The following is a 114,829-nucleotide window of genomic DNA, read 5'->3' as shown; positions in this document are numbered from 1 at the left end:
AAAAGATACAGGCCGTGCGCGTCAGCGAGCTTATAGGCTTTCTCGCGAGGCTTAGCAGTACGGGCAACAACGTCGGTCAGCGCCATAATTTGGGGGTCAACTCATAATCGAAGTGAATTTACCCTCACCTTGACCCCCAAATCATCTGGATGTCAATGGACGAAGAAAGACCACTGTGGATAAAACAGACAAAATCGCAGAGAGGGAAATTAAATTAAAATCGTTATTTTACAGGTGGATATGGACATTACTGGACGATTTTGGACATAAAAAAAGCCACCCTAAGGTGACTTGATTTTCATACGTTGGTGCGAAGGCCGGACTCATGCATGAAAATAAGATATTGAATATAAAGAATAAAATTACTATATAAATAATTTATGCCCCCTTTTGTGCCCCCATGTGGTTTTTAGCTATATATCAGAGAGATACAGATAAAACTCTATAAATGAGATCTATTATCATCCGCTCGGATTCGATTCCGTGCAACGGATCCTAACCGAACACACTTAATGATAACGACTCAGCCAAAATAAAAAGATTTTGCACAAAACTGTTCACCCTCTTCACCAGAGGTTTTTATTTTTAATAATCAATAGATTAATGGGTGATGAGTTGGTGAACAGGTGACGAGTTACTCATCACCTTGATGGTAGTTATACTGCATAGCAAGGAAGCCGCGAGTTTAAGACATCCGCGTTTATAGTCGGTCTTTCGCTGTTTTATAAACTTCTGAGCGTTCCCGTTTACCCACAGCTAAAACCAGTACCACGATCTCATGCTCGAGCACTTGGTACACTAGCCGATAGCCAGCGGAACGAAGTTTGATTTTGTAGCAGTCGGCCATTCCATGAAGTCGGTTGGCGGGAACGTGGGGATTTTGTAAAACCTCTTTCAGTTTTTTGGTGAACTGCTCCCGCACGGGCGCACCCAGCTTCTTAAATTCTTTCAGCGCGTGCTCTTCAAACTCCAGCTTATAACTCATCCAGATCGACCTTCACACGCTTCCCCTTCATCCGGGAACGGGCGATTTTGGCAAGTTCGATATCTTCCTGATAATCGGCCAGCGCTTCCCATGTTTCCGGGGAGACATAGTAACCAGAGATACGGCCATTGGTGAGCACCGCTACAGGCTCGCCGTTAGCTTCTTTAAGCGCGGCATTGGGGGACTTTTTAAAGTCGCTGATACTTACGGCAGCATTCGCAAGGATAGGTTGTACAGACATAATCAGCCTCTTTTTTAGTATGAAATTTGATACTGAATTTAGCACTTAATCAAAAAAGCAGCAACATCACAGCATAAACGCGACGCCAAATAAAAAGATTTTGTACAAAACTGTTCACCCTCTTCACCACAGCTTTTTATTTTTATTAATCAATAAATTAATGGGTGATGAGTCGGTGAATAGGTGACGAGTCACTCGTCACCTTTGAAGTATCTGGACGTAAAAAAACCGGCCGGAGCCGGTTGCGTCGTTGTTGGCGTCTACCTTGCCGATTCACATTTGGGCAGCCAGTCAGCGTCTGATTCATCTTTCAGCTCAAGGTTAGTCTGTATGCCCTGCTTGGTTCTGCCCTTGAGGTAACTTTGCCCGTATTCCGACATCATATTCGGCAGCACCTTACCAAAGGCCGTCAGGCTGATCGGCTTCTGGTGGCCGTGCGACTCCATAAAGGACAGGTAGGCGTGGTACAGGTATTTACGCGGATTACGCGGTGTGATGTTGGCGTTGCCCATATACAGCCCGGTGGTGTCGCTGTGCGCCAGCAGGTAGCCGCAAAAATCAACCAGCGGGTCAGCCTGCCGCTTGATTTCCAGCGCCTCAGCGGAGTGTTGCTGCGCCTGTAACAGCGTCCGGGCGTCGTTTGGCTCTTCAAAGCGTTTCATCAGGTGACGCACTATCACCGCCAGTTCAGCGCGGATTTTCTCTTTCAGCTTGGGGTCGCGTTCGCTGGCCGGGATGGTTTCACCGAAGTGGATAATCACCCGGCGACGGGATACGCCGCCGCTGCGGTCGCTAAAACGCATCGGCGAGTTATTGACGGCCAGAATCACCGCCGGAATTCGGGTGGAATAGGCGTCACGGTATTTCGGGTCAACCATCACCGCATCGCCGCCGGTAATCGCCTTGATACCGGCACCGTCACCGCTCCATTTCTCTTGGTCAGGCAGTACGATTAACGAGAAGCCGATAATCGACGAGCGTTCACGGGACGATTCAATGGTGTTGATGGTGGCCGCCGTGGCGTTATCGTCCCCGGCCAGCATGATGGCAATTTCCGCCAGAATACTTTTCCCGCTGCCACCGGGGCCGGTGACTTCAAGGAACAGTTGCCAGTCGTAGCAGTTTGCCAGCACCATAAACAGCGCGGCCAGAATGCGCTCTTGTTTATCCGCGTGGTTCCCGGCGGCACGGGTCAGCCAGCGCCAAAAGTGCGGGGCGTTGTCGGCAAGGTTTTCCCCGGCCTTAAACGGGGTGTAATCCACGTCATTCACGGTATGTAACCAGTGCTCCCGGCGATGCGGTTTAAATTCACCGCTGGCGGTATCAAACACGCCGTTACGAAAGCCGATTAACCGGCGCTGGGGTTCAGCCTGCATAGGAACAATCAGTTTCAGCGTATTAATCACACTGTCTATACCGGACGCGGTAAAGGGTGCCTGTATCTTCTGAAACAGTGCGGCGATATCCCGGCTTAACAGACGGTGAGGAAGAACTTTCCACGCGCCGTTCTGATACTGAAAGAACGTTTCCCCGAACGCGTCAATCGCCAGTGTGTCGCGGTAGTGCTCACGTATCTTCTCCGCTTTCTCACTGGCGCTCATGGCCTTGAATTCGGCTTCGCCCAGCGACGCAAACGGGCTGACCTTTTCCGGCTGAGTAAAGGCATTCAGGTGCTGCCGGGTGGCGTCGGCACCCTCAGCACGATACACATCATTCCAGTCACCAAACACCGGCGGCAACGCGACACGGCCATTGACGGCAACGGCGGCCTGTTCGGCTTTGGTCTGGCCGGTGCCGTTCTCGTCCCGGTCAGCGGCTATCAGTAGTGTGACCGCTGGGTAACGGGTTTTCAGCTCACGGGCAAGGGACGGCAGGTTGTTAGCGCTGAGCGCGACATACACCGCATCGCCAGTTAACTGATGCAGTGTTAAGCCGGTAGCGTAGCCCTCGGCCAGCCAGATAACGCTGGCCTGTTTGCCGCTGAAACAGTGAAAGGCACCTTTCACCTGTCCGCCTTTTAACGTGCGTTTGTCGCCCTGTGCGTTGATAAGCTGGAGATTCACCACTTCACCGTCCGGTGTGGTCAGCGGCACCAGTACGTCACCGGGCTGATAGGTGATACCGCCCACGCGCAGCGGCTTACCCTGTAGGGTGGGCACGGTCACGTCTGGCCAACCTTTGGCGCTGAGATATGCGTTGCCGGGTTGTGTCACCGCCTCTTTCAGTTTGGCCTGTGCCTGAACCGCCGCCCGTTGCCGGGCGGCCTCGCTGTCGTCTTCAGGCATTGACGCTGCCGGACTGTCTGGCAGGTCGCCCAGCCACGCGCTCACTTTCACAGCGGCTTCTGTTGGTGTCAGGTTCAGGGCTTTCTCCACCAGATTGAGGCCGTCACCCGCGCCGCACTGGTTACAAATCCATGTGCCACGCCCTTCTTTGTTATCGAAGCGAAAACGGTCTTTGCCCTCGCACATCGGGCAGGCGGTATGTTGCCCGATAGCACCAATACGAATACCCACAGCCGGGAGCAGTTGCGGCCAGTGACCGCTGGCGTGTTTCACAGCCTGTGTCACGATAAGGTGTGCCATGTAGTCGCCCCTTAATGCAGTGTGGTGGTCGGGGTCGCCGCTGTCGCGCACTGGCACAGCTCCCCCATGATGATGTGTCCCAGCACGGTTAGCCGGGGTTTATCGGTCAGTAACGTCGGCTGCACCATATCACCCAGCATGGCACAGGCGATTTCCATCCCAGTGGCGGTGCCGTGCTCACGCACGTGTGCGCCCTCCAGCTCCAGCGCAATGGCGATTTCCAGTTCGCTTAAGTTGCAGTTCAGGGCAATGCCGGTTTCCCGGCAGTTATCCAGATAGGCCTGTGCCACAGCGCGGCGATACACGGCAGTACGCACTTCCAGCGGAATGCAGGACTGATTATTGATGTTCATTGTACTGTCTCCCGTGCGGTGAAAAGGTGGGCTTCACAGTGGGTCATGACGTGGCCTATCTGGTCGGTCAGCAGCGCCACCAGTGCGGCCATATCATCGGCCGGTAAGGTATTAGGTTTGGCGGCAGTCATGCCGCATTGCTGAGCGTCCAGCATATCGAGAAACATCACACCGACGCGGTGCGCATGAGACAGGCGCAGGTAGTCAGCGTGGGGAATGGGATAGGTATCCTGATTATTGAGACGGGCAGCTAAGCTATTCATGCACTCACCCCGCTATCGGTTTCCGGCGCTTCCGGGCTTTGCAGCGTCATGGCCAGCAGCTCCAGCCGTTCAGCCAGTACAAACGTCAGCACCTCTTTTGCCATCGGGTTATCCAGCTCAATCACGGCATGGGTTAAGGCGCGGCACTGGTCGGCGATTTCATCAAGGGTCAGCGGGGTAGAATCAAACATGGCTAACCCCCTGAACAGGCAGACGGCCAGCAAAAGACAGCACATAGTCACGTGCCAGTAAACGGCGGGCGCTGATTTCATCCGGGGCGATAACGGCTTCACGGTGCGGTAAAGCGCGTAATTCGGCGCGGCGCACGGCCAGAAACAGAAAGGTAAATTGCGGGTGTGACGGGGTGAGGGTCGTAGCCATAAGGCATTCTCCATTGAGTAACGGTTATCGCTACCACCGGAGCTGCAAACCTCATTGGTGGTAGCCCAGACAGGGTTTGCAGTACCGGCCTCAATGGATACCGGCCAGCCCGAAGGCTGCCCCGCCTGAGCCACCATTGTTCGAATGCTACAGCGGGCAATAGCTAACCGCTGTACAACGTACTGATGTACTAAGGCTACGACATAAAAAAAGACGCATGGCGCGTCTGGTGTCGCCATTGAGTTGCTCGGGCTGCAAATCCCGGCTACCGATTTTGCGGCAGCGACTAAACTATAACGCCAAAAAGCCCCGGCAGGCAAGCCGGGGAAAGGGATAAATTGCGCAGTCATGAACAGCCTCAGCAGTTGGTCAGCGCATCACCGGCACGGGATGCGCAGTAACGCCGGGGGGAGTCAGAGGCGGCGGGCGTTGGTGCAATGCTCAGCAGCAATGCGCCGAAACGCTGTTCACGGGCGGCAATGGTGGCCGGATTACGAATGGCGGGCAGCAGTTGATCGCACAGGCTGAGGGCTTCCCGTTCATCGAGTGTGACTGACTGTCCGGCGATAGTTAAGGTGATCATGCGTAGTTCTCCTGTTGACGGGCGGCGATACGCTCGGCCACCCAGTGATGAATTTCGGACTCAACCCACGCGACACTTTTCCCACCCAGCGAAACGTTGGCAGGAAAGGCTTTGCGGCTGCTCAGTTCGTACAGCGTCGAGCGGGAAATGCCGGTGACGTGCAACACTTCCGGCAGGCGCATTAAGCGCTCTCTGACCGGATGCGGTGACATCGGGGGCATAGCAGGAATGGGTGTTGGGGGTGTGGCTGACAACATGTGACGCTACCTCGTTCATGTCCGCCCGGCTCTGGCCGGATGGCGCTGGATTTCTCTGGTAGCTCGCTATTATGTGAATATTTTTGGAGGCCGCAACAAGGGGCTGTTGTGCCGTCGGTGATACAAACTGGTTAAAAATTCATCTATTTCCTCGTTTTATTGTAATGTTTAGTAATGCTTTGCAACCTGCACATGAATCAACCCGTTAAAGTGGTTAATTATTAATATTGAAACCTAAAAAAACACTCAAAAAACATGCTCGCCAGAAAAAAGGCTCAAAAAACCGGGTGAACAGTGTGAACACTCGGTGAAGAGTTTTTTATCAACTCTTAACCCCTTTATTTATTGATTTATCTATTCTTTTTTCTCAGGTGAAGAGTGGTGAATAGTTTTATAAAAGAGTTAGCTTTCAATTGGGGAAACGGCCTGCGATAGAGATTGTTTTGTGTGGCCGATGGCAGAACAGGCTCAGATAGCGGGAGTTGTGTGGTGAATTGCACAATAGCCACCAGACACTCACCCCATACAGAGAAATGACCATGAGCCAGAAAATAGAACAAACTGATAAGCCAGCAGTAGTGGATTATGTGAAAAAAACGGCGGATGAATACCAGAAGAGCCGAGCAGAGCACTTTGCCAATGTTAACGGTCTGGATAACATCAACACCGCGATTGAGCGTGCCAAAGAGCAGAAAGCCAATGCAGAAGCGGAAAATCAACTTTCCGATAGCGACTGGCGGGCGCGTTTTCTTGCGGCGCGTGGTGAAATGACAGAAGAGCTAAAAAATCAGCAATTACAGCGTCTGGCACAACGCGAACTGGCTCAGGAGTATGATGGCTTACTGGCGCAGTTAGAAATCGACCAGCTCAAACAGAAAGCAAAATGTCACCATTCAGCAAAAGAATGTTGGCATGATTATAACTCGGCATTATTCCAATACGCAGACCGGGAATTTAAGCAGGCGATGAATAACATTAGCGAGGAGCTAATCAGAGCTATCAAGCTATATCGTCATATGTATGATGTTACTACATCTGAATTTACTGAGGGGCTTGCCTATCAAGATCCTGACAAGAGAGTAATGAATCAGGTGATTGACTATCTGATGGTGAAATCGAATAAGTATCAATTTGATATGGACAATGAGCCGGAATTGTCATCTCTGAGATTGTATCGCCCCGCGTTGCCGCATGCCGATTTTGCGCCGGTATCCAGCCCGGCAAAAAGAATGATATTTTTCCGTGAATTAAAAGAAAAAGAGGAAGCATTAAAAACACGGAGCCAAAAAGCATGATGCACTGCCCGTTCTGCGGCCACGCTGCCCATGCACGCACGAGCCGATCATTATCGGAGAACGTCAAGCAGCGTTATCACCAGTGCCGAAATATTGAATGCTCAGCAACTTTCCGCACACTGGAATCGATAGAGGAAATTATTCAGCCATCGAACCGAAAAGATTTACCGGTGCCGGATATTCCGTTATCACCGGTCATGCAGAAAAAATATAAGCATTACTCGGCCTCAGCCCTGCGGAATTAATTAGCCAGATTATAATTTCATTACCGTGAGCATCAGGAAGTCGCCCGCCATTGCGCGGGCTTTTTTGCGAGCTTTTTTCTCTGGCTAGCGATTTTTTGACCGTGCATGCATACGGTGCATGGAATTGCATGCAATACTTACCCCCGAATCTACCCTACAGCGCCAGTACTGGCGCGGCCTGAGCGCTTCCATACAACTGCATGAAAAGCGCTACATAAAGCGGGCAGGCGTGGCGGGGATAGCATTGCGCGCGGACGCCAAATGTAATGATGTTTACTTTATTGTTGATGTTATTCCATTCATACTTCAAGATGCATGTGCGTTGGCTCACCCGAATGACTTACTTGTGTAATTTCATCAGGGGTTCCTTCACTTGCAACCTTTCTGCGATTCAAATTATTTACGGTATATAATTTAGCTTAGGTGAATAAAAATGATTAGAGGTATCGGCCTTGAAAATTTCAGAAGTTTTGTCAGTAAGACTTTTATTGATCTAAAACCAATAACAGTTTTAGTTGGTAAAAACAGTAATGGAAAGAGCTCACTACTTCGTACATTTCCCTTATTTCGTCAATCAGTTGAAGAAAATACCACTGGCCCTATATTATGGTACGGTAGATATGTAGACTATGGAGATTTTACTGATGTCCTTTCTAAAAACTCAGAGAATAAAGAAATTACTTTTAGCTTTTCACTTTCAGTACCACCAGAAGTAGCACAAAAATACTCTTACTATAGATTTAATGATTTGGCTAAAGAGTATACTAATATCAATACGGAGTTAACAGTTTACTCCAAGGATAAAAAAACAAAAACTAAAAAAATCAAAATAACTCTTAGTGATGCAACCATCACACTTTTTCTTGATGAGAATAATAACGTTAAGTTACAGATAGATTCTGAGGGAAGGGTATTAGAGAAAGATGGGATTATTGCTAAAAATCTTGGTCAATTTATACCAAACATATATTTAAAGGGAAAGGAAGAAACACCTATTACTACCAGTCCTTTTTATTTACGTAACTCTAAATAACTTTGCCAAATAGTAGATCACTTGAAGGGAACTCAGTCCGAGTTATGCGATCTGATCAATCGCCAAATCAAAACAAATCACCAACCGGACTGAGCGATGCCGATCATAGCAGCAATCCCTGATGAAGAACGACGACTAATGCGTAAAGAAGCCCAACAGACACATGATAAAAATTACTCCAGACGACTCATCGCCATACTGATGCTGCATCGGGGAATGACTGTCACCGACGTTGCCAGACTGCTTTGTGCGGCCCGCTCATCGGTTGGAAGATGGATAAATTGGTTTACTTTACATGGTGTTGAAGGTCTAAAGAGCCTCAAAGCCGGACGAGCACCGCGCTGGCCAGTCGCTGATATCCTGCATATGCTACCGCTTCTTATTAAACGCTCTCCTCAGGATTTTGGCTGGCTGCGCTCCCGCTGGAGTACCGAGTTGTTGGCACTTATCATTAACCGGCTTTTTAACGTGACGCTTCATCCTTCCACGTTACATCGCTATCTGAGACGAGCGGGTATTGTCTGGCGCAGAGCCGCGCCAACACTGAAAATCAAAGATCCAGATTATGAGGAAAAACGATTCGTCATCGAACAGGCGGTCTCTCGGAAACAAACGGAGCATCCCGTGTTTTATCAGGATGAAGTAGATATCGACCTGAACCCGAAAATCGGCGCGGACTGGATGCTCAAAGGGCAACAGAAACGTATTACTACGCCGGGACAGAACCAAAAGTATTATCTGGCAGGGGCACTGCATTCGGATACGGGACGAGTCCATTACGTTGGCGGCAGTAAAAAGTGTTCTGATTTATTTATCAAGCTGTTAGAGACATTACGGCGGACATATCGGCGAGCGAAAACCATTACGCTGGTCGTTGATAATTACATCATTCATAAAAGCCACAAGGTGAAAAAGTGGCTGGAAAAAAATACGAAGTTCCGGTTGTTGTTCCTGCCCACGTATTCGCCGTGGCTAAATCCAATCGAGTTGCTGTGGTTGTCGTTACACGAAACGATAACGCGTAACCATCAGTGCCGGTATATGTGGCAGTTACTGGAACAGGTAAAATTATTTATGAATGCCGCTTCACCGTTCCCCGGCAATCAGCATGGTCTGGCTAAAGTGGAGCGGTATTAGGCGAAGTCATTTAGGAATGATCGAGCTTTAGAATCATCTTTCATTGACTTAGCATCTAAATTCATTAAACCATATTTTCATATAAAATCTGACATTAATCAAGTTACTGATGCTTTTAAAAGAATCAGTTTCATTCCTAAAAAATATGCCAGTACATTAGTCAGTTTTATCTTTAGAGAACAAAAAACATTTATTAAAAATTTTGAATCTCACCAAGATGAAGTAATGAATGGCTTATACCAATTTGTAATTGGCTGGAACATTAATAACCTTATAGACATAATAAACATTTCTTTATCCGACTCATTTAGAAATGTCAAATATATCGCACCACTTCGAGCCACATCAGAACGATTTTACCGATTTCAAGATTTACAAGTAAATGAAATAGATCACACTGGCTCTAATTTGGCAATGCTGTTAAATTCATTAAGACCAACTGATAAGGCAAGATTTGAAGAATGGACTAAGTCCAATTTCGACTTTATTATAAAGGTCGAGCAAACTGGAGCTCACTTCGCGATTTTGATAAACACTGGCGAAAATAGTGAAAATTATAATATAAGTGATATGGGATTTGGTTATTCACAGGTATTACCTATAGTTGCAGCTATTTGGCTTGAAACTGAACGCAGAGTAAGCACTCCGAAGAAACCAATTACATTTATTATCGAACAACCTGAATTACACCTTCACCCATCATATCAACACAACTTGGCAAGGATTTTCGCGAAGGTAGTAACTAAAGCTAAAGATAAAAAAATAGATTTGAAAATTATTTTTGAAACACATAGTCAAACAATGATAGAAGCTCTTGGTGAATGCATTGAGGATAATGAAGGGCTTTTAGAAAGTGATGTTTCAATATTAGTTTTTGAGAAAAATGAAAAACAGCAAACGATAGTTAAAAAATCGTATTTTAACGAAGATGGCTTTCTCCAAAACTGGCCTGTTGGTTTTTTTTCGGGTAGATAACTATGCTTATAAACATTGAAAACATCACTCAAGAGAATGTATTAGACAACAAATTCACAATAGCCATTGAGAATATTTTACGTTCATTTTCAGAAAGAAAACATTTATTAATCGCATCTAGAGATTTTTTTAATTTCATTATTAAAGAGCAAAACGGAATTTACAGTATCTCATCAAAAAATTTTGCATCTGAGGCATTATCAGGGTTAAGAGAATATCATGCAATATTAAATCAAGTTTCATTTTACATTTCAGTCGACTTTACAATTCCTGATACATCTTTCAGATGGGTAGAACATGGGGAAAAATACAAGTTTGTATGTGGCCCTTTATATTTTAATGATTCATCACAACTACAGAGAACAAAAATAGTTTGTGAAAACCCATTAGATTCTGATTTTTTCAAAATCATCGCGGCGTTTTATGCCAGAAATGAAAATTTATCACGTTGCTCAATTAATTTTAATGCTCTTAATGGCGGTGGAGGCAGTACTAAAGATATTTTTGAACGCACAATTAAAAATGACGAAATCGCTTTTTGCATTGTAGATAATGATAAAAATCATCCTCGGGCCCCTTATGGAGGTACAAGCGCACACTTTCTTGGTTCAAGGACTAATCGGTCAGGGCTTGTAGAGATTTTAGATGTACATGAAATTGAATCACTATTGCCGTTAGAAACTATTGAAGAAGTATTGAACAATTTAAATTTAATGGAAAAAAAAGAGAAATCCTTAGCCTTTTTAAAAGAAATTTGTTCTATAGATGAATCAGTTAAATTTTACTTTGATCATAAAAAAGGATTCAGTCTTAAAACCGCATTAGAACTTGATAATATTCATGGGGATTTTTGGCATTCAATTCTAAAAAAAATCAACTATAAATATAATTGCGAATGTATTGAGTTAAAAAAATGCGAATGCGAACCTTCATGTCTTAATTATGAAGGTTTTGGTGATAACTTATTAAATAACACCTTACAATATATCAATAAAGGAAGCCTGAGGAAGTACGTCCCTGATTTACCACCAAAGCTTCATCAAAAGTGGTATAAATTAGGGAAAGACTTCTTCAGTTGGAGTTGTGGCCCATATAAAAAATCAAGAGTCAGTTAAATGTGATAACGGGAGGGATGCCTCCCAATCATTTAACTTAGTTAACCACCAAATATGTTTATTAATATACAATTGGATGCATGCGAATAATATTTAAAATTAGCACACGTTCTTAGCAAAATCATACGGTTTAACATACCTCTCACGGTTCGCATCAAGATAATCCGCCCACCATTGCACCATCAACCGGCGTTCGTCCAAATACTCAGAGGTGTGAATGTATGCCGCCCGCACATTATTGCGCTCTGAGTGGCTTAGCTGGCGTTCTATCGCGTCATCACTCCACAAGCCAGACTCACCCAGCGCACCACGTGCCATCGTTCTGAAACCGTGGCCGCACACTTCTGTTTTGGTGTCATAACCCATAGTACGCAACGCGCTATTGACCGTATTTTCGCTCATCACCTTTTCAGGATTGTGATCGCTGGGAAAAAGCCGGGGATTGTCACCGCTCAAAGCATGCAGTTTTTCCAGTACCGCAAGCGCCTGATTGCTCAGCGGCACAACATGCTCTTCTTTCATTTTCATGCCCCGATAGGAATACCTCACACCTTCAATTTCTTCTCGTTGTGCGGGAATACGCCATTCAGCGCTATCAAAATCAAACTCGCGCCACCGAGCGAAACGCAGTTCACTAGAACGGACGAACGTCAACAGCATTAACTCCACCGCACAGCGGGTAAGTAATCGGCCACGGTAGGACGCCAGACGCGAAAGAAATTCAGGGAACCGGACAGAAGGTAAAGCGGGATAGTGACGAGCTTTAGTCGTGGTCAGCGCTCCAGCCATATCACCAGCCGGGTTAGACTCTATATAATCATTCTGGACGGCATAGCGCATAATCGCCGTAATGCGCTGTTGCAGCCGTTGAGCGACGTCATGCTTGCCCGATGCATCCACGGCTTTGATAGGTGTCAGAAGGTGGCTGGTTTTCAGCTTACGGATATCCGATGCGCCGATTTCGGGGAAAATGTACATTTCCAAATACCGGATAACCCGCGATCGATGATAATCCCCCCAGCGTTTGTTACTGGCGTGCCACTGACGGGCGACCGTTTCAAAGGTATATGCCCCCGCTGATTCTGCCTGTACTTCTTTTTGCTCGGCTTTAGGATCAATGCCCTGAACCAGCAACTTTTTGGCTTCATCACGTTTAGCGCGAGCATCAGCAAGGGTAACGGTAGGCCAGACGCCAAAAGCTAACCTATCCTCTTTCTTATCGATTGGGCGGCGGTACTTCATTCGCCAGTATTTAGATCCCCGTGCGGTGATCTCAAGATACAGGCCGCCACCGTCCGCCATCTTATAGGTTTTGTCTTTTGGCTTGGCAGTCTCGACTTGGCGGGCGTTGAGCTTCATTTTGGGGGCACATTTCTAATCGAAGTGGGGATGCCCCCAATTATGCCCCCTGTGGGGTCTGGATTGCAACGGATGTGCTCGGACTCTTGAGGACAAAAAAAAAGCCTTTCGGCTTTCTTTTTAGTAACTTACGGACTGTTACGGACGTTCTCGAACTATTAAATGGTGCCGAAGGCCGGACTCGAACCGGCACACCTTGCGGCGGTTGATTTTGAATCAACTGCGTCTACCGATTTCGCCACTTCGGCACAGAAGTAGTATGCGGAAAACGGGTGCATTATACCGTTTGGCGGCCCATGCGCAACGTTAATCCACTCCGCGTTCGGTTAAGTGCTGAAAAAATCATCTTTAGCAACGTGTTATGACCCTTGCGCCTCGCTAGAGCATGGTGATCAAGGTTACTGTGAACAATGAATATCCACATCCATAGGGCGTTGGTTTCATTCTGACAATAAAAAAGCGCCAAGGGCAATCCGCTCGGCGCTTTTTCTGGTTTAGTTGGTGCTATCGGCGTTTCAGCAGCAACGCCACGCTGATGAACAGAAACACCGAGCTCGGCAAGATAGCGCCTAAAATCGGCGGAATGCCGTAGACCAGGCTGAGCGGGCGGAAAATCTCATTCAACAGGTAGAAGAGGAAGCCAAAACTGATACCAATCACGATACGTGACCCCGCCGACACGCTGCGCAGCGGGCCGAAAATGAAAGAGACCGCCATGAGCATCATCACCGCGACGGAAACCGGTGCAAAGATTTTGCTCCACATGTTGAGTTGGTAGCGGTTAGACTCTTGTCCACTTTGCTTCAGGTACTTGGCGTAATCATGCAGCCCGCGGATCGACAGCGCATCAGGCTCCAGCGCCACCACACCCAGTTTATCGGGCGTCAGATTGGTTTTCCATTCACCGCTAAGCGTCTGGCTCCCACCAATCTGTTTGCCGTCGCTCAAATCAGATTCATCAACCTGCGAGAGCTTCCAGGCATTCCTGTCATCTTCAAACTCGGCGGAGGCCGCATAGCGCACAGATAGCAGTTTGTTCTTATCGTCGAAGTGGTAGATGTTGACGCCAGACAGCTCTTTATCGCCCGTCACTCGTTCGATATAGATAAAGTCATTGCCGTCTTTTGCCCACAGCCCGCCCTGCGTAGAGATCATCGACCCACCAGAGATCATCTGAGAACGGTAGTTACGCGCCATTTGTTCCCCCTGCGGGGAAACCCACTCGCCAATCGCCATCGTCAACAGCACCAGCGGGATCGCGGTTTTCATCACGGCAGTCGCAATTTGCAAGCGGGTAAAGCCGGAAGCCTGCATCACCACCAGTTCACTGCGGGTCGCGAGTTGGCCTAACCCGAGCAATGCGCCGAGCAGCGCCGCCATCGGGAAGAAGATCTCAATATCTTTGGGTACGCTAAGCAACGTGTACAACCCAGCGCCCAGCGCCGAATACTCGCCCTGCCCAACTTTACGCAGTTGGTCGACAAACTTGATGATGCCGGAGAGCGACACCAGCATGAACAGCGTCGTCATGATGGTGGTGAAAATCGTTTTGCCGATATAGCGGTCTAATACACCAAACATCAGGCCGCTCCTTGTGTTCTAAGAGTACGAGGCTTAAAGCGGGCGCGCACTTTGCGCATCGGCACGGTATCCCACAGGTTAAGCATCAGCGCGATGCCGAAGTACATCAGGTTGGTCAGCCAGACCCATATCATCGGATCGATTTTTCCTTTACTGGCGTTAGAACGCAGCGAGCTTTGCAGCAGGAAGAAGATCAGGTACAGCAGCATCGCGGGCAGCATGCTCAGCACACGGCCCTGGCGTGGGTTCACCACGCTTAACGGCACCACCATGAGTGCCATGATTAGCACCGAAAGAATCAACGTCAGCCGCCAATGGAACTCTGCACGTGCATCGTGCGCATCCGAATGCCAGAGCGCTTGCATATCCATTTGCTGCACGTCGCTATTATTCAGCGTCACGGTCTGGTGACCGATCACAGCCTGATAGTTGGTGAAATCGGTGATACGAAAATCACGCAAAAGCGCCGTGCCTTCGTAACGCGAACCGTTATCCAGCGTCACGACCTGCGCACCATCTTCGTTTTGTTTGATATGACCGCGATCGGCAACCACAACAGAAGGCCGCGCGTTACCGCTGGGGCGCAGTTGTGCCAGAAAGACGTGCTGAAACTCCGAACCTTTGACATTACCGACAAACAGCACCGCGTTGCCGCCCTGCGCAGACTGGAACTGCCCTTCGACCAGCGCTGCCATGCCGGGGTTCGCCTTCGCTTCCGCCAGCACTTCTTCCTGATGCCGGGACGACCACGGGCTAAGCCACATGACGTTAATGGTGGCGATGATGGCGGTGAACACCGCCAGAGCCAATGCGGCTTTCAGCAAGACACGTTTACCCAGCCCGCAGGCGTGCATAACGGTGATCTCGCTTTCCGCATAGAGGCGGCCAAACGTCATCAATACACCAAGAAACAGGCTTAATGGCAGGATGAGCTGCACCATTTCTGGCACACCCAATCCCAACAGGGAGATAACCAAATTTGTCGGGATTTCACCATCAACAGCGGCACCTAATATCCGCACTAATTTCTGACAAAAGAAAATCAGTAACAGAATGAAAAGGATGGCCAGTTGGCTCTTAAAGGTTTCCCGTACCAGATATCGAATGATGATCACGCTTAATTACGCCTGTGAAAACTTGTCTTTTTGCAGGAAAATCGATAGTTTCTTCGCTAACGCGCCATTTATACTCATTTTTGGCAGCCCTCTTAGCTAAAACGGTATTACAACACACTGCGTTTGAGCTGTTGTATCAGAACCTGCTTATTAGTCACTAAAACAGGTTCGTTACGTCGTTAAGATTAACACAGGTTATGTTAACGCAACGGCGGGAAAGTATTACGGAGTGTCACATTCTAGCCGTTGCCCCCGCCTTTGTCTTTAAGATTCAGGAGAGTACATGGAGTTCAGCGTAAAAAGCGGTAGCCCGGAAAAACAACGCAGTGCCTGCATTGTCGTCGGCGTGTTTGAACCGCGTCGTCTGTCCCCTATTGCCGAACAACTCGATAAAATCAGCGACGGCTATATCAGCGCGTTGCTTCGCCGTGGTGAATTAGAAGGCAAAGTGGGGCAATCACTGCTCTTGCACCATGTACCTAACATTCTTTCCGAGCGCATCCTGCTGATTGGCTGTGGTAAAGAGCGTGAGCTTGATGAACGCCAGTACAAGCAGGTGATTCAGAAAACGATTAACGCCCTGAACGAAACCGGCTCGATGGAAGCAGTCTGCTTCCTGACCGAACTGCACGTGAAAGGCCGTAACACGTACTGGAAAGTGCGTCAGGCGGTCGAAACTGCCAAAGAGACGCTGTATACCTTCGATCAGCTTAAGAGCAATAAGGTCGAGCTGCGCCGTCCGCTGCGCAAAATGGTGTTCAACGTGCCAACACGCCGTGAACTGACCAGCGGTGAATGTGCGATTCAGCACGGTCTGGCGATTGCTGCGGGCATCAAAGCCGCGAAAGATCTCGGCAACATGCCGCCAAATATCTGTAATGCCGCCTATCTGGCTTCGCAGGCGCGCCAACTGGCTGATACCTACAGCCAGAACATCATCACGCGCGTGATTGGCGAACAGCAGATGAAAGAGCTGGGCATGAATGCCTATCTGGCCGTGGGTCAGGGCTCGCAGAATGAATCGCTGATGTCCGTGATCGAATATAAAGGCGATCCGAACCCGGAAACCCGCCCGATTGTGCTGGTAGGTAAAGGGCTGACGTTCGATTCCGGCGGCATATCCATCAAGCCTGCCGACAGCATGGACGAAATGAAGTACGACATGTGCGGCGCGGCCACGGTCTACGGCGTGATGCGTATGGCGGCCGAACTGGCGTTGCCGTTGAACATCATCGGCGTGCTGGCAGGTTGTGAAAACATGGTCGATGGCCGTGCATACCGTCCGGGCGATGTGCTGACCACGATGTCCGGCCAAACGGTAGAAGTGCTGAACACCGATGCAGAGGGTCGTCTGGTTCTGTGTGATACGCTGACCTACGTTGAGCGCTATGAGCCGGATGTCGTCATTGACGTCGCGACGCTGACTGGCGCGTGCGTGATTGCGCTGGGGCACCACATCACCGGCTTGATGGCGAACCACAATCCGCTGGCGCACGAGCTGTTGAGCGCGTCCGAGCAGTCTGGCGACCGCGCATGGCGTCTGCCACTGACCGACGAATTCCAGGAACAACTGGAGTCCAATTTTGCCGATATGGCGAACATTGGCGGTCGTCCGGGCGGAGCAATTACCGCAGGCTGCTTCCTGTCGCGCTTTACGCGTAAGTACAGTTGGGCGCATCTGGATATCGCGGGCACCGCCTGGCGTTCCGGCAAAGCCAAAGGGGCTACAGGTCGCCCGGTCGCGCTGTTATCACAGTTCCTGCTTAACCGTGCTGGGCAGAACGACGTAGAATAGCGTAGCTAACGCACATGCAACGTGAAGTATGACGAGTATAATCGGGCCGGATATTCCGGCCCTTATCAATACTGTGAACACTAAAAATTCGTGTAAATAATGAAAAACGCAACGTTCTATCTTCTCGAACACGACAGCAAAAGCGGTGAGCTCAGCGCCCATGAGGCGCTGGCCTGCGATCTGGCGGCAGAACGTTGGCGAGCAGGAAAGCGCGTGCTGATTGCCTGTGAAGACGAGCAGCAGGCCATCAGACTGGATGAGGCACTATGGCAACGCGACCCTCATGCGTTCGTGCCGCATAATCTGGCAGGCGAAGGTCCGCGTCACGGGGCACCCGTCGAACTGGCCTGGCCGCAGCGGCGTGGCAACGCGCCACGGGATTTGCTGATTAGCCTATTGCCGCAGTTCGCAGATTTTGCCACCGCTTTCCATGAAGTGATAGACTTTGTCCCTTACGAAGAATCCTTGAAACAGTTGGCGCGCGACCGCTATAAAACCTATCGCAGCGTCGGCTTCCAATTGACCACGGCTACGCCGCCAACTCACTGAATTTTGAGCATAATGGAAACGAAATATAACCCGCAAGATATCGAGCAGCCGCTCTACGAACACTGGGAAAAACAAGGCTACTTCAAGCCGCACGGCGACACGAGTAAAGAAAGCTTCAGCATCATGATCCCGCCGCCCAACGTCACCGGCAGCTTGCATATGGGTCATGCTTTCCAGCAAACCATTATGGATACGCTGATTCGCTATCAGCGTATGCAGGGCAAAAACACTTTGTGGCAGGCGGGTACTGACCACGCCGGTATTGCCACGCAGATGGTCGTTGAGCGCAAGATCGCCGCAGAAGAAGGCAAAACCCGCCACGATTACGGCCGCGAAGCATTCATCGACAAAATCTGGCAGTGGAAAGGCGAATCCGGCGGCAACATTACCCGTCAAATGCGCCGTCTGGGCAACTCCGTTGACTGGGAGCGCGAACGCTTCACTATGGATGAAGGCCTGTCCAACGCGGTGAAAGAAGTGTTCGTCCGCCTGTATAAAGAAGACCTGATTTACCGCGGTAAGCGTCTGGTGAACTGGGATCCAAAACTACGCACTGCGATTTCCGATCTGGAAGTAGAAAACCGCGAAGTGAAAGGGTCGATGTGGCACCTGCGCTATCCGCTGGCCGATGGCGTCAAAACGGCCGAAGGGAAAGACTATCTGGTCGTCGCTACCACCCGTCCGGAAACCATGCTGGGTGATACCGGTATCGCCGTTAACCCGGAAGATCCACGCTATAAAGATCTGATCGGCAAAGAGGTGATCCTGCCGCTGATTGGCCGTCGCATTCCGATCGTTGGCGACGAACATGCCGACATGGAAAAAGGCACGGGTTGCGTGAAGATCACACCAGCACACGACTTCAACGACTACGAAGTCGGTAAACGTCATCAGTTGCCGATGGTCAATATTCTGACGTTCGACGGCGATATCCGTCAGAGCGCCGAAGTGTTTGATACCAATGGCGAAGCCAGCACGGTTTACAGCAGCGACATTCCAGAAGCCTTCCAGGGTCTGGAACGTTTTGCCGCACGTAAAGCACTCGTCGCCGCATTCGATGAACTCGGCCTGCTGGAAGAAATTAAAGCGCACGATCTGACCGTGCCTTACGGCGACCGTGGCGGCGTGGTGATTGAACCGATGTTGACCGACCAATGGTACGTGCGCGCTGCCGTGCTGGCTAAACCAGCGGTAGAAGCGGTGGAAGACGGTCGCATTCAGTTCGTGCCAAAACAGTACGAAAACATGTACTTCAGCTGGATGCGCGACATTCAGGACTGGTGTATCTCCCGTCAGCTGTGGTGGGGTCACCGTATCCCGGCCTGGTACGACGCTAACGGCAATGTTTATGTGGGCCGTACCGAAGCGGAAGTTCGCAGTGAAAACAACCTCGCCGATGATGTCGTTCTGAATCAGGACGAAGACGTACTGGACACCTGGTTCTCATCTGGCCTGTGGACGTTCTCTACGCTGGGCTGGCCGGAGCAAACGCCGGATCTGAAAGCATTCCACCCAAGCAGCGTGATGGTGAGCGGCTTCGACATCATCTTCTTCTGGATTGCCCGCATGATCATGCTGACCATGCATTTCATCAAAGATGAAGACGGCAAACCGCAGGTGCCATTCCACACCGTCTACATGACCGGCCTGATCCGTGATGAGGAAGGCCAGAAGATGTCCAAATCCAAAGGGAACGTTATCGACCCGCTGGATATGGTGGACGGAATTTCACTGGAAGCGCTGCTGGAAAAACGTACCGGCAACATGATGCAGCCTCAGTTGGCGGAAAAAATCCGCAAGCGTACCGAGAAGCAGTTCCCGAACGGCATCGAGCCTCACGGTACAGACGCCCTGCGCTTTACGCTGGCGGCGCTGGCTTCTACTGGCCGCGACATCAACTGGGATATGAAGCGTCTGGAAGGTTACCGCAACTTCTGTAACAAGCTGTGGAACGCCAGCCGTTTTGTGCTGATGAACACAGAAGATCAGGATTGTGGTTTTGGCGCAGGCGAGAAAGTGCTGTCGCTGGCTGATCGCTGGATTCTGGCAGAATTCAACCGTACGGTGAAAGCCTATCGCGAAGCGCTGGACGGCTATCGCTTTGATATTGCGGCCGGTATTCTGTACGAATTCACCTGGAATCAGTTCTGCGACTGGTATCTGGAACTGACGAAGCCAGTGATGAATGGCGGCTCGGAAGCGGAACTGCGCGGTACGCGCCACACGCTGGTTACCGTACTGGAAGCGTTGCTGCGTCTGGCACACCCGATTATTCCATTCATTACCGAAACCATCTGGCTACGCGTTAAAGCACTGAAAGGCATTAGCGCCAACACGATCATGCTGCAACCGTTCCCTGAGTTTGATGCCGCACAGGAAGATACGCTGGCGCTGAACGATCTGGAGTGGATTAAGCAGGCGATTATCGCCGTGCGTAACATCCGTGCGGAAATGAACATCGCGCCGGGTAAACCGCTGGAAGTATTACTGCGTGACGCGACGGCAGAAGCACAGCGTCGCGTGGAAGAGAACCGCAGCTTCATCCAAACGCTGGCGCGTCTGGAAAACATTACGCTGCTGCCTGCGGGCGATAAAGGTCCGGTTTCCGTCACCAAACTCATTGATGGCGCTGAGCTGTTAATCCCGATGGCGGGTCTGATCGACAAAGCGGCAGAGTTGGATCGTCTGGCGAAAGAAGTGGCGAAAATCGAAGCCGAGATTGGCCGCATCGAAAGCAAGCTGTCCAACGAAGGCTTTGTGGCGCGAGCACCGGAAGCGGTCGTTGCCAAAGAACGTGAAAAACTGGACGGCTACGCCGTAGCGAAAGCCAAGCTGCTGGAACAGCACGCAGTCATCGCTGCGCTGTAATCCTTCCCTTCTGGCCCTGACGACCATGTCAGGGCCTTCTTCTTTCTGCAAAATCCGGCGAAAAATCAACACTCCCCATTACGCGCAGTCTTGCTATAGTCAATAGATTGATATCTATCACACTACCTGCGTCATACCCTAATAAGATGAAAACACCGTCAGGACAGTAACGGAGAAGAAAATGGAATATTACGGATACGTGTTATTAAAATTTATTATCGGCTTTACTATTGTTATTACCCATTTAAATTTCTCTGGTAAAACACAGCTATCGCAAATGACTCCTGTGGATTTTATTGGTAACTTTATATTAGGTGGTATTATTGGCGGCGTAATTTATAGTGACAGTATTCCACTCTACCAATATGTTATTGTATTACTCATTGGTGTCAGTCTGATTTCTCTTCTTAACGCTATCAGTAAGAATATTTATTTTTTTCGCTCCGTCAGTATTGGTGACCCAATCCCTATTATCAAGAAAGGGAAATTCCTGATGGAAAACATTCTACAAAAGAAGAATAAAATAGATATTATCAACGTAGCTTCACAGCTGCATGCTCAAGGGATCAACTCTTTCCAAAAGATAAACTATGCTCAAATCGAACCCAACGGACAGCTAAGTGTGATTTGTGAAGGCATGGAGATGCCATCTGTGATCGTGATTAAAGATGGTAAGCCGAGGAAAAACGATTTGTGTGAAATAGAGAAAGATGAAGAGTGGCTCCTTGCCGAAATTACTCGACATGGCATCGAGTTAGATAACATCTATTTGGCTGAATTCTGGAAAGGCAATCTCATGTTCATATTAAATGACGGTACCATCGTCAAATAGCGGCACTTAGTGAGAATCAATGAGACGATCTCTACCGCCGCCATAGACTGCGGTGGAGATCAGTTATTGAAAATGATTATTTCTTTTATCCCTAAGAGCGTTTTCATTATTAACCGACATGCTATGCATAACACGCGGTCATCATTACCCTTCATATCGCAACTAAAGCCTAGAGCTCAGTAGCAGTTCAACTCCAGTATTAAACTGTCATCGTACCGTCATAAGTGATTGAAGGCATGTTGTCGCTCTAAAACTCCCGGCGTTATACCGGGAACGTAGACTGTATTTATTTCTCTTTATTGGCCTTTAGCATCGACATGATCCAGATTCCTATTCCTGTTGTTACGCCAACAACAGTTCCTCTTTTTAGCGAAAAAATTACATCATCCTGCCAACTAATAATTAATACTCCATTTTTTAAATAGGTTAAAAATGCAGCGCACAAGCACGCTGCAAAAACGACCATAATCATAGTAATGGAACAACCTATAAGCAGAATTAATAGTGATTTTAGGGGGCTCATTTAGATTCTCCCGCATTATCAACCTTATCTTGAACTTTACTCCCTGTCACTTCACTCGCTACGGCACCGCCAATAGCACCTGTCATACTGGCTGTTTTATCTGAAACGACAGAGAAATATTTATTCCCGACTTCAATTGCCTTACCACCTCCAGCACCAACCGCCGTACCGACTCCAGCAGCGATAGAAGCATACGTATACTGAGAGATCGTTCCCCACTAACTGGTTACTAATGTTAGCCGTGCCACTCCACGCTGTTAACAAACGCGTACAGGATCCCGTCCTTCCGGCATCGTCCACGTGACTAGCTTATGCATCGCGTATTGCCGTTCTTCTTCCGTTATTGGGTTCAGCACATTGCCATTTTCATCCACCACGTTGGTATTGCTGTAAAATGATGTCATCAATCCCCCTACACCCTGCAATCCCTTCGGTGCAATCGCGCTCAGATTGAAGTTGTTATTCTCCCCCCTTCTTTAGTGCGCCGAAGTACTCAAAAAAGTAAAGTCCAATCCCTAAGACAGCCCCAACTCCCCCACCAACTTTTATACTAAACCTGATACCATCAATGGCTGGTTCTATATTAAAATTAAAACTTCCTATTTTTATGAATGCAGCTATATATCCAACAGGTATACTGAGCATACAGCAGAAAATGATCACTCCCATCGTTCCAAGAACGAAGAAGATGAATCTCTTCAGGCTAAAATATTTTGATTCATTCTTCTGCATTCTCAGCTCCCGTATTCTTAATTACTTTTTCAGTCATATATCCAGAGCCTGTGCTAGTCACTCCACTTGCTACTGAACCGATAACTTCTGAACTCACAGGAGAGTAACCCTTTGAGAGCATCTGCTGGGTAAACTTGCCCCCAACTTTATTACCAATAACAGTACCAATCACATTACCTGCCATAGATGCACTCGGATCTTCACCTTTCGCCTTACTTCCTAAATATGCTCCCCCTGTATTCACAAAGAGGCTAAAAGTCGTTCCCTTACCTTGAGTCAGCGCTCCTGTTCCTACAGCAATCAATGTATCGGTATAGCTGTATGTGTCATTCGGAGACATAGTTAAAAACTGTTTGGTTGCATCTGTAATACCGCCGAGTAAACCGCCGCCAAACACAGCATAAACACCAGCCGCTGGTGCAACGATTGTTCCACCAACCACTGAAGCTCCCGCTCCCCACGCTGTTAACAAGCCACGTACAGGATCCTGTCCTTCCGGCATCGTCCCCGTGACTAGCTTATGCATCGCGTATTGCCGTTGCTCGTCTGTTGTCGGATTAAGCACATTGCCTTTCTCATCCGTCAGATTGGTGTTGGTATACAATGATGTCGCAGACTGACCATAATCGCTCACGCCTTTAGGCACAGAACCGGGGTAGAAGAGATTATTCTCCACCGCATTTCGGCCTGCCTGCGCACCCGCTACCGCGTTGCTCGTCGAGTCGCCTGCCGTGCCCGCTGCCAGACCGCCCGCCAGAAGCGAGAGCGTGGTGACCGTCTGCTTTTCACTTTCCGTCATTTCCGAGATGGCTTTACCCGGATACAGCCTGTCAGCAATCACGCGCGCCGCCAACTCACCTGTCGCGGCACCTGCCGCACCTGCTAGCACACTGTTGCCGCTGGCTTCTGCCACAATACCACCCAGCACCGCGTGCGCTACCGCATTGGCAGCGATATTTACGTTACCTTTTGCGTCCGTCGTGGCTTTCTTGATTTCTGTCGCCAGATACGGTGCCGCCGCTCCCGCTATCGCCTGCGCAACGTTACCACCGGCCAGCCCCTGTACTGCCGCCGAGACCGCCATGATGCCCTGACGAATCGCGCCACCGGTGCCAAATCCGGAACGGTTCAACGCCTGAGTATAGGCGTTGTCATACGACGTCTGATAAACATATTTCTGAATATCTGCCTCTGTCGGCGTCAGATTCGAGTTGTCGCCTGTCGCAAGGGCGTCTCTAGCCGCCAGCCTATCAGCAGCAGAAAGACCTGCCACCTTCGCTTCCGCTTCTGCCTTCGCCGCTTTCGTGGCAATGATTGCCCCGTGCATACCGGCAATGTCGATGACCTGATTGCTGATTTCTGCAACCACCTGCATCTGTTGCAGGCGACACCTGAAGGTCGGCTATGTCAGCCGTCGCCACGCCGGCCGCAATGATATGACGCGCGATTACAGCCGAAGCCCCAGCCTGCACCTTCAGGGCAACTGGCTCGAAGCCGCAGGATTTGGGACAGATACGGCGGTAACAGTGAGTGTTGAGCAGGGTCAGTTGCTGATACGTATTGTGGCTGAATGACAGGCAACAAAAAATCCCGGCCTGTTTAGGGTCCGGGATTTTTTGTTAATTCAGAAGATCCGTTGAGACATTTCCAGTATCAAAGAACTCTTTAAAGATCCTGACGACAAGATCAAAATCCTTTGTAAGCTGGCGTTTAGGCCAGTAATTACCGAGGATGATGATGCTATCTTCTGATGAAGATGTATTATCCCATATGGATCTTACATCACCTCCAGACTCATCATATTCCAGTAAAGTAACCAGATAAAAGCCATTTTCTGCCTCAGCACTGAGTCTTTCTGGTCCGACATCTGGAGCATTAATGATACTGATATTTACGCTACCACGGCTATCCTTCAATACATTTAAAAAATCAAGTACGTCAGACCACAAAGGGGATTCATTTCTGACATATTCTTCACCAGAACATAAACGAGAAAGTTCATATTTTATTATCATTTTGCAGGTCCCTTATTTTCTATTTTTTTCATACCCTGCTGCCAGAATAAAACATTATGTGTTGATTCTTCATAAATTGTCAGTGATTTCAGTCCTGCTTTTTCCGCCATAACTCTTACGTCGGTCAAGCAATAATTGCAGACCTCTTTCCCTGCAACACTCATTGCCATTTCACGTCCTTTGGTCATCCCTTTCTCATATGCCTGTTGGATCACTCCCACTTCTGCATGGGCTGTTCCCATATTTCCATTTGGGTAATTTTTATCAGAGCGCTTGTCTATCTTGGCCTGAACGACATCGTTGATAAGCGTTGGTTTATTAAAATCTGCTAATTGTGAAGGCCTTACCCCTTGATTGGTATCGGAGAATTTAGCTCCATCCACATTACCTTTTGCGACAACTTTCAAGTTTGCGTCAACAATCTTGCTTAATTGTTTTGCTGCTACTTCTCCTAATATCGGTGTTACAGATGCCAGTACGATTTCTGCGCCTTTTTTCAGTTCGACGTAATCTTTTGCTGTCTCATAATCAACCCCTTTATTCACCATAAAATAGTTGATCATCGCATCTGTCACCTGCTGCTGATTCTGAGCATCAACGCTGGTGATATTCAGGAGGTTCACTATCTGGCCGTAGGCATCAGCGTACTGCTGACTGGCTCTGGAGTTATAGTTACCGGTGTTTTCGTACTCGGTTTTGGTCTGATATGCATTCACTCTGGCCGCTGCACAGGCCGCGCTTCCGGCAGCACCATTACCACAGGCCGCAACCACGGCACTGTCCCTTGAGATATCCAGTTCTATCAACCGGACAACATCCTTCTCAGCCTGCTCCCGCTCTGCCGGGTCTTTGCTGTTTCGGAGTTTTTGCTTCGCTATCTCAAGTTCTGATTTCTCCGACACACTCAGGAAGTTATTCTCAACCGCATTTCGGCCTGCCTGCGCACCCGCTACCGCGTTGCTCGTCGAGTCGCCTGCCGTGCCCGCTGCCAGACCGCCCGCCAGCAGCGAGAGCGTGGTGACCGTCTGCTTTTCACTTTCCGTCATTTCCGAGATGGCTTTACCCGGATACAGCCTGTCAGCAATCACGCGCGCCGCCAACTCACCTGTCGCGGCACCTGCCGCACCTGCTAGCACACTGTTGCCGCTGGCTTCTGCCACAATGCCACCCAGCACCGCGTGCGCTACCGCATTGGCAGCGATATTTACGTTACCTTTTGCGTCCGTCGTAGCTTTCTTGATTTCTGTCGCCAGATACGGTGCCGCCGCTCCCGCTATCGCCTGTGCAACATTCCCACCAGCCAGCCCCTGTACTGCCGCCGAGACCGCCATGATGCCCTGACGAATCGCGCCACCGGTGCCAAATCCGGAACTGTTCAACGCCTGAGTATAGGCGTTGTCATACGACGTCTGATAAACATATTTCTGAATATCTGCCTCTGTCGGCGTCCGATTCGAGTTGTCGCCTGTCGCAAGGGCGTCTCTAGCCGCCAGCCTATCAGCAGCAGAAAGACCTGCCACCTTCGCTTCCGCTTCTGCCTTCGCCGCTTTCGTGGCAATAATTGCCCCGTGCATACCGGCAATATCGATGACCTGATTGCTGATTTCTGCAACCCCCCGCATCTGTTGCAGGCGACACCTGAAGGTCGGCTATGTCAGCCGTCGCCACGCCGGCCGCAACGATATGACCCGCGATTACAGCCGAAGCCCCAGCCTGCACCTTCAGGGCAACTGGCTCGAAGCCGCAGGATTTGGGACAGATACGGCGGTAACAGTGAGTGTTGAGCAGGGTCAGTTGCTGATACGTATTGTGGCTGAATGACAGGCAACAAAAAATCCCGGCCTGTTTAGGGTCCGGGATTTTTTGTTAATTCAGAAGATCCGTTGAGACATTTCCAGTATCAAAGAACTCTTTAAAGATCCTGACGACAAGATCAAAATCTTTTGTGATCTGCTTTGCGGACCAATAATCTCCCAAAATTAGTATTTTTTCATCAGGTTTATTTAGATCAGAAAGTGTCATAACCTCATTGTCTTCATTCAAAAAGGTAACCAAATAAAGACCTCTTTCCATTCTTACTTGAATTTCTGAGATTATATAGCCTTCGTTATCTAATTTATCCACTGTAACGCAACCACTAGATACTTGAAGATTATTTAGTAAATCACTGATGTCATCCCAACAATCAGATTTCTTATTACCACCCTTTGGCAAGCAAGACCATGAAAGATGCAACTTACTCATCATTAGCCCCCTTAATACGGAAACCTTTTGTACCAGACTCCCAATATAAAGTTCTGCCTGTACTTTCTTCAAACAACGTTAAAGACTTAAGCCCAGACTTTTCAGCCATGAGTTTTACATCAGTAAGACAGAAAGAACAAACATCTTGTCCGCTCACGGACATAAGCATGTCTTTGCCTTTGGTCATCCCTTTCTCATATGCCTGTTGGATCACTCCCACTTCTGCATGGGCTGTTCCCATATTTCCATTTGGGTAATTTTTATCAGGGCGCTTGTCTATCTTGGCCTGAACGACATCGTTGATAAGCGTTGGTTTATTAAAATCTGCTAATTGTGAAGGCCTTACCCCTTGATTGGTATCGGAGAATTTCACACCATCAACATTACCTTTTGCGACAACTTTCAAGTTTGCGTCAACAATTTTACTCCATTGTTTTGCAGCCGCTTTCCCCAGTACTGGCGCAACAGAAGCAGCAACGATCTTCATCCCATCATAGGTCTCAATGTATGCTTCAGCCGCTGCCTTATCTTTTATACCAAGTTGGACCATGGCATAGTTCACCATCGCATCCTTCACCTGCTGCTGGCTCTGTGCATCAACGCTGGTGATATTCAGCAGGTTTATTATCTGACCGTAAGCATCAGGATACATGTCACTGACTTTATTATTGTACTGGCCAGTTTCGTATTCCCCCTTGGTCGCAATAACGTTCAGTCTTGCACTCGCACAGGCCCCGCTCCCAGCATTGCCATTGCCACACGCATCAATCACTTCCTTGTCGCTGGAGATATCTTTTTCCATCAGTGCGTCGTACTTCTGCTGGGCCTGCTCACGCTCTGCCGGGTCTTTGCTGTTGCGGAGTTTTTGCTTCGCTATCTCAAGTTCTGATTTCTCCGACACACTCAGGAAGTTATTCTCAACCGCATTTCGGCCTGCCTGCGCACCCGCTACCGCGTTGCTCGTCGAGTCGCCTGCCGTGCCCGCTGCCAGACCGCCCGCCAGCAGCGAGAGCGTGGTGACCGTCTGCTTTTCACTTTCCGTCATTTCCGAGATGGCTTTACCCGGATACAGCCTGTCAGCAATCACTCGCGCCGCCAACTCACCCGTCGCGGCACCCGCTGCACCCGCTAGCGCACTGTTGCCGCTGGCTTCTGCCACAATGCCACCCAGCACCGCGTGCGCTACCGCATTGGCAGCGATATTTACGTTACCTTTTGCGTCCGTCGTGGCTTTCTTGATTTCTGTCGCCAGATACGGTGCCGCCGCTCCCGCTATCGCCTGCGCAACGTTACCACCAGCCAGCCCCTGTACTGCCGCCGAAACCGCCATGATGCCCTGACGAATCGCGCCACCGGTGCCAAATCCGGAACGGTTCAACGCCTGAGTATAGGCGTTGTCATACGACGTCTGATAAACATATTTCTGAATATCTGCCTCTGTCGGCGTCAGATTCGAGTTGTCGCCTGTCGCAAGGGCGTCTCTAGCCGCCAGCCTATCAGCAGCAGAAAGACCTGCCACCTTCGCTTCCGCTTCTGCCTTCGCCGCTTTCGTGGCAATGATTGCCCCGTGCATACCGGCAATGTCGATGACCTGATTGCTGATTTCTGCAACCACCTGCATCTGTTTCAGGCGACACCTGAAGGTCGGCTATGTCAGCCGTCGTCACGCCGACCGCAACGATATGACGCGCTATTACAGCCGCAGCCCCAGCCTGCACCTTACCGGCAACTGGCTCGAAGCCGCAGGATTTGAGACGGATACGGCGGTGACAGTTACCGTTGAGCACGGTCAACTGTTGATGCGTATTGTGGCTGAATGACAGATAACAAAAATCCCGGCCTTTTTAGGAGCCGGGATTTTTGTTTTATTAATTTGAGCTTATGGTTCAAAATGCTTTGATTTACGAACTTTATGTTCATCTATTTTTGCAAAGATCCATGAACCCAGCCCCGATGCCACACCAGCGATAATGCTTCCTACACCAACATCAATTATCCATTTAGAAGTAAAACTAAAGCTCCCATCAAAAATAATGTCAATAAAAGCACCAACAGCTAACAAAAAAACGAAAGTACAGACTGTTAAATAAATAACTCCTAGAAATAATTTAGCTAAGGTTATTTTTGGCTGTTTTTCAATTTTCGCCATTATTTTATTTCCTTTCATTCACTTTATCTTTGAGTTTGTTACCGATAATTTCTCCACTAACTGAACCAGTAGTATCCCCAATGAAACCCGCAGAAGGACCAAGGACAGGTCTAAGTAAACCAGGCGCATATTTACCCACTAAGCCCCCACCCCATGCTCCTACGCCTGCGCCAATAACTGCACCTTTATCCGGTCCATCCGTAAATACCGCGCTTCCCATTGCTATACCGACGTTCGGTAAAATATCACGCCCCGGAGCCAGTCCACCAGTAACTAACGCAGCAGTGGTACTCCAATAATCATAAGTCTTATTTATATTTTTCGGCTGGCTCAGGTCATACCATTGATAGGCAGCATTCGCACCGCCGCTCAGAGCAGAACCGACCACCACTTTTCCTAACGCAGCCGCTGGCCCCAGATACCACGCACCTGCAATCAACACACCATTCGTATATCCATTCACGATGGCTTTCGAGATATCCTGCCCTTCCGGCATGACACCCGTCACTAACCTGTGCATCGCATACTGCCGTTCTTCTTCTGTTATCGGATTAAGAACATTACCGTTTTCATCCGTCAGGTTGGTATTGGTGTACAACGACGTTGCCGACTGCCCAAAATCTCTTAGCCCCTGTGGCGTGCTCTTTGAGTCAAAACCAAAAAGATTATTCTCCACCGCATTTCGGCCTGCCTGCGCACCCGCTACCGCGTTGCTCGTCGAGTCGCCCGCTGTGCCGGCCGCCAGACCGCCCGCCAGAAGCGAGAGCGTGGTGACCGTCTGCTTTTCACTTTCCGTCATTTCCGAGATGGCTTTACCCGGATACAGCCTGTCAGCAATCACTCGCGCCGCCAACTCACCTGTCGCGGCACCTGCCGCACCTGCTAGCACACTGTTGCCGCTGGCTTCTGCCACAATACCACCCAGCACCGCGTGCGCTACCGCATTGGCAGCGATATTTACGTTACCTTTTGCGTCCGTCGTGGCTTTCTTGATTTCTGTCGCCAGATACGGTGCCGCCGCTCCCGCTATCGCCTGCGCAACGTTACCACCGGCCAGCCCCTGTACTGCCGCCGAAACCGCCATGATGCCCTGACGAATCGCGCCACCGGTGCCAAATCCGGAACGGTTCAACGCCTGAGTATAGGCGTTGTCATACGACGTCTGATAAACATATTTCTGAATATCTGCCTCTGTCGGCGTCAGATTCGAGTTGTCGCCTGTCGCAAGGGCGTCTCTAGCCGCCAGCCTATCAGCAGCAGAAAGACCTGCCACCTTCGCTTCCGCTTCTGCCTTCGCCGCTTTCGTGGCAATGATTGCCCCGTGCATACCGGCAATGTCGATGACCTGATTGCTGATTTCTGCAACCACCTGCATCTGTTGCAAACGCTTCTGTTCTTTCTCTTTGTCAAAGATCGGACTCAGCGTCTGGTTCGCGTGTTCAACATCACGGCTCAACTGTGCGACATCCTGACGCTGGTTGGCCTCATCGCGGATGACCAACTGCCCCTCGCTGATCGCCGCGCGCGTTGTGCTCGCGGCATTGCCATCATTATTGCCGCTGATCAGGGAGTTGGATGCCAGATTGCTGAGCATCTGCATACCCACCGGCCCGCCAGTACTGATACCGACGCCGCTGTGCGAGACATCAAATTCGGCTTTATTCTCAATATCGCTAAAGCCCAGCGTCCCGGTTTCCAGTCGGTTTTTCGCTGCCTCTGCCGTAGAACCTATCACTGCGCCGTCAAGCTGTGTATGGTTGCCCACCTGCACATCGTAGCCCCCCTGTCCGGCAAACAGTCCCGTCTGCTCCTGCACACTGCGGTAGTCGCTGTGCATTTTGTCCTTGCTCATACTGAAGCTGGCTGAAGCGGTTCCCGCCCCATAAATCGGGATGCTGACGCCCGCACTCATGCTCTGCTGTTTGCTGTCGTAAACATCGCTGTCCTGCTCGCTGCGTAACAGCAAGTCGCGTCCCACTCGTGCCGTAATCTGCTGCCCGCTGACCTGTGCACCCTGCAACGTGGTATCCCGGCCGCTGTTTGTACGTACCTGACGCCCGGCATCCAGCAGTGTTTCAGTGTGGCTCAGTCCTTCGCCCAGCTCACTCCCTTTCGCTTTATTCATACTGGCATTCACGCTCAGGCTAAAACCGCCGCTGCCCGCGCCAAGACTCAGGCCAATGCTGCCCCCTTTGCTCTTGTTGCTCCCTTCCGTGTGCTGGCTGTTCTGGGCGGACAGCAGGTGAATATCGCGTGCGGCATCCAGCGTCACGTCTTGGCCCGCGCGCAACTCACCTCCCTGAACCCGAATATCGTCACCGGTTGCTCTCAAAGACAAATTCCTTCCGGCATTCAGGCTGCTACCTTGTGCGGTACGTTGTTCGACCGTCTGTTCAGATTTCGAGGACTGGCTTCCCAGCGAGACACTGACGCCCACCACATTATTATTATTGGGGTCGTCTTTACCCTGCAACGCCGCCAGATAGGCTGCCTGCCCTGCCTGTACACCGCTCAGCGTCGCTTTCACACCCTGTAAAGCCTGAAGACGCTCGTCTTCCGTCGCTTTGGCCGTCTGCGCCGTTTGTACGGCCGAATTCACCATACCGCCTACCGTGCCGCTGAGCGCCAGCGTCAGCCCACTCTGTTTCTGCTCATAGGTCTGGCGCTGAGTCTGGCTGTTCTCCGCCGCCAGCACGTCTACCGTTTTACCTTGCAGCGTTAAATCCTGTCCGGCGACAACGTCACTACCTTTCACGGTCAGCCCATTACCTGCCAGTAGCGTCGTGTTGCCCTTTTCACTGCCAATAATGCTGGATTTTTCACTCATACCATCGGTGTCAGTCGTGCTTTTCTGACTAGCCTGACCAATGGTAAATCCAATGCCACCGCTGCCCATCAGACCGGATTTCTTCTCTTCCTTTAGATGCGTTTCCTGATGATTCTCTTGCGCCGTGGTCACGGTAATATCACGTCCGGCGGTAATACTGACATCCTGCGTCCCCGCCACTGAGCTGCCTGCGATCTGCACGTTGTGACCTGCTGCGATCGCCACCGTCTCGCCGCTGAACGAACTCCCTACCGCCGATTGATGCTGAATGCTGTCATGACGCTCGCTGGACTGGGCGGAGAGCAATCCACGGCTGCTTTGCTTACTGTGCTCCGTCAACGTATAAGATGACTCGCCACTGGTCAGGTTAATGTCGTTCCCCGCCTGAACCTGTAGCCCCTGTTGCGCGGTGACGGATGCCGCCGTCGCATTCAGGTTTTGCCCCGCACGTAATGCTATTTGGCCATTGGCGGCAATCTCGCTACCGATGTCTTCACGCGCCTGATAATGGCGATAATTATTGCTATCCCAGTCGCTGTTCAACGTTTCTGTGGTCGTCAGCGTCGCCAGATTCAGATTGTTACCCGCGCTGATCAGCGTGGCGCTGTCCGCTCCCGAGTTAATCACCTGACTGCCGGTCAGGTTGATGTCTTTACCCGCCGCCAGCGTCAGTTTGCCCTTATCATTCTGGACGTACATGCCCGCGACGCGATCCAGAATGCGGTTATCTTCCCCGCCGCTCAACGTGCTGGTGCTGTTGATATTACCGCCCGCCAGTGCGGTCAGTTTGTCTTCGGCCTGAATGACACCACCGACGTTATTCAGATCGTTGCGAACCTGTAGCTGTACCTGTTTACCCAGTAGCGAACCACCCTGATTGTCCAACGCATCCGAAGAGATAAACAGGGTATCCCGCGCGGCAATCCTCCCGCTGTTCAGCATGCCACCCGCCAACCCAACAGAGATCGTATTCCCCGCCAGAAGGCTACCCGCGCCGATTTGCTCGTTTGAACGAACTTTGGTGTAAACCTGTGGGACGAACACTGTTTGTGAAGAGCCGTCTGGTAGGGTCACCGATTTGTTCACCATCCAGACCATGTCGGTGGTGAGTAGCGCCATCTGTTCCTGCGTCAGAGCGATACCTGGCGTCAGTGAGAATTGCTGTCCGAATGCGATACCTGCATCCATCAAGGCCTTGTACTGCACCTCATCACTGTTATAACCCGCCAGATAGCGTTGTCCGGTTAATTGCGCAATTTGCTCACTGACTTCCCGCTGTTCATAAAAGCCATCGCCCAGCCGTTTATTCTGGCCTTCGGCACTGAAGGCTTGCAGCATGTAATCAGAGCTAAGCCACTGTTTCTGATTAGTAAAACGCGCATCCGTTTCCACCAGATAACGGCTCTCTGCGGCAGGTTGTAGGGTAAACAAGCTACTGGACGGAAGCGTTGCCGTCGGCGTACCGACATGCCGGCCGATGTCACCTGCACGCAGCGCCGTCACCGCATAGCCCGCCCCGTTGAACGAAGCCTGCTCACGCCAGGCATGCACGTTCAAGTCGATTTTTTCGACGTTAGCAGCGGGTGCATAGCTATTACCGTCAATGCCCTGAGACGTTCGCGTAACGCCGCGCCAGTTCTTTTTCTTCTTGGCATACCAACGTTCCTGACGCCCAAGGTCAGTTGTCGTACGTTCGCCCGGTGTCGCCAGATTGCTCAGTTCTTTCACACCGTCAATCAACAGGCCTGCCGCAATCACCCGGCTATCGCTGTTGGTCATCCGCGCCGCAGTAATATACAAATTGCTACCGGATAGAATCTGCCCCGGATCGCTCTCTTTCACTCGTGTTTCATTGACAGTACGGGTGTAGGTGTAGCGATAGAAATTATCGTCAGCGTATCCATCCGGCATATGCGCGGTGTTCACGCCGTACTTATTACGTGTCCGGCGGATGTCATTCCAGTTGTAGCGCGTGGTATGTCCACGCAGCACGGCTTCATCGATTTGGGTCGCGCTGGTAACGATTTCCGTCACCAGATTATCGTTAATGTTATTAATCTGGCTGGCGGATAACGCCATATCACCGATGGACTCAATGGTAGCGCTGTGGTTATTGATCGCCTCAGCCTGACCTATTGCCATGCCTTCTGCATCAAGATTACGCCCCAATGCCATAACACCGTCACTGTAAATCAGGCCGTGCTGGCGATTATTGAGCGTACCGACACCCAGATCCAAACGTTGGCGGGCGGCGATCGTTGCCCCAGAGCCCGCTTCATTGAGGTTGTTCAGCGTCTGTGCTTGCAGGCTAATCCAGTCGCCATAGACGCGACCACTGCCAATATTGTTCAACGTGCCCGCATCAATACGGGTTCGACTCGCATCGATCAGGCCACGGTTGGTCACTGAATCCGAGAGCGCCAACAGGGTCTTCTGACTGCTAATTTCACCGCTGGCCTGATTATCGAGGCGCGCCGCCGTCAGCGTCAGCTCGCTGCCAGATTGGATTTTTTGGCGATTGATAACGTCGCCCACGACCGTAAGGTCGAGTTTGCCGTTCGCGATCACATCACTCTGGTTGTCGAATGGCTGCGTGGCAGTCAATGACATATCGCCCAGCGACAACAATTGTCCATCACCGCTCAGGCTCTCAGCCTGCACATCCAGCTTTTTCCCTGCAATCAGCGTGCCGTCGGTATTGTTGACGGCTTTCGTCGCCGTCACCTTGAGAGTGTTATCCGCACTGATTTTCGCCTTACGGCTGGAAACCGAACCGTTGGTGGCGTTGAGCGTAACATCCGTTGCCTGCGTCTGGCTGCCGTCTGTGTTCACCTCGGTTGCTGCAATCGTCAATGAGCCGCCTGCCAGTTGCTGACCATTGGCATCCGTCCGCTGGCTCGCGTTTAACGACAGATTGCCGTTTTGTGCCACCGAGCCATCGCTGTTGATTCCCGCCCCTAGCACTGCGCCTTTCTGGTTGCTAATGTTTGCCGCTTGCACGGTCGCATTGCGTTGCGCAGCCAGCACGCCACGGTTAGCCGTTTGCTGTTGTGTGCTGACCGCAACATCCCGCTGGGCATAAACTTTGCCGCTATTCTCCAGTTCGCGTCCCGCCAGTCGTACATCCTGTGTGGCATTAATGCTACCGCTGTTCTCAATACGGCCGTCAGCAGAGAGCGTCACACTGCCCGCCTGTGCGCCAATCGTACCGGCGTTGCGCACCCCAACGCCCTGCTCGGTACCAATAAGCTGAATTTTGCCCGCGTACATGCCGCCAAGCTGTGCCACATCGACCGCCAGCGTCGGCTGGGTTCGTTCCGTTGACCCGGAGCTCGTCGATGCTTTTTCGATTTTCTGCTGTTCAGCGTCGACCGTGTTTCGTCCTGCCGTCACTTTCAAATCGTTCGCCCATAGTCCGGCGTTGATTTCCACACTCTGCGCGATCAGGTCGGTGTAGTCCTGACGGCTTGAATCCATCCCCGAGCCTTGTACACGAATGTGGCCTTTTTCAACCTGATAGCCTTTCAGTTGGCCATTTTCCATCATCGCCTGACCGGTCGTCAGCGTCGCGCGATTAGCATTGATAAAGCCACAGCCATCACAAGTGATGCCCGACGGGTTCGCAATCACCACCTGTGCTTTCTTCCCGGCAACTTCGATATAACCGTTCAATTTACTGGGATCGCGCGAATTAACTTCGTTCAGAATGACCTTCGCTTCACCTTTAGCCAGCCACGGGTTGCCAGCCACCCAGCCTCCTTGCTGTGTCTGCACCTGATTACGCGAATTATTGAGAATGGCCCCCTTCTGATTCACATCGAATTGGCTGTAAACATTACGGGATACACCACCTGCACTTGGCGTTTGAATATTAACCTGCGGTGTCCCGTTTGCCGTTTGTAATATCGTGGGCTTCTGGTTACCAGGTGCGTTGCCATCCGCCACAATGTTCGCCTGTACCGCAGGCACAAGCGTGACAAACCCCATCACACCCAGCAATAGGAATGTCAGTGGGGAAAGTCGCCCTGTTATCTGGCTCAACGTTGGCCCAAGGCCAGACGAGGCGGAATCTTTGACGCAGCCGCGGCACAATTCAGAAACCACCATCAAAACGCCGCGAGCGCGGTTAAAAACGATGCGATACAGGTGCTTATTCATTCTCGTTATCCATTCAAAGAAAGAAGTTTTTCAACAAACAGGGGTGACGATCAGGGCATCCAACGGACACGTCAGTACTGCCAATTCAGGCTAAAGCCGAATACTGCCGGGCTGGTTTCAAAGCCATCAGGCTTGGAAAGCGGAATGCCAGCAAACAAGTCATAGCCCGTATTCAGTACGTTGCCACGTACTCCAATTACGCCACCTGCCAGATGGTTACCAATTAGCGTGTCTTTACTGTTGTTACTGATCTCACCGTAATCTACGCCCAGATACAGTTCCTGATTCTGGAGCGGCGTGCGCCAGGCCAGCTCATTGCGCACCAGCCAGCCATCATCGGCGCTGAGCGTGAGCTCACCGTCAAAGCCGCGTACCGTCCAGCGGTTACCGATGGAGAACTGATCCTGTGCTGTCAGACGAGTGTTAGCGAGCTGGCGGCGGTATTGCACGTTGTAGCGGAACGCTTCATCAAACACCGCAAATGGCACATCCAGCTCGGAGGAAAACTGAATGATTTTTGACAGCCCGGTTCCTTCATCATTAGCTTCTTCAGGAATGGGCTGCGCACCGAACCAGCGGGTGCCACGCTGATAGCTGACGGCGGCATCCAACGTGGCCTGAGAAATATAGTGACGGTGCTGTAAGCCCAGACGCCATCCCGCCGTTTGCCGACGTTGCACCTCAATTTCAGTATCATTAATGAAGTTACGTGATTCGCGCGTCATGACTTCATAGCTGACCGACGTTTTCTGACTGCCGCTGCGGTGCAATACCCGGCTAAGCTGAAAGTTGAGGCTCTCGCTTTCACCACTGTAGGTATAGTTTTCGTTTAATCCCGCAATCGTCTGGTGATAGTCGTAACCGCTGGCGGTCATGCCAGCCTGCCAGTAACCAAATGGCACAGAATAATGTGCGACGTAGCTCTTGCTGCCTTTGCTACCAAGCCCTTGTAGATCGTGTCCGCCGTAGAGATAAAGTGTGTCACTCAGTGAGAATGGGTTATCGAGGAAAAGCGTCAGGCCCCCTTGATAGCGCCCTGTGCTTTTGGTGCCGGAATCATCCACTGATGCTCCGAGACGCCAGTGCTTCGCTTGTTTATAACTCACGACGATGTCGCTTTCTCCTGGCTTCTCTCCCGGTACCAGTTGCATATCAGCCTGTGCTGTCGGCACGCGCTGCAAATTCTCCAGCCCCTGCTCAATATCACGTAAATCGAGCAGTTTGCCCTCACGTACAGGTAATGCGCTATAAAGTTGAATATAGCGATCGCTGTCTGGCGACAGCGTAATGTTGCCGACTTTGCCCGCCATCACCACCAGCTTCAGCGTACCGCTTTTCAGATCTTGTGAGGGTGCTAATACACGGGCAGTCACATAACCGTGGTTAACCAGACGATTTTGCAACGCACTCATCAACAGATTAATGCCTTTCCCACCCACACACTGGTTTACCGCCTGATCGGCCAGACGCTGCAACGGTAGCCAACTGGGGAAATCTTCTGTCCCCTGTAACTCAACCTTTTTAATAGGGAAACAGGGCGTCATTTCCACGGGAAAATGTAACTTTGTCAGGAACGCGCCAGGTTCTTGCAGACGCACATCTGGCACCTGAGGCGCTAACTGTCGTTCTTGCGCCCGCTGCCGTTCCTGCTGGTTAATTTGTTGCTGATTGATTTGCCGCTGTTCCAGTTGTTGAAGCTCGGCTGGCGTCGCGGCATTCGCCATGACTGCAAAGAAAGGTAAAGGCAACGTGAAGAGTAGAGCACGAAATAATGCCGTATCTTTTAATGAGTGTTTTTTTATTTCATTGATTTTAAATGATAAAAAAACAGAACAAACATTCCTTGTCATGATGGACAAACCTGAATATGCAAATAATTAGTTACATTTTCATATCAGATAAAAAGATTAGGAATGGGAACAGTCTTATTCGACCTTAGCGCAAATTCGCAGAGAAGCATGAAAATTAACGGATGAGTGAAGCGTGCGAATGGGCTTCAGCAGCAGGCTGTAAATCGTGTTGGTGTGCGGTTTTTATGGATTTACCGTCTGTTTTCACTCCCGAAATAGGGTAGTGAAAACAGACTCTTATATCAGTTAGCGATTAGCGGGCATCTGCCAATGCAATGTTCTGACGCAAGGCGGGCAGAACGTTATCCATCTCCATGTTTTCTCTTGCGATCTGGAAACGGGAAACGGACTGTTGCAGATTAACCACTTGTTCCTGAAGCGCATTCGCCGAGGTTGCCACTTCTGATACCAATGATGCGTTCTGCTGCGTCACCCCATCCATCTGATTGATGGCGATATTGATCTGCGAAATGCCGCGGCTCTGCTCGCTGGAGGCCAACGTGATCTCATCCATAATATCGACCACTTTTTTCACATCCATCAGCACTTCGTCCATGGTGTTGCCGGCCACTTCAACCAGACCCGCCCCCTTTTCAATACGGCTGAGAGAATCATCAATCATGGTGCCGATCTCTTTCGCTGCCGTCGCGCTGCGTGCCGCCAGCATCCGTACCTCAGATGCTACCACCGCAAAGCCTTTACCGTATTGACCCGCACGCGCCGATTCCACCGCGGCATTCAGCGCCAGCAGGTTAGTCTGGAAGGCGATACCATCAATCACGCCAACAATATCGGAGATCTTGGCAGAGCTCTGCTTGATGGAACGCATGGTATCCACCACTTCAGAGACGACATTCCCGCCGCGAGACGCAGAATTAGAGGCTTTCAGCGCCAGATCGTTGGCTTTACGCGTGTTGTCTTCATTGTTTTTCACCGTTGACATGATCTGCTCCATACTTGAAGCCGTTTCATCCAGTGAGGCCGCCTGTTGCTCGGTACGGCTGGAGAGATCGATGTTGCCGGAGGCGATTTCCTCAACCCCGACACTGATCGCATCGGTACCGTTACGCACCACACGTACCATGTTTTCCAGCCCATCACGCATACGTTGAACCGCGGCAAACAGATGTGCGATCTCATTTTTTCCGCTGCTATCAATCTGCGCACGCAGGTCGCCTTCAGCAATGCGATCAAAGACGGAAATAGCCTGATTCAGCGGTTTCACGATCATATTGGTCATGACAGACCAGGCCAGTACCGCCAGCAGCAATGCACACGCGATCGCCGCATACAGGATGCCTTCCATCAGATTCACACGCCCATTTGAATCCGCATAGGCTTCATCAATACTCTTTAGCTTAAAGGCCACCAGCGCTTTAGAAGATTTATCAAACGCGGCATACAGCACCGTTGATTTCCCGGCACGCTGGCGATATTCATCCAGATTTCCCGCGTTAAGCGCCGCAAATGCCGGATCGATAAAGTCCTGCATCAGCGTATTGCGTTTCTCAGCCATATCCGCAGAAATCACTTTCTCTTCTTCGGACTGCGGATATTTCAGGTATTCCTGCCATTTTTCGCTAGCGCCATCGACTTTGGTTCTGGCACGTCCCAGCGCTACTTTAGCCGCCTCAACATCCCCTTTCCCCATTAATGATTCGTACAGACGCAAATCCAATCGGCCACGCAACAGCAGTTCAGAGCTGTCATTCAGCGCGACCAGCCCTGGTAGCACTTCCATATCGACACGAGCAAATGATTTGTTTCCTGACTGAACGGCAACCAGCCCCAGAACGCCGACAAAAAGCAGTAACGCCGCTAACGAAAACACCATCATGCTGAGTGCAGTACGGATCTTTATCTTACGAAACATAAATTGTCCCTGTGGTCTGAAATAAGAGAGGGTGAGCGCCAGCTCTACAGCGGAGCCGTTCAGTTATTTACGTAATGGTCGTTATATTTCCAGACGTGTTAAATCCACGAGCTGAAATAAATACGTTATAAAACCGTAATAAAGAAACGTATAAAGAAGACGATGACCGACAGAAGTAAATTTTCTGTCGGTCATTAAGATTTATTTTTTATTATTTTTTTGAGACGGATTCTTTTCTAAGAAACGTTGCAATTCATCTTTATAAAACTTCGCTGACATCATTGTGCCATGCCCACTGGTATCTTTACTGGCGGGAATAAGGAACAATGTCGCCTGCTTAATTTTCTTCAGCTCATTATCCAGGATGCCTGTTTCAACAGGATTACGCTCGTCATCCGCAGAGTTAATCACCAAAACAGGCGCCTTAATTTTATTTAGTTCCGGTGCCGCATTATAATTTGCAGACGAACCCCAGATATAAATAAAGTCATTCGCATCGCTATTCGAAGGGGCAGCAAGGCGATCTTCAACCAGTTTATCCGCCTGTGCACGCGTTGGTGCCTTGCTCTGGTATGCCAGCGTGCCGCCGGTGGTGGCGATACTAAACATAATGCTGGCCGTTTTCAGCGTTGGCGGCTGTTGTGTGTAATCACCATTATTCCAGGTCGGATCGTTCTTGATGGATTCAATCAGAATGCGACGCATCATCCAGTTACGACCAGACAGTTCATTTGGCAGCGACGCCATTGGCACCAGCGCATCCATCATGTCCGGGTATTTTTCACCCCAGAGCCAGGTTTGCATGCCCCCCATGGAATATCCCATCACCAGCCGTAGGTGGTTAATACCTAAGCCTTCTTTGACCAAGCGATACTGTGCCTGCACCATGTCGTTATAGTCGTACTGCGGGAATTTCATCCGCAGACCATCTGACGGTTTGGACGACTTTCCAGAACCAATGCTCTCCGGCATGATAATAAAATATTTGCTGCTATCCAGCGCCTGACCCGGCCCGAACAGCTCTCCGCCAAAGCCATTGGCGAGCAGCGCTTTAATCGGTTGGTTCGTTCCATGTAGCAATAAGACAGCGGGCTTGGTTTTATCACCGATCGTGTAATAGTGAATACGCAGATCTTTTAATTTTTCGCCACTGTTGAAGGTAAATTCCGGCGCAATCCAGTCGCCTTCTTTGGGCTCTGGGAAATTGGCCTGTGCATGCGTTAATGGTGACAGCATTAACAGAAATGCGCCCACCACCCCTGATAGTATTCGATTAATCATAAATAACTCTTCGGTAATCATGAAGTCGCGAAGCAGCGATTCTAATGTCTATTAGGAAAAATCCCAATAAACATAAGCGGACTAATAATAAAAAGAGATTATTCTCTGAATTTTTTATTTATTACGAAAGATTCTACATGAAGTTTTTAATAGGATGATATTTAACGCATTCCTGCCTAAGCGTTTTACCATGCTTTCAGACTGAAACAGATGCGCATAAAAACAGGGCATCGCGTATTGCTTGCTCGGATTGATCACAAGGAAAGGATCGTGCACGGTGGCACCGCACACGATTGACATAAGGCTGGAGTCCGTTCAGGGTTGAGAGTCGAAAACGGCGACTTAGTGCTTATTCATCTCTCTTTCAATCGTTTTCAGCCGCTCATCCATATCAGGATGCGTGCTTAACCAGTCAGGCAAATCCAGCGATTCCACTTCATCATGACTGCGATCGTTAGCGACCAGAGCCTGATACATCGCCTGCATCGACTGTAGCGAACGCCCTTGCTGCTGCATTTCTGCGATTGCCCACGCATCGGCTTCCCGTTCCATATCACGGGAGAATTGCATCTCGTTGATGAAAGCGGCCGACTGCAACAAGGTATCCCCCACACCACTGACATCTCCCGTCATCCACATGAACGTCAGCGATACCAACGATGACCGCACGACCATACGCATTGGGTGGCGGTAGGCGTGATGCCCCATCTCATGCAACATCACCGCGGCCAGCTCGTTGTCATTTTTTGCCAGCCTCACCAGATCGTCACTGAGAATCAGTGTGCCATCCGCCAGCATAAAGGCATTCGGCCCGATCGGCGCAGACATGATCTCCAGATGCAGCGGCGTTTTATCTTCCCGCATATCAGGCGGCATAACCTGCTGAAACAGCATTTGCATAGCTTGCTGGCACTCAATAGGCAGCTTGGAAGGCGCAAAATCACTGTGCCGTAACAGTTTCAGCGTGTTTTGTCCCAACTGCTGTTCGATAGCAGTTGGAATGCGTAGCGCCAGCGCGGCGCTCGCCCACGGCAACACCACGTAAACATAGTTTATCACCATCAATATCGAGGCGAATAACGTGAGAATGACGCCACGTTTATGGCGTTCCAGTCGGTGAACCAACCCTGGGCGACGGCGCGCGGAATACCATGCGCGAAATGCAGGATCGTCGGCAGGCACAAAGCGGCCGCCGTCAGGAAACGTGAGTGTCAGAGGGATGGAGCCCAGCGCATCGGAAACCGTGACCTGTTCCAGCGCAAATGTCGTGCTCGATGATCCGGTGTTCAACACCATCATCGAACCGTTGTCCATTAAATGAAGAGAAGCGGCCACGCGGGCCGCCAATCCGGGGTATTGATAATGCCCCTCAATATTCATATTCCTGCCTTATAACTTACAGGCCAACACCCAAATCAAGCGCTTGCACGGCTTCTTCAGCCAGTGCGCTGTTTGCTGTGTCCTGATGTGCCTGAACGTGCAGCAATTCGAGATCGCCTTCCACCGCCGTCGCATTGGCGATATAGCGTGCATGACGAATCTCTGCCACCGGTGCTGCCCAGCCCAAAGAGAAAATAGTGATCAGGCTATTTGTTATCAGCAGACCCATGTAAGACAGCGTTTGCATGGAAGAGTGCAGTTTCACACCGCCATTCAGCGACGTCTGGCTAAACAGATAATTACGCTGTGCGACCACCAGATAGCTGCTAGAAACCAGCACGCCCAGCAGCGCCACGACGAACATCATGACCATATTGAAGACGTTGCTCAGCAGCATCATCAATACGAGATCTTCATTTCCGCCGCCCATCATAATCGTTTGGAACAGCGTGAAAAAGAAGGAGCTCATGAATGACAGCGATGCGATCAGGAAAGGAACAAAAATCAGCAGGCTAATCAGGGCGAATTTAATAAACGCCGCTTTCGTCAACTCCGCTTTAAACGCGGTTTTGCCGAAGAACAGGTTATTAACATAGAAATCAAGCTGCATCATTTTCATGATGCCATTCACCGCAGCAAACCCCGGAATAGCCACTGCCAGCACAATGAATCCAATCAGAATCGGGCTATCGCTCTGCGAGCCAATCAGCAGTGCTACAGCCAACACGGCATAAAAAGCCAGCAGCAGCAGAATCGGACAAAGCAGCAACACCCAATACGCGCGGCCAGTCTGGCAGTGATAGTTAAAACGGATACCGCGGTAGCTGGACATAATGGCGTCATAACGCCAATTGCGAATCACAATAACTGGAATCAGTGCCGCAAATGCCAGCGCGATAATAGTACCCAGCGCGGGTGACATCATCATCACAATATAAAACAGAATAATACCGGCGATAACCAGCAAACGTCCTTTGAGAATCTGAATGGGTTGCGCGTGGTAATCAAAACGGTCACCGTTAATTTCCGTGTTACCGTAAAAATAACGACGGCGGCGTACGGTAGCCCAGGCAGAATAAATACCCAGAGTGATGGCCGTTAATAACGCATTCACCAACCAAATTGCAAAATATTCCCCAGCCTTACCATGAAATTTCACGCGATGCTGCGTGTTATTTTCTGAAGTATTGATAGTCATAGACCTTTCATCCTAAAAGAAATAAGCCTAATAAAGCGCTTAAAAGCGTTACTGGCATACAAAAAAGCGGCTTATTTAAGCACGTCTTGTTAACGACAACAATAAAAGTTAACAGTAATTAAACAACCGAATAGTCTTATAAAACCTAAGGAAATAGTGCGGCTAAATATTTATATCCTGAGATATTGCAGGAAATTTTACTTATATCTTAGATAATTCGAGTTCTCGGATGTCATGGTATGGCTTTAACAGTAGAAAATACTGGTATGTTAGTATGGATAGGGTATCAACATCGCCATAGATACCACTCGAAGAACAGCAGGAAGAACGGGTATAGACGTTGCATCAATGTGGCCTGAAATGGTATTACAATCGATCAGGAACATTCCCCTCGTAAACCGTAAGAGCAAGAGTACGTATTATGACAACCGCGACCTCCGCCAATCTTCAGGTACGCCCCATCACCGCGCGAGACGATGCCGCTATCGCTCAGGTCATTCGTCAGGTTTCCGCCGAATTTGGTTTGACGGCCGATAAAGGCTACACCGTTTCCGATCCTAATCTGGACGCGTTGTTTGCCTTATATAGTCAGCCGCAAAGTGCCTACTGGGTGATTGAATACGAAGGCAGCGTGGTTGGCGGCGGCGGCATTGCGCCATTGGTCGCGGGTGAAGACGATGTGTGTGAATTGCAGAAAATGTATTTCCTGCCCGTCGCGCGCGGCAAAGGATTGGCGCGTCAGTTAGCGATACAGGCGCTTGATTTTGCACGTCAGCACGGCTTTCGCCGCTGCTATCTGGAAACAACCGGCCACCTAACCAGCGCGATCCGGCTGTATGAATCGCTGGGTTTCGAGTCGATTCCACATGCAATGGGCAACACGGGCCACACCGATTGTGAAGTGACGATGCTGAAGGTGCTGTAAAAAGCTGAAAGTACGGTAATACGGCGCTGTGATGCCGAATAAAAAACGCCGCAGGGTGTTCCTGCGGCATTCAGTGAGGCCTGTTCTTCGAGATTAATGACTTAATAATTAATGACGTTTGCCGTCATCGTCTTCGTCATAAAAATCTTCATCATCCCCGTCTTCTTCGCCTTCACCATCGGGATCTTCGAAGTAGGTGCCCCAACCGTCGTAATTTACGCCGTGGCGTTCCGCCAGTGCCAGCAGTTGTTCTACCTGTGCGTCGATCAGTTCCGCATTTAGCGCAACTTCGCTGATGGCATCACAGCACATCAGCAACACACCATCTTCAACTTCCAACTCTTCCGCATCCGTCACTTCGTAGCCCAGTTTGAAGGCTTCTACAGCGACTTTTTCCAACACTTCAAACTTCTCAGCAGAGAAATGGTGTTCAATGGTATAGAGCGCGTCAGGATCGCTGCCGTCATCCAGCAGTTCTTCGATGATCAGGCGTGTCTCTTCCCGTTGCTCTTCCAGTAATTCGCGGTTTGCCATGCCTCAGTCCTCATTAATCGACGTAATAGTGCTTATTGTCCCACAGCCCTGCGGCTTGCTCCACCACAAAGTTTGATATCACCACTTGAATTTGAATAATTACACATATAAAGTGAATTTTAATTCAACCAATGGTGTTGAGCCACATGGAGATGTACATCATGCAACCGTTCTATAAGCGTCATTTTTTAAGGTTAATGGATTTTACACCCGCAGAGATTGCCAATCTTTTAGCCCTGTCAACGAAACTGAAAGCCGATAAAAAAAACGGGACAGAAGTCCGCCGCCTGCAAGGTAAAAACATCGCACTCATCTTCGAAAAAGATTCGACTCGTACTCGCTGCTCTTTCGAAGTTGCTGCATACGATCAGGGCGCGCAAGTGACCTATCTCGGCCCAAGCGGCAGCCAAATCGGCCATAAAGAATCCATCAAGGATACGGCTCGCGTACTGGGAAGAATGTACGACGGCATTCAATATCGCGGCTACGGTCAACAGATTGTCGAAACGCTGGCGCAATACGCTGGCGTGCCAGTCTGGAACGGGCTGACGAACGAATTCCACCCTACGCAGCTACTGGCGGATCTGCTGACGATGCAGGAGCATTTGCCGGGTAAACCGCTGTCGGAGATGACGCTCGTTTACGTGGGCGATGCGCGCAACAATATGGGCAACACCATGCTGGAAGCGGCGGCACTGACGGGGCTGGATTTACGCCTTGTCGCGCCAAAAGCCTGCTGGCCGGATGCCGGCCTGGTAGCGGAGTGTCAGGCTGCGGCAGAACAAACCGGCGGCAGCATCACGCTGACGGAAGATATCGCCGCTGGCGTCGCGGGCGCAGATTTCATTTATACCGATGTCTGGGTGTCCATGGGGGAACCGAAAGAAACCTGGCAGGAGCGTATCGCACTGCTGAAACCCTATCAGGTAAACATGGCGATGATCGCCGCGACGGGTAATCCGCAGGTGAAGTTCCTGCACTGCCTGCCCGCTTTCCACGACGATCAGACGACGATGGGCCAACAAATGGCGGAACAGTATGGTCTGCACGGTGGAATGGAAGTCACGGATGAGGTCTTTGAATCCGCGCACAGCATCGTGTTCGATCAGGCGGAAAACCGCATGCACACCATCAAAGCGGTGATGGTCGCCACGCTGGTGCAGGATTAACGCACACGGCCAATCCTTCGTGCCTTTACTCCACTCCTCGGAGCCTGTCCGGGGAGTGCTTTTCCTTTCCCTGACGTTAATCGCTCTTAGTATGCTCATCCCCGGTGGGTAGCGTGCTGTTCATTCGGTCTCTAAACGCTTTTCGCCAGCGCGTCGGCGTCGTGTTAAGCCGTTGTCGAAAATGATGTCGCAGCGTTTCGGGCGAGCCGAAACCCGCTTGTTCTGCCACACGATCGATGCTCAGCCTGTCGTTTTCCAACAGCGCACAGGCCTTCTCCAATCGCACACTCAGCATCCATTCGCCCGGCGTTGTGCCCGTAGCATCGTGGAAACGGCGCAAGAACGTGCGGCGACTCATACCGACCTGCGCAGCGAGTTTCTCAATCACCAATGGCATTTTCAGATGACTGCGCAAATCGTCGAGCAGCGGCGCGAGCGTTTTCGCCCGACGTAACGGGACAGGCTGTTGGAGAAGCTGCGCCTGATTGCCTTCACGCAGTGGCGGTGTGACCATACGGCGTGCAGTACGATTGGCGACATCGATTCCGTAATCACGTCGGATCAGATGCAGACACAAATCAACACCCGCAGCGCCCCCCGCAGAGGTAATCACGCTACCTTCATCGACGTAAATCATGCAGTGCTCGACCTGCACGTTAGGAAACCTTTGCGCCAGAATATCCGTGCTGTTCCAATGCGCGGTAGCACGTTTACCATCCAATAAACCCGCAGCACCGAGCACAAAGCTCCCTGCGCAAATTGACACAATACGCGAACCGTTGCGATGCGCCTTTTGCAGCGCCGCAATGAGCCGTTCTGATGCCGTATCGTGAACGCTACGCCAGCCAGGAATGACGATAGTCCCCGCGCCTTCGAGCAATTCCAGCCCGCCATCAACCACGATCCGCACACCGCCTTGCGCACCAAAAGGGCCGTCTTCCACTGAAGCAACAGACAGGTCATACAGCGGTTCACCCAATACCTCATCGGTGCGTCCGAATGCTTCGACCGCAATTCCAAATTCAAATGTACACAGACATTCATACGCCAACAGCACCAGTCGCCGGTTTATCGGAGCAGGAGGACGGTCAGGAGGCAAACATTGGGGGGTTATGTTCATAACAGAATTACCGCTGATTTTGGCACGATCTTGACGATACATGGCATCAGCGTGGATTTCCACCACGACCTCAATCTTCCATGCTAGCTACCTCTTAACGTTTTGCAGGAATTGAGTATGAAGAATATGTTGGCACTGATGGCGGTCTGTCTGGCTGCACTCATGTCAGGGCTGGAGATTTCCAGCGTGCCGGTCATTTTACCCGTGCTGGAAAAAGAGATGCAGGCCAGTTTCAGGGAATTGCAGTGGATTATGAATGCCTATACGTTGGCCTGCACGACGGTACTGATGGCGACCGGCACGCTGGCGGATCGCTACGGTCGTAAACGTGTCTTTATCATCAGCATCATCGCGTTCGGGCTAACCTCGGTCATGTGTGGGCTAGCGGAAAGCCCGCAGTGGCTGATCGTCGGGCGCTCTCTTCAGGGATTGAGCGGTGGGGCAATGCTGACCTGCCTGATTGCCATTCTCTCGTTCCAGTTTCCACAAGGGGCACCACGCAGTCGTGCTTTTGCGGCCTGGGGGATTACGTTTGGATTTGGGCTGGGGTTCGGGCCGATGATCGGCGGTGTATTGGTTGCCTGGCTAAGCTGGCAGTGGGTGTTTCTGGTTCACGGTTTTATCGCCTTACTGACGCTGATTCTGACGTTGAAAAATGTGGTGGAATCTCGTGACAACGCGGTTAAAAAACTCGACCTCAGTGGCATTGTTACGCTGTCGAGCATGGTCATGGGCGCAACCTACCTCATTACACAGGGTAGCAGTTTGGGGTGGGACAGCCTTGCCGCACGTATTATCCTGCGGTTTACGGTACTGAGCGCGGGGCTATTTATCTGGGTGGAGAAACGCCATCCGTATCCCATGTTTGATTTTTCTGTATTCCGCATTCGCCCCTTTTCCGGTGCGCTCATGGGCTCGATGGGGATGAATTTCAGCTTCTGGCCGCTGATGATTTACCTCCCCGTCTATTATCAGAGCGGGCTGGGATACAGCAGCCTCGCGACCGGGCTCGCGTTGCTGGCTTATACCTTACCGACCCTGATAATGCCGCCTCTCGGCGAAAAACTGGTGGTGCGCTTTGGTGCTGCGCGCGTCATTCCGATAGGGCTATTCACCATTGGTACCGGTTTTATGCTGATGACATTCGCCGCCGCACATCATCTGAGCCTACTTCCGGGCGCGCTGCTGGCGGGAGCAGCCCTCGGTCTAATCAATACGCCGGTGACCAACACGACGACGGGTTCCGTCTCGGGCGATCGGGCAGGAATGGCTTCTGGCATTGATATCAGCGCACGGTTGATTACGCTTTCGATAAACATCGCATTGATGGGAAATTTACTGGTTGCGGGAGTAGCCGAGGGCTTGAAGGGGGTCGTGTCAGAGGATATTGATGCACTCGCAGAACGCATTGCCGGAGGTGGGGAAGTCATGACGCTCACCACAGAGGTGGCATCGAGAGCGTTGGCAGAAGGATTCGGCTGTATTCTGTTATACGGTGCGGGAGGCGTTTGGGTGCTGGCGCTCCTGAGCCACTTATTGTTCAATTTCAAATTCGCCGTCAGGGTTAAGCGCGAAGAATAATGTGGCAACGTTAGCCACCGCTACATCCCGCCTTGCACAATAACGAATTGTAAATAAACAATAAAAACTGCGCCCTGATGACTCAAAAGGCGCAGTTTTTAGAGGGACATGCCACAACGATAAACCCTTCGTTGCCATGCATTCAGATCGGTTCAGCCTTGCAGACCCAATCGTCTTCCCGGCGCTTTTACCTCACCAGCGATGCGTCGATTTTCACCACGGCTTTGCGCACGTGCGCGGGTTCACCAACGGCACACAGCGGTTTGTGCACTTCCCCTGGGAAGAAGACGACAAAATCCCCTTCCTGCATCACAAACTGTTTTTCCTGCTCGCCCGCTGGCAGGAAGGCAATGTCTTTATCCGCCAGCCAATCGGTATCCGGCTTGCCCGCAGGCAGATTACTGAACGTCATTCCTTCCACACCGGACAGCACAATCTGAATGTCCAGATATTTGGCATGATACTCAGCGCGGCGTTTTTCCAGCAGATCGGTGCTGTCGTTGGAGATCAGCACAAACACGCTGTTGCCCTCAATATCATGCTTGCCCAGCGGCGTATCTGCCGTAATATTTTGCTTCACGTATTCAATCGCTTCACGCAGTTTGGCAGGCAGATAAGGAACCAGTTCAAGGTGGTGGACATTGCCAGTAATCATAAAAACCTCGTTAATAGAAAAAATGAAACTCTGTTTTATAATCCTTATACTCTCCAAATGTGACGCCCGCCAGCGCGTTAATACGAAAAAGTGAACTGCCCATCACTCTTCCCCATCGACCGTCTTCCACCTGCAAGCGTTATGCATACCACACCCTATCCGCAACCGATTGCGATGCGTAAAAAACCACGTTTTCTGCTTGAAATAGCCTAGTCGGCGCGTATAATTCCCGACAGTTTGCCGGGAGGGGTCATGTACTGTTACACCAAAAAATCCGCTGCTTATGTTGGTTCTCAACCACAACTGCCATCCGGCAGCCAGCCAGCGTTTTCCTTTCCGTTGCTCAATCATTCCATTAAGAAAGCCCCTCAATGAGGGGCTTTTTTTTGTGCCCTATCGTCCACGACGGCGCCCTTTCAGGGCATCGTTTTGTGGCATCAAAACGCGTTCAGGCATTTTTTTGCCGACAGCTCGGGCAGCCAGATACGATATTTCCTGTTTACTCGTGAGGAGAAAGACACCATGGTCAATCCGCTCTATCAAAAACATATTATTTCGATTAACGACCTCAGTCGGGAAGATTTGGAACTGACGCTGCGTGTCGCCGCCAGCCTGAAAGCCAAGCCTCAGCCTGAGCTGTTAAAGCATAAAGTGATTGCCAGCTGTTTCTTCGAGGCCTCCACCCGGACGCGTTTGTCTTTTGAAACCGCGATGCATCGCCTCGGCGCCTCCGTCGTCGGCTTCGCCGACAGCAACAACACGTCGCTGGGGAAAAAGGGCGAAACGCTGGCCGATACTATTTCCGTGATCGGCCAATATGTGGATGCCATCGTGATGCGTCACCCGCAGGAAGGCGCTTCCCGCCTTGCGACCGAGTTCTCCAACGGTATTCCGGTACTGAACGCTGGCGACGGCGCGAACCAGCACCCCACGCAGACGCTGCTCGATTTGTTCACCATTCAGGAAACGCAGGGGCGGCTGAACAACATCAATATCGCGATGGTCGGTGATTTGAAATACGGCCGCACCGTGCATTCACTCACGCAGGCGCTGGCGAAGTTTGAAGGCAACCGCTTCTACTTCATCGCCCCGGACGCACTGGCGATGCCAGACTACATTCTGAGTATGCTGAAAGAGAAAAATATTGCTTACAGCCTGCACAACAGCATCGACGAAGTCGTCGGCGAGCTGGATATCCTGTACATGACACGCGTGCAGAAAGAGCGTCTGGATCCGTCCGAGTACATCAACATCAAATCCCAGTTTGTCCTGCGCGCAGCCGACCTGCACAGCGCTCGCTCGAATTTGAAAGTGCTGCACCCGCTGCCGCGCGTCGATGAGATCACCATTGATGTAGATGCCACGCCCTACGCCTATTATTTCCAGCAGGCAGGCAACGGTATTTACGCCCGTCAGGCGCTGCTGGCGCTGGTCCTGAATCGCGAACTGGTTCTGTAAGAGGAAGAAACCATCATGACACACGATAATAAATTACAGGTTGAAGCGATCAAACGTGGCACGGTGATCGACCACATTCCCGCGCAGGTGGGTTTTAAACTGCTAACGCTGTTTAAACTCACCGCGACAGACCAGCGCATCACCATCGGCCTGAACTTGCCGTCCAACCACCTTGGGCGCAAAGATTTGATCAAGATCGAAAACGTCTTCCTGACCGAACAACAGGCGAATCAGCTGGCGATCTACGCACCACAGGCGACCGTCAATCAGATTGATGACTATGACGTCGTGCGCAAGCTGGTGCCGACGCTGCCAGAGCATATTACTGGCGTGCTCACCTGCCCGAACAGCAACTGCATCAGCCGCAGCGAACCGGTCTCCTCGTCGTTCAGCGTTAAACAGCGCGACGGCGACGTTCATCTGAAGTGTAAGTACTGCGAAAAAGAGTTTGAGCGTCAGGCCGTGCTGCAAGATCGTTAGTTTTCTGCTTTGCCCCGCGATGAACATTGCCTGCGGCGGGGCTTTTTTGAATAATGGCTGCGTCCGCGTAATGCCGATCATTTAAGGATCGAGATACTGGGGCGACCACGGCGTGAGGCATCCCTACGGGAACCTCATCACCGTGTTTCCCCTAAATCCATGCTTGAGTGGCTGGCATTCTACGTCCGCGTTCCTTTTACGCCCCCATCAAGGAGATACCATGTCACGCATTATCAGCACTGAGCACGCCCCTGCCGCCATCGGCCCCTATGTTCAGGGCGTTGACCTCGGCAGCATGATCATCACGTCCGGCCAGATTCCGGTGAACCCGAAAAGCGGTCTGGTAGCAGATAACATCACCGCTCAGACGCGCCAGTCACTGGAAAACGTACAGGCGATTGTGGAAGCCGCTGGCCTGAAAGTTTCCGATATCGTGAAAACCACGGTATTCGTGAAAGACCTGCACGACTTCACTCTGGTGAATACCGCCTATGAAGCCTTCTTCAACGAGCACGATGCCCCGTTCCCAGCTCGCTCTTGCGTTGAAGTTGCACGCCTGCCAAAAGACGTGAAGATCGAAATCGAAGCGATCGCCGTTCGTCGCTAAGCACCATCATTGATCGTTCTCTTCTCAAGACGCACCATTATGGCTGCGTCTTGCTGATTTTTAGCGTCTTTATTCTCCCTCCTCAGTGCAGACTTTCCTTGCTACGCACCAATTAGAGGAAAAAATCGTCTTCCCCTCTGACTACATCACGCTTTTCTCAAAATGGCGCATTTTATGCATTGTCCTATTATCGCTATTAAGCGTGCTGCCTGGGGATGACAATGATAAAAATGCAACTTCCATCTGCGCCTTATTATGACGAGATGCTTTCGTCGCAAGGCCAACAACGTCAACATTACAATTCCTATTGGCAATGGCTTCAGCAAACTGACCAACAGGCCATTAAACAGAAGAAAGAGCAGGCGGAACTGCTGTTTCACCGCGTCGGTATTACCTTTAACGTTTATGGCGAAGAAGGCGGCACCGAGCGCCTCATTCCGTTCGATAGCGTACCACGCATTATTCCCGCTCATGAATGGCAGTTACTCGATCGCGGTATTCGTCAACGAGTACAGGCGCTTAACGCGTTTCTCTACGACATTTATCATCAACAGCACATTCTCAACGCGGGCATTATTCCCCGTGAACAGGTGCTGGCCAACGAGCAATATCAGCCCTGTATGCAGGGAGTAAACCTGCACAACAACATTTATGCCCATATCACCGGGATTGATATGGTGCGCAACAGCGACGGGAATTATTACGTGCTGGAAGACAATTTGCGTACCCCATCCGGCGTCTCTTATATGCTGGAAAATCGCAAAATGATGATGCGCCTCTACCCGGATTTGTTTGCCAGCCAGCACATCGCCCCCGTCGAACGCTACCCTAGCTACCTGCTGCAAACGCTGCGTGAAAGTACGCAGGTCGACGATCCCACCGTGGTCGTGCTGACGCCGGGCCGTTTCAACAGCGCCTACTTTGAACACAGCTTTCTGGCACAGCAAATGGGCGTCGAACTGGTAGAAAGTGCGGATTTGTTCGTCAAAGCGGGTGCCGTCTATATGCGCACCACAGAAGGGCCTTGTCAGGTGGATGTGATTTATCGCCGTGTCGATGATGCCTTCCTTGACCCGTTAGCCTTTCGCGCTGATTCGATGCTCGGTGTACCCGGTCTCTTATCCGTTTATCGTGCGGGGGGCGTCGTGTTAGCGAACGCCGTCGGTACTGGCGTTGCCGACGATAAATCCATTTATCCCTATGTGCCGGAGATGATCCGCTTCTATCTTTCTGAAGAACCAATCCTCAGCAACATTCCTACCTGGCAGTGCCGCGATCCGAAAGATCTCCGCTATGTGCTCGATCATCTGGACAGCATGGTAGTGAAGGAAGTCCACGGTGCAGGCGGCTACGGCATGTTGGTCGGCCCACGCGCGACACGTCAGGAAATCGAGACGTTCCGTCAGCGTTTACTGGCGCACCCGCACAACTATATCGGTCAGGAAACACTGGCGCTCTCTACGTGTCCGACGTTTATCGATGATGGCTTAGCACCTCGTCATATCGATCTTCGCCCTTTTGCCCTCTCCGGCGAGGAAATCCGTCTGATCCCCGGCGGCCTGACACGCGTTGCCCTTACCGAAGGCTCTCTGGTCGTCAACTCCTCACAAGGCGGTGGCACCAAGGACACCTGGGTCATGGAAGGAGACGAATCATGCTAAGCCGCACCGCAAGTGAACTGTATTGGATGGCTCGCTATCTGGAACGAGCGGAAAGCCTCGCCCGCGTGCTGGATGTAACCTACAAACTCTCGATGATGCCGAGCCACAGTCAACAGCAACACGATCTGGCGTTGCCGCTGAATCTGACGATGACGCATGACTTATTCCAGCAGCGTTACGCCCATTTTTCGATGAATAACCTGCTGAATTTCTTCGCGCTGGACAACCAGAACCCGAGCAGTATCTACAACTGTATCGAGATGGCGTGGAACAACGCACACGCGGTGCGTGGCAGCCTCTCTTCCGAGGTGTGGGAGTGCATCAACACCACCCGCATCGACATTCGCAATCTGCGCCATCAGGGCGTGGATACCATCGGGATTGATGCGTTTTTTGACTGGGTAAAAGAGCGCTCCCATCTGTTTCGTGGCGCGATGTTCGGCACCTTGTTACGTAACGATGCGCAGTGCTTTATTCGGATTGGTACGCTGATTGAACGCGCCTATGCAACCGCACAACTGCTGAATGTCAAACAGCAGCAGCTTCATAACGACCCCGACCCGGTACGCGAGTATTACCGTCTGGATACCCTGCTGCGAGCGGTGAGCGCACGCGAAGCCTATCACAGCCTCTATCGCCAGCCGATCAACCCGGAAACCGTGACCGAACTGCTCGTCTTGCGTGAGGACATACCACGCTCTCTGCACGCCTGCATCAGCGATCTGGTTCTGCAACTCGAAGCCATCGGCAGCCAGCGCGCCAGAGTACCGCAGCGGCTTGCCCATCTGCTGCACGTTGAGCTGCGCTTCAGCACATTGGACGACATTCTGGCGCAGGATCTCCCCACCTATCTCAGCCACTTTATCGGCAAAATTAACGAGTTGGCTGACAGTATCCGCCACACCTATCTGGAGGCGTTATGAAACTAACCATCAATCACCTTACGCACTACCGCTACGATGAAGAAGTGAAATTCAGCACCCAGTATCTACGCCTGACACCGCAAGATTCAGCGCACCAGAGAATACGGGAATGGAAACTGACATTACCAGTTCCCGCCGTTCAAACCACCGATGCGTATGGCAATGTGTTGCATGTACTGACGCTCGACCATCCACACCATGACATTACGATTCATGCAGAAGGCATCGTTGATATCATCGACAGCGGCGAAAGCGTAAATCCAAACGAACAGGACACGCTGTCACCGCTGGTTTTTTTACGCATGACGCCGCTCACCGAAGCTGACGACGCTATTCGGGCGTTTGCACAGCGTTATTATCGTCAGGATGCGCCGGAAGAAAGCCTGAATACGCTGATGGCGGAATTACAGTTGAAAATGCCGTATACTCCCGGCGCAACGCAGGTTCAGGATACCGCAGCCGCCGCATTTGCCCTGCAAAAAGGCGTTTGTCAGGATCATACGCATGTTTTTCTGGCCTGCTGCCGCAGCCTGGCTATCCCTGCGCGCTATGTCAGCGGCTACGTATATAGTCAGGACACCCAGCATGTTGCCATGCATGCCTGGGCAGAAGTCTGGCTGAACGGGACGTGGCAGGGGTTCGACATTACTAACAGCACCCGTAAACTCCACCAGCATCTGTGGCTAGCCGTGGGGATGGATTATCTGGATGCTTGCCCGGTACGGGGAACGCGGCTGGGAGGCGGATGCGAAGAGATGTTTTCAGAAGCTGAAGTACGTTTGTTTGCGCGGCAACAGCAGGTACAGCAGCAACAGTAAAATTTTTAACGAAAAGGTACTTTATGACGTACTGCGTCGCCATGTGTCTGTCTGACGGTCTGGTTTTTGCTTCCGACTCCCGCACCAATGCCGGCGTTGATCACATTGCAACTTTCAAAAAGCTGCATGTTTTTCAACACGACGCAGAACGGGTTTTCGTGATCCAATGCGCGGGGAACTTGGCAACGACGCAAAGTATCATCAGCCTGCTCAGTGCCCGAATCAATGCGCAACACACGCCGAACCTGATGCAGATGGGGTCGATGTATGATGCCGCCATGCTGCTTGGGGAAACCGTGCGGGAAGTCATCCACCGTGATAGCAGCGCACAGCAAAATGGCAGCAACACCAACTTCGGCTGTAACCTGCTGCTGGGCGGGCAAATCGGTGGTGACACACATCGGCTATTTCATATTTATCCCGAAGGTAACTTCATTGAGGCGACGCCGGATACCCCCTACTTCCAAATCGGCGAAAGCAAATACGGTAAACCGATTATCGATCGTGTATTAACCATGGATACACCGCTGGAACAGGCCATGTGCTGTGCGCTGATTTCCATCGATTCTACGCTGCGCAGCAACTTGTCGGTCGGCTTGCCGTTGGACGTCATGATGTACCGCACCGATAGCTTTGACAGCAGCGAACAACAACGCATCACTGAAAACAACGCGTATTTTTCCACTATCCGTAAAGCCTGGTCTGAAGGGTTGCTAAACACGTTCCGCCAGCTTCCCCCTTTCCCTGACAGCAAACCGTAATCCGTCCCCCAATTGGCATTCGGGAGTCAGTATCATGATTGACTCCCGATGCCGAAAGACAGCATGAGTATTTCAGATATTTCTGTCTTTTCCCGCTCGCTGACGATAAAAACGCCCCAACCACGCCACCAGACCGCGTCCCACAAGCCTTCATGGATGCCACATCCGATCTGATTAAATTTCGATCAAGCTCGATTTATCTACTAGCTGGGAATTTCTTTGCTCTGCGTCAATTTTGCAGCGATAAAAGCGCAAACACTCCTACGCAATTTCAATATATAGTGCCTATCCTGTAAACATGACCTACATATAGTGTTTATCCACAGTGTCATCCACAGCCCCCTGTAACCCCTGTCGGCTAGGGCTTTCGCCTGTGGATAACCTTTCGAGAGGAAGAAAACGTGAAACCAGTAGTGATTAAACGGGACGGTTGCCAGGTGCCTTTTGATGAAGTGCGTATCAAAGAGGCGGTCGAACGCGCGGCGCATGCAGCCGGTGTCAATGATGCAGACTACTGCGCAACTGTGGCCTGTGCGGTCGCTCAACAAATGCAGGATAAAACGCGCGTAGATATCCGCGATATTCAGAACGCAGTCGAAAACCTGCTGATGTCCGGCAATTACAAGCAACTGGCGCGTACCTACATCGAATACCGCCACGATAGAGACATCGCGCGTGAACGCCACGGCCGGCTGAATCAGGAAATTCGCGGTCTGGTCGAGCAGAGCAACATGGCGCTGCTGAACGAGAACGCCAACAAAGACAGTAAAGTCATTCCCACTCAGCGCGACCTGCTGGCCGGTATTGTCGCCAAGCACTACGCCAAACAGTACATCCTGCCGCGTGATGTGGTATTGGCGCACGAACGTGGCGAGATTCACTATCACGACCTCGACTATTCGCCCTTTTTCCCGATGTTTAACTGCATGCTGATCGACCTGAACGGCATGCTGACCAATGGCTTCAAAATGGGTAATGCGGAGATTGAGCCGCCGAAGTCGATCTCAACCGCTACCGCCGTCACCGCGCAGATTATCGCGCAGGTCGCCAGCCACATTTATGGCGGCACCACGATTAACCGTATTGATGAAATTCTGGCGCCGTTCGTCACTGCCAGCCATGCGAAACATAAAGCGGTGGCAGAAGAGTGGCAGATTCCTGATGCGGAAAATTATGCCTTAACCCGCACGGAAAAAGAGTGCTACGACGCCTTCCAGTCACTGGAATATGAAGTCAACACGCTCCACACCGCTAATGGCCAGACGCCGTTCGTGACCTTTGGCTTTGGGCTCGGCGTCAGTTGGGAGTCACGTCTGATTCAGGAATCGATCCTGCGCAACCGCATTGCCGGACTGGGTAAAAATCACAAAACGGCGGTGTTCCCGAAACTGGTCTTCGCGATTCGCGATGGCCTGAATCACAAGGCTGGCGATCCGAATTACGACATCAAACAGCTCGCGCTGGAGTGCGCCAGCAAGCGCATGTACCCAGATATCCTGAACTACGATCAGGTCGTGAGCGTCACCGGGTCGTTCAAAACGCCAATGGGCTGCCGCAGCTTCCTCGGCGTTTATGAAGAAGACGGCCAGCAGATTCACGATGGTCGTAATAATCTGGGCGTGATTAGCCTTAACCTGCCGCGTATCGCGCTAGAGGCCGAAGGCAATGAAAGCCGTTTCTGGACGCTGCTCGACCAGCGTCTGGCACTGGCGAAGAAAGCGCTGATGACGCGCATTGCGCGGCTGGAAAACGTGAAAGCCCGCGTTGCGCCCATCCTGTATATGGAAGGTGCCTGTGGCGTACGTTTAAAAGCGGACGACAGCATTGCGGATATCTTCAAGAACGGACGCGCCTCCATTTCGCTGGGCTATATCGGCGTGTATGAAACGATTAATGCTCTCTTCGGTAGCCAAACTCACGTGTTTGATGACGAGGCGCTGCGTGCCAAAGCCGTAGCCATCATCGCTCGTCTGAAAGAGGCGACCGAGCAGTGGAAAGAGGAAACGGGTTATGGCTTCAGTCTGTACAGCACGCCGAGTGAAAACCTGTGTGACCGCTTCTGCCGTCTGGATACCGCCGAGTTTGGCGTCGTGCAGGGCGTGACGGACAAAGGGTATTACACCAACAGCTTCCATCTTGATGTGGAGAAGAAGGTGAACCCTTACCAGAAAATCGACTTCGAGTTGCCCTATCCGCCGCTGGCTAACGGGGGGTTCATTTGCTACGGCGAATATCCGAACCTGCAACACAACCTCAAGGCACTGGAAGACGTGTGGGATTACAGCTACAGCCGCGTGCCTTACTACGGCACCAACACGCCGATCGACGAATGCTACGAGTGTGGCTTCACCGGTGAATTCGAGTGCACCAGCAAAGGCTTCACCTGCCCGAAATGCGGCAACCACGATTCGGCACGCGTTTCCGTCACGCGCCGTGTGTGCGGCTACCTCGGCAGCCCGGATGCACGTCCATTCAACGCGGGTAAACAGGAAGAAGTTAAGCGCCGGATTAAACACCTGGGCAACGGTCAACTGGGGTAACCCCTTCCGAGCCGCAGCAATGCGGCCCGTCTTTCGCGGCACCGTCAACACACGCCCGCGTCATAACATGGGCTCTACCGTATGAATTACCACCAGTATTATCCCGTTGATGTTGTCAACGGCCCCGGCACCCGCTGCACGCTGTTTGTCGCTGGCTGCGTACATGAGTGTGCGGGGTGCTACAACAAAAGCACATGGCGACTGAACTCCGGCCAGCCGTTTACGCAGGAACAGGAAGATAGGATCATCGCCGACCTTCGGGATACGGTGATTCCACGGCAGGGTATTTCGCTGTCTGGCGGCGATCCGCTGCACCCACAGAATGTGCCTGACATCCTGCGGCTGGTGGAGCGCATACGCGCAGAATGCCCAGGCAAAGATATCTGGGTCTGGACAGGCTATGTGCTGGCCGAATTGACACCGGATCAACAGCAGGTGGTCGATCTCATCAATGTCTTAGTCGATGGAAAATTTGTGCAAGATCTGAAAGATCCCGCACTGATTTGGCGCGGCAGCAGCAATCAGGTTGTCCACCGCCTGCGGTGATCGATAGGCGGCTACTGAAGCGGTGGCTGCTTGCCCAATGACCGTAATTGATCGGATTCCAGCACGGTAACCCGCGCTTTGGGTTCCGGCGAGAACGCCTGATTCAGCAATGCCTGCGCGACCGTTTTTCCTTCAATGGCTCGCCACTTTGCCGGGAACAGGCGGAACAGCGGAGCGGCCAGGCTTTCTAACGGGCGGCTGTCTTCCCTTTCCCCTAGCAGCATCGACGGCTGTGCCAGGGTCAGATGTTGCCAGCCTTGCTGCCGCAGCGATCTTTCCGCTTCTCCCTTCACCCGCGAGTAGAAGAAAGGCGATGTCGCATTGGCGCTCAACGCACTAACCACCAACAGGTGCGTCGCGCCCAGCGCCAGCGCCACTTTTGATCCTTCCACCACCAGCGTGTAATCCACATAGCGGAATGCCTGTTTACTGCCTGCCGTCTTGAGCGTCGATCCCAGGCAGCAAAATGCGATGTCGACAGGGTCAGTCAATTGCCCTAGCGCGGTAGACAGATCGGAATCGTGCGGATTAACCACTTTCTCCGAAGGCGCCAGCGGCTTACGGGTCGGCGCATAGATCGTCTCGACCCGATTATTGGCTTTCAACAGCTGTAACAACTCGTGACCTACTAACCCCGTTGCACCTAATAACAATACCCGGCTCATCGGTTTTCCCCCTTACTCTGCGTCTTTCACGTTCCCATCTTTTGACGTTGCTGTTGTTATTTGTGTTCATTCCGCTGCCAGTGGCGTTTCTTACCAAAGCCCAACGTATTGTCCGTCATCTTGATTTCTGTCAGATCGAGTCGCCAGATCGGCGCTTGCGATGCCCGGGCAATAGGGAAACGCGTGTTATAGCGCGCTCTGGCATGCTGCGCCTCATCGCCCTCCAACTGCACCGCCAATCCGCGAAACTGCACACCCTTAATCAGCATCACACTCTTCGGCTGGCCGCTAACCGTACCCGCCACCTGCGGTAGCCTCGCCATTATTTCACCGTGGCGCGTCTGCAACTCCGTCATCAGATAGAAGGCTATCTGTTGATCGTCATAAGTATAGAAGCAACTCGCACACCATAATTCCGAATTTTCACCCACGCATAACGTCAGTACGTGCAGCTTTTTCAGGTAGCGGGAGATAGCGTCAAGATCGCCGCCCGTTCCTCTCGATGCTGTCTGCATTACGACACCTCACCCCACTTTCTGAACGAATGTATCCTGCCCAACCATTCGCTGGCCTTCCGCAGAATGCGGCAGCATGGCTTGCAGAGGCTGGCCGGTGTGTTTATCCAATAGCAGGGAGTGAGATTCCCCCTCAGCAAACAGTTGCTGCTTTCCCCACTGGCGTAACGCCACAACGAGCGGAAATAGCTGTTCGCCTTTTGGCGTCAGAACATATTCCTGATAGGCCGAACTGTCGGAAACGGGCTGAACGGACAAAATACCTTCGTCAACCAACGTGCGCAGACGGTCGGTAAGAATATTTTTCGCGACGCCCAAACTGCGCTGAAAATCGCTGAAACGGCGGCGATTATCGAAAGCATCGCGGATAACCAGCAGCGCCCAGCGATCGCCAATCACACCCAGCGCACGGGCGACAGGGCACGCATCCTCTTTCAGACTTTTGCGCTTCACCATGACGATTTCCTCCCCTTTTTCCTGTTCATCCTGCCTTACCCACAAACTAAAAAAATGACCGTACGTTTTTTGGTTGCAGAATAAAATCAGGGTATTTATGCTTCAAGTGGTTTTATTTTGAAACCAAAAATAGGCAATGAAAGCGAATATTATGAAAATAAGCCCTATTCATACCACGTCATCCGTCACTGAATGCGATCTTTACACCACTACGCCGCAGTTGACGGCCTGATAACGGCACAACGATTCTTGATAAGGAAACAGTATGAGCGAACTGACGTTACTGGCTGATGCCGATGAGCGCGGCCGACGTTATCTGGCTGCGAATGCACAGCGGCGGGTTTTCCCCGATGCAGACGCCCTCGCGGCACTGACACGTTTTGATGAAACGCTGCCGCAACAGGGTTTCTCACCCGAAAGCACGCTGGCGCTGTTGGATGAGGTCGGCTCCCCGGCGACCACCGCGTCCAATGGCCCAAACTATTTCGGCTTTGTTATCGGTGCCTCATTGCCGGTTGCCGCGGCGTCCGAACGATTGATGATTGCCTGGGATCAGTGCGCGTCCACCTTTGATAATTCGCCGGTCTCCGCCACGCTGGAACGCCTCGCCAGCCGCTGGGTGCTCGATGCCCTGAGCTTACCCAAAGACAGCGCCGTCGGTTTCGGCACCAGCGCCACCGCCTGCACGCTTTCCTGTCTGGCCGCCGCGCGTCGTGCCTTATTGGCAAAACAGGGCTGGGATTTTGACAACGATGGTCTGATCGGCGTTCCTGAAATCAAGGTCGTGATTTCGGAACTGACGCACATCACCGTGAAGAAAGCGCTGCGCGTACTCGGCTTTGGGCTACGCCATTTACGCATCGCGCCCGTTAATGCGTGTGGGCAGATTGATGCTGCGCAGCTTCCTCCGTTGGACGATAGCACGATTCTTTGTTTGCAGGCGGGTGAGGTCAATACGGGCGAGTTTGATGACTTTGCACAGATCATTCCCGTCGCGAAAGCAGCGGGAGCTTGGGTTCACGTTGATGGTGCTTTCGGACTCTGGGCCAGAGCCTCGTCCCACGCGGCGCTCACTGAGGGCATCGAGCTGGCCGACAGTTGGACAACGGACGCACACAAATGGCTGAACACCCCCTACGACTGTGCGATGGCGATTTGCCGCGATGCGGACGCGCTGGCCGAAGCGATGAACGCAGATGCGGTTTACTCCAGTGCGGCGCGAGATGCACAGAAGAATCTGACGCTCGAATTCTCCCGTCGTCCGCGCGGTATTCCCGTGTGGGCGGCACTGCGTACGCTAGGGCGTGACGGCGTGGCGGAGATGGTCGAACGACACTGCCGACAGGCAACATTCATCGCCGACGGCCTGCGCCATGCGGGATTTGAGGTACTAAATCGGGTTGTGCTTAATCAAGTTCTGCTGCGGGGAGAAACCGACAGCCAAACCACGGCGATACGGGAAGCGTTACAGGCCTCGGGTAAAGCATGGTTTGGCGGCACCGTCTGGCAGGGGCGTCCGGCCTTGCGCATCAGCGTGTCATCCTGGCGCACGCAGGACGATAACGTAAAGGCGCTCATCGCGCTGCTGACGGAAATCAAAGCGCAGACCCCACGCTGAACGAGGCGCAAAGGATAAAACGACGCTCCCCGCAAATGCGGGGAGAGAGAGACATCACCGGACTGCGGCGCACCGACATGCGCTAGACGTAAACGCTGATGCTGGAAACCTGTCCCTGAAAGCGGTTCAACGCCTCGGCCGCACGTTGCAGGCTTTCGGTATTTTGCACTTCGCTGCGGGATGATGCCCCCGCGACACCTTGCTGAATGGTATCGAAAACATTAATCGGCTGGAACACATTGGAAGGCGGCACGCTACCGACATTCTCTCGTGGCGACGAAATAAGCCCCAGCAGCGCGGAGCCTTCTTCACGTCCCAACCGCCCACTGCTGACAAGGCCTTCTACCGTTTCATACAGATCGGCTGGGCTAATGCGGGTGAAATCATATCGCGTCGTCTCACCGGCAGGAACGGCACCGCTTCCCGCCTGATAAGACTGAAGCTGTTCGGACAACGCCGCTTTCTCTGCATGTTCTGTAGAACGCTTCGCCATCACCTGCTGGCTGGCAAAAACGGACGACTCTGCGGCTTCAACTTTCATATCACCTCCTTACGGTAACGTATGGAAGACAAAAATCATTGGCATAGCACCTCACCGTTACGGTAGATGCAAAACTGGCGTGTTTTAATACTGACACGCAATCCCCCATCACGCCAGCCAGAAGCGAGGTTTATCCCCGCTCGCGCGGGGAACACATGCGGCCATCTTTCTGCTGGAAGCGGATTTTCGGTTTATCCCCGCTGGCGCGGGGAACACTTGCGTATATCCAGCGTACCTTTGCGGTAGTTCGGTTTATCCCCGCTGGCGCGGGGAACACTTCCATTTGGCCCTGCTCGTTGACCGTACAACCGGTTTATCCCCGCTGGCGCGGGGAACACAACTCAATGGTGCCGGGAAAGGGGATGATACACGGTTTATCCCCGCTGGCGCGGGGAACACGGTAAAGCAGGCGTTACGGCGAATGCGTATGCCGGTTTATCCCCGCTGGCGCGGGGAACACTTTCGCTACAACAGATGAGCAGATTTTTAACCCGGTTTATCCCCGCTGGCGCGGGGAACACTACGACCATTATCATTGATGTTAATGGAGAGACGGTTTATCCCCGCTGGCGCGGGGAACACATCTAAATTGACGTCAATACTCAGAGTTTGAGCGGTTTATCCCCGCTGGCGCGGGGAACACTACATACGAGTAAGTTTGTTTTCTATGAAATACGGTTTATCCCCGCTGGCGCGGGGAACACAGTTTGTGTGCAGCAAACGCAAACATGCCGCGCGGTTTATCCCCGCTGGCGCGGGGAACACTATTTCAAAAAGCGCTTGACTTCGTTTGAGCGCGGTTTATCCCCGCTGGCGCGGGGAACACATCGGCTGAACAATTGGCATTTAAAGAATATGCGGTTTATCCCCGCTGGCGCGGGGAACACATCTTCATCAAGGAACAATCGACTACGCCAACCGGTTTATCCCCGCTGGCGCGGGGAACACAAATGCCTAACAACATTATCTCCGAAAATATGCGGTTTATCCCCGCTGGCGCGGGGAACACGGCTGCAATCTGCCAGCCACCAGGTCATCAATCGGTTTATCCCCGCTGGCGCGGGGAACACGCGCAAATAATGCGGGTTCCTGGGCGAGCTTTCGGTTTATCCCGCGTGGGGTGACTGACACGCTATCGGTTTATCCCCGCTGGCGCGGGGAACACCGTGTATGCAAAGCTAACATAGAAACGAATAGCGGTTTATCCCCGCTGGCGCGGGGAACACGTGGGCCATATGCGAGTGAGCTACGTCCTGTGCGGTTTATCCCCGCTGGCGCGGGGAACACACGAACGTTAATACGATCAAAAGGACTAGGAACGGTTTATCCCCGCTGGCGCGGGGAACACACCTTTGTTTGACAGTACCACATGAACACGGCCGGTTTATCCCCGCTGGCGCGGGGAACACTAAAAACTGGAAATCGCAAAATGCCAGATGTTCGGTTTATCCCCGCTGGCGCGGGGAACACCTCAGATTATGGAAGGTGAGAAGGTCATGATCCGGTTTATCCCCGCTGGCGCGGGGAACACATGGGGAAACTCAGTTTAAATTAATTCCTAGCCGGTTTATCCCCGCTGGCGCGGGGAACACCAAAAAACGAAAGCCCCGACGTGTTGTTGGGGCGGTTTATCCCCGCTGGCGCGGGGAACACGAGAAGAATGAAGCCGATAATCATGATGAAGCCGGTTTATCCCCGCTGGCGCGGGGAACACAGTTTGCCAATCTGGTACGGGAACAGGAACAGCGGTTTATCCCCGCTGGCGCGGGGAACACTGTATAGGCATTTAGTGAAAATGTTTGTAGTTCGGTTTATCCCCGCTGGCGCGGGGAACACCCCTGATTCCCGCTTGAGAAGCTGATAGCAGGCGGTTTATCCCCGCTGGCGCGGGGAACACCAACTTTGTATTAATTTGCTTAAACGGACATGCGGTTTATCCCCGCTGGCGCGGGGAACACGGATGGATATTCAAGCCTGATTTACGCAATGCCGGTTTATCCCCGCTGGCGCGGGGAACACCAATATCAATTTCATACGGAGGTATTAATTTTCGGTTTATCCCCGCTGGCGCGGGGAACACTCTAAAAGTATAGCTTTGTTTTATAACACTTTTTTCGGCATAAAAAAATCTACCGATTTTTCCATGTTGTTAAAGATCGCTAACTTATTGATTTTCAATAGGTGAAAAAGAGACTAACCGCAGGCCATCCAGATCTACCGGCATTCGGCGGTTTTCTCCCCAGGTTTGGAACTCAAAACCGGATTCCGTATTCGTCGACCATGCCATCACCACGTTGCCCTGCTCTGCCAGTTCGATAATCTGTTGCCAGACCATTTCTCTCACCCGCTGTGAGGTATCGCCAACATAGACACCCGCACGGACTTCCAGTAGCCATACCGCTAACCTGCCGCGTAAACGCGGCGGGACATTTTCCGTCACCACCACAAGCATACTCATTTAACCTTGTCCCCGGTGACCGCTGTCACCAAACGGCTTCGGCTCTGGGATGGCCGGCGGCTGCGCATCGTCCGGCGGAAGCGGCGGCGTAATGCCACCCGCAGATAAGACGTCCTCAATGAGAGGAATCAGTTTACTGAGCGTTTTCTGGCTACGGAAAATATCACGGCAGGCAAGCCGCACTTCACGATCAGGCTCGGCAGGGTTGCGAGCTGCAATTTCAAAGGCTTTCGCTACCACACCCTCGAATTTGATGATATCGGCAATGTCATAGACAAAAGAAAGCGGTTTGCCGCTGTGGACAAACCCGATTGCTGGCGCGTAGCCCGCCGCCAGCACGGCCGCTTCCGTAATACCGTACAGGCAGGACGTTGCCGCACTAATGCACTGGTTGACCTTGTCGCCTCGTTCCCAATCTTTCGGATCGTAACGTCGGCCATGCCATTTCACGCCATATTGCTGCGCCAACAGCGTATACGTTTGGCGCACGCGGGCACCTTCAATTCCCCTAAGCTGCTCGACCGAACGGCGGCTCGGCGCCGGTTCACCAAAGCGCAGCTCGAACATTTTGCGCACCACTTTCAGGCGCAATTCCTCGTCTAACGCCAGCTTAGCCTGATAGAGCAATTTGTCCGACCGCGCGCCGCCGGGCTGGCCAGACGCATACAGCCGCACGCCCGCTTCGCCAACCCACACCAGCAGCGTCCCGACCGTTGCCGCCAGTCGCACCGCCGCATGAGAAACCCGCGTGCCCGGTTCCAGCATGATGCAAGCAACCGAGCCGACGGGAATGTGCGTACGGACGCCGGTTTTATCCACCAGCACAAACGCCCCATCAATAACATCAATCTGCCCGTATTGCAGAAAGATGAGTGAAACGCGATCCTTAAGCGGGATCGGGTTGAGCGGAACATACATCGTTGACTCTCCCTGTAACGGGGCAGGCTACGCCCGTTTCAATAGCAGCAGGCCACACCCCAGTGCTTTGCTTTTTCCTAACCCTTGTCGGGCAACCGTCGCAAAGCGTTCAGCATCCGTAATGTGAAGCACCCCGTCATAATCCACGCTGCTGAACATAATCGCTGCCGACTGACCGGGCTTGTTCAGGCGATGGCGTTGATAGCCATCCACCCGACACGACGATACCGCAAAGCCCGCATTTTCCCCCTGTCGCACCAACCATTCCCGCGCACGCTGTTGCTGGTGTTGCCACAACGCCACGCCGGATAGCCCCGCCGCTTTCGCCTGATGACGCGCATCCATCAACACATCGCTACGTTTGCCGTCCCGCGTAACGACTGGATTCGCACGCAGCGAAAAGGCTAACGCCATGCCGTTATGCCACTGTGGTTGATAGGGTTTGGTTTCCACCTGAAACAGATTGTGATCCGCCTGCGGTGCCTGTTCAGAAAGCAGGTAAAACAGGCTTTTGGTTTCATGCGACTCTTCGCGGAACAGGAACGAACGCTGAAGCTGTCCAGGGAAAAGCTGCCAGAGCCATTGGTGGCTGGCATAGCCCCCCGCGTGCAGCCGCTTCTCGGCCATCACACGCGGCAACGCATTGAGTTGCAGTGTTATTCTGGAAAAATACATCATTCCTCTCCCTTATCACTGCCAACATATTGCACACGAGAGGCGAACTGCCAGCGCCGTCGATCGGCGGGCTGATCGTTTCGTGAGACCCGATATTGTGCCGTTAGCCCCGTATCGGCTTCCTGTTCCCAGTAGCACACACCCTCGGCACGAGCGATCATCTCTAACGCGAGATCGTTCAGCGCAGGCGTCCGCCTGGCTAACTGCCACACCTCGGCCAACGTGCCAGCAAACAGGTGCGGCGCCAACGGCAGCGCAGGCGGACAGCTTTTCCGTCCGAAATAGAGCGTAAACACCGGTGATAACAGCGCATCCCGCAGCGCACTTAACGAGTAAGGTGCATCCGGCGTGGCGCTAATGGCGATGTGGTAATAGGCATCACAGCGGTATTCGCGTGAGGTCAGCATGGTTTCGAGCGATTGCCCCGCCTCCGGCCGCAATTCATCACGCCTTGTGTAGCGCGGCACCTTGCGGTTTTCTTTTGGCATCTGCACCGTGTGGTAGTCATTCAGCCAGGTTTCACGATCGGAAAGCGGCCGTACCGCCACATGGTAATGCTGATTAAAAACCGTCAGCGCGGCTCGATCGTCGCGCCGGATCCCCAGCGCCGCTGCCAGCAGCCCCAGCAGCGCCGAACGGCTGGGTACCGTCGAGGTGTGGCGCACCTCACCGACCGCCACTTCCCCCCACGACACCAGCGGGGCATAGATCTGGAAGACCAGATAGTTATCCATAGAGCGCTCCTACTGGCTGATGAAATCCAGTAACCCTTGCAACGAACCGCCCTCGCTGTCGGCTTCCACGTTCAGCTCATAGGAAGGAACGCCGCCCGCAGAGGCGTACACCCGGTCAAATTTGTTTTTTTGCTTACGTAACAGATCGATGGCGTCATTGACCTGATTATCACTACGGATGGGTTTGAAAAACGCGACCGACAGGGTACGCGGCTGATCGGTGCTCTTTTCTGCCAGCGCATAGGTTGCCAGCGCCCGACTGGCAAAGCTGTTCTGCTTGCCGCCGGGCGATACAGTCAGCGCCGTTTCCGTCAGCGCACGCAGGGTTTTCGCCACCAGCGCTTCATCGTTATTCAGGTTTTGCAGCAGCAGATCGCGGTTAATGCAGACATAGTGGTAGAACAGCGCCGAAGCAAAGCCCTGCTCGCCCATATGTGCCGATCCGTTATCCGCTGCCTTATTCAGATCATCTACCGCCGTAAAGAAGTCATCTTCGATGGTAACAGCACTCACACCCAGCGCGTGCGCGACCTGACACGCCGCTTCGATATCGAATTCCGGGCTGGAGGCCAACATCCGACCAAATAGCGCGATATCGACACTGGTGGCATCCTTACGCAAGAGTTTTAGCTCTTCGCTATTCGGCTTACGGGATTCCGCGACCAGACGCGCAACCAGTTGATCGATCAACGCCCTTTCCTGCACGCTGAAGTGAGCAAGCTGTTCGATATCGTATTTTTCCAGTGGCTCTTTACTGCCTTTTTCTTCTTTTTTCAGTTTACCGAACTGCTCAGCCATGTTTTTCGCCGCCTCATCGGCCAGCTTTTCACTCATTCCGCCAGCAATCAGCGCATTGTAGATATCACGCCCAATGCGGCGACTGCGGGTGCCAATATGGCCGCTCATCGCAGACTTAAAAACCTCAGAAGTGCGCCATGCGCGTTTCAGGCTTTGTGAGGACACGCGCAAACGTTCAACGCCACCCACGATGGCGGTTTTCGGACGCCCCGCGTCATCACGGTTCAGGTTAGAAGATGGATAAGCGGTTAAAAAATGAAGCTGGATAAATGTGGTCATCAGTTATTCCTTGTCTGAAGCTGTCGTTGTCGTTGTCGTTGTCGTTGTCGTTGCTGTCGTGTCTGGCTCATCGGCGGTGAGGTTTTGTGACGCCTGCGCATACTCGCACGCCCAGCGCACAGCGTTGCGTCGCAAAGGGTGAAGCGTTGGCGCACGGTTTTCCTGCCGCGCCTGCCATTCGTCCGCCCACAGGAAAATGCTGTCCGCCAATGAAGGGAGGTTTACACCGGCCTCTCCGCGTATTTGTACTGCACGAAAAAGCTGGCGATACAGCTCTTCCGGCGTTTGCGCCCGTTGTAGCCGTTCAAAACGCAGGGGGGAAAGGAAAGGACGATCGCCGCCCTGCTTTTCACCTAACTGCGCTGCAAAGCTGGTTTTCAGCATGTTTTTCTCTGCATGTGCCGCAACGGAAACAAAAATCGCCAGTGCCATGATGCGGCTTTCTTTTTCCAACTGCGCTGCCAGCTTCCCCGCCAGATCGTGATACCCCGGACAAGTCAACACGCCAAAAGGCGGCGCAGCGCGGCGCAACTCTGCCCGACGCGCTCGGCCATTACCCGCAACACTGTGGCGATTTTGTAGCGCCTCGAACCAGTCACTAATCTTTTTCGCGTCATCCTTGTCGATGACCCTAAAATCAGCCGTGTTTGCCATCCACTGCCTCCTGCATTTGTTTAATGGATTCTGCCGCTTTCTGCTTATGGAAAAACGCACTCAGCTTTTTCCGCGTTCCCGCCGCCTTAGCCAGATCGCGATGTTCGTCGGGGTTGCTAAACACGCGGGCATCGTAGGTACCCAACAGATAACGATAGAGTGCCTTTTGCCACGTTTTCAGCGCCGTAGCGGGGGCTTCATCCTGAGCTAACGACTGATACAGCCGTATAAAATCAGGCTGTGTTTCCTGCCAGAACGCGACATCAATAGCGCTGAAATCCCCTTTTGCGTCTTTCGGACGTGAGAACCAGGCTTCTTTAATCATCTGCCGCAGCAGCGTAGCGCTATCTCGCGCCAGCTCAACGGCCAGTTGCAAATAGTCTTTATATTCAATCAACGTCAGAGGATCATCACGAAAACGGGCAGACGCGAACAACAGCGGGACATGGTGTTCATACCAACAACGCGCCTTCATGTTGTCCATATCGTAGCCAAAACACCACAGCCCAGAGTGCCTGCGCAATTCATCCCGCCGGGCATTGTGCTGCACAACGGTGGCGGGAAAGGTGTGGTTAAGCTTATCTTCCCCCTGAACCAGCAGCCCCAGCCAGTCACGGTAAGCCAGCCCGCCCGGCTGCCCTTTCACCGACAGAAGCGGGGCATCATCGCCCTTCAATGCCCGACGATAAGGGGTGAGCGGATGCTGCCAACTGTCGTACTGAATGCCGTAGTTTTTGGTGCGATACTGCGTGAACAACGTGGTCGATTCCCTGCCACACAGATCGCATTCCCCCGCCTCTAGCGAGGTGAAATCCAGCTCGATGCGGCGCGGCATGCCCCAATAGGCTTGCAGCCGATGCGCATTTTCCGGCGTCACGGGTGGGTGAGCGCCCTCGCTGGTCGGTGTGGCCGCTAACCACGGGAACACCGTGGCATCAGGTTTACCCTTTAGCATCACTTCCTGTGTCACCACGTTCATCCAGAGTTTTTTCCACAGCGGCAGCCCAGTATCTTCCGGCATAAGCAGCGTCGTGATCGGCCCACCGCCGCGCATCCCGGTGCGGTGCCCCTGCCCGCCGGATGGCGCATTGGTTTGCAACGTGAACAACGCCATTGCCGCACAGTGTGGACATACCGCGTTGACCGTACCACGCTTGATAAAGTGATCTTTATTCAGCTTGAGCGTATTGCCGCCGGGGGCATCGATCAGCAGGCCGGAAATCGGCGTCGGGTCGCTGTCGAGCGTGGCAAAATCCTGCATAAACGCGGGCTTCTGTGCGCCAAACTGCATCGCCGGCGCCAGCGTGGCTAACGCCTGCGGGAAATCGTCACCCAGCCCTTCCTCCCAAATTTCACTCCAGTCATCGTCATCAGCGGGCGCATAGGCGGTTTGCAGCAGGCCGATAAGGAGCTGATAGCCCGCGCCCTGCAAATCGGCACGCGGCCAGGCGAGATCGATAATCGTGTCGTCGGGGAGTTGCTGCGGGGAAATGTTACCCATCCGACCATCCGAAAAAACGGCGGGTAACCAGGGTTCTTCAATCAATGAAAACATCGTACCTCCTGTGTGCGCCGCATCCCTGCGGCAAGCCAGATTATGGCGAGTATTACAACTAATGCCGGTCGTCTAAGGATCGAGATACCGAGGGCTACCACGGTGCGAGGTCTCCTTGCGGGAACCTCATCACCGTGTTTCCCTCTACATTCGGCCTTAAGCGAATAGCATTAAGTATTACGGCTTCTTTTTTAGCACATCCAACCCGCGACACCAGAGTGGTGGCTCACGTTTGTGGCTGAGGGTAGGAACAATACGGGTCGGATGCGGTGGCGGAGCCCCACTCACACCATCCCCCTACCAAACACACCTTCTGTTTAATTGACAGTCAACTACAAAGTGCTACCCTGTTCCATAAAGTAGCACTGAAAAGAGGGGAATGTTATGCAAACAGTAAAAATTCGCCAGCAAGGTGGGGCATTAATTGTCACCATCCCGCGTGATTACGGCAAGGAACTGGGGTGGGACATAGGGACAGAAATCGCCATAGAACGCAGTGGGGAAGGCATAAGTTTACAGCCCACCAAAAGAAAGCCACGAGGTAAATTCAGCGTGGAAGAACTACTCGCCCAAATTGATAGCGAAGAGATTGCTGCGCTTAATGAAGATGTGAAAACCTTTACCGAGACAACACCGACCGGTAAGGAATACTGGTAATGGCAGAAAAACGTATTCCGCAAAAAGGGGATATTTGGCATTTTAATCCTGATCCCGTGTTTGGTCGCGAATTAAAAGGCGACCACTATTGTATCGTAGTCACAGACGGTGCGTTGAATGCCGCATTAGGCGTCGCCATTTGTTGTCCTATCTCAACCAAAGCAGAAACAGCACGTTCTGCGGGCGTCACTGTCGCAGTCACCCCAGTAGATACAGAACGCGGGGATTTACGCGGTGTGGTACTCTGCCACCAAGCGCAGGCTGTGGATCTCCTCGCACGCGGTGCGACGTTTGAAACGGTAGCAGAGGATGTGCTCATACAAGACGTGATTATTAAGTTAATCAACCTTATTGACCCGCAATGAACCTCAATCAATATAGCTTAATTATTTGAATCAATTACGAATCCAACAACATCAACCCCACCTGCTCGCTATAAAACGCATGCGTTTCACCCCGATTCAGCAGCAGAACCTCGGCCTGTGGGCGGTGTAATTGCTGTCGAAACCGCTCCAGCGCGTCATCTCCTAATATCGGTAATCCGGTTTTACGCTTCTGCCACCAGCTTAACCGCACCTGCACGCGGCTTTGCTCCCAGGCGAAAGTTTCCGATGCGGCGTAAGGCTGCGGAAGTTCACCATCATTTTCCGGTTTCCACGCCAAATACAGATCCAGCGTGTCCTCTCCCAGACGGGTGGAAATATCCACCGCATCGCTCCAGCCAGACTCGCTGGATTGAGCACAGTAACCGTGTACCAACGCCAGCGATGACTGACCGGCAACGGAGCGCTGGCCGTATCGTTCACCCAGTACCTTGTTGGCTATAGCCTCCAGTTCAAGGGGCACCGCGATCTGTTCTTCATACACGCTGTTGATCAGCAGCCGCGCCGCTTCCGGCATTTTTATTGCACCGCATTCACGCAAGATAGCCTGCGTGCGCCACAGCGCGGCATGATCGGGATAAACGTAGCCGCTGTTGCGCAGTTCATCACCCAGCCAGTTAGCCTCCGCTTCCGGTTGCCAAACCGGAGCCATGATGTGCAGCACAGCCGCCGGGCGCTCATCCGTTAGCGGTGCCGTATCCAACTCTGTTTTACGACGCCCGTCGAGAAACCGGATATGCCGCTGTAATCGCCCTGCACGCTGAATCAGCAAGTCGATGGGTGCAAGGTCGCTAATCATGTTATCGACATCAATATCCAGCGATTGCTCAACCACCTGCGTGGCAATCAGCACTTTGCCAGCACGTTTATCCGGCGTGCTGTCTTTGCCAAACCACGTCAGCGCCTGTTCCTCAATCGCCATACGATCGCAAAAGGCGAAACGGCTGTGGAACAGCAGCATATCTTTCTCTGCCATACCCTCCTCAATGAGCTGACGATAAACGGCAATGGCGTCATCCACCGTATTCCTGATCCAACAGATCGATTGCCCTGCCGCTACGCTAGCCTTCACGGATTCGATGCCCTCCAACCGTTCAGTCAACCAGCTAATCTTGACCTCGCGCTTTACTTCCGACCGCGTTTCCAGCGCCGTTTCACGCAGCCCTTCACGCGTTAACTGCGTCAACCACGGATAGGCCGCGTTGGGGTCAGGCTGGGCAGACTCACAGGCTATCCCCAACGAAAACGCCCACGTCAGTTTTTCCCGCAGGGTAAGTGGCAACGTCGCGGTGAGGATAATCACGCTGCCGCCCTGCAGCGCATGAAAGCCAATCAACAGCTCAATCAGCTTGCTCATGTAGGCGTCATACGCGTGCACTTCATCCAGAATCAGCAGCTTGTTTTGTAGCCCCAGCACCCGTAGCGACTGGTGGCGAAATGGCATCACTGCCATCAGCGCCTGATCGAGCGTGCCTACGCCGATATCCGCCAGCAGCGCTTTCTTACGCGAGTCCGCAAACCAGATGTTACAGTCCTTGCTGGCAGCGTTTTCTTTCTTGTCGTACTGCGCCTGCCCCTGACTGTCACCTTCCCACAGCGATTGCACAAAGGCTGATGACATATGCCGCGCCCCATGCGCCAGCATCAGCGAAGGGTTATGCTCTGGTGAATATAATGCGCGGTAGGCTTCGGCAAGCCGCAGGTACATAGCATTCGCCGTCGCCATCGTCGGCAGGCCGATATAAATACCGCACGCTTTCTGCTGCGCCATCAGACGATGTGCCAATATCATCGCGGCTTCTGTTTTCCCCGCGCCAGTCACGTCTTCCAGAATGAAAAGCTGCGGCCCGTCAGCGGAAATATCCGCTTCCTGTGCCTGCTGTTGCAGCGGCGTTGGGCGTTGGATAAACGGAAAGAGCTGTTGGATAGAATGGAAAGGGGCAGTAGACGGGGTTCGTGGCAAACGCGCGACGACCTTTTCTGCCGTCGGCAGAGCGTGTTCACGCCAGTAGGTTTCAAGCGGCATCGGCGTGCTGCAATAGCGGAAATCCTGCTGGCGCGAGCCCAGCCAATCTGCCAGCACGGTCAAGCCAGCCAGCGCCCAACTTTGCTGCTTCAGCCGGTTTCGCCAGCCTTTATCTGCAAAACAGACTGGGAACGTAGAGGCGTCGGGAAAACACGTTTCCAGATCATGCAGGTAATGTCCTACCGCCAAATAATCATCACGATGAAAGGCCAGACTACCTTTGCATTCCGCCGCGGGTTTACCGTGATGCCCGGTGACGATATTCAGCCAAATCTCCAGCGTACTTTTCACCACCGACGTGAGCTTCTTCGTCCCTAAAGGAAATAAGCTGGTAATATCATCACGCATTGTCCATAGCCAGAAGCCCAGATCGTCATGCCTTTCCCCCCCAGATTGTCCCGAATGCTGGACTAACGGGGAGTCAGGGTTGACATATTTCCCCTGAAAACCACGGGCAAATTTCCCGATATCGTGCCAGGCTAGAAAATACGCAAACCATGCGGTGACATCCGCCTCGGACGCCAACTCACGCAGCACATGGTTAGCCTGAAAATAGTTTCTCTTTAACAAGAAATAACCACAGGCTGCCACATCCAAACCGTGATAAGGCAGCAGGTGATAATCATCTCCCTCCTGCACATCCGCCGATCTTTTGGCTTTTCCCCAATACCGGAAATAGCTCCTGTCGATGATGTCTTCCTTATCCATAGTCTTTATCTGTCAGAATAACCTTTCACGACGACCTCACGCCGTTGGCACATTGCTCGCTAGCGCGACGACATTCTCTTGCTCTGTGGGGGTTTTACCGGTTTTCTCTTTTTTCTTTTCCACGTAGCTCAGTTTTTCCTGATGCTGCGCTGGCGGAGTCAGCGGGTGGGACTGGCCGGTGAAGATGCCGCCTTTTTCAATGGAGAGTTCGTCGGTGAAAATATCGCCAAATACTTTCCCCTGCGCCAGAATGGCTACGACGCTGGCGACGATACGTCCTTCAACACGACCGTTGATGACAATCTGCTGCGATTTCATTTCGCCGTTTACCTGACCGGTGTGTTCTACTTTAATCGTGTTATCGCACTGCACGTCACCTTCTACCCGGCCTTCCACGGTGATATTGCCATCCACAGCCAGAGAGCCCGTCATCCGTGCGCCCTGAGAAATAAAGGTGTCTTTTTTCACGCGCACAGGGTTCACTGAATTAATCAACTCGTTCGATGGGCTGATAGCGGGAGAGCTGTTTATTTCACTGCGCTCTTGCGGTTCTTTTGCATCTTTTTTGTTTTTATCAAATGAAAACATCGTGTTATTCCTTTTAACAGTATAGAAAAATGCGATCGCGGCACTCGCGACGAGCACAGCAGCCACTCCCTGACCGTAATAGCGAAGGGGGAATTCGCTATAAATATCAATAAGCCAGGCGACGACCAGCAAAGCCCATAGCGCCCATATTCCCCAAAGCAGGTTGTAATTACGCACCGGGGTAACCCCGGAAAGAGGTAGGGTGATACATATCCTTCTCCATTCGTCCTTTTTTGCGGCTTGATTCCCGGATTCATTGAGCCACGCCTCATAACTATCGGATGACAGGCTCGTTTATTTAGTCCGATAACCGTAGCAACGTGATGACTATCGCATAAATTTTCACCAATGCGATGTGGAAAAGTGCGTTTTATTGATGTGGATGCGTCTCTGCAATGAAGGGTATTGCTTAGCTAAACCGATTCTTCTATTTTAGCAAACAGTCTGATTCTCGTTGATAAGAGTAACATTATGGCAAACAGAATTTGGGTCATGGGCGACGCGGTTGTCGATCTCATCCCGGAAGATACGGAACGCTATCTGAAATGTCCCGGCGGCGCACCGGCCAATGTCGCAGTCGGCATTGCCAGACTGGGGGGAAACAGCGCCTTTATCGGGCGCGTCGGTGACGATGTTTTTGGCCATTTTCTAAAAACAGTGCTGGAACAGGAGAACGTCGATACGCATCACATGGCGCACGACACACTCCACCGCACCTCAACCGTGGTCGTTAGCCTCGATGAAGCAGGGGAACGTGCCTTCACGTTTATGGTACGCCCAAGCGCAGACCTGTTTTTACAGCCGAAAGACCTGCCGATATTCAACCAGAGAGAATGGCTGCACCTCTGCTCCATCGCACTCTCACAGGAACCTTCGCGTAGTACCGCCTTTGAAGCGATGCGGCAGGTGAAAGCCGCGCGAGGCTGGGTCAGCTTCGACCCGAATATCCGTGACGATCTCTGGCAAAGCGAGCAGGAACTGCGCGACTGCCTGACACAGGCACTGATGCTGGCCGACGTAGTGAAACTGTCGCGTGAGGAACTCGCCTTTCTGTGTTCAACACCGGACGTTGAAGCAGGGATTCAGCAGTTCATGCAGCGCTACCCCACCCGGCTCTTGCTGGTGACACTGGGCAGCGAAGGCGTCTGGCTGCACGATCGCCACCAGCTACAGCACTTTGCCGCGCCGTCGGTAACCCCCGTCGATACGACAGGTGCGGGGGATGCCTTCGTCGCTGGTTTACTGCATGGCCTGGCGCAATATAACGAGCTGTCACAGCCGCTTAGCTGGGAGCCGATTATCGCGCAGGCACAGCAGTGCGGCGCACTTGCCACCACGGCAAAAGGTGCAATGACCGCACTCCCCTACGCTCAGCAATTGCACGCACTCCCTTAGCTAAGCCCTAATCCCCTCGTTTTAATACGGTTACCGTCCGGTTTTGTAGTCAGGATCACAGTTACAGAATCGGGCGAGTGAAATTTCTTGCTAACCCTTCTGCTGGCTTTTATTTTCCTCATGAAAAACCGGTTTAGCAATTTAGCTAAACATGAGAAATCCAAAAACAATAAATCTCCTTCACGACGAGAACGAAAAAATGAAACCAAGCCACCTTGCTGTGACGATAGGATTATTACTCTCCTCCCCGCTTTATGTTTCTGCCGCCAACACCGATAGTATTGAAGCCCGCCTGAACGCCATGGAGCAGCGTTTGCAACAGGCTGAAGCCCGTGCCCAGGCCGCCGAGGCCAGAGCCGACGCCGCTGAAAAGCAAACCCAACAGCTCGCCACCCGCACCACACAAACCGAACAGAAAACCCAGCAGGTGGAACAGCGCACGACGGCGCTGGCTAAGCAAAAATCCTTTGCGGATGGATTTGAATTCCACGGCTACGCGCGTTCCGGCCTGTCGATCAATGACTCCGCCACCAGTTCCAAGACCGATAAAAGCAAACACCGGTACAAGCCGTGATAACACCGTCGTCACCAACACCAATGCAGGCGATAAAGGCTACCACGCGATGGTGGCTTACCACGGCGACAGCTTCTACGGCTTGCGTGACGGGACATCGAAAACCGCGATCCTCTACGGTCACGGGCTGGGCGGCGAAGTGAAAAACATCGGTGCCGACGGCAACCTGACCAACGATGCCAACACCTGGCGCTTTGCGACCTACGGAACAACCGCGCTGAACAAGACCTGGAGCTTCGCCCCGTCCATCCTGGCGCAAACCAGCAAAGATCGTTACGTCAACGGCGATAGCTACGAATGGGTGACATTTAATGCGCGCCTGATTCAGGAAATCACCGAAAACTTTGCACTGGCTTATGAAGGCAGCTATCAATACATGGACCTCGATCCGCGCGGTTATCGCAGCCTGAATCAGGTTAGCGGCGGTTTCTACAAGCTGACATTCGCACCGACATTCAAGGTCGGTGATATCGGCAACTTCTTTAGCCGTCCTGAACTGCGCGTGTTTGCCAGCTACATGGACTGGGATAAGCGACTGGATAACTACTCCAGTGAAGATACGTTTGGCTCCACCGGCTTTAAAGCAGGCGGCGAATGGAACTTTGGTATCCAGATGGAAACCTGGTTCTAACCCTTGTCCGGCTTTGGCGTCGATTACGCACTAATCGACGTCAAAGTGACGACATATAAAGAGGAATAACATGGATATCAACAAAACTGCCGCCGCGCTCATCCCCCTTCTCGGCGGGAAAGAGAATATCGCCAGTGCTGCCCACTGCGCGACTCGCCTGCGTCTGGTACTGAATGACGACAATCTGGCTGATAAAAAAGCCATCGAGAACGTTGACGGCGTTAAAGGCTGTTTCCAGAACGCGGGACAAATGCAGATCATTTTCGGCACAGGTCTGGTCAACAAGGTGTATGCCGAGTTCATCAAAGCAGCTGGCATCAGTGAATCGAGCAAATCCGAAGCGGCCTCCATCGCAGCGAAGAAGCTAAACCCGCTGCAACGTCTGGCACGTCTGCTATCGAACATCTTCGTCCCTATCATGCCGGCAATTATCGCTTCCGGTCTGTTGATGGGGCTGCTTGGTATGATCAAGACCTATGGCTGGGTCGATGCCAGCAGCGCGATCTTCGTGATGCTGGATATGTTCAGCTCCGCTGCCTTTATTATTCTGCCTATCCTGATCGGTTTTACTGCCGCGCGCGAGTTCGGTGGAAACCCCTATCTCGGCGCGACGCTGGGCGGCATTCTGACCCACCCGGCGCTGACCAACGCCTGGGGCGTCGCGGGGGGCTTCCAGACCATGCATTTCTTCGGCATGGACATCGCCATGATTGGCTATCAGGGCACCGTGTTTCCGGTACTGCTGGCCGTCTGGTTCATGAGCATCGTAGAAAAGCGCCTGCGTAAAATCGTACCTGACGCGCTGGATATCATCGTCACGCCGTTCCTCACCGTCATCATTTCCGGCTTCGTTGCTATGCTGCTCATCGGGCCGGCGGGGCGTGCGCTGGGCGACGGTATTTCTTTCTTACTCAGCACGTTGATTGCTCACGCTGGCTGGTTAGCCGGTTTACTGTTCGGCGGCCTCTACTCCGTTATCGTGATCACTGGCGTTCATCACAGCTTCCATGCCATTGAAGCCGGACTGCTTGGTAACCCGAATATCGGCGTCAACTTCCTGCTGCCGATTTGGGCGATGGCGAACGTGGCGCAGGGTGGCGCATGTCTGGCGGTATACTTCAAAACGCGTGATGCGAAAACCCGAGCGATTGCCGTTCCCGCAGGACTGTCTTGTCTGCTGGGTATCACAGAAGCCGCGATATTTGGTATCAACCTGCGCTTTATTAAGCCGTTCCTGGCCGCACTGGCAGGCGGTGCCCTTGGTGGCGCGTGGGTTGTCTTCAATCACGTCAATATGACGGCAGTCGGGCTGACCGGTTTTCCGGGGCTGGCCATTGTGCAAAGCGGGTCGATGCTTAACTACCTGATTGGGATGTTGATTGCGTTCGGCGCGGCCTTTGTCATTTCCTTACTGCTGAAATATAAAACGGATAGCGAATAATGAAGGAAGTCCACTTACTAAAGCGCATGGCGCACGCCCTGATGTCAGGCCACTCACGGAAACAGGAAGACCCGTATCGCCCGGAATGGCATCTGTCCCCGTGCGTGGGTCTGCTCAACGATCCGAACGGATTTATTCATCACAACGGGCGTTACCATCTGTTTTATCAGTGGAATCCTTTATCCTGTGCCCACGGAGCAAAATTCTGGGGGCACTGGAGCTCCGCCGATCTGGTGAACTGGACGCATGAACCCGTCGCACTGGTGCCCAGTGAAAGCTATGAAAGCCACGGCTGCTATTCTGGCTCTGCCGTGGTCGATCAGGACGCGATCATGCTGATGTATACGGGTAACGTGAAATACGACGATGGCTCACGTACCGCGTTCCAATGCCTTGCCCGCGAAAATCCTAACGGTGAATATGACAAACTGGGCGCGGTTCTGACGCTCCCTGACGGCTACACCGGGCACGTTCGCGATCCGAAAGTGTGGCGTCATGATGACCGCTGGTACATGGTGCTCGGCGCACAAGATCTCGACCTGCAAGGGAAAGTGCTGCTCTACCGTTCTGACGATCTGCTGGCGTGGGAAAAGATCGGTGAGATCGCCGGTTCTCGTTTGGGCGGGGTCGGGGATTTTGGCTACATGTGGGAGTGCCCGGATCTGTTCCCACTGGATGGAAAGGACGTGCTGATCTGCTGCCCACAGGGGGTTCCCGCCGAAGAAGAGCGCTACCTGAATACCTTCCAGGCGGGCTATTTCATCGGCTCGCTTAACTACGACAACGGTGCTTATCCCCATCAGGGTTTCCATGAACTGGATCTTGGCTTCGAGTTTTACGCCCCGCAAACCACGCTGAGCGAAGACGGGCGACGCCTGCTGTTCGGCTGGATGTCGATTCCCGACGATAATGAATTCTTTGAGCCGACGATCGAGTACGGCTGGATCCACACCATGACCTGCCCGCGCGAACTCACACTGCGTGGCGATCGCGTTTATCAACACCCTGCACGTGAACTGCAACAGCTGCGCAGGCAGCATTACTCCTGGCATGGTGCCGCAGACTACGCGTCTCCGCTGCATGTCAGCAGCGCGGAAATTCTCATCACCGTTCAGGGCGAATTCCAGCTCAGCCTCGCCTCACAACTGGTTCTCTGTTGGGATGGAGAACGCGTCACGCTGAGCCGACACAACCGCCGCACTGGCGAACCCGAACATCGCTACTGGCGCGGTGAGCTGAGCCAATTGCAGATACTGTGCGATCGCTCCAGCGTTGAAATTTTCATCAACGACGGTGAGGCCGTGATGTCTGCACGCTATTTCCCGGAAAGTGACGCGACCATGACGTTCAGCGGCTCTGGTCGATTAACGCTACAACACTGGCTGTTAGCGCCATGCGTGATAGAATAACTTTCCTTTTTTCTGATAGCAGACCTCGCGGTGAAACCGACTAAACGCATAACAATCAGTGACATCGCCGCGCTGGCCGGTGTATCAAAATCCACCGCCAGTCTGGTACTTAACGGACGCAGCAAAGAGTTTCGCGTTTCTGATGAAACCCGCGATCGTATCTTAGCCGTCGCGCATGAGCAGCGTTATCAACCCAGCATTCACGCCCGTTCGCTGCGTTCCTCACGCAGCAACACGCTGGGGCTGGTGGTACCGGAAATGACCAACTACGGCTTTGCCGTCATTTCCCGCGAGCTGGAAATGCTGTGCCGTGAAGCAGGGTTACAGTTGCTGATTGCCTGCACCGACGAAAACGCCAGTCAGGAGATGATGGCGGTCAACAGTCTGGTGCAGCGTCAGATCGATGGTCTGATTGTCGCCTCCAGCCTGTTGAGCGATACCGAGTATCAAAAAATTAATCAGCAGTTGCCCGTTATACAATTTGACCGGGTGATTGGTGATTCCACGCTGCCGATGGTGATCTCCGAAGCGGTAGAATCCACGGCGGAAATGGTCGAACGCATCGCCCGCCAGCATCATGATGAGTTCTATTTCCTTGGCGGCCAGCCGCGAATTTCCCCGACTCGCCACCGTCTGGAAGGCTTTCAACTTGGACTAACGCGTGCAGGTATCGACTGCAAGCCGGGGTGGATTATTCACGGCAGCTATCACCCCAGCGCGGGTTATGAAATGTTTGCCCAGCTGTGTGCCACGCTGGGTCGTCCGCCAAAAGCGCTGTTTGTTGCCGCCTGTGGCCTGATGGAAGGCGTACTGCGTTATATGAACCAGCATAACCTGATGGAAAGCGGCATCCGGCTGTGCTGCTTTGACGATCACTATCTGTTTGATTGTTTACCGCTGAAGATCGATACCGTGGCGCAGGATTGTGAAAATCTGGCGCGCAGCAGCTTTGAGATGGTAACCAGCCTGATTGCACAACAGCCGCTTGAAGAAGATCGGCGCTATATCCCGACGCGGATTCACTGGCGTCATCCCGACTCGCGGGCGTAGATCTGCACCAACGTTTCCTGTCAGACGATACACAGCGAGCGATACACACAAAAGACAAGCATAAAAAAAGGAACGCGGTTTGAACATTCACGCCGCATTCCTTCTTAAAACACCCTCAGCCGCTATTTAGCCGCGGTTTCCGCACCGACCAGCCCAACTTTGAGGTAGCCCGCTTTACGCAGTGAATCCATCACGCTCATGATGGTTTCATAATCGACGCTTTTATCTGCCTGAAAGAAGATGGTCGTTTCTTTGTTAGCGCTGGTTTTCGCGTCCAGAACCTGAGCCAGAGATTGCTCACTAACCACCTCTTCCCCCAGGAACATTTGCTTATCCGCTTTTACCGTCAGATAAAGCGGTTTCTCCGGGCGCGGTTGCGGTGCTGCCGATGACGCGGGCAGATCGACACGAATATCCACCGTTGCCAACGGTGCCGCTACCATGAAGATAATCAGCAGAACCAGCATGACGTCAATGAACGGCGTGACGTTAATGTCATGCATTTCACCGTCATCACTCACGTCCTCCTTCAAATGCATCGCCATGACTTAACCCACCCGCAGTTTATGCGCAGCTGAAGACGCCCGGTTATCATTGCTGGCAGCCACATCGAGATCGCGACTTTGCAGCAGCAGCACCTGTGCAGCGACATCGCTGACCATCGCTTTGTAGCTGGCAATCGAACGTGCAAAGACGTTATAGATGACAACCGCAGGAATCGCGGCAACCAGACCAATCGCCGTCGCCAGCAGGGCTTCTGCAATCCCCGGAGCCACTACCGCCAGGTTGGTGGTTTGCGTCTGTGCGATACCGATGAAGCTGTTCATGATGCCCCATACCGTACCAAACAGCCCGACAAACGGCGCCACCGCACCGACCGTGGCCAGATAGCCGTTACCACGCCCCATGTGACGCCCGGTAGCCGCCACGCGGCGCTCCAGACGAAACGCGGTGCGCTCTTTAATTCCGTTGTTGTCATCCGAGCGTGCGGAAAGCTCCAGTTCGTTCTGCGCATCCACCAATAGTTGTTGCGCGACGCTGCCAGCTTTGAACGCGTCGGCCGTTTCCAGCGCATCATCCAGCGTTTTTGCCTGCTCCAACGCCAGATATTCACGGCGCAGACGGCGTTTCGCACCAGACATCTCAACGCTTTTACTGAAGAAGATCGCCCAGGTAATCACGGAAGCCAGCAGCAGGCCAATCATCACCGTTTTCACCACGGCATCAGCGTGCTGGTACATGCCCCAAACGGACAAATCGGTTTTCATCAGGTTATTGGTGCCCGGTGCCGCACTCGCTGGCAGCGAGAGGGCTGACGCCGGAGCATCGGTTGTCACAGGGGCTGAAGGAGATGCCGCAGCAGGCTGAGTGGCAGGCGCTGCATTCTCTGTCGATAACGGCGTCGTTGCAGGAGCCGCAAACGCATTTCCACTTAGTCCCGCTGTACACAGCAGGATAACCAGCACGCTACGGGAAAATGCGCTGAACACGCCACGTTTTTTTTGCCAGGTTGATAACACCTGTTGAGTTGTATTACTGACAGCCGTCTTCACGCTGTGCCTCCACCATTCATTCTGTACATCATCTGTTCTGTACAGTCATCTGTTCTGTACAATATCCGCACATACCCGCAGGTATAATGCCGCAATAACGCAGCCTGAAATGATACCAAACCCTGAACGAATTGATAGTCGTTCTCATTATTATTTACACAAGATAATGCACTTTTCTTGCGTTCTAACAGGGTTTTTGGGGGTATTGCCGGCATATCGGCAGAAAAAGCATAAAAACGAGAAAGAAGAGGCGTATTCCGGCATATCTCAGGCAAAACGCCCCTAAACGCGGCGTGATATCCCAGATTTTATAATCGAATTTTTACGATCGGCTTTTTGTGATCGACATTAAGTTATCACACCATTTCATGATGGCTGGCGACAAGTTTCACGAAATAATAGGATACAATTAAGTATAATAAGATAAATAAAAACACAATGTTACGTATAAGTTCGTGAGGTAAATAGGAATAAAATCCATATAAAACAGTATTTCATATTAGCTTTTTCTTTTGTGACACGAGTCATTCTACAAAGTTGTATAATAGGTTAGCTTAAATCACAGAGAATACCGATGCATGCCACAAGAATAACTTAATCCGGCTGCCGTTTTCTCAGCAGTAAACCTACTGTTCATTACACTATTTTTCATAGAGTTATATTTTTAAATCACCATTTGATTATCGATAATGTCACCCCACCTCTGGAGATAATTCAATGAAGCTGTCAAAAACATTGATCGGCGTTTGTCTGGGATCTACCGTACTCCTGATGAGCCAAGCGATTCAGGCACAACAAATTAAAGCCTCTGATGTTCACCCAGAAGGTTACCCTAATGTCGTTGCCGTTCAGAAAATGGGAGAGAAATTAAAATCCGCCACAAATGGCCGACTGGAAATTAAAACCTTTCCCGGTGGCGTCTTAGGTGATGAAAAACAAATGATTGAGCAGGCACAGCTTGGTGCGATTGATATTATTCGTGTATCAATGACGCCCGTTGCCGCTATTTTACCAGAAATAGAAGTCTTCACGCTGCCCTATATCTTCCGTGATGAAGATCATATGCACAAAGTGCTGGATGGAAAAATCGGTCAGGAAATTGGAGACAAAATTACTAACAACAGCAGATCCAAACTGGTTTTTCTGGGCTGGATGGACGCAGGAACGCGTAACTTAATCACCAAACAACCAGTGGTAAAACCAGAAGACCTTAAGGGCATGAAAATTCGCGTCCAGGGTAGCCCGGTCGCGCTGGCAACGCTAAAAGCGATGGGTGCCAACTCAATCGCGATGGGCGTCAGTGAAGTCTTCAGCGGCATGCAAACTGGTGTGATTGACGGCACTGAAAATAACCCGCCGACGTTTGTCGCACATAACTACCTGCCTGTCGTGAAAAACTACACCTGGAGTCGCCACTTCATTATTCCTGAACTGTTTCTGTATTCCAAAACCAAATGGGACAAACTTTCTAAAGAAGATCAGGATCTTATCCTGAAGCTCGCGAAAGAAGCACAGCAAGAACAGCGCGTGCTGTGGAGTGAGTATACTCAGCAATCTCTGGATAAAATGAAAGCGGGTGGCGTTCAATTCCATGACATTGATACCGAGTATTATTTCAAAGCCACTCAGCCCGTACGCGATCAGTTTGGTGCCAAATATCAGGATCTGATTAAAGCCGTCGCCGACGTCCAATAATCAATCTCTCACCTGAGCGGATAAATAGCAGACTCTTGACGAACGGATTAACGCAATGAAAACGGTGATAGTGGATAGATTTCCATTATCACCACACCACGGATTTATCGGCAACGTCATAGATAGCGCTCTATTTATTCGCCCCTGATATCAACAATTCCCCTTCGCTTATTGCTTAGCGAATATAGGTGGCACAATGGCACAGTCTTATCTTTCCAGTATGGATGTACTCTATCGTATTGCCATGTGGGTTTCTGGTCTGGCGTTATTAATTATGACGCTCGTGATTCCAGTCGGAATATTCGCACGCTATGTATTAAATGCCGCATTATCCTGGCCAGAACCCATTTCAATCATTTGTATGGTGACGTTTACTTTTGTCGGTGCCGCCGTCAGTTACCGTTCCAACTCACATATTGCCGTCAGTATGTTGACCGACAGATTGCCAGAATCCGGTAAGAAGATTTGCGTTCATCTGTCGAACCTTCTGATGCTCTTAATTAGTCTGTTTATTCTTTATTACAGCACATTACTTTGCCTGGAATTATGGGAGCAGCCCGTGGCGGAGTTTCCCTTATTAACCGCAGGTGAAAGTTATTTACCGTTGCCTATCGGTTCGTTAATCACCGTGCTGTTCATCATCGAAAAGATGTTTTTCGGCCCGCAGGATAAACGCCCTGTGGTAATGCTTGGCAGTTCTTAATTCGGAGCCAATACCATGGATGCATTTATTCTTGTTGCTACATTGGCCGTGCTGCTGGCGGTCGGTGTTCCCGTTGCCTACGCAGTAGGGTTGAGCGCCATTGTTGGCGCATTCTGGATCGATCTGCCGCTTGAAGCAGTCATGATCCAGATTACCAACGGCGTGAACAAATTTTCGCTGCTGGCGATTCCTTTCTTTATTCTGGCCGGGGCAATCATGGCCGAAGGCGGCATCGCCCGTCGGCTGGTCAGCTTCGCTTACATCTTTGTCGGCTTTATTCGCGGCGGCTTGTCGCTGGTTAACATCGTCGCTTCAACGTTCTTCGGCGCAATATCTGGTTCTTCTGTCGCAGATACGGCTTCAATCGGTTCGGTGATGATCCCAGAAATGGAGAAAAAGGGTTACCCGCGCGACTTCTCCGCCGCCGTCACCGCCAGCGGATCCGTGCAGGCGATTTTGACACCGCCGAGCCACAACTCCGTGATCTATTCGCTGGCTACCGGCGGTACGGTTTCTATTGCTTCGCTGTTTATCGCAGGGATCCTGCCCGGCCTGTTGCTCAGTCTGACCATGATGGTGATGTGCGTCGGTTTTGCCCATCGACGCGGTTATCCAAAAGGTGAACGTGTACCGTTCCGTCAGGCGCTGAAAATCTTTGTCGATACCTTATGGGGATTGATGACGGTCGTCATCATCATGGGCGGGATTCTGTCCGGTATTTTTACCGCGACCGAGTCTGCGGCTATTGCCTGTCTGTGGTCCTTCTTCGTGACCATGTTTATCTATAAAGATTACAAGTGGTCGGAACTGCCCAAGCTGATGTACCGCACGGTCAAAACCGTGACGATCGTGATGATCCTGATCGGCTTCGCCGCCGCATTCGGCGCCATCATGACCTACATGCAGCTGCCTGCCCGCATTACCGAGTTTTTCACCTCCATTTCGGATAACAAGTACGTCATCCTGATGTGGATTAACATCATGCTGCTGCTGATCGGCACGCTGATGGACATGGCACCGCTGATCCTGATCCTGACGCCCGTCCTGCTGCCCGTCGCCCTCTCGCTCGGTATCGATCCGGTGCATTTCGGCATGATCATGCTGGTGAACCTCGGGATCGGCCTGATCACGCCGCCGGTGGGGTCCGTGCTTTTCGTCGCCAGTGCGGTGAGTAAGCAGAAGATAGAACAGGTCGTTAAAGCGATGCTGCCCTTCTACTGCGGGCTGTTCTTTGTGCTGATGCTGGTCACCTATATTCCGGAGATCTCACTCTGGCTGCCCAAATTCTTCGGCGTGCATACGGGTTAGCACATTACATTGCGCCATGTTGATGAACAGCAATACAGAAGACATGGCGCTTTCCTTACCTTTCATTTCCCTATTTGATCATTTCCCTACCTGAAATATTTTCACCTACCTCTAATCTTATCTTACTCAAGCCCACACGCCGCCCCAGCCGTGATAACGTAGGGCTAATACATCGAATAACGCCTCCTTGTTTCCTCACACTTTCGCTATCAGGAATATCTGGCGTATTGGGTCATCCGGCAGGATTGAATAGAAAAGGTAATAGTGATTATGACAAGCAAAAAAACGGCAACAGCGTTAGTCGCCGCAGGACGCAGCAAGAAATTCACCCACGGTTCCGTAAACCCCGTTATTCAGCGCGCTTCCTCGCTGGTATTCGATACCGTGCAGGATAAGAAACACGCCACCATTAACCGTGCCAAGGGTGCGCTATTCTACGGTCGCCGTGGCACACTGACCCACTTTTCGCTTCAGGAAGCGATGGTGGAACTGGAAGGCGGTGCAGGCTGTGTGTTGTATCCATGCGGTGCAGCGGCTATCTCTAACGCGATTATCTCTTTCGTCGCGGCAGGCGATCATATTCTGGTGACGGAGTCGGCCTACGAACCCACACAGGATTTTTGCACCAAAGTGCTCAAAAAAATGAACGTCAGCACCACCTATTTCGATCCACTCATCGGTGCTGGCATTGCCGAACTGATCCAGCCCAATACCAAAGTCGTCTTTCTCGAATCACCGGGTTCCATCACGATGGAAGTCCATGATGTGCCGGCGATCGTACAAGCCGTGCGCCGCATCAATCCCGACATCGTTATCATGATTGATAATACCTGGGCAGCAGGCATTTTATTCAAAGCGCTCGACTTCGATATTGATATTTCTATTCAGGCGGCTACCAAATATATTGTTGGTCACTCCGATGCCATGATTGGCACCGCTGTCGCTAATGAACGCTGCTGGGCGCAGTTGCGCGAACAGTCTTACCTGATGGGCCAAATGGTAGATGCTGATACTGCTTATGTCGCCAGCCGTGGCCTGCGCACGCTGGGCATCAGGCTCAAGCAGCATCAGGAAAGCAGCATCCGCATTGCACAGTGGCTGGCAGAACGGCCAGAAGTCGCCGTCGTTAATCACCCTGCGCTGCCGGGATGTAAAGGGCATGAATTCTACGTACGCGATTTTAACGGCTGCAACGGCTTGTTCTCCTTTGTGCTGAAAGAGAAATTAAGCAAAGAGGCGCTGGCGAACTATCTGGATCATTTTGAGCACTTCAGCATGGCGTATTCCTGGGGGGGCTTTGAGTCTCTGATTCTGGCAAATCAGCCGGAAGAACTTGCGGCTATCCGCCCGGTGAGCGGCGTGGACTTTACCGGCACACTTATTCGGTTACATATTGGACTTGAAGACAGTGACGATCTGATCGACGATCTGGCCGCGGGTTTCAGCAGGCTGAGTGCTTAGTCTGGCAAGGCGTCAGCAGGCTCATCGCTGCCAAACGGCAGGAAACAAAATATCAGCAGACATAAAATATAGAAAATGTGACGGCCATAAAGCCGCCACATCTTGATTTCCCCTGCGGCGCGCTGGGGAATGCGTTATCATAATTATGAGTCAACGCTTACCAAAAACCGCGTTACCTTAACCAAAATTAAGCATTAAGCCCTGTCGTATTCTCACAATGCGGCAAGGCGTTTTGCCCCATCGATTTTAGGGCTTGATAGACAGTAGATTTCAGGTAATTCAGCGTTCCATCGCCGCAGCCTGAGAGATAGTGAATATCGTCACTGGCGGGATGTAATATGAGTGTGGTTCACGACATTATTCAGGCGCTCTGGCAGCAGGATTTTAGTGCACTGGCCGATCCCCACGTCATTTGGGTGGTTTACGGCATTCTGTTCACGACGCTGTTTCTGGAGAACGGCCTGCTACCTGCCTCTTTTCTGCCAGGCGACAGCCTGCTGTTGCTCACGGGTGCCATGATTGCCAAAGGCGTGATGAGCTTTTTCCCTACGATGATTCTGCTCACCATCGCTGCCAGCCTCGGCTGCTGGCTCAGCTACCTCCAGGGGCGCTGGCTGAGCGATACGCGTCTGGTAAAAGGTTGGCTATTGCAGCTTCCTGCGCATTACCACCAGCGTGCCCATCACCTGTTCCACCGCCACGGCCTGATGGCGCTGCTGGTTGGCCGCTTTTTAGCGTTTATCCGCACGCTACTGCCAACAATGGCAGGCATTTCCGGGTTAAATAATACGCGCTTCCAAATTTTCAACTGGCTCAGCGGGCTGCTGTGGGTTGGGGGAATTGTCACGCTCGGCTATGCGCTCAGCCACATTCCACTGGTCAAACGCTATGAAGATCAGGTGATGACCGCGCTGATCCTGCTCCCGATTATTTTGCTGGTTAGCGGCCTGGTTGGCATGGCTGTTGTCGTGTGGCGTAAAAAACGTGCCGTCGCCTAATCGGTAACCGCACGCTTGCTTAACGCCCTCAGCTTTCCTCAACCGCCATATTGCCGGCCTTTAATCTCGCCGCTTCATCGCTCGGCGTCGCGCCGAAATAGCGCTTAAATTCCCGGCTAAACTGCGACACGCTTTCATATCCTACGCGAGCGGCCGCGACGCCCGCTCTCAGCCCTTCGTTGATCATCATCACGCGTGCTTTGTGTAAGCGGTAGGATTTCAGGTACTGCAACGGCGAGGTGTTGGTGACTGCTTTGAAATTATGGTGAAACGCCGAGACGCTCATGTTCACTTCCGCCGCCAGCTGTTCCACATTCAGGCTATCGGCGTAGTGATTTTCGATTCGTCGCAGAGACTTGGCAATCTGGCTGAAGTGCGTGTGCCGATTGACCAGCGCCTGTAATGCCGCACCGCGTTCACCGCAGAGCATATGATAGATAATCTCGCGCACAATCGTCGGGCCCAGCACACGGGCATCACGCGGGTTATCCATCGCATCCAGCAGCCGTTCCACAGCACACAGAATTTCATCGGTCAGCGGCGCGCTGTTCACACCGCATGTGCAGGAACAGGAGCGGATCGCGCTGTCGTCATCACCGATGTCGATCAACAAATCCTGAAGCATCTGGATATCGATACGGATAGCCATCCCCACCAAAGGGTGTTCAACGCTGGCTATCGTTTCACATTCGAACGGCAGCGGCACGGTCATCAACAGGTAATTTTCCGGGTCATACTGGAACGTTTTCCCCCCCAGATAGCCAACCTTCTGTCCCTGAAAAATGATGACAATCGTCGGCTCATACATAACCGGCACACGCGGATGGTGCTGTTCTGTATACAGAATCTTGACCTGTGGCACGAGCGAAGGCGTAGTCCAGCTTTTGGTTGAACAGCGTATTGCCTGCTGCACGATACGTTGCCGCACCGTCTGCTGCTCTGGCTCTTTCTGAGCGAGTCGTGCCTGAACGGATGGTTTTTGAACAAGCTGCTCAGATTGGCTTTCCGTCAACATGCTTTGAGTGTGCGTCACCATGGTGTTATCTCGCTACGGGTTCACTTTTCCTGCCCGAAGCCTCTCTCCTGACAGAAGAAACAAAATGACATACCTGCGAATTATTATCACCCTTTTCTCCTGCATTTTGTAGAAATAGGCAATAAGCAAACAGAAATGTGCATTGAACGTCTTTCGTGGGTTGATGACAATACGAAGCATACATTCGTCCCTCATCTCACGGGAAAAGACATGAATAAAACGATCGAACTGTTCACCTCACACCGCAGTGAACGTAGCTATCTTGATAAAGCGATTCCCGATGACGTGCTGGATGCCATTATTCAGTCCGCCCATCTGGCACCCACGTCCGTAAACTCTCAGCAGGTTTCGCTCATCGTCACTCGCGATCCGGCACGCAGGGCGCGCATCGCCGAATTGGCCGGCGGTCAGCCGTGGATTGCTAAAGCACCCGTTTTCATTACCGTGGTGCTGGATATGCATAAAACACAAGTCGGGATTGCCATGAGCGACAAGCAACAGCACGCGCATGAAAGCATAGAAAGCCTGATCGCCGGCACAACGGATGTTGGTATCGCGCTCGGCACGCTAATGGCCGCCGCACGCTCATTTGGGCTGGGTATCGTCCCGATTGGCGGTATTCGTCGCGACCCGCAGGCGATGATCGATTTTCTGGAACTGCCTGAACTGACGTTCCCCGTCGCCGGCGTCGCTATCGGTTACGTGGACACGCCTGCGCATCAGAAACCGCGCTTGCCGCTGAATTCCTTCCGTCATGATGAAACCTATCATCAGGACGTTCTGCCTGCGGCGATCGAGCAATATAACCACACGCTGGTGACACACTGGCAGCAAACTGGTCGCACAGACGGCGACAACTGGGGTGACAACACCGCCAGCTACTATCAGCACATTTATTTCCCGAAAGTCTTACCCGCGATCCTCCAACAGGGCTTTAAACTGGACAAATAACCTATGCTCAATTTCACACTTCATACCCCTACCAAGATTTTGTTTGGCGAAGGCCAGATTGCTGAATTAGGCAAAGAAATCCCTGCCGATGCCCGTATCCTCATCACCTACGGCGGCGGCAGCGTGAAGCACAATGGCGTGCTGGATCAGGTCTATCGCGCATTAGAAGGCCGTAACGTACGCGAGTTTTCCGGCATTGAACCAAACCCGACTTACGAAACGCTGATGAAAGCCGTCGAGGTCGTTCGTGCAGAGAAGATTGATTTCCTGCTGGCCGTTGGCGGGGGGTCTGTCGTCGATGGTACGAAATTTATCGCTGCTGCCGCAGATTATCAGGCCGCGCAGGACCCGTGGCACATCCTGCAAACCGGCGGTGCAGAAATCGATCGCGGCGTCGCGATGGCAGCCGTGCTCACTCTGCCAGCGACCGGTTCGGAATCCAATAATGGCGCGGTCATCACCCGTAAATCGACCAACGATAAGCTCGCTTTCCGTTCACGCCACACACAGCCGCTTTTCGCCGTGCTCGATCCCGTCGTAACGTATACCCTGCCCGCTCGCCAAATTGCGAACGGCGTGGTTGATGCCTTCGTTCATACAGTCGAGCAGTACCTGACGTATTCCGTCGATGCCAAAGTACAGGATCGTTTTGCGGAAGGCTTGCTGTTGACGCTGGTTGAAGAAGGCCCGCGCGCACTGGCAGAACCGGAAAACTACAAGGTCAGGGCCAATGTGATGTGGAGCGCCACGATGGCGTTGAACGGCCTGATTGGCGCAGGCGTGCCGCAGGATTGGTCAACCCACATGCTGGGGCACGAATTAACGGCGCTGCACGGTCTCGATCATGCCCAAACGCTGGCTATCGTCCTACCTGCCATGCTGGCAGCGAGAAAAGCACAGAAGCGCGACAAACTGCTGCAATACGCCGAGCGCGTCTGGAACCTGCACGACGGTAGCGAAGACCAGCGCATCGACGGCGCGATTGCCGCTACGCGCGACTTCTTCGAGAAAATGGGCGTACCGACCCGCATGTCTGACTACCAGTTGGATGGCAGCTCCATTCCGACACTGGTCGCCAAACTCAACGAGCATGGCCTGACCGCGCTGGGCGAGCACCGCGACATTACGCTGGAAGAAAGCCAGAAGATTTACGAAGCGGCGCGCTAAGCCCCTCCGTTCTTACCCCTTCGAATGATAGGAGAAAACGCGATCATTTAAACAACACGAATACCCTCACCTCAATGCTGTGTCTGTTAAGGGGAGCCAATCGGCTAATACTGGTCACTTAAGCCCGCTATTAGGGGAAACACAGGGGGAGGTTCCCGCAGGGAGGCCTCACCCCTGTGGTCGCCCCGTGTATCTCGATGCTTAAACGATCGGAATGAGCCAATCGGCTCCCTTTATCATCGGACAATCCATAACCGCTGCATTTTTCTACTAGAATGAAATCATATGCCTGTTCCTGCTAGGGATCACGTTGCGCTATTTTCGTGATATGAACAGGTCGCCCATCCAGTTAACTCTATGATATTTTTATAGATTAACGGATATAAAAGGAGAATGAGATGACGCAACCGAAAGTTAAGCTGGCGGACGGCAATATCATGCCCCAGTTGGGCCTTGGTGTCTGGCGAGCAAGCCGTGAAGACACGGTAATCGCCGTGACTGAAGCATTGTCCATCGGTTATCGGGCGATCGATACCGCCGCTATTTATAAGAACGAGGAAGCCGTCGGTCAGGCGCTGAGCTCCGCGAATCTGCCGCGTGAAGAAGTCTTCATCACCACCAAGCTCTGGAATGGCGATCACACCGCCCCCCAGAAGGCGCTGGAAGAAAGCCTGAGAAAACTTCGGTTAGATTATATCGATCTCTACCTTATTCACTGGCCGCTCCCGCAACAGAACACCTTTGTGGATGCCTGGCGCGGACTCATCAAACTCCAGGAACAGGGTCTGGCGAAAAGCATCGGCGTTAGCAATTTCCACATTCACCACTTACAGCGGTTAAAAGAAGAAACGGGCGTATTGCCAGTTATCGATCAGGTCGAGCTACACCCTCTTCTCCAGCAAAGACAGCTCCACGCCTGGAATGCGACGCATCATATCCAAACCGAGTCCTGGAGCCCGCTGGCACAGGGCGGTGAGGGCGTTTTTGACCATCCGGTTATTCGTAAACTGGCGACAAAATACGGGAAAACGCCAGCACAGATTGTGATTCGCTGGCATCTGGACAGCGGGCTGGTGGTGATTCCTAAATCGGTGACGCCTTCCCGCATCAAAGAAAACTTCGAAGTGTTCGATTTCCGTCTGGATAAAGACGAGCTAGGTGAAATTGCCAAGCTGGATAGCGGGAAGCGACTAGGATCGGACCCAGATGAACCGAGAAACGACTAGGAGCTAATCCCATTACGGCTACTGGGATAGTCTCTAAGCCACCTGTAATGCCAGCATTCACCGTGCTGGCATTTTTCTTCTAATCGGAAAACTGAATCTCATACACATCGCTACGGCAATGTGCCTCGCTGTATTCCAACAGTTCACCCCGATCGTTATAAACATGCAGTTGGCAATACAGTATCGGTGCTTCCACCGCGATACCAAGCAGTGTGGCGACCTCTGCCGCACAGGCTATCGCTTTGAAGCGATAGCGCTTTTTGTCCGGCGTGATCCCACCCGTCATCCAATGCTGGTAGAGAGACTGTTCAAGCGCTTCCGGGTCAGGCAGGAATTTTTGCGGAATCCAGGTCGCTTCCAGCGAAACAGGCTCGCCATTGCTCAGCCGCACGCGTCGCAGATAGGTAACGGCCTCGCCTTCCGGCAGCGACATTTTTTCCGCGATAGCAGCAGGTGGAACCTGTATCGTTTTCTCTAACCACAGGCTCCCAGCCACGCCGCCCTGTTTCAGCACCAGCGCGGTGAATCCTTCATCCTCAGCACTCAATGCGTAGTGAAGCCGTTGCGCTACGCGAGTTCCCACCCCTTGCTGGCGAACAATCAACCCTTTATCTTCCAGCAGCGACAGGGAACGAGAGACCGTTACGCGCGATAATCCCAGCTGTTGCGCAATCAATCTTTCCGCAGGTAAGAACTGGCCTGCTAACGCCTTCCGACGGTCGATTTCTGATTCAAGCAACGACGCGAGCTGCATATAGCGAGGCGCCGACGACGCCTCAGCCAGTTGATCCCTGACCCAAAGCAGTAATTCCCGCATAGTGCAGCCTTTTTAGTGACGCAGCATTCTGGCTGCGTGCAGGTTAAAACAGGGAGTGAACCTGATTTCATCGCGAAACGAAACGCTCTGACTCTGAAATTGTTGTAATAAAACGTGTTTTTTAGCACCTATCAGACCCAGAACCGCATGCGATTCAAAACGCGATTCACCCTTAATTCATCACAACATTAATCTATAAGGTATCGTCCACACGTCTTCGCATCTTTAATTTCGGTTTGTCTGAATAGAGGTGGATCACATTAAGAAACAGGTGGATACCAGAAACTCTGCCGTCACACGTGTCACGGCAGAGGAATAAGGCGGATGGCAGGCGGTTTACATCGCCGACTGGACGACGAGCTGTCCCGTTGAACCACGGTCGGCCAATTCCAGCGTTTGGCTGTAATACAGGAAGGGGAATGCCATTGAGGAAGGCTGCATGAAATAAACCAGCAGCTCGACGTCGTTATCCACCCACACCGTATCTTTCCAGCCGCTGTCTTCCACCGCCGGAGGGCCACCATTCGCGCTGCGGACGAGAAATTTCACACCCTGAATATGGAAAGCCTGCGGCGTGTCGGCGTGAATAATCCAGCGCTCACAGCGGCCAAGCTGAGTTTGTACATCGGCACGCGTCATGTCCCACATCGCGCCGTTGATACCAGGCAAACTGTCGCCCAAACGGAATTCACGCGTGCGGCTGATGCTGCCTTCAATGATATTGTCGGCCAGCAGGCGCATCGGCAGGTTATCCGTCACCAATGGCAGCAGACCCGTCGGCTTAAGCGTGAGTATTTGAGTAGAAATCAGGATGCTGGAAGGCTCAAATAAGCCGCGCAGGCGATCCATTATCCCAGCCGATTCCCCTGCCGTTAGCGTGACTTCTTCGCCCTGCGACATATCGATCAGAATCTCGCGCCGTTCGCCGGGTGCAAGAGAAAGCTGGTTCACCGCCATCGGCGCGGGCAACAGCCCTTGATCGCTGGCAATCACATGCATCGCCCGGCCATCGCTCAGCCGCATCACATAACGCCGGGAGTTCGACGCATTCAGCAACCTCAGACGCACCCAGCCACGCGACACTTCAACAAAGGGGTTTTGGATACCGTTAACTAACAGCGAATCCCCCACGAAGCCACCGCTAGAAGGCGGGTTATAAATAGGGACACCAAAGTTATCCAGTCGTTTATCCTGAATAATCAATGGGAAATCATCAACACCGTAGTGATTGGGCAGCGGCAGGGCTTTACTGCCTCGGTCTTCCACTAGCCATAGTCCAGCCAGCCCGTTGTAGATATGAGGTGCCATGCGGTTCGGCGTATTCGCATGATACCAGCAGGTCGCCGACGGCTGACGAATGGGCAACACCGGCGACCAGTCGGTTCCTGGAGAGATGATACGGGCGGCTCCGCCCATTAGCGGCCCCGGCACCTGCAACCCGCCGATCGTCATCGCGACAGGCTCGTTTAACCGGTTACTGTAAATCAGCTTAACGTCATCGCCGTCATACACCCGCACCGTTGGCCCCAAATAGTGGCCGTTGATGCCCCAAATGGCTGTCTTACGATCGCCGGAAAATGCCCAATGGGCACGCTGCATGGTCAGAAAAAGCGGCTGGCCTCGACGCGACTCCAGTAATGGCGGTATCGGCAATGCGGCGGAATTCCCACTGGCTTTAGCCGTCAGTGGCGTCATACCCGCACATAACGCAAGGCCCGATGCCTGAATAAACTGACGTCGGCTGAGTGACATAATGACTCCGTAAATCCATTAACCGTAAGCAAAGTTTAACTTCCGATTCGTTCTTGAATAGACAATCGGAAGAAATAATCGCGTAACCCGATGGGATAAGTTTATTTTTTGTCTGCCGCTTCGCGTGCCGCCACTTCTGCATCCAGCTCGGCAATCTTGGCCGCCATCACATCATGGCTGTGTATCGCCAGCTCACGAACCTGATCTTTGGTATACGCACGGGTATCAATGGGCGGCAACATTTCTACGATAACGAGGCCGTTATTCCAGCGGTTCAATTTCACTTTATTGCTGGTCGTAGACACGCAAATCGGCACAATCGGCACTCCTGCGCTAATCGCGGCATGAAAAGCACCGGTTTTGAATGGCAGCAGACCGCGTCCACGGCTGCGCGTACCTTCGGGGAACATCCAGATAGACGTGTTTCGTTCTTTAATGTGCTTCACCACCTGAGCGATGGTGCCATGCGCTTTCGCGCGGTTTTCGCGATCAATCAGCAAATTACCCGTCAACCAGTAGAGCGGCCCAAAGAACGGGATCCACAGCAGGCTTTTCTTACCCACGGTAACCGTACGAGGCTGGACGGCTTTGGATACCGTGACCATATCGTAATTATTCTGATGATTCGCGATATAGATACAGTTGCCGTAACGCGCGGCTTCTTCCGGTATCCGCATTTCTACTTTCAGGCCAAACACCGTGGACAAACGCCCAAAAAGATGGCCGAAGGTCGCCACATGACGGGGATTTCTAGGGCTGAACAGGCAGTAAAACAAGCCAAAAACACAGACCAAAATCGAAAATATAACGACAATAAAAAAACGCAAAATGGATAACATAGCAACCTCATTAGCCAACAGCCGCCGCTAGTATAGCGATTTCGCGCTAAAACACACGGTGATTCAATTTGCTGCAAGATGGCAACCGGAAACTAAAGAAAGGCGGTATTACGCCGCCTTTCTCAACATGCACAGGACAATACGGAGGGGTTATTCTTCGCTGCTGCCGGTGCTAATCTGCTGCGGTGCATCCACCTCAATCCGGTCGATGCGCTGTAGCCCACGCAGCAACGTGCCTTTCCGTCCGCGCTCACCCTGATATTTCTGAAGTTCGTTCGGACGCAACACCAGCTTACGCTTACCGAAATAGAGCGTGACGGAAGCCTGTGGAGGCAGCAGATACAACCAGGTCAGACGGTCTTTACCTTCAGCAAAATCTGCCGAAGAGATGGACACAATCTTGTTGCCTTTGCCTTTTGACAGCTGTGGCAGATCGGAGACAGGGAACAACAACATTCTGCCAGCGGCGGTGATCGCCATCAGTAGGTTATCGTCACCGTGGATCTCAATCGGAGCTAGCGCTTTCGCATTATCCGGCAGCGTAATAATCGCTTTGCCCGCGCGGTTGCGCGCCACCAGATCGTTGAAGGTACACACGAAGCCGTAGCCTGCATCCGATGCCATCAGCAGCGGCTGATCGTCTGCGGCCATCAGCACCTGCTCAATCGTTGCGCCCGGCGGCGGCGTGAGTTTGCCCGTTAGCGGCTCGCCCTGACCGCGTGCGGAAGGCAGCGTGATAGGGTCCAGCGCGTAGCTGCGGCCGGTGGAGTCAATAAACACCACAGGCTGATTGCTCTTACCTTTCGCGGCGGCGCGGAAGCTATCGCCCGCTTTGTAACTCAGTCCGGCAGGATCGATGTCATGCCCTTTGGCGCTGCGCACCCAGCCCATTTCCGACAGTACGATGGTGACCGGTTCGGACGGCACAAAATCATGCTCGCTCATCGCTTTCGCTTCGCCGCGTTCATGCAGCGGCGAACGACGATCGTCGCCATAGGTTTGCGCATCCGCCTGAATTTCTTTCTTAATCAGATTGCTGAGCTTACGATCTGACGCCAGCAGTTCCTGAAGCCGATCGCGCTCTTTTGCCAGATCGTCCTGCTCACTGCGGATTTTCATCTCTTCCAGCTTGGCCAAATGACGTAATTTCAGCTCCAGGATCGCTTCAGCCTGTGTCTCACTCAGGCTGAACTGGCGCATCAGTACCGGCTTCGGCTCATCTTCCGTGCGGATGATATGGATAACTTCATCAATATTCAGGAACGCAATCAGCAAGCCTTCAAGGATATGCAGGCGCTTGAGCACTTTTTCCAGACGGTAGTTCAGTCGACGGCACACGGTGTCGCGACGGAATACCAGCCATTCGCTCAGGATCTCGACCAGCCCTTTCACGCTAGGACGACCATCCAGACCGATCATGTTCATGTTAACGCGATAGCTCTTTTCCAGATCGGTAGTGGCGAACAGGTGGTTCATCACCTGATCCAGATCGATGCGGTTCGAACGCGGCACCAGCACCAGACGGGTTGGGTTCTCGTGATCGGATTCATCGCGCAGATCGTCGATCATCGGCAGCTTCTTCGCACGCATCTGGCTGGCAATCTGCTCCAACACTTTGGCGCCAGAAACCTGATGCGGCAGCGCGGTAATCACCACTTCGCCGTCTTCTTTTTTCCAGACGGCACGCATACGCACCGAGCCGCGGCCATTCTGGTAGAGTTTGCGCACTTCCTCGCGCGGCGTAATGATTTCAGCTTCCGTAGGGAAATCCGGCCCCTGAACGTGCTGCAATAAGTCGTCCAGCGAGGCGTTCGGTTTTTCCAGCAGCATCACCGCAGCGGCAGCGACTTCACGCACGTTGTGCGGCGGTATGTCCGTGGCCATACCAACGGCGATACCGGTGGTGCCGTTCAGCAGAATATTCGGCAGACGCGCAGGCAGCATTTTCGGCTCCTGCATCGTCCCGTCAAAGTTCGGGATGTAATCAACCGTGCCCTGCCCTAACTCCGACAGTAGGATTTCAGCGTATTTGGACAACCGCGATTCGGTATAACGCATGGCGGCGAAGGATTTCGGATCGTCCGGCGCCCCCCAGTTCCCCTGCCCATCCACCAGCGGATAGCGGTACGAGAACGGCTGCGCCATCAGCACCATCGCTTCATAGCAGGCGCTGTCGCCGTGCGGGTGGTATTTACCCAGCACGTCACCCACGGTACGGGCGGATTTTTTAAATTTGGCGCTGGCATTCAGCCCCAGTTCGGACATCGCATACACAATGCGACGCTGCACAGGCTTCAGGCCATCGCCAATGAACGGCAATGCCCTGTCCATGATGACGTACATGGAATAATTCAGGTATGCATTTTCGGTAAACGTGCGCAGCGCAAGGCTTTCTGCGCCGTCATGAGTCATCTCACTCATTTCTCTCATTTCCCTCACATCGCGGCGCGATGGTTACGCTTTCCGGCACGCCATAGCGGCGGTATGTTTGGCGGGAATAGTACCTTATCTGATGAGGTGATGTCACAGAGAACAATCTCGCAGAGCACCGTGTCGCGGCTTCACGCCGTTCATGACTGATGTGAATCCGGCCGCGGCGAGAAAAGAAGGTTAGCGGTAGCGATAGACGTTCGGATGATCGGCGGTCATCGTCTCGCCATATACGGATATTGATGGCTGATCGGGTCGCAGCATAGGCTTTCCCCTAAGACCAAGTAGAATACCCTCAACGGCAGCACCGAAAGACGCTCCTTCAAACCAGAACGCATCATGTATAAAACTCATTCCGTAACAGGCGCCAGTCATATCCATAAGCAGCGCGCCGTGCGAGTGATGGGTCTCGCCGATCAAAATCAGCGTCGTAGCCAGAATACCTTGCCACTCCAGCAGCGTGTCATCGTCCTGCAAATCTTCATTGTCGCCAAAAATAATGTCGCCACTGGCACACGCTTCCCCTGCGTCGCAATCCCTTCGTCAGCATAAACGCCTGCAACGTCAGCCCATTTCGCTAGCGGTACAACGTGCGTGCCGTCGGGCAAATAGGGTGAGTGAGACCAGCTAAATTCAGCGGATAGCCGATTAAGTTCATCGCGAAACCCCGACAAACCCACTTTCGCAGCCGCAAGAATATGCTCAACGTCAAGTGCGTTACGCCGAGCTTTCGACCTCAGTGCAGTCATCTTCATCGACATGTCCCTTATCAGCCTTCAGAACCGCGCCCGGATAGCGATGCAGCTATGCATCCTTTCCATAAATGCCAATTACGTGACAAGCATTGGCTGGAAGATGAATTGCGACGTAAAGGTTGGGCAGAGGAAACGGCAACGACGCGTGTTCGTTTTTTCTGGCATCCTGATATTCATGGAAAAATGCAGGTCTATGGAGTTCATACGGGGGAGGGAACACCATATGAAAGCGTTCGTGTTGCCAACATGGTGTGGGATGCGAAAATTCAGAGCTATACTTTCACGCCTGCGCCCGGTCTGGATGGCCCGACTATCACATGGGCACCAGAAAAGCCAGAGGGGTCAGAGCCTGTTGCGCATACAGGAAGTCCGGTCAACCCCATCGATCAGCCTACCATCCTGATCTATCCTATCCCTGAAGATGAAACGGAAACTACAACGCCACCGTTTCCTGTGCCAGATGAGCATGATCCTACCCGCCAATAGTGGACACGCGACTAAGTGAGTAAACTCTCTACCAGAGGTAGCTCACATGACAAAAGCCGTATCAACCAGTAAAAAACCACGTAAGCAACATACGCCTGAATTTCGCAACGAAGCCCTGAAGCTTGCAGAACGCATCGGTGTCGCTGCCGCTACCCGTGAACTCAGCCTTTATGAATCACAACTTTATGCATGGCGCAGTAAACAACAGCAGCAAATGACATCTTCAGAACGTGAAAGCGAACTGGCCGCTGAAAATGCCCGCCTCAAGCGCCAACTGGCGGAGCGGGACGAGGAGCTGGCCATTCTCCAAAAGGCCGCGACATACTTTGCAAAGCGCCTGAAATGAAGTATGTCTTTATCGAAAAGCATCGGGCTGAGTTTAGCGTCAAAGCCATGTGTCGGGTGGTCAGAGTCGCGCGCAGCGGTTGGTATGTCTGGCGGTCTCGCCGTCATCAGGTCAACTCGCGTCAGCGGTTCCGACTTGTCTGCGATGCTGCCGTCAGCAAGGCATTCAATCATGCCAGACAGTGGTACGGAGCCCCACGACTGGCTGATGAGCTACCGGACTATAACGTGAAAACCATTGCTGCCAGTCTGCGCCGTCAGGGGCTGCGGGCAAAAGCCGCGCGAAAGTTCAGTCCGGTCAGCTACCAGGAGCACGGCCTGCCCGTGTCTGAAAACCTGCTGAAGCAGGGCTTCATCGCCAGCGGCCCGAACCAGAAGTGGGCAGGCGATATCACGTATCTTCGCACGGACGAGGGTTGGCTGTATCTGGCGGTGGTCATTGACCTGTGGTCACGGGCCATTATTAGCTGGTCGATGTCATCACGAATGACGGCGCAACTGGCCTGCGATGCGTTACAAATGGCACTCTGGCGTCGTAAGCGACCGAAAAACGTTATTGTCCATGCTGACCGTGGCGGCAGTACTGTTTAGCGAGTTACCAGACTCTGCTGAAACGGCATAATCGGCATGGCAGCTTGAGTGCAAAGGGTTGTTGCTAAGATAACGCCAGCATGGAAAGCTTTTTCCACTCGCTGAAAGTGGAATGTCTCCACGGAGAGCGCTTTGCCAGTAGGGAAATAATGCGAACAGCGGTGTTTAATTATATCGAGTGTAATTACAATGGGTGGCGTCGCCACAGTACCTGTGGCGGTCTCAGCCCCGAACAGTTTGAAAACCAGAACCTCGCTTAGGGCTGTGTCCACATTACGTGGGTAGGATCCGTTTTTACCATTTAAGCATTTCATTTTAGGAACCGGGATAAACATAATAAACCGTCCCAAAAGCTCCCCAGCTTAAAAGACGGTTAATGTTTATCTTTTGTTCACGTCATTCATCAAACTCGGCGCTTGTTAGCGTCAGACTTCAATCTCCGCCTTATCGCCTTTCTCTTGCAGCCAGTTGCGGCGATCTTCCGAGCGTTTCTTCGCCAGCAGCATATCCATCATCGCCATCGTCTGATCGATGTCGTCTTCTTTGATCGTCAACTGCACCAGACGGCGCGTATTCGGATCCAGCGTGGTTTCACGTAGCTGTAGCGGGTTCATTTCACCCAACCCTTTAAAACGCTGAACGTTTGGCTTGCCTTTCTTGCGTTTAAGCTGTTCCAGCACGCCCGCTTTTTCCTCTTCGTCCAGCGCGTAGTACACCTCTTTGCCCAGATCGATGCGATACAGCGGCGGCATCGCGACATAAACGTGCCCACCCTGAACCAGCGCCCGGAAATGGCGAACAAACAGCGCGCACAGCAGCGTCGCGATGTGCAGGCCATCGGAATCCGCATCCGCCAGAATACAGATCTTACCGTAACGCAGTTGACTGAGATCGTCGCTGTCAGGATCGATGCCGATCGCCACCGAAATATCGTGCACTTCCTGCGAAGCCAGCACTTCATCGGAGGACACTTCCCAGGTATTCAGGATCTTTCCTTTCAGCGGCATGATCGCCTGGAATTCACGCTCGCGCGCCTGCTTCGCCGAGCCGCCCGCCGAGTCCCCTTCCACCAGAAACAGCTCGGTTCGGCTGAGATCCTGCGAGGTACAATCGGCCAGTTTGCCCGGTAACGCAGGCCCACTGGTCAGCTTTTTACGCACCACTTTCTTGGCGGCGCGCATACGGCGCTGCGCGCTGGAAATCGCCAACTCGGCCAGTTGCTCCGCAGCCTGCACGTTTTGGTTCAACCACAAGCTGAACGCGTCTTTCACCACGCCGGACACAAACGCGGCGCACTGACGAGAAGAAAGGCGTTCTTTGGTCTGCCCGGCAAACTGCGGTTCCTGCATTTTAACCGACAGCACATAAGCACAACGTTCCCAGATATCGTCTGCGCTCAGCTTCACGCCGCGCGGCAGAATATTGCGGAATTCGCAGAATTCACGCATCGCATCCAGTAGCCCCTGACGCAAGCCGTTAACGTGCGTCCCGCCCATTGGCGTCGGAATCAGGTTAACGTAGCTTTCCGTCAGTAGCTCACCGCCTTCCGGCAGCCAGAGCAGCGCCCAGTCGACCGCTTCGGTATCGCCAGTAATCGACCCCAGAAACGGTTTTTCCGGCAGCGTAATCAGGCCGTTCACCGACTCGCACAGGTAGTCATTCAGGCCATCCTGATAGCACCAGCGCTGCTCGGTGTTGTTAACTTTGTCTTTAAAGATGATTTCCACACCGGGGCATAAGACCGCTTTGGCCTTCAGCAGGTGCGTCAAACGGGAGACGGAAAAGCGAGCGCTATCGAAGAATTTCTCGTCCGGCCAAAAGTGCACACGCGTGCCGGTATTACGACGGCCACAGGTGCCAGTTACGGTGAGCTCCTGCACTTTATCGCCGTTTGCAAACGCGATGTCATACACCTGACCGTCGCGCTTCACGGTGACTTCAACCCGGGTAGACAGGGCGTTAACCACAGAAATCCCTACGCCGTGCAAGCCGCCCGAGAACTGGTAGTTTTTACCGGAAAATTTCCCACCTGCGTGCAGACGGCACAAAATCAGCTCAACGGCAGGCACCCCCTCTTCCGGGTGAATATCCACCGGCATCCCACGGCCGTCATCAATCACTTCCAGCGACTGATCGGCGTGCAGAATCACATCAATACGACGCGCATGACCCGCCAGCGCCTCATCAACGCTGTTATCTATGACCTCTTGCCCCAGATGGTTAGGACGCGTGGTATCGGTGTACATTCCCGGACGACGGCGCACCGGTTCCAGTCCGCTGAGTACTTCAATCGCATCAGCGTTATAACTTGATTGAGCCATAGTTTGCGTTAATTCTTTGAGTTCAGTAAATGGGGTTTAACGAGCCGCGCCTTCGCGAGTCGTTTTTCAATCCATAATGCATAGGTGGCGATTCAGTCTGTCGTGAGCCCTAAGAAATTCACAATCGGCGTGAAAAAGTGCTCAAATCCGACAAAGGCATGATTGCCCCCTGACTCCACAGTTTGACGGCAGGCCGTGTAATACGCGACTGCCTGACGATAATCCAGAACCTCATCCCCCGTCTGCAACAGCAGCCAGAGCAAATCCGGCGATTCCAGTCGGTCAACCTGCATGACCTTCAGATCGTAAACGTGCCGAGACTCTAGCACATATTGTTCACCGGTGTAGGGGTTCTGGTATTCGCCCAGATGGTCCAGCAATAACTCAAACGGCCTCACCGCAGGATTCACCACCACGGCAGGCAGCATAAAACACTGGGATAACCAGGTGGCATAATAACCACCGAGGGAAGAACCAACAATGCCCACCGGACGACCCGCACGCGCCATAATCAACGATTCCATCATCTCGGCGGCCTCCGCCGGATAAGGCGGAAGCTGTGGAATCACCATGTCAATTTCAGGGTGCTGCTCCGCCAGCCACGTCTTCAACGCTGTCGCTTTCGCCGACTGCGGCGTACTGTTGAAACCGTGTAGATAAAGAAGCGTTGGCATTAGTAACCGTCCGAATCCATGTCAGGCAGGAATTCGCTACCCGACAGACGATAGACCTCAGTTTCCAGGCGACCATCCGGCAGCAGATCCAGATAGCGCCAACCCGGCGCGACCTCATCAATCGTGAAGTTAGTACAGTGCGGTTTAAACTGCACGCAGGTCGACGGCGTCGCCAGCAAACGGCGGCCATGCCAGTCAAAATCCATCTCTTGATGAATATGCCCACACAACACGGTATTCACCTGAGGATAACGATCCAGCACCGCAGACAGGCTATGTGCATTACGCAAGCTGTGCTGATCGAGCCAGGTACAACCGGAAGGATGCGGGTGATGATGCAGCAGTAGCAGCGTAAAGCGGTCAGGCTGACTTTTCAGGCTACGCTCCAGCCATTCAAGCTGGTATTCGCTCAGTTCGCCATGCGGGACACCGAACACTTGGCTATCCAACAGAATAATCTGCCACTTGTCGCCCAACAGCACATGCTTGGATGGCGCAATGCCAGCCTCCGCCAGCGCATCAACCATCGCCGGCTGGAAATCATGGTTACCCGGAAGCCATACGCAAGGTGCGGGGATCTGCGCAATACCGCGCGAGAAATGATGATAGGCCTCCAGCGTGTGATCCTGCGCCAAATCGCCTGTCGCCACGATTAAATCAAACGCATCCTGCCGAGCCTTGATGGCATTCAGCACTGCGTGATAGCTACGATAGGTGTTGATACCCAGCAAGGTTTCATGCTCGCCCGCAAAAAGGTGGGTATCCGTTATTTGTAAAATCCTGACTCTGGCGCCACTCGCCACAGGCAGTGTCAACAGGCTTTCCAAATGGTGTCCTTGGTTACGTAAATCTGTCTCTACCCGTCATCTCTCAACTTGCAGAATACGCTAGCTTCCCTTGATGGCACGACTGTCGCCGTCCTGCGCCTTGAAATCTATTGGGTATCAAAAACCGGTATCGACATCGAACCATACGCCAAACAATATTTTAGCCAATCAGCAAGAAACTGATTAATTTGATGCTTTTCGTCACGCTGGTGTAACTTCTTATTAGGATAATCATAACGTGCTTTGAAACGAAAGATCTGCTGGCTAGCACACACTTCCGCAACCAACGCATCATGATACAGCCTAACGCTCATCATTGGCAGGCTCCAGTAGCTGACAGTGGGCGCTGTCTGCTTAATTTCGACCAATGAGGTATAGCGGGTAGACTCAAGTATCGTCAGTTGATAGACCGCATTATTGACGTGATAAACCGCGATTTCACCGACTTCATCAATTTTCGGCAGCAAACGCCGTAATTGCATAAAGTTGGTTTCACATAGCCTCATCATGGCGGGGAAATCCGGAGTATAACGTTTCATAAATTCAATCCACCCACGCGCGTTTCAGTTCTTCATGGTGCAACGCCAACCATTGCAGGGCAATGACAGACGCAGCGTTATCAACGATGCCTTCTTCAACCCATTGATAACTTTGTTCACGGCTCACCACATGTACGCGAATATCTTCATTCTCTTCCGTCAGGCCATGAATGCCTTTCGCCGTTCGCGTATCTACTTCGCCTACCATCACCGCCAGACGTTCACTGGTGCCACCGGGGCTGGCAAGATAGTTGATTATCGGTCGACAACGACCAACCCTTAATCCGGCTTCTTCGTGCGCTTCGCGCCGTGCCACCTCTTCGTGGCTTTCTCCTGGTTCAATCATGCCAGCCACCAGCTCAAACAGCCAGGGGGACGCGCTGGTGTCATAGGCGGCAATGCGAATCTGTTCAATTAATACCACTTCATCACGCACCGGATCGTAAGGCAACAGCACGACAGCATGGCCGCGCTCCAGAATCTCACGGCGGACTTCACCGCTCATGCCGCCATTAAACAGGCGATGGCGGAAGCGGTAACACTCCAGCGAAAAAAAACCGTCGTACAGCGTTTCGCGTGCAATAATTTCTACATCATCTTTGGTGAAAGTAACCGGGCCGGATTCGGAAGACGACATGGCTGCACTCCTGTAACAAGTATTAATGGAATCCGGTATTGTATGGCGGAATCCGCTGTCATTATACTCATCATTGTTTTTGACCGTTTATTGAGCGTGACGTCGGCGAAGTGAGGGGAGTACCCGTCCATCGCATCACTTTTCGGTACCTTACTGAACAGTAAAACGTCGCACTGAATCATCCAACGGGTCAATTTACCTGACCATTTGGACATATTCCGCTGAAAGATGGCACATTCAGCTACCTTATCCTATTGGCAGATTCTGATAGAATCGACAATTATTCGTCTACAGACAGCGCTACCATAGCGAGATTGCTGCACAACAAGGAATGCAAATGAAGAAATTGCTCCCTCTTCTGATTGGTCTGAGCCTGGGCGGTTTTAGCGCCATGAGTCAGGCGGAAAACCTGTTACAGGTCTACCAGCAGGCAAAAAGCACCAACCCTGATTTACGCAGCGCTGCGGCAACCCGCGACGCCGCGTTTGAAAAGATTAACGAATCACGTAGCCCGTTACTGCCGCAGTTGGGAATCAACGCCGGTTATACCTATAACAAAGGTTACCGTGACAGCAATGGCGTCAACAGCAACGAAAAAAGCGCAACATTGCAGTTAACCCAGACGCTGTTCGACATGTCCAAGTGGCGTGCGCTAACATTGCAGGAAAAACAAGCGGGTATTGAAGACGTCACCTACCAGACTGCCCAGCAAAACCTGATGCTGAACACGGCGACCGCCTATTTCAACGTCCTGCGAGCAATTGATTCGCTGTCCTACATCAATGCGCAGAAGCAGGCGATTTATCGTCAGTTGGATCAAACGACACAGCGCTTCAACGTCGGCCTGGTCGCGATTACCGACGTCCAGAACGCCCGCGCCCAATACGACAGCGTGTTGGCTAATGAAGTGTTGACGCGTAATACGCTGGATAACGCGTTGGAATCACTGCGCCAGATTACCGGTAATTTCTACCCGCAGTTGGCCGGCCTGAATATCGAGCGTTTCTCTACGCAGAAGCCTGAGGCCGTTAACAACCTGCTGAAAGAAGCGGAAAACCGCAACCTGAACCTGTTGTCCGCGCGTTTGAGCCAGGATTTGGCGCGTGAGCAGATTCGCTCCGCCGAAACTGGCTATATGCCAACGCTGGATCTCACCGCGTCTACAGGTGTGAGTGATACTCGCTATTCCGGTTCCCGCACAAATAGCAGCAGCTTCAACGACACCGACGCAGGGCAGCACAGAGTCGGTATTAACTTCACTCTACCACTTTATAGCGGCGGCGCGACCAACTCTCAGGTGAAACAGGCGCAGCACAGCTACGTCAGCGCCAGCGAACTGCTGGAAAGCGCCCACCGTTCTGTTATCCAAACCGTGCGTTCATCGTTTAACAACATTTCTGCGTCCATCAGCAGCATCAACGCTTACAAACAGGCTGAAGTGTCTGCACAAAGCTCTCTGGATGCGATGGAAGCCGGTTATCAGGTTGGCACACGTACTATTGTTGACGTACTGGATGCCACCACCACGCTGTATAACGCCAAACAACAGCTCTCCAGCGCACGTTATGATTATCTGATCAATCAGTTAAACATTAAATCCGCGCAGGGTTCGTTGAATGAAAATGATCTACAGACGCTGAATGCCTCACTGGGTCAGCCGGTTTCTACCACGCCGACCGTAACGGACAACACTGCCCCGCAGGCAACCACCGCCTCGGCACAGCATTAATCAGCTAGCCGCGTTTACACGCATCAAATACAGGGGAACCACGGTTCCCCTTTTTTATGTCGATGTTTTTTGCAGAACCACGCAACGTCATCACATTGCAAGAGACTTGTTCACTTTGTATTAAGCGAAACGTTGCACAACATAATGTATAGCAACGTAAAGACCCCTTCTGTTACGCCTATTGCCGCTTTAAATTCAGGCAGCCTTCCCCTATTCTTAGGCACACTTATTGGTTATTGGCCGTGATGCTTTGCTCTGGGATAAACACGATGAAACGTACAAAAAATATTAATCAGGAAATGTTCCGCAAGGAATGGCGAACGCACCGTTTGGCACCTGTCGCGTTGGCCGTCAGTGCCGTATTTTTCCTCGCGGGCTGTGAACAAACCGATGAAACCGTCTCTCTCTATCAGAATGCAGATGACTGTTCGTCAGCTAACCCGTCAATGGCTGCCCAGTGCACCACCGCGTACAATAATGCGTTAAAAGAAGCGGAAAAAACGGCACCAAAATACGCAACGAAAGAAGATTGCGTAGCAGAATTCGGCGAAGCACAGTGTACCCAAACGCCTGCGCCAGCACAGGCCGGTATGGCAGCAGAATCTCAGCAGGGCGGCGGGATGTCCTGGATGCCATTGATGGCTGGCTACATGATGGGTCGCATGATGGGTGGCGGTGCCGGTTTCGCGCAACAGCCGCTGTTCAGTCCAAAAACACCGGCCAGCCCGGCCAATGGTCAGTTCGTTGATGCTGCAGGTAAAAATTACGGCAACGCAACGACAGGTCGCACGATGACTGTGCCTAAAACCGCACTGGCACCAAAACCTGCAACGACCTCAACCATCACGCGTGGTGGTTTTGGTGAAACCGTCGCGAAGCAAAACAGCATGCAGCGCAGCAGCGCCAGCTCAAGTTCCAGCGCTTCCCGCAGTATGGGCGGCTGAGGCGTATTGAATGAAGCGGATAGATATTACAGCGCGTCCTGACTGGCAGGAAAAAGCGACCGAGTTTGGTTTTCGTTTCCACACCATGTACGGCGAGCCCTACTGGAGCGAAGAGGCTTACTACCAGTTCACCCTTGCTCAGATCGAAGAACTGGAAGAAACCACGGCGGAGCTGCACCAGATGTGCCTGCAGGTGGTGGAGAAAGTCATCAATAGCGACGCGCTGCTCGCTAAATTCCGTATTCCCAAGCACACCTGGGAATTCGTGAGACACTCATGGCGTACCAATCAACCCTCGCTGTATTCACGCCTCGATTTGGCGTATGACGGCAAATCCCCAGCCAAGCTGCTGGAAAATAATGCGGATACACCAACCTCGCTGTACGAAGCAGCCTTTTTCCAATGGCTCTGGTTGGAAGATCAAATCAACGCCGGGAATCTGCCGCAGAATTCTGACCAGTACAACAGCATTCAGGAAAAGCTGATCGAACGCTTTGAAGAACTGAAACTCAATCACGGCTTCGGCTTACTGCATTTCGCCTGCTGTCAGGATACGGAAGAAGACCGCGGCACAGTGCAATATCTACAAGATTGCGCACTGGAAGCGGGCCTGCCGAGCGAGTTTCTGTACATTGAGGAAATCGGCCTCGGAGAGAAAGGCCAGTTTACCGATCCTGAAAACCAGGTGATTGGTAACCTGTTCAAACTGTATCCGTGGGAGTTTATGCTGCGCGAAATGTTTTCCACCAAGCTGGAAGATGCTGGCGTGCGCTGGCTGGAACCGGCCTGGAAAAGCATCATTTCCAATAAAGCGCTTCTGCCGATGCTGTGGGAAATGTTCCCGAATCATCCCAACCTACTTCCTGCCTATTTCGCAGAAGATGAACATCCCCAGTTGGACAGCTACGTCACCAAGCCGCTGTTTTCGCGCGAGGGGGCAAACATTCAAATTATCGAGAACGGGAAAGAGATTGCCTCAGCCGACGGCCCTTATGGCGAAGAAGGCATGATCGTCCAGCAATATCACCCACTGCCGAAATTTGGCGATAGCTACACGCTGATTGGGAGCTGGCTGGTGAACGATCAGCCTTGTGGTATAGGCGTACGCGAAGATCGCGCCCTGATCACTCAGGATCTCTCGCGTTTCTATCCACATACCATTCTGGATTAAGCCGCAACATTGAAACTAATAAGGCACGGTTTTCACCGTGCCTTATTTATTACTGAAGCAAAAAGCGGATTACCCCACCTGCACCGACAGCATACTCAACGACCCCATTTCGAGCCCATCAACAGGAATACTCACTGGCTCTTTACCGTCCCAGCTTCCCAGCACATAGAGCAGCGGGAAATAGTGATCGGGCGTCGGGTTAGATAATGCGGCACCTTCATGCTGCATGAAATTAACCAGCGGATGGTTGTCGCCCTGATAAGTCAGGTTGTCACGCACAAATTGATTGAATGAAATGGCCCACGGATACGGATCCGCGTCACCATCCCGTTGCACCATCCGCAGGTTATGCACAACGTTGCCACTGGCTACGATCATGAACCCTTCATCACGCAGTGCCGACAGCTTGCGCCCTAATTCGTAGTGATACGCGGCGGGCTGCGTGCCATCCACGCTCAGTTGCACAACGGGAATATCCGCATCGGGATACATCTTGATCAGTACGCCCCAGGAACCATGATCCAAACCCCATTGGCTTTTATCGGCGGTCACGGGATAGGGCGCCAGCACCTGCTGGATTCTCGCCGCCAATTCAGGCGAACCGGGCGCAGGATACTGGGTATCAAAAAGCGCCTGCGGGAAACCGCCAAAATCATGGATGGTGCGCGGGTTTTCCATCGCTGTTACAGCTGTACCCCGGGTATACCAGTGGGCAGAAACCGCAATAATCGCCTTCGGACGCGGCAGCGTCTCACCCAGCGTTTGCCACGCCTGCGTATACACATTATTTTCCAACACGTTCATCGGGCTACCGTGGCCGAGGAACAGTGCAGGCATCCGGGAAGGGTTGTTCATAATCATATCCTCTGAAAGATGTCAGCGAGCGTGCAGCCGCACGCGATGGCCTTACTTTACGCGCTTTATGACACAGAAAAAGTCAGAGTTATGTGATGAAGAACATCAATTAATTTGAAAGGTATTACACGGCAAGAAAAGCCGCCAACGAGGAATATATCACTCGCAAAAAACCAGATTAAGCAGAGCGACCTTTAGTATCAGAGTAAACCTGACTACCTTCGCGCTTTCCAACTCCCATGACCATCACCGTAATGGTTTCATCCTGGACCAAATACACCAGCCTGTAACCCGCAGACTTCAGTTTAATTTTATACTGATCTTTACGACCATGAAGCTGGGCTGAAGGAACACGAGGATTTTCTAAACGCTCAGCTAGCTTTTTCTTGAATTGTTCCCTGACAGGATGCCCTAATTTTTTCCATTCCTTCATTGCAGAAGGCACAAATTTTAACTTATAGGTCATCGAGCGAAATCTCTTCCGCGTCAGCTAACTCTGACATACGATCATCAACAGTACGCCCCAGTTCTGCATCTTCAGCCAATTCCATTAAATAAGCGAACATGGCAGGAGGCACACAATAAAACGCAGGCTCATTCCGGTTCAGTATAGCGATAGTTTCACCTTCAGCAGACCGCACTGTCCCCATCGGGTCACGTTTCAACTCAGTAATACTGGCGGCTGTGTTAGTTAGGATGTTGAAAGCCATAATTTCGATCACTCAATCAGATTAGTTAAAGACGACTAAACCCTCTAATAATAGCACTTTTAAAAGCGCTATCTGTAGTGTCTTATCGTCATTATTTCCTGCTCGCACGCTTTCCTCCTTCTTCACGTAAAAAACCGAGTTGGGGCGATCGGGTACGCCGAAGCGAGGTTTTATGATGAAGGGCGTTGACCGTTAAGCCGCTTTCTTTCATAAAAAGCGTCGTGGACAGTCATTCACCTTGCCTGCCCCATAAAGCAAAACCCCGCCGAAGCGGGGTTTTATGATGAAGGGAGTTGACCGTTAAGCCGCTTTCTTTCATAAAAAGCGTCGTGGACAGTCATTCATCTCGCCTGCCCCATAAAGCAAAACCCCGCCGAAGCGGGGTTTCATGATGAAGGGAGTTGACCGTTAAGCCGCTTTCTTTCATAAAAAGCGTCGTGGACAGTCATTCATCTCGCCTGCCCCATAAAGCAAAACCCCGCCGAAGCGGGGTTTCATGATGAAGGGAGTTGACCGTTAAGCCGGGTTCTGTCGTGGACAGTCATTCATCTAGGCCAGCAATCGCTCACTGGCTCAAGCAGCCTACCCGGGTTCAGTACGGGCCGTACCATGTGAACCCCTATTTGGCCTTGCTCCGGGTGGAGTTTACCGTGCCACGAACTGTTGCCAGTCGCGCGGTGCGCTCTTACCGCACCCTTTCACCCTTACCTGATCCCACTTGCGTGGGCCATCGGCGGTTTGCTCTCTGTTGCACTAGTCGTAGGCTTGCGCCTCCCAGGCGTTACCTGGCACCCTGCCCTATGGAGCCCGGACTTTCCTCCCCTCCACCTGTCTCCCCCGAAAGGGACGGCAGTGAAGCGGCGACTGTCTGGTCAACTCCGGCGCGGATAATAGGGCAAATTGCCCTACTTGTCATCCTCCGATTCACCGCTATCGCCTTCTTGCTCCAGCCCATAGCGATAAAGCGCGTTTTTCTTCACGCCGTGAATTTCAGCCGCCAACGCAGCCGCCTTCTTCAGCGGCAGCTCGGCACGCAATAGCGCCAGCGTGCGCAGCGCTTCTGCCGACAGCGCGCTGTCATCAACCTGATGACCTTCCACAATCAGCACCATTTCCCCTTTGCGCCGATTCTCATCTTCTTTCACCCAGTCCAGCAATTCGCCCACGGGCGCACCGTGAATCGACTCCCAGGTTTTGGTGATTTCACGCGCGAGCACCACATAGCGCTCGGCCCCCAACACTTCGCTGATGTCCTGTAGGCTATCCAAAAGGCGATGAGTGGATTCGTAGAAAATCAGCGTACGAGGTTCTTCCCCCAGATCGCGTAGCGTATCTTTACGCGCCTTGGTCTTGGCAGGCAGAAAACCTTCATAGCAAAAGCGATCGGATGCCAGACCGGAGGCGGAGAGCGCCGTTATCGCCGCGCACGCGCCAGGTAGCGGCACTACGCGAACGCCTGCCTCACGGCAGCGTCGAACCAAATGGTAACCAGGGTCGTTAATCAGCGGCGTACCCGCATCTGAAACCAGCGCGATGCTTTGCCCTGACTGCAATTTAGCCAGTAACACATCCGCTTTTTGTTGTTCATTGTGATCGTGTAATGCGAACAGTCGCGCATTAATCGCAAAATGTTGTAACAGCAGACCGGTATGGCGGGTATCCTCTGCGGCGATCAGATCAACGCTCGCCAATACCGCCAGCGCACGCTGCGTGATGTCGCCCAGATTGCCGATTGGCGTGGGGACAATGTAGAGGGTAGATGCAGAAATGTCTGCTTGTTGGTCTTGATTCATTGTTTCATCCGGGTTGCCGATTTAATATTGAGCATCTTTAAAAAAAATCACTGGATACAGTATGCTTCCCTTTCATTTCGTCCGTACCCAGGCAGGGCGTGTTATCCCTGTTTTGTTAGCGGCACTGTTTCTCGCAGGCTGTCCAAGTCACGCCCCGCAGAGCCCACCACCCGAGGTTCAGGGCAAAGCCGACGCATCATCCGATTATTATCTGCAACAGATGCAGCAAAGTA

The 114,829-nt window shown here is 52.3% G+C and carries 105 protein-coding genes, 1 tRNA gene, 1 other RNA gene, 6 pseudogenes and 1 CRISPR repeat array (2 of these 114 only partly in view); of the genes and pseudogenes, 49 read left to right on the top strand and 64 right to left on the bottom strand.

From position 1 onward, the window contains the following. From LCF41_RS02130 to LCF41_RS02080, 11 genes and pseudogenes are all read right to left on the bottom strand, one after another. Nucleotides 1–86, bottom strand: a pseudogene (locus tag LCF41_RS02130) (tyrosine-type recombinase/integrase) (it extends 863 nt beyond the left edge of the window). Between the two features lie 614 nt (nt 87–700). Continuing rightward, entirely contained in the window at nt 701–985 is a 285-nt protein-coding gene (locus LCF41_RS02125) for a type II toxin-antitoxin system RelE family toxin (RefSeq protein WP_005973612.1), read from the bottom strand. After that, nucleotides 975–1,226, bottom strand: coding sequence for a type II toxin-antitoxin system Phd/YefM family antitoxin (locus tag LCF41_RS02120; protein ID WP_005973616.1), 252 nt, complete (start codon nt 1,224–1,226; stop codon nt 975–977). Before LCF41_RS02120 ends, LCF41_RS02125 begins: the two co-directional genes overlap by 11 nt. Nucleotides 1,227–1,486: 260 nt before the next feature. Continuing rightward, nucleotides 1,487–3,811 carry a phage/plasmid primase, P4 family gene (locus tag LCF41_RS02115; RefSeq protein WP_225086685.1) on the bottom strand — a complete coding sequence of 775 codons (2,325 nt, stop codon included), beginning with the start codon at nt 3,809–3,811 and terminating at the stop codon, nt 1,487–1,489. 11 nt (nt 3,812–3,822) lie between these two features. After that, nucleotides 3,823–4,164 (bottom strand): DUF5375 family protein, encoded by a 342-nt coding sequence (locus tag LCF41_RS02110; RefSeq protein WP_212768710.1) that lies wholly within the window; start codon nt 4,162–4,164, stop codon nt 3,823–3,825. Then, nucleotides 4,161–4,427, bottom strand: coding sequence for a hypothetical protein (locus LCF41_RS02105; protein ID WP_225086684.1), 267 nt, complete (start codon nt 4,425–4,427; stop codon nt 4,161–4,163). Before LCF41_RS02105 ends, LCF41_RS02110 begins: the two co-directional genes overlap by 4 nt. After that, nucleotides 4,424–4,618 (bottom strand): hypothetical protein, encoded by a 195-nt coding sequence (locus LCF41_RS02100; RefSeq protein ID WP_225088080.1) that lies wholly within the window; start codon nt 4,616–4,618, stop codon nt 4,424–4,426. Before LCF41_RS02100 ends, LCF41_RS02105 begins: the two co-directional genes overlap by 4 nt. Beyond that, nucleotides 4,611–4,808, bottom strand: a complete 198-nt coding sequence (locus tag LCF41_RS02095; RefSeq protein ID WP_225088079.1) for a host cell division inhibitor Icd-like protein — start codon at nt 4,806–4,808, stop codon at nt 4,611–4,613. Before LCF41_RS02095 ends, LCF41_RS02100 begins: the two co-directional genes overlap by 8 nt. Before the next feature lie 44 nt (nt 4,809–4,852). Beyond that, a pseudogene (locus LCF41_RS22180) lies at nt 4,853–5,047 on the bottom strand (ash family protein); the annotation flags it as partial. A gap of 119 nt (nt 5,048–5,166) precedes the next feature. Next, nucleotides 5,167–5,391: a hypothetical protein gene (locus tag LCF41_RS02085; protein WP_005973635.1), complete on the bottom strand. Its 225-nt coding sequence runs from the start codon at nt 5,389–5,391 to the stop codon at nt 5,167–5,169. Beyond that, nucleotides 5,388–5,648 (bottom strand): helix-turn-helix transcriptional regulator, encoded by a 261-nt coding sequence (locus LCF41_RS02080; RefSeq protein WP_225086683.1) that lies wholly within the window; start codon nt 5,646–5,648, stop codon nt 5,388–5,390. Before LCF41_RS02080 ends, LCF41_RS02085 begins: the two co-directional genes overlap by 4 nt. Nucleotides 5,649–6,187: 539 nt before the next feature. Here LCF41_RS02080 and LCF41_RS02075 point away from each other — a divergent pair. From LCF41_RS02075 to LCF41_RS02045, 7 genes are all read left to right on the top strand, one after another. Then, nucleotides 6,188–6,943 carry a capsid size determination protein gene (locus LCF41_RS02075; RefSeq protein WP_225086682.1) on the top strand — a complete coding sequence of 252 codons (756 nt, stop codon included), beginning with the start codon at nt 6,188–6,190 and terminating at the stop codon, nt 6,941–6,943. After that, entirely contained in the window at nt 6,940–7,188 is a 249-nt protein-coding gene (locus LCF41_RS02070) for an ogr/Delta-like zinc finger family protein (RefSeq protein ID WP_180829690.1), read from the top strand. Before LCF41_RS02075 ends, LCF41_RS02070 begins: the two co-directional genes overlap by 4 nt. Before the next feature lie 118 nt (nt 7,189–7,306). After that, nucleotides 7,307–7,540, top strand: a complete 234-nt coding sequence (locus tag LCF41_RS02065) for a hypothetical protein (protein ID WP_225088257.1) — start codon at nt 7,307–7,309, stop codon at nt 7,538–7,540. An 81-nt stretch (nt 7,541–7,621) separates the two neighbouring features. Next, nucleotides 7,622–8,221 (top strand): AAA family ATPase, encoded by a 600-nt coding sequence (locus tag LCF41_RS02060; RefSeq protein WP_225086681.1) that lies wholly within the window; start codon nt 7,622–7,624, stop codon nt 8,219–8,221. 96 nt (nt 8,222–8,317) lie between these two features. Next, nucleotides 8,318–9,358, top strand: coding sequence for an IS630 family transposase (locus LCF41_RS02055; RefSeq protein WP_225084894.1), 1,041 nt, complete (start codon nt 8,318–8,320; stop codon nt 9,356–9,358). 42 nt (nt 9,359–9,400) lie between these two features. Continuing rightward, nucleotides 9,401–10,333, top strand: coding sequence for an AAA family ATPase (locus LCF41_RS02050; RefSeq protein WP_347880993.1), 933 nt, complete (start codon nt 9,401–9,403; stop codon nt 10,331–10,333). Nucleotides 10,334–10,335: 2 nt separating this feature from the next. Continuing rightward, nucleotides 10,336–11,448: a hypothetical protein gene (locus tag LCF41_RS02045; RefSeq protein WP_225086680.1), complete on the top strand. Its 1,113-nt coding sequence runs from the start codon at nt 10,336–10,338 to the stop codon at nt 11,446–11,448. 99 nt (nt 11,449–11,547) lie between these two features. On the opposite strand, the gene LCF41_RS02040 is transcribed toward LCF41_RS02045, so the two are convergent. The 4 genes from LCF41_RS02040 to lptF all read right to left on the bottom strand — a co-directional run bounded on the left by LCF41_RS02040 (nt 11,548) and on the right by lptF (nt 15,503). Further along, on the bottom strand, nt 11,548–12,807 hold the full coding sequence (locus LCF41_RS02040) for a tyrosine-type recombinase/integrase (RefSeq protein WP_225086679.1): 1,260 nt from the start codon (nt 12,805–12,807) through the stop codon (nt 11,548–11,550). 163 nt (nt 12,808–12,970) lie between these two features. Continuing rightward, nucleotides 12,971–13,055, bottom strand: a tRNA-Leu gene (locus LCF41_RS02035). Nucleotides 13,056–13,311: 256 nt separating this feature from the next. After that, on the bottom strand, nt 13,312–14,388 hold the full coding sequence (gene lptG / locus LCF41_RS02030) for an LPS export ABC transporter permease LptG (RefSeq protein ID WP_225086678.1): 1,077 nt from the start codon (nt 14,386–14,388) through the stop codon (nt 13,312–13,314). Further along, a complete protein-coding gene (gene lptF, locus LCF41_RS02025; RefSeq protein ID WP_225086677.1) occupies nt 14,388–15,503 on the bottom strand; it encodes an LPS export ABC transporter permease LptF in 1,116 nt (371 codons plus the stop codon). Before lptF ends, lptG begins: the two co-directional genes overlap by 1 nt. 283 nt (nt 15,504–15,786) lie before the next feature. On the opposite strand from lptF, the gene pepA reads away from it, so the two are divergent. The 4 genes from pepA (at nt 15,787) to LCF41_RS02005 (ending at nt 21,547) form a co-directional block, all read left to right on the top strand. Next, entirely contained in the window at nt 15,787–17,298 is a 1,512-nt protein-coding gene (gene pepA / locus LCF41_RS02020; RefSeq protein WP_225086676.1) for a leucyl aminopeptidase, read from the top strand. Nucleotides 17,299–17,397: 99 nt separating this feature from the next. Next, nucleotides 17,398–17,847 carry a DNA polymerase III subunit chi gene (locus LCF41_RS02015; RefSeq protein ID WP_225086675.1) on the top strand — a complete coding sequence of 150 codons (450 nt, stop codon included), beginning with the start codon at nt 17,398–17,400 and terminating at the stop codon, nt 17,845–17,847. A gap of 12 nt (nt 17,848–17,859) precedes the next feature. Next, nucleotides 17,860–20,715, top strand: coding sequence for a valine--tRNA ligase (locus LCF41_RS02010; protein WP_225086674.1), 2,856 nt, complete (start codon nt 17,860–17,862; stop codon nt 20,713–20,715). A gap of 181 nt (nt 20,716–20,896) precedes the next feature. Continuing rightward, nucleotides 20,897–21,547 (top strand): DUF421 domain-containing protein, encoded by a 651-nt coding sequence (locus tag LCF41_RS02005; RefSeq protein ID WP_225086673.1) that lies wholly within the window; start codon nt 20,897–20,899, stop codon nt 21,545–21,547. 286 nt (nt 21,548–21,833) lie between these two features. Here LCF41_RS02005 and LCF41_RS02000 read toward each other — a convergent pair whose 3' ends face one another. The 4 genes from LCF41_RS02000 to LCF41_RS01985 all read right to left on the bottom strand — a co-directional run bounded on the left by LCF41_RS02000 (nt 21,834) and on the right by LCF41_RS01985 (nt 24,177). Next, nucleotides 21,834–22,070, bottom strand: coding sequence for an immunity protein (locus LCF41_RS02000; protein WP_225086672.1), 237 nt, complete (start codon nt 22,068–22,070; stop codon nt 21,834–21,836). 257 nt (nt 22,071–22,327) lie between these two features. Then, entirely contained in the window at nt 22,328–22,474 is a 147-nt protein-coding gene (locus tag LCF41_RS01995) for a hypothetical protein (protein WP_225086671.1), read from the bottom strand. Nucleotides 22,475–22,529: 55 nt separating this feature from the next. Next, nucleotides 22,530–22,802: a hypothetical protein gene (locus LCF41_RS01990; RefSeq protein ID WP_225086670.1), complete on the bottom strand. Its 273-nt coding sequence runs from the start codon at nt 22,800–22,802 to the stop codon at nt 22,530–22,532. Beyond that, the gene (locus LCF41_RS01985; protein ID WP_225086669.1) at nt 22,789–24,177 is read right to left on the bottom strand and encodes a VENN motif pre-toxin domain-containing protein; all 1,389 of its coding nucleotides are present in this window, start codon (nt 24,175–24,177) and stop codon (nt 22,789–22,791) included. Before LCF41_RS01985 ends, LCF41_RS01990 begins: the two co-directional genes overlap by 14 nt. Between LCF41_RS01985 and LCF41_RS01980 the strand changes: the two genes are divergently transcribed. Further along, nucleotides 24,152–24,376, top strand: a complete 225-nt coding sequence (locus LCF41_RS01980; protein WP_225086668.1) for a SymE family type I addiction module toxin — start codon at nt 24,152–24,154, stop codon at nt 24,374–24,376. The two genes, LCF41_RS01985 and LCF41_RS01980, sit on opposite strands and share 26 nt — an antisense overlap. Before the next feature lie 45 nt (nt 24,377–24,421). On the opposite strand, the gene LCF41_RS01975 is transcribed toward LCF41_RS01980, so the two are convergent. Further along, on the bottom strand, nt 24,422–24,817 hold the full coding sequence (locus LCF41_RS01975; protein ID WP_225086667.1) for a DUF6911 family protein: 396 nt from the start codon (nt 24,815–24,817) through the stop codon (nt 24,422–24,424). Next, on the bottom strand, nt 24,814–26,439 hold the full coding sequence (locus LCF41_RS01970) for a VENN motif pre-toxin domain-containing protein (protein ID WP_225086666.1): 1,626 nt from the start codon (nt 26,437–26,439) through the stop codon (nt 24,814–24,816). Before LCF41_RS01970 ends, LCF41_RS01975 begins: the two co-directional genes overlap by 4 nt. Before the next feature lie 61 nt (nt 26,440–26,500). On the opposite strand from LCF41_RS01970, the gene LCF41_RS01965 reads away from it, so the two are divergent. Continuing rightward, nucleotides 26,501–26,638: a SymE family type I addiction module toxin gene (locus LCF41_RS01965; RefSeq protein ID WP_347880952.1), complete on the top strand. Its 138-nt coding sequence runs from the start codon at nt 26,501–26,503 to the stop codon at nt 26,636–26,638. A gap of 45 nt (nt 26,639–26,683) precedes the next feature. Here LCF41_RS01965 and LCF41_RS01960 read toward each other — a convergent pair whose 3' ends face one another. Next, a complete protein-coding gene (locus LCF41_RS01960; protein WP_225086665.1) occupies nt 26,684–27,064 on the bottom strand; it encodes a DUF6911 family protein in 381 nt (126 codons plus the stop codon). Then, nucleotides 27,054–28,676, bottom strand: coding sequence for a VENN motif pre-toxin domain-containing protein (locus LCF41_RS01955; RefSeq protein WP_431191558.1), 1,623 nt, complete (start codon nt 28,674–28,676; stop codon nt 27,054–27,056). Before LCF41_RS01955 ends, LCF41_RS01960 begins: the two co-directional genes overlap by 11 nt. Here LCF41_RS01955 and LCF41_RS01950 point away from each other — a divergent pair. Further along, a complete protein-coding gene (locus LCF41_RS01950; protein ID WP_225086663.1) occupies nt 28,657–28,881 on the top strand; it encodes a SymE family type I addiction module toxin in 225 nt (74 codons plus the stop codon). The genes LCF41_RS01955 and LCF41_RS01950 overlap by 20 nt on opposite strands. Before the next feature lie 59 nt (nt 28,882–28,940). Here LCF41_RS01950 and LCF41_RS01945 read toward each other — a convergent pair whose 3' ends face one another. From LCF41_RS01945 to LCF41_RS01915, 7 genes are all read right to left on the bottom strand, one after another. Continuing rightward, nucleotides 28,941–29,210 (bottom strand): hypothetical protein, encoded by a 270-nt coding sequence (locus LCF41_RS01945; protein ID WP_225086662.1) that lies wholly within the window; start codon nt 29,208–29,210, stop codon nt 28,941–28,943. Between the two features lie 4 nt (nt 29,211–29,214). Beyond that, nucleotides 29,215–36,195, bottom strand: a complete 6,981-nt coding sequence (locus LCF41_RS01940; protein ID WP_225086661.1) for a hemagglutinin repeat-containing protein — start codon at nt 36,193–36,195, stop codon at nt 29,215–29,217. A gap of 71 nt (nt 36,196–36,266) precedes the next feature. After that, on the bottom strand, nt 36,267–37,919 hold the full coding sequence (locus LCF41_RS01935) for a ShlB/FhaC/HecB family hemolysin secretion/activation protein (protein ID WP_225086660.1): 1,653 nt from the start codon (nt 37,917–37,919) through the stop codon (nt 36,267–36,269). 379 nt (nt 37,920–38,298) lie between these two features. Next, on the bottom strand, nt 38,299–39,918 hold the full coding sequence (locus LCF41_RS01930) for a methyl-accepting chemotaxis protein (RefSeq protein WP_225086659.1): 1,620 nt from the start codon (nt 39,916–39,918) through the stop codon (nt 38,299–38,301). Between the two features lie 201 nt (nt 39,919–40,119). Beyond that, nucleotides 40,120–41,199 (bottom strand): alpha/beta fold hydrolase, encoded by a 1,080-nt coding sequence (locus tag LCF41_RS01925; protein ID WP_225086658.1) that lies wholly within the window; start codon nt 41,197–41,199, stop codon nt 40,120–40,122. Between the two features lie 342 nt (nt 41,200–41,541). Next, nucleotides 41,542–42,579 (bottom strand): M48 family metallopeptidase, encoded by a 1,038-nt coding sequence (locus tag LCF41_RS01920; protein WP_225086657.1) that lies wholly within the window; start codon nt 42,577–42,579, stop codon nt 41,542–41,544. Nucleotides 42,580–42,595: 16 nt separating this feature from the next. Then, the gene (locus LCF41_RS01915; protein WP_225086656.1) at nt 42,596–43,777 is read right to left on the bottom strand and encodes a YjgN family protein; all 1,182 of its coding nucleotides are present in this window, start codon (nt 43,775–43,777) and stop codon (nt 42,596–42,598) included. 421 nt (nt 43,778–44,198) lie between these two features. Here LCF41_RS01915 and LCF41_RS01910 point away from each other — a divergent pair, with 421 nt between their 5' ends. Further along, on the top strand, nt 44,199–44,702 hold the full coding sequence (locus tag LCF41_RS01910; RefSeq protein WP_225086655.1) for a GNAT family N-acetyltransferase: 504 nt from the start codon (nt 44,199–44,201) through the stop codon (nt 44,700–44,702). A gap of 108 nt (nt 44,703–44,810) precedes the next feature. On the opposite strand, the gene rraB is transcribed toward LCF41_RS01910, so the two are convergent. Further along, nucleotides 44,811–45,236, bottom strand: a complete 426-nt coding sequence (gene rraB, locus LCF41_RS01905) for a ribonuclease E inhibitor RraB (RefSeq protein ID WP_012773090.1) — start codon at nt 45,234–45,236, stop codon at nt 44,811–44,813. 91 nt (nt 45,237–45,327) lie between these two features. On the opposite strand from rraB, the pseudogene argL reads away from it, so the two are divergent. Both argL and argF read left to right on the top strand, forming a co-directional pair. Then, nucleotides 45,328–45,375 (top strand): annotated as a pseudogene (argL, locus tag LCF41_RS22390) (putative translational regulatory protein ArgL); the annotation flags it as partial. Between the two features lie 22 nt (nt 45,376–45,397). Then, nucleotides 45,398–46,405, top strand: a complete 1,008-nt coding sequence (gene argF, locus LCF41_RS01900; protein WP_225086654.1) for an ornithine carbamoyltransferase — start codon at nt 45,398–45,400, stop codon at nt 46,403–46,405. Nucleotides 46,406–46,481: 76 nt separating this feature from the next. Here the strand turns inward: argF and LCF41_RS01895 are convergent, their stop codons facing one another. Next, the gene (locus LCF41_RS01895) at nt 46,482–47,525 is read right to left on the bottom strand and encodes a helix-turn-helix domain-containing protein (RefSeq protein WP_225086653.1); all 1,044 of its coding nucleotides are present in this window, start codon (nt 47,523–47,525) and stop codon (nt 46,482–46,484) included. A gap of 117 nt (nt 47,526–47,642) precedes the next feature. Here LCF41_RS01895 and LCF41_RS01890 point away from each other — a divergent pair, with 117 nt between their 5' ends. After that, entirely contained in the window at nt 47,643–49,106 is a 1,464-nt protein-coding gene (locus tag LCF41_RS01890; protein ID WP_225086652.1) for an MFS transporter, read from the top strand. Between the two features lie 187 nt (nt 49,107–49,293). On the opposite strand, the gene LCF41_RS01885 is transcribed toward LCF41_RS01890, so the two are convergent. Further along, a complete protein-coding gene (locus LCF41_RS01885; RefSeq protein WP_225086651.1) occupies nt 49,294–49,761 on the bottom strand; it encodes a NanQ anomerase/TabA/YiaL family protein in 468 nt (155 codons plus the stop codon). A gap of 522 nt (nt 49,762–50,283) precedes the next feature. Here LCF41_RS01885 and pyrB point away from each other — a divergent pair. The 9 genes from pyrB (at nt 50,284) to nrdG (ending at nt 59,555) form a co-directional block, all read left to right on the top strand. Next, on the top strand, nt 50,284–51,219 hold the full coding sequence (gene pyrB, locus LCF41_RS01880) for an aspartate carbamoyltransferase (RefSeq protein ID WP_225086650.1): 936 nt from the start codon (nt 50,284–50,286) through the stop codon (nt 51,217–51,219). Between the two features lie 15 nt (nt 51,220–51,234). After that, on the top strand, nt 51,235–51,699 hold the full coding sequence (gene pyrI / locus LCF41_RS01875) for an aspartate carbamoyltransferase regulatory subunit (protein ID WP_225086649.1): 465 nt from the start codon (nt 51,235–51,237) through the stop codon (nt 51,697–51,699). 220 nt (nt 51,700–51,919) lie between these two features. Continuing rightward, nucleotides 51,920–52,306: a 2-iminobutanoate/2-iminopropanoate deaminase gene (ridA, locus tag LCF41_RS01870; protein WP_224556680.1), complete on the top strand. Its 387-nt coding sequence runs from the start codon at nt 51,920–51,922 to the stop codon at nt 52,304–52,306. Between the two features lie 221 nt (nt 52,307–52,527). Then, on the top strand, nt 52,528–53,967 hold the full coding sequence (locus tag LCF41_RS01865) for a circularly permuted type 2 ATP-grasp protein (RefSeq protein ID WP_225086648.1): 1,440 nt from the start codon (nt 52,528–52,530) through the stop codon (nt 53,965–53,967). After that, entirely contained in the window at nt 53,961–54,890 is a 930-nt protein-coding gene (locus LCF41_RS01860) for an alpha-E domain-containing protein (RefSeq protein ID WP_225086647.1), read from the top strand. Before LCF41_RS01865 ends, LCF41_RS01860 begins: the two co-directional genes overlap by 7 nt. Continuing rightward, entirely contained in the window at nt 54,887–55,708 is an 822-nt protein-coding gene (locus LCF41_RS01855; protein WP_225086646.1) for a transglutaminase family protein, read from the top strand. The genes LCF41_RS01860 and LCF41_RS01855 overlap by 4 nt, the downstream gene beginning before the upstream one ends. A gap of 23 nt (nt 55,709–55,731) precedes the next feature. Further along, nucleotides 55,732–56,469 (top strand): proteasome-type protease, encoded by a 738-nt coding sequence (locus LCF41_RS01850; protein WP_225086645.1) that lies wholly within the window; start codon nt 55,732–55,734, stop codon nt 56,467–56,469. A gap of 401 nt (nt 56,470–56,870) precedes the next feature. After that, nucleotides 56,871–59,009, top strand: coding sequence for an anaerobic ribonucleoside-triphosphate reductase (gene nrdD / locus LCF41_RS01845; RefSeq protein WP_225086644.1), 2,139 nt, complete (start codon nt 56,871–56,873; stop codon nt 59,007–59,009). Between the two features lie 81 nt (nt 59,010–59,090). Then, nucleotides 59,091–59,555 (top strand): anaerobic ribonucleoside-triphosphate reductase-activating protein, encoded by a 465-nt coding sequence (gene nrdG, locus LCF41_RS01840; protein WP_225086643.1) that lies wholly within the window; start codon nt 59,091–59,093, stop codon nt 59,553–59,555. 11 nt (nt 59,556–59,566) lie between these two features. On the opposite strand, the gene LCF41_RS01835 is transcribed toward nrdG, so the two are convergent. From LCF41_RS01835 to LCF41_RS01825, 3 genes are read right to left on the bottom strand one after another with little or no spacing between them, the layout of a single operon-like run. Beyond that, complete coding sequence (locus LCF41_RS01835; protein WP_225086642.1) at nt 59,567–60,220, bottom strand: Rossmann-fold NAD(P)-binding domain-containing protein; 654 nt, start codon at nt 60,218–60,220, stop codon at nt 59,567–59,569. A 56-nt stretch (nt 60,221–60,276) separates the two neighbouring features. Beyond that, nucleotides 60,277–60,735 (bottom strand): YhbP family protein, encoded by a 459-nt coding sequence (locus LCF41_RS01830; RefSeq protein ID WP_225086641.1) that lies wholly within the window; start codon nt 60,733–60,735, stop codon nt 60,277–60,279. A 9-nt stretch (nt 60,736–60,744) separates the two neighbouring features. Continuing rightward, nucleotides 60,745–61,191 (bottom strand): winged helix-turn-helix transcriptional regulator, encoded by a 447-nt coding sequence (locus tag LCF41_RS01825; RefSeq protein ID WP_225086640.1) that lies wholly within the window; start codon nt 61,189–61,191, stop codon nt 60,745–60,747. Nucleotides 61,192–61,456: 265 nt separating this feature from the next. Between LCF41_RS01825 and LCF41_RS01820 the strand changes: the two genes are divergently transcribed. After that, a complete protein-coding gene (locus LCF41_RS01820; RefSeq protein ID WP_225086639.1) occupies nt 61,457–62,809 on the top strand; it encodes a pyridoxal phosphate-dependent decarboxylase family protein in 1,353 nt (450 codons plus the stop codon). An 82-nt stretch (nt 62,810–62,891) separates the two neighbouring features. Here the strand turns inward: LCF41_RS01820 and LCF41_RS01815 are convergent, their stop codons facing one another. The 8 genes from LCF41_RS01815 to casA form a co-directional block, all read right to left on the bottom strand. Further along, the gene (locus LCF41_RS01815) at nt 62,892–63,350 is read right to left on the bottom strand and encodes a hypothetical protein (RefSeq protein WP_225086638.1); all 459 of its coding nucleotides are present in this window, start codon (nt 63,348–63,350) and stop codon (nt 62,892–62,894) included. Between the two features lie 126 nt (nt 63,351–63,476). After that, nucleotides 63,477–65,430: direct repeats of the CRISPR family, unit length 29 nt; unit sequence CGGTTTATCCCCGCTGGCGCGGGGAACAC. An 84-nt stretch (nt 65,431–65,514) separates the two neighbouring features. Beyond that, entirely contained in the window at nt 65,515–65,808 is a 294-nt protein-coding gene (cas2e, locus tag LCF41_RS01810; RefSeq protein WP_014698581.1) for a type I-E CRISPR-associated endoribonuclease Cas2e, read from the bottom strand. After that, nucleotides 65,809–66,726 carry a type I-E CRISPR-associated endonuclease Cas1e gene (cas1e, locus tag LCF41_RS01805; RefSeq protein WP_225086637.1) on the bottom strand — a complete coding sequence of 306 codons (918 nt, stop codon included), beginning with the start codon at nt 66,724–66,726 and terminating at the stop codon, nt 65,809–65,811. 27 nt (nt 66,727–66,753) lie between these two features. Continuing rightward, on the bottom strand, nt 66,754–67,401 hold the full coding sequence (gene cas6e / locus LCF41_RS01800) for a type I-E CRISPR-associated protein Cas6/Cse3/CasE (RefSeq protein ID WP_225088076.1): 648 nt from the start codon (nt 67,399–67,401) through the stop codon (nt 66,754–66,756). After that, the gene (gene cas5e / locus LCF41_RS01795) at nt 67,401–68,135 is read right to left on the bottom strand and encodes a type I-E CRISPR-associated protein Cas5/CasD (protein WP_225086636.1); all 735 of its coding nucleotides are present in this window, start codon (nt 68,133–68,135) and stop codon (nt 67,401–67,403) included. The genes cas6e and cas5e overlap by 1 nt, the downstream gene beginning before the upstream one ends. A gap of 9 nt (nt 68,136–68,144) precedes the next feature. Then, nucleotides 68,145–69,212 carry a type I-E CRISPR-associated protein Cas7/Cse4/CasC gene (gene cas7e, locus LCF41_RS01790; RefSeq protein WP_225086635.1) on the bottom strand — a complete coding sequence of 356 codons (1,068 nt, stop codon included), beginning with the start codon at nt 69,210–69,212 and terminating at the stop codon, nt 68,145–68,147. A 3-nt stretch (nt 69,213–69,215) separates the two neighbouring features. Next, the gene (gene casB, locus LCF41_RS01785; protein ID WP_225086634.1) at nt 69,216–69,866 is read right to left on the bottom strand and encodes a type I-E CRISPR-associated protein Cse2/CasB; all 651 of its coding nucleotides are present in this window, start codon (nt 69,864–69,866) and stop codon (nt 69,216–69,218) included. After that, nucleotides 69,850–71,421 (bottom strand): type I-E CRISPR-associated protein Cse1/CasA, encoded by a 1,572-nt coding sequence (casA, locus tag LCF41_RS01780; RefSeq protein WP_225086633.1) that lies wholly within the window; start codon nt 71,419–71,421, stop codon nt 69,850–69,852. Before casA ends, casB begins: the two co-directional genes overlap by 17 nt. 384 nt (nt 71,422–71,805) lie before the next feature. On the opposite strand from casA, the gene LCF41_RS01775 reads away from it, so the two are divergent. Together LCF41_RS01775 and LCF41_RS01770 are read left to right on the top strand one after the other, a co-directional pair. Next, nucleotides 71,806–72,078: an AbrB/MazE/SpoVT family DNA-binding domain-containing protein gene (locus LCF41_RS01775; protein WP_225086632.1), complete on the top strand. Its 273-nt coding sequence runs from the start codon at nt 71,806–71,808 to the stop codon at nt 72,076–72,078. Continuing rightward, a complete protein-coding gene (locus tag LCF41_RS01770) occupies nt 72,078–72,443 on the top strand; it encodes a type II toxin-antitoxin system PemK/MazF family toxin (RefSeq protein ID WP_225086631.1) in 366 nt (121 codons plus the stop codon). Before LCF41_RS01775 ends, LCF41_RS01770 begins: the two co-directional genes overlap by 1 nt. A gap of 34 nt (nt 72,444–72,477) precedes the next feature. On the opposite strand, the gene cas3 is transcribed toward LCF41_RS01770, so the two are convergent. Continuing rightward, nucleotides 72,478–75,195: a CRISPR-associated helicase Cas3' gene (gene cas3 / locus LCF41_RS01765; RefSeq protein WP_225086630.1), complete on the bottom strand. Its 2,718-nt coding sequence runs from the start codon at nt 75,193–75,195 to the stop codon at nt 72,478–72,480. Nucleotides 75,196–75,231: 36 nt separating this feature from the next. Then, nucleotides 75,232–75,783, bottom strand: coding sequence for a bactofilin family protein (locus LCF41_RS01760; RefSeq protein ID WP_347880992.1), 552 nt, complete (start codon nt 75,781–75,783; stop codon nt 75,232–75,234). A gap of 471 nt (nt 75,784–76,254) precedes the next feature. On the opposite strand from LCF41_RS01760, the gene cscK reads away from it, so the two are divergent. The 5 genes and pseudogenes from cscK (at nt 76,255) to LCF41_RS01735 (ending at nt 82,283) form a co-directional block, all read left to right on the top strand. After that, entirely contained in the window at nt 76,255–77,178 is a 924-nt protein-coding gene (gene cscK, locus LCF41_RS01755) for a fructokinase (protein WP_225086628.1), read from the top strand. A 199-nt stretch (nt 77,179–77,377) separates the two neighbouring features. Further along, nucleotides 77,378–78,383: pseudogene (locus LCF41_RS01750) on the top strand (carbohydrate porin). Nucleotides 78,384–78,453: 70 nt separating this feature from the next. Beyond that, complete coding sequence (locus LCF41_RS01745; protein ID WP_225086627.1) at nt 78,454–79,824, top strand: sucrose-specific PTS transporter subunit IIBC; 1,371 nt, start codon at nt 78,454–78,456, stop codon at nt 79,822–79,824. Continuing rightward, nucleotides 79,824–81,233 carry a glycoside hydrolase family 32 protein gene (locus tag LCF41_RS01740; RefSeq protein ID WP_225086626.1) on the top strand — a complete coding sequence of 470 codons (1,410 nt, stop codon included), beginning with the start codon at nt 79,824–79,826 and terminating at the stop codon, nt 81,231–81,233. Before LCF41_RS01745 ends, LCF41_RS01740 begins: the two co-directional genes overlap by 1 nt. Before the next feature lie 30 nt (nt 81,234–81,263). Next, on the top strand, nt 81,264–82,283 hold the full coding sequence (locus tag LCF41_RS01735; protein ID WP_225086625.1) for a substrate-binding domain-containing protein: 1,020 nt from the start codon (nt 81,264–81,266) through the stop codon (nt 82,281–82,283). Nucleotides 82,284–82,405: 122 nt separating this feature from the next. Here LCF41_RS01735 and exbD read toward each other — a convergent pair whose 3' ends face one another. Both exbD and exbB read right to left on the bottom strand, forming a co-directional pair. After that, entirely contained in the window at nt 82,406–82,828 is a 423-nt protein-coding gene (gene exbD / locus LCF41_RS01730) for a TonB system transport protein ExbD (RefSeq protein WP_225086624.1), read from the bottom strand. A gap of 3 nt (nt 82,829–82,831) precedes the next feature. Continuing rightward, nucleotides 82,832–83,836 carry a tol-pal system-associated acyl-CoA thioesterase gene (gene exbB, locus LCF41_RS01725; protein ID WP_225086623.1) on the bottom strand — a complete coding sequence of 335 codons (1,005 nt, stop codon included), beginning with the start codon at nt 83,834–83,836 and terminating at the stop codon, nt 82,832–82,834. Between the two features lie 717 nt (nt 83,837–84,553). Between exbB and LCF41_RS01720 the strand changes: the two genes are divergently transcribed. The 5 genes from LCF41_RS01720 to LCF41_RS01700 all read left to right on the top strand — a co-directional run bounded on the left by LCF41_RS01720 (nt 84,554) and on the right by LCF41_RS01700 (nt 90,001). Beyond that, nucleotides 84,554–85,531: a TRAP transporter substrate-binding protein gene (locus LCF41_RS01720; RefSeq protein ID WP_225086622.1), complete on the top strand. Its 978-nt coding sequence runs from the start codon at nt 84,554–84,556 to the stop codon at nt 85,529–85,531. Between the two features lie 196 nt (nt 85,532–85,727). Continuing rightward, the gene (locus LCF41_RS01715; protein ID WP_225086621.1) at nt 85,728–86,234 is read left to right on the top strand and encodes a TRAP transporter small permease; all 507 of its coding nucleotides are present in this window, start codon (nt 85,728–85,730) and stop codon (nt 86,232–86,234) included. Between the two features lie 15 nt (nt 86,235–86,249). Next, nucleotides 86,250–87,542 (top strand): TRAP transporter large permease, encoded by a 1,293-nt coding sequence (locus LCF41_RS01710; RefSeq protein WP_225086620.1) that lies wholly within the window; start codon nt 86,250–86,252, stop codon nt 87,540–87,542. Nucleotides 87,543–87,812: 270 nt separating this feature from the next. Next, on the top strand, nt 87,813–89,003 hold the full coding sequence (gene metC / locus LCF41_RS01705) for a cystathionine beta-lyase (RefSeq protein WP_225086619.1): 1,191 nt from the start codon (nt 87,813–87,815) through the stop codon (nt 89,001–89,003). 338 nt (nt 89,004–89,341) lie between these two features. Beyond that, nucleotides 89,342–90,001, top strand: a complete 660-nt coding sequence (locus LCF41_RS01700) for a DedA family protein (RefSeq protein ID WP_225086618.1) — start codon at nt 89,342–89,344, stop codon at nt 89,999–90,001. Nucleotides 90,002–90,029: 28 nt separating this feature from the next. Here the strand turns inward: LCF41_RS01700 and LCF41_RS01695 are convergent, their stop codons facing one another. Beyond that, nucleotides 90,030–91,037: an AraC family transcriptional regulator gene (locus LCF41_RS01695; protein WP_225086617.1), complete on the bottom strand. Its 1,008-nt coding sequence runs from the start codon at nt 91,035–91,037 to the stop codon at nt 90,030–90,032. Nucleotides 91,038–91,247: 210 nt separating this feature from the next. On the opposite strand from LCF41_RS01695, the gene LCF41_RS01690 reads away from it, so the two are divergent. The 3 genes from LCF41_RS01690 to dkgA all read left to right on the top strand — a co-directional run bounded on the left by LCF41_RS01690 (nt 91,248) and on the right by dkgA (nt 94,381). Then, nucleotides 91,248–91,988 carry an NADPH-dependent oxidoreductase gene (locus LCF41_RS01690; RefSeq protein WP_225086616.1) on the top strand — a complete coding sequence of 247 codons (741 nt, stop codon included), beginning with the start codon at nt 91,248–91,250 and terminating at the stop codon, nt 91,986–91,988. Between the two features lie 3 nt (nt 91,989–91,991). Continuing rightward, complete coding sequence (gene yqhD / locus LCF41_RS01685; RefSeq protein ID WP_225086615.1) at nt 91,992–93,155, top strand: alcohol dehydrogenase; 1,164 nt, start codon at nt 91,992–91,994, stop codon at nt 93,153–93,155. Nucleotides 93,156–93,553: 398 nt separating this feature from the next. After that, on the top strand, nt 93,554–94,381 hold the full coding sequence (dkgA, locus tag LCF41_RS01680) for a 2,5-didehydrogluconate reductase DkgA (RefSeq protein ID WP_225086614.1): 828 nt from the start codon (nt 93,554–93,556) through the stop codon (nt 94,379–94,381). A 79-nt stretch (nt 94,382–94,460) separates the two neighbouring features. On the opposite strand, the gene LCF41_RS01675 is transcribed toward dkgA, so the two are convergent. The 5 genes from LCF41_RS01675 to LCF41_RS01650 all read right to left on the bottom strand — a co-directional run bounded on the left by LCF41_RS01675 (nt 94,461) and on the right by LCF41_RS01650 (nt 100,974). After that, on the bottom strand, nt 94,461–95,198 hold the full coding sequence (locus tag LCF41_RS01675; RefSeq protein ID WP_225086613.1) for a GntR family transcriptional regulator: 738 nt from the start codon (nt 95,196–95,198) through the stop codon (nt 94,461–94,463). 336 nt (nt 95,199–95,534) lie between these two features. Continuing rightward, on the bottom strand, nt 95,535–96,950 hold the full coding sequence (gene ftsP / locus LCF41_RS01670; RefSeq protein WP_225086612.1) for a cell division protein FtsP: 1,416 nt from the start codon (nt 96,948–96,950) through the stop codon (nt 95,535–95,537). A gap of 101 nt (nt 96,951–97,051) precedes the next feature. Continuing rightward, nucleotides 97,052–97,789: a 1-acylglycerol-3-phosphate O-acyltransferase gene (locus LCF41_RS01665; protein WP_225086611.1), complete on the bottom strand. Its 738-nt coding sequence runs from the start codon at nt 97,787–97,789 to the stop codon at nt 97,052–97,054. 150 nt (nt 97,790–97,939) lie between these two features. After that, a complete protein-coding gene (gene parC, locus LCF41_RS01660; RefSeq protein ID WP_225086610.1) occupies nt 97,940–100,210 on the bottom strand; it encodes a DNA topoisomerase IV subunit A in 2,271 nt (756 codons plus the stop codon). 431 nt (nt 100,211–100,641) lie between these two features. Beyond that, entirely contained in the window at nt 100,642–100,974 is a 333-nt protein-coding gene (locus tag LCF41_RS01650) for a hypothetical protein (protein ID WP_225086609.1), read from the bottom strand. Between the two features lie 78 nt (nt 100,975–101,052). Between LCF41_RS01650 and LCF41_RS01645 the strand changes: the two are divergent. Both LCF41_RS01645 and LCF41_RS01640 read left to right on the top strand, forming a co-directional pair. Next, nucleotides 101,053–101,445: pseudogene (locus tag LCF41_RS01645) on the top strand (S-type pyocin domain-containing protein); the annotation flags it as partial. A 61-nt stretch (nt 101,446–101,506) separates the two neighbouring features. Then, nucleotides 101,507–102,656 (top strand): annotated as a pseudogene (locus LCF41_RS01640) (IS3 family transposase). Nucleotides 102,657–102,821: 165 nt separating this feature from the next. Here LCF41_RS01640 and parE read toward each other — a convergent pair. The 5 genes from parE to nudF form a co-directional block, all read right to left on the bottom strand. Next, nucleotides 102,822–104,717: a DNA topoisomerase IV subunit B gene (gene parE, locus LCF41_RS01635; RefSeq protein ID WP_225086608.1), complete on the bottom strand. Its 1,896-nt coding sequence runs from the start codon at nt 104,715–104,717 to the stop codon at nt 102,822–102,824. A 92-nt stretch (nt 104,718–104,809) separates the two neighbouring features. After that, nucleotides 104,810–105,391, bottom strand: a complete 582-nt coding sequence (gene yqiA, locus LCF41_RS01630) for an esterase YqiA (protein ID WP_225086607.1) — start codon at nt 105,389–105,391, stop codon at nt 104,810–104,812. After that, nucleotides 105,391–106,218, bottom strand: a complete 828-nt coding sequence (gene cpdA / locus LCF41_RS01625; protein ID WP_225086606.1) for a 3',5'-cyclic-AMP phosphodiesterase — start codon at nt 106,216–106,218, stop codon at nt 105,391–105,393. The genes yqiA and cpdA overlap by 1 nt, the downstream gene beginning before the upstream one ends. A 107-nt stretch (nt 106,219–106,325) precedes the next feature. Then, entirely contained in the window at nt 106,326–106,757 is a 432-nt protein-coding gene (locus tag LCF41_RS01620) for a DUF1249 family protein (RefSeq protein ID WP_010280219.1), read from the bottom strand. 4 nt (nt 106,758–106,761) lie between these two features. Then, the gene (nudF, locus tag LCF41_RS01615) at nt 106,762–107,394 is read right to left on the bottom strand and encodes an ADP-ribose diphosphatase (protein WP_225086605.1); all 633 of its coding nucleotides are present in this window, start codon (nt 107,392–107,394) and stop codon (nt 106,762–106,764) included. Nucleotides 107,395–107,731: 337 nt separating this feature from the next. Between nudF and tolC the strand changes: the two genes are divergently transcribed. From tolC to LCF41_RS01600, 3 genes are all read left to right on the top strand, one after another. After that, nucleotides 107,732–109,123: an outer membrane channel protein TolC gene (gene tolC, locus LCF41_RS01610; protein ID WP_225086604.1), complete on the top strand. Its 1,392-nt coding sequence runs from the start codon at nt 107,732–107,734 to the stop codon at nt 109,121–109,123. A 269-nt stretch (nt 109,124–109,392) separates the two neighbouring features. Continuing rightward, on the top strand, nt 109,393–110,067 hold the full coding sequence (locus LCF41_RS01605; protein ID WP_180743900.1) for a DUF1190 family protein: 675 nt from the start codon (nt 109,393–109,395) through the stop codon (nt 110,065–110,067). A 10-nt stretch (nt 110,068–110,077) separates the two neighbouring features. Beyond that, the gene (locus LCF41_RS01600; protein ID WP_225086603.1) at nt 110,078–111,238 is read left to right on the top strand and encodes a glutathionylspermidine synthase family protein; all 1,161 of its coding nucleotides are present in this window, start codon (nt 110,078–110,080) and stop codon (nt 111,236–111,238) included. A 69-nt stretch (nt 111,239–111,307) separates the two neighbouring features. On the opposite strand, the gene ygiD is transcribed toward LCF41_RS01600, so the two are convergent. The 5 genes from ygiD to rsmI form a co-directional block, all read right to left on the bottom strand. After that, nucleotides 111,308–112,093, bottom strand: coding sequence for a 4,5-DOPA-extradiol-dioxygenase (gene ygiD, locus LCF41_RS01595; RefSeq protein WP_225086602.1), 786 nt, complete (start codon nt 112,091–112,093; stop codon nt 111,308–111,310). 178 nt (nt 112,094–112,271) lie between these two features. Further along, a complete protein-coding gene (locus tag LCF41_RS01590) occupies nt 112,272–112,559 on the bottom strand; it encodes a type II toxin-antitoxin system RelE family toxin (protein ID WP_225086601.1) in 288 nt (95 codons plus the stop codon). After that, nucleotides 112,549–112,803, bottom strand: coding sequence for a type II toxin-antitoxin system Phd/YefM family antitoxin (locus LCF41_RS01585; RefSeq protein WP_180743904.1), 255 nt, complete (start codon nt 112,801–112,803; stop codon nt 112,549–112,551). The genes LCF41_RS01590 and LCF41_RS01585 overlap by 11 nt, the downstream gene beginning before the upstream one ends. Nucleotides 112,804–113,304: 501 nt before the next feature. Further along, an RNA gene (rnpB, locus tag LCF41_RS01580) (RNase P RNA component class A) lies at nt 113,305–113,683 on the bottom strand. Nucleotides 113,684–113,708: 25 nt separating this feature from the next. Beyond that, nucleotides 113,709–114,596, bottom strand: a complete 888-nt coding sequence (rsmI, locus tag LCF41_RS01575) for a 16S rRNA (cytidine(1402)-2'-O)-methyltransferase (protein WP_225086600.1) — start codon at nt 114,594–114,596, stop codon at nt 113,709–113,711. Nucleotides 114,597–114,657: 61 nt separating this feature from the next. On the opposite strand from rsmI, the gene LCF41_RS01570 reads away from it, so the two are divergent. Beyond that, nucleotides 114,658–114,829, top strand: the start of a protein-coding gene (locus LCF41_RS01570; protein WP_225086599.1) for a penicillin-binding protein activator. The gene runs 1,847 nt beyond the window's last position; the window shows 172 of its 2,019 coding nt (coding positions 1–172); the start codon lies at nt 114,658–114,660; the stop codon falls past the right edge of the window.

The sequence above is a fragment of the Pectobacterium colocasium genome, from assembly GCF_020181655.1.
GTDB classification, from domain to species: Bacteria; Pseudomonadota; Gammaproteobacteria; order Enterobacterales; family Enterobacteriaceae; genus Pectobacterium; species Pectobacterium colocasium.
Note: the sequence above shows the minus strand (reverse complement) of the source record. Positions and strands in the feature narration are given on the sequence as shown.

What these genes read in the sequence shown, in the direction of transcription:
- LCF41_RS02125 (WP_005973612.1), bottom strand. Translation starts at nt 985, where the DNA reads ATGAGTTATAAGCTGGAGTTTGAAGAGCACGCGCTGAAAGAATTTAAG.
- LCF41_RS02120 (WP_005973616.1), bottom strand. Translation starts at nt 1,226, where the DNA reads ATGTCTGTACAACCTATCCTTGCGAATGCTGCCGTAAGTATCAGCGAC.
- LCF41_RS02115 (WP_225086685.1), bottom strand. Translation starts at nt 3,811, where the DNA reads ATGGCACACCTTATCGTGACACAGGCTGTGAAACACGCCAGCGGTCAC.
- LCF41_RS02110 (WP_212768710.1), bottom strand. Translation starts at nt 4,164, where the DNA reads ATGAACATCAATAATCAGTCCTGCATTCCGCTGGAAGTGCGTACTGCC.
- LCF41_RS02105 (WP_225086684.1), bottom strand. Translation starts at nt 4,427, where the DNA reads ATGAATAGCTTAGCTGCCCGTCTCAATAATCAGGATACCTATCCCATT.
- LCF41_RS02100 (WP_225088080.1), bottom strand. Translation starts at nt 4,618, where the DNA reads ATGTTTGATTCTACCCCGCTGACCCTTGATGAAATCGCCGACCAGTGC.
- LCF41_RS02095 (WP_225088079.1), bottom strand. Translation starts at nt 4,808, where the DNA reads ATGGCTACGACCCTCACCCCGTCACACCCGCAATTTACCTTTCTGTTT.
- LCF41_RS02085 (WP_005973635.1), bottom strand. Translation starts at nt 5,391, where the DNA reads ATGATCACCTTAACTATCGCCGGACAGTCAGTCACACTCGATGAACGG.
- LCF41_RS02080 (WP_225086683.1), bottom strand. Translation starts at nt 5,648, where the DNA reads ATGTTGTCAGCCACACCCCCAACACCCATTCCTGCTATGCCCCCGATG.
- LCF41_RS02075 (WP_225086682.1), top strand. Translation starts at nt 6,188, where the DNA reads ATGAGCCAGAAAATAGAACAAACTGATAAGCCAGCAGTAGTGGATTAT.
- LCF41_RS02070 (WP_180829690.1), top strand. Translation starts at nt 6,940, where the DNA reads ATGATGCACTGCCCGTTCTGCGGCCACGCTGCCCATGCACGCACGAGC.
- LCF41_RS02065 (WP_225088257.1), top strand. Translation starts at nt 7,307, where the DNA reads ATGGAATTGCATGCAATACTTACCCCCGAATCTACCCTACAGCGCCAG.
- LCF41_RS02060 (WP_225086681.1), top strand. Translation starts at nt 7,622, where the DNA reads ATGATTAGAGGTATCGGCCTTGAAAATTTCAGAAGTTTTGTCAGTAAG.
- LCF41_RS02055 (WP_225084894.1), top strand. Translation starts at nt 8,318, where the DNA reads ATGCCGATCATAGCAGCAATCCCTGATGAAGAACGACGACTAATGCGT.
- LCF41_RS02045 (WP_225086680.1), top strand. Translation starts at nt 10,336, where the DNA reads ATGCTTATAAACATTGAAAACATCACTCAAGAGAATGTATTAGACAAC.
- LCF41_RS02040 (WP_225086679.1), bottom strand. Translation starts at nt 12,807, where the DNA reads ATGAAGCTCAACGCCCGCCAAGTCGAGACTGCCAAGCCAAAAGACAAA.
- lptG (WP_225086678.1), bottom strand. Translation starts at nt 14,388, where the DNA reads ATGTTTGGTGTATTAGACCGCTATATCGGCAAAACGATTTTCACCACC.
- pepA (WP_225086676.1), top strand. Translation starts at nt 15,787, where the DNA reads ATGGAGTTCAGCGTAAAAAGCGGTAGCCCGGAAAAACAACGCAGTGCC.
- LCF41_RS02015 (WP_225086675.1), top strand. Translation starts at nt 17,398, where the DNA reads ATGAAAAACGCAACGTTCTATCTTCTCGAACACGACAGCAAAAGCGGT.
- LCF41_RS02010 (WP_225086674.1), top strand. Translation starts at nt 17,860, where the DNA reads ATGGAAACGAAATATAACCCGCAAGATATCGAGCAGCCGCTCTACGAA.
- LCF41_RS02005 (WP_225086673.1), top strand. Translation starts at nt 20,897, where the DNA reads ATGGAATATTACGGATACGTGTTATTAAAATTTATTATCGGCTTTACT.
- LCF41_RS02000 (WP_225086672.1), bottom strand. Translation starts at nt 22,070, where the DNA reads ATGAGCCCCCTAAAATCACTATTAATTCTGCTTATAGGTTGTTCCATT.
- LCF41_RS01995 (WP_225086671.1), bottom strand. Translation starts at nt 22,474, where the DNA reads ATGACATCATTTTACAGCAATACCAACGTGGTGGATGAAAATGGCAAT.
- LCF41_RS01990 (WP_225086670.1), bottom strand. Translation starts at nt 22,802, where the DNA reads ATGCAGAAGAATGAATCAAAATATTTTAGCCTGAAGAGATTCATCTTC.
- LCF41_RS01985 (WP_225086669.1), bottom strand. Translation starts at nt 24,177, where the DNA reads ATGCAGGTGGTTGCAGAAATCAGCAATCAGGTCATCGACATTGCCGGT.
- LCF41_RS01975 (WP_225086667.1), bottom strand. Translation starts at nt 24,817, where the DNA reads ATGATAATAAAATATGAACTTTCTCGTTTATGTTCTGGTGAAGAATAT.
- LCF41_RS01970 (WP_225086666.1), bottom strand. Translation starts at nt 26,439, where the DNA reads ATGCGGGGGGTTGCAGAAATCAGCAATCAGGTCATCGATATTGCCGGT.
- LCF41_RS01965 (WP_347880952.1), top strand. Translation starts at nt 26,501, where the DNA reads ATGACCCGCGATTACAGCCGAAGCCCCAGCCTGCACCTTCAGGGCAAC.
- LCF41_RS01960 (WP_225086665.1), bottom strand. Translation starts at nt 27,064, where the DNA reads ATGATGAGTAAGTTGCATCTTTCATGGTCTTGCTTGCCAAAGGGTGGT.
- LCF41_RS01945 (WP_225086662.1), bottom strand. Translation starts at nt 29,210, where the DNA reads ATGGCGAAAATTGAAAAACAGCCAAAAATAACCTTAGCTAAATTATTT.
- LCF41_RS01940 (WP_225086661.1), bottom strand. Translation starts at nt 36,195, where the DNA reads ATGAATAAGCACCTGTATCGCATCGTTTTTAACCGCGCTCGCGGCGTT.
- LCF41_RS01935 (WP_225086660.1), bottom strand. Translation starts at nt 37,919, where the DNA reads ATGGCGAATGCCGCGACGCCAGCCGAGCTTCAACAACTGGAACAGCGG.
- LCF41_RS01930 (WP_225086659.1), bottom strand. Translation starts at nt 39,918, where the DNA reads ATGTTTCGTAAGATAAAGATCCGTACTGCACTCAGCATGATGGTGTTT.
- LCF41_RS01925 (WP_225086658.1), bottom strand. Translation starts at nt 41,199, where the DNA reads ATGATTAATCGAATACTATCAGGGGTGGTGGGCGCATTTCTGTTAATG.
- LCF41_RS01920 (WP_225086657.1), bottom strand. Translation starts at nt 42,579, where the DNA reads ATGAATATTGAGGGGCATTATCAATACCCCGGATTGGCGGCCCGCGTG.
- LCF41_RS01915 (WP_225086656.1), bottom strand. Translation starts at nt 43,777, where the DNA reads ATGACTATCAATACTTCAGAAAATAACACGCAGCATCGCGTGAAATTT.
- LCF41_RS01910 (WP_225086655.1), top strand. Translation starts at nt 44,199, where the DNA reads ATGACAACCGCGACCTCCGCCAATCTTCAGGTACGCCCCATCACCGCG.
- rraB (WP_012773090.1), bottom strand. Translation starts at nt 45,236, where the DNA reads ATGGCAAACCGCGAATTACTGGAAGAGCAACGGGAAGAGACACGCCTG.
- argF (WP_225086654.1), top strand. Translation starts at nt 45,398, where the DNA reads ATGCAACCGTTCTATAAGCGTCATTTTTTAAGGTTAATGGATTTTACA.
- LCF41_RS01895 (WP_225086653.1), bottom strand. Translation starts at nt 47,525, where the DNA reads ATGAACATAACCCCCCAATGTTTGCCTCCTGACCGTCCTCCTGCTCCG.
- LCF41_RS01890 (WP_225086652.1), top strand. Translation starts at nt 47,643, where the DNA reads ATGAAGAATATGTTGGCACTGATGGCGGTCTGTCTGGCTGCACTCATG.
- LCF41_RS01885 (WP_225086651.1), bottom strand. Translation starts at nt 49,761, where the DNA reads ATGATTACTGGCAATGTCCACCACCTTGAACTGGTTCCTTATCTGCCT.
- pyrB (WP_225086650.1), top strand. Translation starts at nt 50,284, where the DNA reads ATGGTCAATCCGCTCTATCAAAAACATATTATTTCGATTAACGACCTC.
- pyrI (WP_225086649.1), top strand. Translation starts at nt 51,235, where the DNA reads ATGACACACGATAATAAATTACAGGTTGAAGCGATCAAACGTGGCACG.
- ridA (WP_224556680.1), top strand. Translation starts at nt 51,920, where the DNA reads ATGTCACGCATTATCAGCACTGAGCACGCCCCTGCCGCCATCGGCCCC.
- LCF41_RS01865 (WP_225086648.1), top strand. Translation starts at nt 52,528, where the DNA reads ATGATAAAAATGCAACTTCCATCTGCGCCTTATTATGACGAGATGCTT.
- LCF41_RS01860 (WP_225086647.1), top strand. Translation starts at nt 53,961, where the DNA reads ATGCTAAGCCGCACCGCAAGTGAACTGTATTGGATGGCTCGCTATCTG.
- LCF41_RS01855 (WP_225086646.1), top strand. Translation starts at nt 54,887, where the DNA reads ATGAAACTAACCATCAATCACCTTACGCACTACCGCTACGATGAAGAA.
- LCF41_RS01850 (WP_225086645.1), top strand. Translation starts at nt 55,732, where the DNA reads ATGACGTACTGCGTCGCCATGTGTCTGTCTGACGGTCTGGTTTTTGCT.
- nrdG (WP_225086643.1), top strand. Translation starts at nt 59,091, where the DNA reads ATGAATTACCACCAGTATTATCCCGTTGATGTTGTCAACGGCCCCGGC.
- LCF41_RS01835 (WP_225086642.1), bottom strand. Translation starts at nt 60,220, where the DNA reads ATGAGCCGGGTATTGTTATTAGGTGCAACGGGGTTAGTAGGTCACGAG.
- LCF41_RS01830 (WP_225086641.1), bottom strand. Translation starts at nt 60,735, where the DNA reads ATGCAGACAGCATCGAGAGGAACGGGCGGCGATCTTGACGCTATCTCC.
- LCF41_RS01825 (WP_225086640.1), bottom strand. Translation starts at nt 61,191, where the DNA reads ATGGTGAAGCGCAAAAGTCTGAAAGAGGATGCGTGCCCTGTCGCCCGT.
- LCF41_RS01820 (WP_225086639.1), top strand. Translation starts at nt 61,457, where the DNA reads ATGAGCGAACTGACGTTACTGGCTGATGCCGATGAGCGCGGCCGACGT.
- LCF41_RS01815 (WP_225086638.1), bottom strand. Translation starts at nt 63,350, where the DNA reads ATGAAAGTTGAAGCCGCAGAGTCGTCCGTTTTTGCCAGCCAGCAGGTG.
- cas2e (WP_014698581.1), bottom strand. Translation starts at nt 65,808, where the DNA reads ATGAGTATGCTTGTGGTGGTGACGGAAAATGTCCCGCCGCGTTTACGC.
- cas1e (WP_225086637.1), bottom strand. Translation starts at nt 66,726, where the DNA reads ATGTATGTTCCGCTCAACCCGATCCCGCTTAAGGATCGCGTTTCACTC.
- cas6e (WP_225088076.1), bottom strand. Translation starts at nt 67,401, where the DNA reads ATGTATTTTTCCAGAATAACACTGCAACTCAATGCGTTGCCGCGTGTG.
- cas5e (WP_225086636.1), bottom strand. Translation starts at nt 68,135, where the DNA reads ATGGATAACTATCTGGTCTTCCAGATCTATGCCCCGCTGGTGTCGTGG.
- cas7e (WP_225086635.1), bottom strand. Translation starts at nt 69,212, where the DNA reads ATGACCACATTTATCCAGCTTCATTTTTTAACCGCTTATCCATCTTCT.
- casB (WP_225086634.1), bottom strand. Translation starts at nt 69,866, where the DNA reads ATGGCAAACACGGCTGATTTTAGGGTCATCGACAAGGATGACGCGAAA.
- casA (WP_225086633.1), bottom strand. Translation starts at nt 71,421, where the DNA reads ATGTTTTCATTGATTGAAGAACCCTGGTTACCCGCCGTTTTTTCGGAT.
- LCF41_RS01775 (WP_225086632.1), top strand. Translation starts at nt 71,806, where the DNA reads ATGCAAACAGTAAAAATTCGCCAGCAAGGTGGGGCATTAATTGTCACC.
- LCF41_RS01770 (WP_225086631.1), top strand. Translation starts at nt 72,078, where the DNA reads ATGGCAGAAAAACGTATTCCGCAAAAAGGGGATATTTGGCATTTTAAT.
- cas3 (WP_225086630.1), bottom strand. Translation starts at nt 75,195, where the DNA reads ATGGATAAGGAAGACATCATCGACAGGAGCTATTTCCGGTATTGGGGA.
- LCF41_RS01760 (WP_347880992.1), bottom strand. Translation starts at nt 75,783, where the DNA reads ATGTTTTCATTTGATAAAAACAAAAAAGATGCAAAAGAACCGCAAGAG.
- cscK (WP_225086628.1), top strand. Translation starts at nt 76,255, where the DNA reads ATGGCAAACAGAATTTGGGTCATGGGCGACGCGGTTGTCGATCTCATC.
- LCF41_RS01745 (WP_225086627.1), top strand. Translation starts at nt 78,454, where the DNA reads ATGGATATCAACAAAACTGCCGCCGCGCTCATCCCCCTTCTCGGCGGG.
- LCF41_RS01740 (WP_225086626.1), top strand. Translation starts at nt 79,824, where the DNA reads ATGAAGGAAGTCCACTTACTAAAGCGCATGGCGCACGCCCTGATGTCA.
- exbD (WP_225086624.1), bottom strand. Translation starts at nt 82,828, where the DNA reads ATGGCGATGCATTTGAAGGAGGACGTGAGTGATGACGGTGAAATGCAT.
- LCF41_RS01720 (WP_225086622.1), top strand. Translation starts at nt 84,554, where the DNA reads ATGAAGCTGTCAAAAACATTGATCGGCGTTTGTCTGGGATCTACCGTA.
- LCF41_RS01715 (WP_225086621.1), top strand. Translation starts at nt 85,728, where the DNA reads ATGGCACAGTCTTATCTTTCCAGTATGGATGTACTCTATCGTATTGCC.
- LCF41_RS01710 (WP_225086620.1), top strand. Translation starts at nt 86,250, where the DNA reads ATGGATGCATTTATTCTTGTTGCTACATTGGCCGTGCTGCTGGCGGTC.
- metC (WP_225086619.1), top strand. Translation starts at nt 87,813, where the DNA reads ATGACAAGCAAAAAAACGGCAACAGCGTTAGTCGCCGCAGGACGCAGC.
- LCF41_RS01700 (WP_225086618.1), top strand. Translation starts at nt 89,342, where the DNA reads ATGAGTGTGGTTCACGACATTATTCAGGCGCTCTGGCAGCAGGATTTT.
- LCF41_RS01695 (WP_225086617.1), bottom strand. Translation starts at nt 91,037, where the DNA reads ATGGTGACGCACACTCAAAGCATGTTGACGGAAAGCCAATCTGAGCAG.
- LCF41_RS01690 (WP_225086616.1), top strand. Translation starts at nt 91,248, where the DNA reads ATGAATAAAACGATCGAACTGTTCACCTCACACCGCAGTGAACGTAGC.
- yqhD (WP_225086615.1), top strand. Translation starts at nt 91,992, where the DNA reads ATGCTCAATTTCACACTTCATACCCCTACCAAGATTTTGTTTGGCGAA.
- dkgA (WP_225086614.1), top strand. Translation starts at nt 93,554, where the DNA reads ATGACGCAACCGAAAGTTAAGCTGGCGGACGGCAATATCATGCCCCAG.
- LCF41_RS01675 (WP_225086613.1), bottom strand. Translation starts at nt 95,198, where the DNA reads ATGCGGGAATTACTGCTTTGGGTCAGGGATCAACTGGCTGAGGCGTCG.
- ftsP (WP_225086612.1), bottom strand. Translation starts at nt 96,950, where the DNA reads ATGTCACTCAGCCGACGTCAGTTTATTCAGGCATCGGGCCTTGCGTTA.
- LCF41_RS01665 (WP_225086611.1), bottom strand. Translation starts at nt 97,789, where the DNA reads ATGTTATCCATTTTGCGTTTTTTTATTGTCGTTATATTTTCGATTTTG.
- parC (WP_225086610.1), bottom strand. Translation starts at nt 100,210, where the DNA reads ATGAGTGAGATGACTCATGACGGCGCAGAAAGCCTTGCGCTGCGCACG.
- LCF41_RS01650 (WP_225086609.1), bottom strand. Translation starts at nt 100,974, where the DNA reads ATGAAGATGACTGCACTGAGGTCGAAAGCTCGGCGTAACGCACTTGAC.
- parE (WP_225086608.1), bottom strand. Translation starts at nt 104,717, where the DNA reads ATGGCTCAATCAAGTTATAACGCTGATGCGATTGAAGTACTCAGCGGA.
- yqiA (WP_225086607.1), bottom strand. Translation starts at nt 105,391, where the DNA reads ATGCCAACGCTTCTTTATCTACACGGTTTCAACAGTACGCCGCAGTCG.
- LCF41_RS01620 (WP_010280219.1), bottom strand. Translation starts at nt 106,757, where the DNA reads ATGAAACGTTATACTCCGGATTTCCCCGCCATGATGAGGCTATGTGAA.
- nudF (WP_225086605.1), bottom strand. Translation starts at nt 107,394, where the DNA reads ATGTCGTCTTCCGAATCCGGCCCGGTTACTTTCACCAAAGATGATGTA.
- tolC (WP_225086604.1), top strand. Translation starts at nt 107,732, where the DNA reads ATGAAGAAATTGCTCCCTCTTCTGATTGGTCTGAGCCTGGGCGGTTTT.
- LCF41_RS01605 (WP_180743900.1), top strand. Translation starts at nt 109,393, where the DNA reads ATGAAACGTACAAAAAATATTAATCAGGAAATGTTCCGCAAGGAATGG.
- LCF41_RS01600 (WP_225086603.1), top strand. Translation starts at nt 110,078, where the DNA reads ATGAAGCGGATAGATATTACAGCGCGTCCTGACTGGCAGGAAAAAGCG.
- ygiD (WP_225086602.1), bottom strand. Translation starts at nt 112,093, where the DNA reads ATGAACAACCCTTCCCGGATGCCTGCACTGTTCCTCGGCCACGGTAGC.
- LCF41_RS01590 (WP_225086601.1), bottom strand. Translation starts at nt 112,559, where the DNA reads ATGACCTATAAGTTAAAATTTGTGCCTTCTGCAATGAAGGAATGGAAA.
- LCF41_RS01585 (WP_180743904.1), bottom strand. Translation starts at nt 112,803, where the DNA reads ATGGCTTTCAACATCCTAACTAACACAGCCGCCAGTATTACTGAGTTG.
- rsmI (WP_225086600.1), bottom strand. Translation starts at nt 114,596, where the DNA reads ATGAATCAAGACCAACAAGCAGACATTTCTGCATCTACCCTCTACATT.